This window comes from Flavobacterium arundinis, assembly GCF_038289855.1.
GTDB lineage: Bacteria > Bacteroidota > Bacteroidia > Flavobacteriales > Flavobacteriaceae > Flavobacterium > Flavobacterium arundinis.
The window spans coordinates 1-115,343 of the sequence record NZ_JBBYHR010000002.1 but is presented as its reverse complement, the minus strand read 5'-3'; the positions used below and the strand labels follow the sequence as shown (position 1 = coordinate 115,343).

Sequence of the window (115,343 nt, the reverse complement as noted above, 5' to 3'; positions counted from 1 at the left end):
AAGGCATGACCGCCTTTGTTTTCGAAAAAGGCATGCCGGGCTTTACCAGTGGCAAGAAAGAAAACAAACTGGGCATGCGCGCCAGCGAAACAGCAGAACTTATATTTGACAATTGCCGCATTCCCGATGCCAACAGGCTGGGTGAAGTAGGCGACGGATTCGTACAGGCCATGAAAGTGCTTGACGGCGGAAGGATATCCATTGGCGCTTTGTCTTTGGGTATTGCAAAGGGCGCTTACGAAGCGGCATTGAAATATTCGAAAGATCGCCACCAGTTCGGCCAGCCGATTAGCAGCTTCCAGGGCATCGCCTTCAAGCTTGCAGATATGGCTACCGAAATCGAGGCATCGGAACTTTTGCTTCATAAAGCGGCATTCCTTAAAAACAATCATAGAAAAATGACGGTGGCCGGCGCTATGGGCAAGATGTATTCATCTGAAGTATGCGTACGGGTATCTAACGAGGCGGTGCAGATACATGGCGGATATGGCTATACTAAGGATTACCCGGTAGAGAAATTCTATCGTGATTCCAAATTATGCACCATAGGCGAGGGCACTACAGAAATACAAAAGCTGGTTATATCGCGCAACCTGCTTAAGGAATAGAATACTGGATACTGGATTTTACAGGAACGGGCTGCTGAAAGGCGGCCCGTTTTGTTTAGTTTATAATCAGGTTTTTATTGGTGATACCTTCATCTGTAAAAATACTTATTATATAGTTGCCTGATTGAATTCCTGCTACATTTAAAATGGCTTCGTTGGTTTTGTCATGTGTTTTTGAAAGAACCATCCGTCCGGTAGTGTCGTATATCGAAATGTTGTTTATAGATAGAGGTGATGAAACTGTGACTACATTTATTGCAGGGTTTGGGTAAATAATCAAATCGGATTGATTAAATTGGGATATTCCGAGTTCACATGTTTCAACGAGTTGATAGGTAACGAATGGATGGTCTATTTCCCATTCTGAGTAAGGTAATTGTGCTGTCTGTGCGGCCTCTTCATTGTCAATTTCAATACATACAGTATTATTTACACCTTCAGGCGACCATCCTGGATAAAGGCCAATATCTATGTACATATCCGGGCTATTAGATCCGTTGCGAAGATTTATGATTTCAAGTTCATAGCAATCAAACGCCCTTATAGTATTTATATTTGGATTAGAAGACAGGTTAAGAACATGAATTGTATTGAAAGGGCCTACATCACCGCCTGTGCCAATGTCGATGATTTCCAGTAGGGAGTTGGCTGACAGGTCAAGCTCCGATATTTCATTAGTGCCGCATCTTAACTCTTTAAGTTGCAGATTTTGGGTTACATCCAATTCTGTAATTTGGGTAAAGTATACGCCGAGTCGCTCTAAAGCAGTAAAATCCTGTATTCCGGTCAGATCAGAGATATTATAATTGCTAAGATCTTCAATTGAAATTATGGTAACTGCCGCTGCATCGCTTGTGAGCATCTGGCCGTTGATAGTCCCGTCGCTGTCTATATTATTGTCTATTAACCAATCTTCAAAAGCAGGATCGGGTATAGCTGTAATTTGTGAGAAAATAAAGTTGCTTATAAGTAAGGCAGGAATTAGTAGGTATTTTTTTTTCATTACGTTGATTGTGCTTGATGTTTCGGTTGCAATTTACAATTTTAATCATCAGTAGGGGCATTCCTGCAATTTTTTGAATTGGATAGTCATTTGAATTAATTTCAAATTTATAATTCATAATCCAAAATAATAAATTAAGTTTGCACCCTTAATGAGAGGAGGTGTTATACTATGTTAATTATACCAATTAAAGACGGAGAAAATATCGATAGGGCGCTTAAGCGTTACAAACGTAAATTCGACAAAACGGGAGTTGTTCGTCAGCTAAGGCGTCGTCAGGCGTTCATCAAGCCATCTGTATCAAGAAGGGTTGAAATCCAGAAAGCAGCTTATATCCAAAACATGCGTAACGAACTAGAGAACTAGTAGTTTTTTTGGATCAAAATAATAAACCGTTGCCGGCAAAAGTCTAACTTTGCAGGTAACGGTTTTTTTTATGGTTGACAGCAAGCAGGCATATCGGGATTATCTTCAGAAGGAAAAAAACTATTCCATGCTTACCCTGCGCGCTTATCTGGACGACATTACAGCTTTCGAACTCTTTATTAAGGAGCAGGATGAAGGCGCTATACTCGAACAGGCAAACTACAGCCAGGTGCGGTCCTGGATCGTACAATTGGTAGAAAGTGGAATTTCGAACAGCTCTGTCAACCGGAAAATGTCCTCCCTTAAATCTTTTTATAAATTCCTTCTCAAAGTCAGGCAGATAGAAGTTAGTCCGCTCCAAAAACATAAAGCGCTTAAAACCGAAAAAAAGATGCAGATCCCTTTTTCGGAAAAAGAACTGCAGGATGTTGTCGACTTTAATGAGTATCCTGATGATTTTGAAGGTATACGGAACAGGCTTATCATCGAGTTGTTCTATACCACTGGCATGCGCCGCGCCGAACTTATCGGCCTGACCCTTGGCAGTTACGATTCCGGCAACCAAACACTTAAAGTACTGGGCAAACGAAACAAGGAGAGGATACTGCCGGTGCTGGACTGTACGGCTGTGCTTATCCGGAAATACCTGGCTGAAAGACAGCGCCTTGCTGGTATTAACGACAGGGATGTGTTAATTTTGAATGCCAGGGGGGATAAAATCAGCGAATCGTTTGTTTATAGGTTAATAAATTGTTACTTTAGTGTTGTCTCCGGTAAGGTGAAAAGGAGCCCGCATATATTGCGGCATACTTTTGCAACACATCTTCTTAATAACGGGGCAGATTTAAATTCAGTAAAAGAATTGCTGGGCCACGCAAGTTTGTCATCTACGCAGATATATACCCATAGCAGTCTTGCAGAGTTAAAAAAGGTGTATGGTGACGCTCATCCGCGCAGCAGAGGTGATTCTTAATTGTTTAACGATAAAAAGGTAATAATTATGAAAGTAAATGTTCATGCAGTCAACTTTAATGTTGACAGGAAACTGATTGGCTATGTTCAGGAGAGATTGGATAAGCTTGAAAAATATTATGATAAAGTAGTAACTTCCGATGTTTTTTTTAAGCTTGACAACACGAGTGATAAAGAAAATAAGATCGCTGAAATTAAGATAGCGGTGCCGGGAGACGAATTTATAGTCAAAAAACAATGCAAATCATTTGAGGAGGCGGTAGAACTTGCGGCAGAATCGATGGAACGTTTACTAATGAAAAGGAAACAAAAAATCAGGGCTCATTCATAATGAGAAAAAAAATATCAAAAATGTTTTGATTAAAAAATAAAATCTATACATTTGCAGTCCGTTAGAAATAGCGGACTTTTTTATTATAAGATGCCGGTGTAGCTCAGTTGGCTAGAGCAGCTGATTTGTAATCAGCAGGTCGTGGGTTCGAGTCCCTCTATCGGCTCAGATATTGTTTTCGATAAGCAACTGAAAAGTAAAAGGTTAAGGAGGGGAGATACTCAAGCGGCCAACGAGGACGGACTGTAAATCCGTTGGGAAACCTTCGCAGGTTCGAATCCTGCTCTCCCCACAAAACTTTTGTTTTGAATGATGAATTGTAAATGTTGAAAGATTGCCGGACAGGGAATTTAAAATATAGCATTCGAAATTTAAAATAAATAGAGGTTGCCGGTGTAGCTCAGGGGTAGAGTGCTTCCTTGGTAAGGAAGAGGTCACGGGTTCAATTCCCGTCATTGGCTCAAGTTTAGAATTTGAACACTAATTATATAACTAAGATTAAATTATTAAATCATGGCAAAAGGAAATTTTGATCGTTCCAAGCCCCACTTGAATATTGGTACAATTGGGCACGTAGACCACGGAAAAACAACTTTAACAGCAGCTATTACTAAAGTTTTGGCTGATGCAGGTTATTCTGAAGCGAAATCATTTGATCAAATTGATAACGCACCTGAAGAAAAAGAAAGGGGTATTACTATTAATACGTCACACGTAGAATATGCTACCGCTAACCGTCACTATGCGCACGTTGACTGTCCAGGTCACGCGGATTACGTTAAGAACATGGTTACAGGTGCTGCCCAGATGGACGGTGCTATCCTTGTTGTTGCTGCTACAGACGGACCTATGCCACAAACACGTGAGCACATCCTTCTTGGTCGCCAGGTAGGTGTTCCCCGTATGGTTGTTTTCATGAACAAAGTGGATATGGTTGACGATGCTGAGCTTTTAGAGCTTGTTGAAATGGAAATCCGTGACCTTCTTTCTTTCTATCAGTATGATGGAGATAACGGTCCGATAATCCAGGGATCTGCTCTTGGTGCACTTAACGGTGAGCCAAAATGGGTTGATACTGTTCTTGAGCTAATGGCTGCGGTTGACAATTGGATCGAAATGCCAACACGTGATATCGATAAGCCTTTCCTTATGCCGGTTGAAGACGTATTTACAATCACTGGTCGTGGTACTGTTGCAACAGGCCGTATCGAGGCAGGTATTGCTAATACTGGAGATCCGGTTGAGATCATTGGTATGGGTGCTGAGAAGCTTACTTCTACTATTACAGGTATCGAAATGTTCCGTCAGATCCTTGACAGGGGTGAGGCTGGAGATAATGCAGGTATCCTTTTGAGGGGTATTGCTAAAGAAGATATCAAAAGGGGTATGGTTATCGTTAAGCCGGGATCAGTTAAGCCACACGCTCACTTCAAAGCTGAGGTTTATATCCTTAAAAAAGAAGAAGGCGGACGTCACACTCCATTCCATAACAACTACCGTCCTCAGTTCTACGTTCGTACAACTGACGTAACAGGTACTATTTCTCTACCTGCAGGTGTTGAGATGGTTATGCCAGGTGATAACCTTACTATCGACGTACAATTGCTTAGCTCTATCGCTCTTAGCGTAGGTCTTCGTTTCGCTATCCGTGAGGGTGGCCGTACAGTAGGTGCAGGTCAGGTTACTGAAATTCTTGACTAATTATTTTTAAATAAATAGAAAGCCAGCGGGTGCTTCTGCATCGGCTGGCTTTTAACAAACGGGCGTAGTTCAAGGGTAGAATAGCGGTCTCCAAAACCGTTGATGGGGGTTCGAATCCCTCCGCCCGTGCAAAACAGGAAATACAATGAAAGTTACCAATTATATATCAGAGGCGTTTGGCGAGCTAAAAACAAATGTTACCTGGCCTGAGTGGGCAGAGGTACAGCGCCTTACTATTATTGTTGCGGTTTTTTCGGTATTATTTGCCCTGATCACCTTCGGTGTTGATAAAGGCTTCGAAGTCCTTGTGGCAAAAGTGTACGGTTTCTTAAAAAACTAATTTTATAATGATGACTGATAACAATGTCAAAAAGTGGTATGTCGTTAGGGCGGTAAGCGGTCAGGAAAATAAAGTTAAGAACTATATCGAAACCGAGATCAACAGGCTGGGTATGGCAGATTATGTTTCCCAGGTGCTGGTGCCTACCGAGAAGGTAGTACAGGTTCGCGAAGGGAAAAAAATTAGCAAAGACAGGGTTTATTTTCCTGGATATGTGATGATAGAGGCTAACCTTACTGGTGAAATACCCCATATAATAAAGTCTATAGCCGGTGTTATCGGTTTTCTTGGAGAAACAAAAGGAGGCGATGCAGTTCCATTGCGCCTTTCTGAGGTAAACAGGATGCTTGGTAAGGTAGACGAACTGTCTGTTAAGACTGACAATGTTTCGATACCATTTACGGTAGGTGAGACGATCAAGGTAATAGACGGACCTTTCAACGGCTTTAACGGTACGGTTGAAAAGGTAAATGAAGATAAGCGTAAACTTGAGGTAATGGTGAAGATCTTCGGAAGGAAGACCCCGCTGGAACTCAGCTTTATGCAGGTTGAAAAAGTATAATTTTTGTTACACTTATTATAAATCACATCCTCGCTTCCAATTGAAGATGTGCTAAATCTTTTAAAGAAATGGCTAAAGAAATTAGTAAAGTAGTTAAACTACAAGTTAAGGGAGGTGCTGCGAATCCGTCGCCACCGGTTGGACCTGCTTTGGGAGCTGCGGGCGTTAACATCATGGAGTTCTGTAAGCAGTTTAATGCCAGGACTCAGGATAAGCCCGGCAAAGTTTTACCAGTACAGATTACTGTGTACAAAGACAAATCTTTCGAGTTTGTTGTTAAAACGCCACCGGCTGCTATACAGCTGATGGATGCTGCCAAGCTAAAAGGTGGTTCGGGCGAGCCGAACCGTAAAAAAGTTGCAAGCGTTACCTGGGATCAGATCAGGGCTATCGCAGAAGACAAGATGACCGACCTTAATGCTTTCACAATTGAGAAAGCAATGAGTATGATTGCCGGTACAGCAAGGTCTATGGGTATAACCGTATCAGGAGCAGCTCCTTTTTAATCGTAAAAAGAAAACGAAATGGCAAAATTGACAAAAAAACAGAAAGAGGCTGCTTCAAAAATTGAGAAGAACAAACTGTATTCTTTGAAAGATGCTTCTGCATTGATCAAAACAGTTGCTTCTGCAAAATTTGATGAGTCTGTTGATATCGCAGTACGTCTGGGTGTAGATCCAAGAAAAGCGAATCAAATGGTAAGGGGCGTTGTGGCGCTTCCTCACGGAACAGGTAAAGATGTAAGGGTTCTTGCCCTTGTAACTCCTGATAAAGAAGCTGAAGCTAAAGCTGCGGGTGCAGACTTCGTAGGTTTAGATGATTACCTTCAGAAAATTAAAGACGGCTGGACAGATGTTGATGTTATCATCACCATGCCTGCGGTAATGGGTAAACTTGGTCCTTTGGGTAGGATACTTGGTCCTCGCGGACTAATGCCGAACCCTAAGACTGGTACTGTTACTATGGAGGTAGGTAAAGCTGTTCAGGAAGTAAAAGCCGGTAAAATCGACTTTAAAGTTGATAAAACAGGTATCGTTCATGCCGGTATAGGAAGAATTTCTTTTGATGCTGACAAGATTACGGAGAACGCTCACGAAATTATTCAAACATTAATCAAATTGAAACCAACTGCAGCAAAAGGCCAGTATATCAAGAGTATCCATCTCTCTTCTACTATGAGCCCTGCTATTGCTTTAGATCCTAAAGCGGTATAATTGGTAGTTAAAAAGTTTTTATTATGACCAAAGAAGAAAAATCAAGAGTTATTGAAGATTTAACTGCACAGTTGGCCGGTACTAATGTTGTATATGTTACAGATATTTCCGGGCTTAATGCTGAGAATACTTCAAACTTAAGAAGGGCTTGTTTTAAAGCAGGCATCCAGCTTTCAGTTGTTAAGAATACCCTGCTTGAAAAAGCAATGGGAAGCCTTGATAACAACTATGGCGAACTGCCTTCTATCCTTAAAGGAAGCACTTCTATAATGATTGCAGAGAACGGCAACGCTCCTGCGAAGATCATTAAGGAATTCCGTAAGAAATCTGATAAGCCGGTATTAAAAGGCGCTTACATCCACGAAGCAGTATTCATTGGCGACAACCAGCTTGATGCCCTTGTATCACTTAAATCGAAAGATGAAGTTATCGGAGAGATCATCGGTCTTCTTCAATCTCCTGCCAAAAATGTTATTTCTGCTCTTAAATCAGGCGGAAACACGATTGCAGGACTTGTTAAAACGTTATCTGAAAGGTAACACCACCGCGAGAACGCACTTAATAAATTATATATTACAAACTATTTAAAACGATAGAAAAAATGGCAGATTTGAAACAATTCGCAGAACAACTAGTTAACCTTACTGTTAAAGAAGTTAACGAACTAGCTACAATATTGAAAGATGAGTATGGAATCGAGCCTGCAGCTGCTGCTGTAGTTGCTGCTGGTCCTGCTGCTGGCGGAGATGCTCCTGCTGCTGAAGAGCAAACTGAATTTACAGTAGTTCTTAAAGATGCTGGTGCTTCTAAACTTGCTGTAGTTAAAGCTGTAAAAGAACTTACAGGACTTGGACTTAAAGAAGCTAAAGACCTAGTTGACGGAGCTCCTGCTAACGTTAAAGAAGGTATCTCTAAAGATGAGGCTGAAGGTCTTAAAAAATCTTTGGAAGAAGCCGGAGCTGTTGTTGAGCTTAAATAAGCTTACATCGGTTTGAAAACCCAGGTTTAGGCCTTGAGAAGAACTCTCAAAGGCCTAAACCATTTTTCGTATAATAACATTTTATACGTTTTTATCTAAATTATTTTAATCAAAATTTTGTCCATTGATGATAACAAATCAGACTGAAAGATTAAATTTTGCCTCAACAAAAAACATTCCTGATTACCCGGACTTCCTTGACATTCAGGTAAAATCCTTTAAGGATTTTTTCCAGCTTGAAACCAAATCAGATGAAAGAGGCAACGAAGGTCTTTATAACACCTTCATGGAAAACTTTCCGATTACTGACACAAGAAATCAGTTCGTATTGGAGTTCCTTGATTACTTTGTTGACCCGCCAAGATATACAATTGAAGAGTGTATAGACAGAGGGCTTACCTACAGTGTGCCGCTAAAAGCAAGGCTGAAACTGTATTGTACAGACCCCGAGCATGAAGATTTTGAAACAATTGTGCAGGATGTGTATTTGGGAACGATCCCTTATATGACGCCTAGCGGTACCTTTGTTATTAACGGTGCTGAACGTGTGGTTGTATCCCAGCTTCACAGGTCGCCCGGAGTTTTCTTTGGCCAATCTTTCCATGCAAATGGAACTAAATTATACTCTGCAAGGGTAATTCCTTTCAAAGGCTCATGGATTGAGTTCGCTACCGACATCAACAGTGTTATGTATGCGTACATCGACAGGAAGAAAAAGCTTCCTGTTACTACACTTTTCAGGGCTATTGGTTTTGAAAGGGATAAGGACATCCTTGAGATATTTGACCTTGCTGAAGAGATCAAGGTTTCAAAAACAGGTCTTAAAAAATATATTGGCAGGAGGCTTGCCGCGCGTGTATTGAATACCTGGCACGAGGATTTCGTGGATGAGGATACAGGCGAGGTGGTTTCTATTGAGCGTAACGAGATCATATTAGACCGTGACACCATCATTGACAAAGACAATGTTGAGGAGATCATCGATTCTAACGTGAAAACGATACTGCTTCATAAAGAGGATAATAACCAGGCAGATTATGCTATTATCCACAATACATTACAGAAAGACCCTACTAACTCTGAGAAAGAAGCTGTAGAGCACATTTACCGTCAGCTGCGTAACGCAGAACCGCCTGATGAGGAAACGGCTCGTGGCATTATAGATAAATTGTTCTTCTCTGACCAGCGTTACAACCTCGGCGAGGTGGGACGTTACAGGATGAACAAAAAACTTGGACTTGACATCCCGATGGAAAAGCAGGTGCTTACCAAAGAGGATATCATTACCATAGTAAAATACCTTATCGAGCTTATCAACTCTAAAGCAGAGATTGATGATATCGACCACTTGTCGAACCGACGCGTAAGGACTGTAGGCGAACAATTGTCTGCACAATTCGGTGTTGGTCTGGCACGTATGGCAAGGACCATCAGGGAGCGTATGAACGTTAGGGATAATGAGGTGTTTACACCGATCGACCTTATCAATGCCAAGACATTGTCTTCGGTTATCAACTCGTTCTTTGGTACCAACCAGCTTTCACAGTTTATGGACCAGACGAATCCTCTTGCCGAGATCACGCACAAGCGTAGGCTATCGGCACTAGGGCCAGGAGGTCTTTCCCGTGAAAGGGCAGGTTTCGAGGTACGTGACGTTCACTATACCCACTACGGCCGCCTTTGTCCTATCGAAACGCCTGAGGGGCCAAACATTGGTTTGATCTCTTCGCTTGGTGTTTATGCTAAGGTAAACGGAATGGGCTTTATCGAAACGCCTTACCGCAAGGTAACCAATGGTGTGGTAGATTTGGAGTCAACGCCGGTTTACCTGAGCGCTGAAGAAGAAGAAGGCAAAATGATCGCACAGGCGAACATCGAGATGAACGATGACGGAAAGATCACTGCGGATAAAGTTATTGCCCGTGAGGAAGGTGACTTCCCGGTTGTTGACCCTACTGTGGTACATTATACCGACGTTGCGCCAAACCAGATCGCTTCAATTTCGGCTTCGCTTATCCCGTTCCTTGAACATGATGATGCGAACCGTGCGCTGATGGGATCGAACATGATGCGCCAGGCAGTTCCTCTTTTACGTCCCGAAGCCCCTATCGTGGGTACAGGATTGGAGCGCCAGGTAGCTTCTGACTCAAGGGTACTTATCAATGCCGAAGGCAGCGGTACTGTAGAGTATGTTGATGCCAACCAGATTACAATTAAATATGACAGGACCGACCGTGAGAGAAGCGTAAGCTTTGACACTGACGAGAAAACCTACCAGCTTATCAAGTTCAGGAAAACCAACCAGAGCACCAGCATCAACCTTAAGCCTATCGTGAGAAAAGGCGACAGGGTAAAACTGGGCCAGGTACTTTGCGAAGGCTATGCTACGCAAAATGGTGAGCTTGCCCTTGGGCGTAACCTTAAAGTGGCGTTCATGCCATGGAAAGGATACAACTTTGAGGATGCGATAGTGATCTCTGAAAAAGTGGTTCGTGACGATATCTTTACTTCGATCCACGTGGATGATTATTCACTGGAAGTAAGGGATACCAAATTGGGTAACGAAGAGTTGACCAATGATATCCCTAACGTAAGTGAGGAAGCGACCAAAGACCTTGATGAAAATGGTATGATCAGGATTGGTGCCGAGGTTAAACCTGGCGACATCCTTATCGGTAAGATCACTCCTAAAGGAGAATCGGATCCTACACCGGAAGAAAAACTTCTTCGTGCGATCTTTGGTGACAAGGCCGGTGACGTGAAAGATGCTTCATTGAAAGCTTCACCTTCACTTCATGGTGTTGTTCTTGATAAAAAACTGTTTGCGCGTGCCGTAAAAGACAAGCGTAAGCGTACTAAGGATAAAGATGATTTAGGAAAACTGGAGATGGATTTCGAAGTTAAGTTCAATGAGCTTAAAGAGAAACTTATCGACAAGCTGTTCAATATCATCAACGGAAAAACTTCGCAGGGTGTTATGAACGACCTGGGTGAGGAAGTATTGCCAAAAGGCAAGAAATATACCCAGAAAATGCTGTATGCTGTTGAAGATTTCGCTCACCTTACCAAAGGGCAGTGGACTACGGATGATGATACCAATGCAATGGTAAACGACCTTATCCACAACTATAAGATCAAACTGAATGACCTTCAGGGCGCCTTGAGGAGGGAGAAATTTACGATTACTGTTGGAGATGAGCTTCCGTCAGGAATCTTAAAACTTGCTAAAGTTTACATCGCTAAGAAACGTAAGCTAAAAGTGGGTGATAAGATGGCGGGACGCCACGGTAACAAAGGTATCGTTGCCAAAATTGTACGCCATGAAGACATGCCGTTCCTTGAGGACGGTACGCCTGTAGACATCGTGCTTAACCCGCTTGGTGTACCATCGCGTATGAACATCGGGCAGATCTATGAAACGGTTCTTGGATGGGCAGGTATGAACTTAGGAAGGAAATTTGCCACGCCTATTTTCGACGGTGCTACCCTTGACCAGATCAATGAGCTGACAGATGAGGCAGGAATTCCAAGGTTTGGACATACTTACTTATATGACGGCGGAACCGGAGAACGTTTCCACCAGCCGGCTACAGTAGGTGTTATCTATATGCTTAAATTAGGGCACATGGTAGACGACAAGATGCACGCACGTTCTATCGGACCGTACTCGCTCATCACGCAGCAGCCTCTTGGAGGTAAAGCGCAGTTTGGTGGACAGCGTTTCGGTGAGATGGAGGTTTGGGCTCTTGAAGCTTACGGTGCTTCGAGCACGCTGAGGGAGATACTGACTGTTAAATCGGATGACGTTATCGGAAGGGCTAAAACTTACGAAGCAATCGTTAAGGGAGAGACCATGCCGGAACCAGGCTTGCCGGAATCATTCAACGTATTGATGCACGAGCTAAAAGGCCTTGGATTAGACATCAGATTAGAAGAATAAATTTCTACGGGATGGCGCTTTTGGCGCTGTCCCTTCTATACTTTTTTAATAAATCGATAGATTACATATCATGACGAGATTAAAAGATAAAAATACCGTTAAAAGATTCAACAAGATTTCCATCGGGCTTGCTTCGCCGGAATCAATACTTGCTGAATCAAGAGGTGAGGTTCTTAAGCCGGAAACCATTAACTATCGTACACATAAACCGGAAAGAGACGGCCTTTTTTGTGAGCGTATCTTTGGGCCGGTAAAGGATTTTGAATGTGCCTGCGGTAAATATAAAAGGATCCGCTACAAAGGGATCGTGTGTGACCGATGCGGTGTTGAAGTTACCGAGAAGAAAGTTCGACGTGACAGGGTAGGGCACATCAACCTTGTAGTGCCTATTGCACACATCTGGTATTTCCGTTCGCTGCCAAACAAAATTGGCTATATCCTTGGCCTTCCGTCTAAGAAATTAGACATGATCATATACTATGAAAGGTATGTGGTTATTCAGGCAGGTATCGCTAAAGGACCGGATGGTGAAGATGCCAAAAGATTAGATTTCTTAACCGAAGAAGAGTACCTGAACATATTAGATACCCTTCCGCAAGATAATCAATACCTTGACGATAACGACCCTAACAAGTTTATCGCCAAGATGGGTGCTGAGTGTATTATGGACCTGCTTGCAAGGATAGACCTTGATGAGTTGTCGTATAACCTTCGCCACAGCGCTAATACTGAAACGTCTAAACAGCGTAAAACAGAGGCCCTTAAAAGGCTTCAGGTTGTTGAGTCGTTCCGTGAGTCGAACTTCAACAGGGAAAACCGCCCTGAGTGGATGATACTTAAGGTAATACCTGTTATCCCACCGGAGCTTCGCCCATTGGTGCCGCTTGATGGCGGACGTTTCGCAACTTCCGACTTAAATGACCTTTACCGTAGGGTGATCATCCGTAACAACCGTCTGAAAAGGCTTATGGAGATCAAAGCCCCTGAGGTGATCCTTCGTAACGAAAAGCGTATGCTGCAGGAATCTGTAGATTCACTATTCGATAATACAAGGAAAGCATCGGCTGTTAAAACAGAATCGAACAGGCCATTGAAATCGCTATCCGATTCATTAAAAGGTAAACAGGGACGTTTCCGCCAGAACCTTCTTGGTAAACGTGTTGACTATTCTGCACGTTCGGTAATCGTTGTTGGGCCTGAGATGAAATTGTTCGAATGCGGCCTTCCGAAAGATATGGCTGCCGAGCTTTACAAACCGTTTGTTATCCGTAAGCTTATTGAGCGCGGAATCGTAAAAACGGTAAAATCGGCTAAAAAGATAATTGACAAAAAAGAGCCTGTAGTATGGGATATCCTTGAGAATGTAATTAAAGGACACCCGGTATTGCTAAACAGGGCCCCAACCCTTCACAGGCTTGGTATACAGGCATTCCAGCCGAAACTTATCGAAGGAAAAGCGATCCAGCTTCACCCATTGGTATGTACGGCGTTTAATGCGGATTTTGATGGTGACCAGATGGCGGTACACCTTCCGTTAGGGCCGGAGGCTATTCTTGAGGCACAGCTATTGATGCTTGCTTCGCACAATATCCTTAACCCTGCAAACGGTGCTCCTATCACGGTACCTTCTCAGGACATGGTACTTGGTCTGTACTACATGACCAAAGAACGTTTGTCTACAGAAACTAATACGATTTTAGGGCAGGACCTTACATTCTATTCTGCTGAAGAAGCAAACATCGCTTTGAACGAAGGAAGGGTGGAGCTTAATGCACGCGTTAAGATTCGTGCTAAAGACTTCAATGAAGAAGGAGAGCTTGTTTACAAGATCATCCAGACTACAGCCGGAAGGGTACTCTTCAACGAAGTGGTGCCGGAAGCTGCGGGTTACATCAATGAGGTACTGACCAAAAAATCATTAAGGGATATTATCGGTAAGATATTAAGTGTTACCGACGTGCCTACAACGGCTGCGTTCCTTGATAATATGAAAGATATGGGTTACAAATTCGCTTTCAAGGGCGGTTTGTCATTCAGCCTTGGTGATATCATCATCCCTGAGAGGAAGCAGGAGCTTATTGCCGATGCCAACGAACAGGTAGAAGGTATCTCCATGAACTATAATATGGGTCTTATTACCAACAACGAGCGTTACAACCAGGTAATTGACGTGTGGACCTCTACCAACGCATTGCTTACAGAGCTTGCCATGAAAAACATCCGCGAAGACCAACAGGGCTTCAACTCGGTGTACATGATGCTTGACTCCGGGGCGAGGGGTTCGAAAGAGCAGATACGCCAGCTTACAGGTATGCGTGGTTTGATGGCTAAGCCTAAAAAATCAACTGCAGGTGGTGGTGAAATTATCGAGAACCCGATCCTTTCCAACTTTAAGGAAGGCCTTTCGATTCTTGAATACTTCATCTCTACCCACGGTGCCCGTAAAGGTCTTGCGGATACGGCCCTTAAAACGGCGGATGCGGGATATCTTACCAGGAGGCTTCACGACGTTTCCCAGGACGTTATCGTAAACTCTGTAGACTGTGGTACCCTTAGGGGCATCGAGGTTTCAGCGCTTAAGAAGAATGAGGAGATCGTTGAGACCCTTGGCGAAAGGATATTGGGCCGTGTGGCATTGCAGGATGTTATCAACCCATTGACAAGCGAAGTGCTTGTACATGGTGGTGAGCAAATAAAAGAGGCCGAAGTTAAAGCCATCAACGCAGCGCCGATAGAGAGGGTAGAAGTACGCTCACCATTGACGTGTGAGGCTAAAAAAGGTATCTGTGCCAAATGTTACGGACGTAACCTTGCTACCGGCAAGATGACGCAAAAAGGTGAGGCTGTAGGTGTAATTGCTGCACAGTCCATCGGTGAGCCGGGTACACAGCTTACCCTTCGTACCTTCCACGTGGGTGGTACTGCGGGTAATATTTCTGAGGAATCAAGCATTGTGACTAAATTCCACGGTAGGCTGGATATCGAAGACCTTAAAACCGTTAAGGGCGAAGATAACGAAGGCAATTCTGTTGACATCGTGGTTTCACGTTCTACCGAGCTTAAATTGGTGGACGAGAAAACTGGAATCCTTTTAACGACACATAATATTCCTTACGGATCGAGCATCTATGTTAAAGATGGCGATACTGTGGATAAAAATACTATTATATGTAAATGGGACCCTTATAACGGGGTTATCATCTCCGAGTTTACCGGTAAGGTAGCTTATGAAGATATCGAGCAGGGACAATCGTTCATGGTTGAGATCGATGAGCAGACCGGTTTCCAGGAGAAAGTAATCTCTGAGGCAAGGAACAAGAAATTGATCCCTACCCTATTGATATATGGTAAAGACAATGAGCTTATCCGCTCGTATAACCTTCCTGTTGGGGCCCACCTTATGGTTGACAACGGCGAGAAGATTAAGGCCGGTAAAGTTCTTGTAAAAATACCAAGGCGTTCATCAAAAGCAGGTGATATCACCGGTGGACTTCCAAGGATTACCGAGCTTCTTGAAGCACGTAACCCTTCGAACCCGGCTGTTGTATCTGAAATTGACGGTGTTGTTTCCTTCGGTAAGATCAAAAGGGGTAACCGTGAGATCGTTATCGAATCGAAATTCGGTGAGATCAAGAAATATTTGGTTAAACTTTCTAACCAGATACTTGTTCAGGAAAATGACTACGTTAAAGCAGGGCTTCCGCTATCAGATGGTGCCATTACCCCTGAGGATATCCTTAGGATACAGGGCCCATCGGCAGTACAGCAGTACCTTGTGAACGAGATCCAGGAGGTTTACCGCCTTCAGGGTGTGAAAATCAACGACAAGCACTTCGAGGTTGTTATCCGCCAGATGATGCGTAAGGTACAGGTTCAGGATCCGGGTGATACCCTTTTCCTTGAAGACCAGCTGATCCATACGTCTGACTTTATTGTGGAGAACGACAAGCTTTACGGAATGAAAGTGGTTGAGGATGCAGGCGATTCTGAGAACCTGAAAGCAGGGCAGATCATTTCTGCGCGTGAGCTTAGGGACGAGAATTCATTGCTGAAACGCAACGACAAGAATCAGGTTTCTGCAAGGGATGTAATTGCTGCAACAGCAACACCGGTACTTCAGGGTATCACAAGGGCATCGCTTCAAACCAAGTCGTTCATCTCGGCTGCATCGTTCCAGGAAACTACAAAAGTACTGAACGAAGCCGCTGTAGCAGGTAAAGTAGACGGGCTTGAAGGACTTAAAGAGAATGTTATCGTAGGACACAGGATACCTGCAGGTACAGGTATGAGGGATTACGACCACACTATCGTAGGTTCTACAGAAGAATATAATGAGCTGTTAACCCCGAAAGAGGAATATAACTATTAATAATGAGTGACGATAAACAACAGCCAGGGCAGATCAACATCGAACTGGACGAAAAAACGGCAGAAGGCATTTATTCCAACCTGGCGATCATCAACCACTCCGCCTCGGAATTTGTGGTGGACTTTGTGACGATCATGCCGGGCGTGCCAAAAGCCAAAGTAAAGTCGCGCATTGTATTAACGCCCCAGCATGCCAAGCGCCTGCTGAAGGCTTTAGGCGAGAACATCCACCGCTTTGAGAGTGCCCACGGTACCATCAGCGATATGGAACAACCGCCAATCCCTCTGACTTTCGGGCCTGCAGGTCAGGCTTAATAATAAAGAACCCCTTTCGGAAACGGAAGGGGTTTTTTGATTTATTGGGTGGATAGATGCGGATGACACCAATCGGATCGATTTGTGCTGAACTTTTCTGTATTATTTAATCAGTTATTTTTTCACCACAATGCGGACAGTTGACCCATAGATTTTCCAGCTGGCTAAAACATTTCGAGCACAGCCTCACCTTATCCACTATCGATTTCATTTGCCGTGATGAGCGTACTGTGAAAATCTCCGGGATCTCTTTTAGGAAACCGGATTCATTGCCCTTTTCGGTGAGAAGGAATAATTTGTCTTTCGCTCGGGTTATCGCCACATAAAACAGCCTTCGCTCTTCTTCAAGCAGCGAATCATGGTTGGCCGGCTTTATTACCTGGAAGATCCTGTCTTCGAGCCAAATATCAGGAAACCCTCCGTAGCCGTCTTTCATACCGATTATAAAAACCACTTTTGCCTCAAGGCCCTTGGACGCATGTATCGTTTTCCCCTGTACCCACATATTTTCTTTCCGGAATTGGTGAAAGTACGGCGAATACATGGCGCTCCGGCGGTACAGGAATAATATCTCGTCATTCGCGATACCCGAATCCAGCAGCCGCTGTACTTCATCAATGCAAAACTGTATGTTGTCTTCCTCATTATTTCCGGCATATACCACAATCTTATGCTCAGATCTCTTGGATGCCTGAACATCCTTTTCAACTTTGAATTTGTTATGCCGGATTACTTCATTGCTTGCCCCGACAATATTCTGGGTACTCCGGTAATTCAGGTTCAGCTTCACCACCTTTGCATTCAAAAAGTGCTTCTCAAACTCCACAATGTAGTTCACATTCGACCCCCTGAATCCATAAATGCTCTGCCAGTCATCGCCTACGCAAAACAGCTGTGTATCGTCGGTAAGCAGCAGTTTTATCAGCTCCACCTGTAGGTTATTCACGTCCTGGAATTCATCTACGAGCACATACCTGAATTTGGAACGATATTTATTGGCAATGTCAGGGTGGTGTTTAAATAGCGAGATCGTGGTAGATATAAGGTCGTTAAAGTCCAGGTACGATTTATCGGTACAGTACTCAATGTAGGCTCTCGAAACCGGTATCGCCAGCTCATAAAACAGGCGTATCCTTTCGTGCTGGTCGCTGGTTCCATTTTTATATACCGTATCAATATCAGCATTCTCCACCTTTATCATGTCGGTAATGCGTATCGCCTGTGTCACAAAATCCCGTACCGCGTCATGGTAGCCGTTAAACTCCTCATTAAACGAAAGGCCGGCATTGCTGTGGTAATCGGCAGGCAGCCTGTTCTTCACGATCTTGTCCAGAGAGTGGTTAAACAGCGCCGAATCTTTCGTCATGCTTTCAAAGGTCTTTACCAAAAGCAAATTGCCCTTTTTGAATTGCTCTTCCTTACCCTTCATCGAATAGCTTTTGTCGCTGATATGTTCGATGTATAGGTTGGCTGCCGGGATGTAAAAATCAGGATGGAAGGTAAAATCCTTTACATTAAGCAAAGGCTCATATTCATACTTTATACTATGCCGGTAGAACCAGTCGGCGATAAACTGCTCCGATTTAGACCTCACTTTCGTGCCGTCCAGCGCCGTAAAATATTTGCCATCTTTGGCAACAAAGTTGTGCTCCGGGTTTTTAATGTGGATCTTATTCACGATGTAGTCCAGTATATATCGCTTTAATTGTAAAAGATAATCAGTGTCAGAACACCTTTCGATCAACAGCTTATGGAAAACTTCAAAAACCGTCTCCGGCGCCACATAGCGGTTAAGCTCGTCGTCGCCTTCTTTCTTTTCATCGCCTATTATTTTAAATTTGTTGTCGAATTGATTTACACCATCACTTCTTAAAACAGAATAGCAAAAACTATGGAAAGTTTTGAGAGTAAGTCCATCAATCCATTTATATTTCTTTTGGAAGGTATAGCGCGCACGCTCTTTCTCAGGCTTAGAAACTTTTTTATCAAAGATCAGACGCTCATATTCCCCCGTCAAATCAGCCGAAATGATAAGGCGGTCAATCATTTCATTGGCAGCATTTTTCGTAAAAGTAATGGCCAGGATATTTCCAGGGCTAACTGATTTTTGCTCAATCAGATAAATGATTTTCTGTAATAATGTCTTGGTTTTTCCTGAACCAGCACCTGCAAGAATAAGTAAGCGTTTGTGTTCGCTAATCACTGCTTCAACTTGTTTATCATTCAGGCTGCTTAAATCGGTTTGTGTCATTTACGTGGACGTTTCAATATATTTTGCAAGTAAACCTACTGTTTTTTTGCGATTTTTCATATAGAGTCCTGATTAATTTAAACTCTTTCGGAAAAACGGAAGGGGTTGATGAATTATAGAAATAATGGGATTAATACTCTGCCTGCAGCTTTTGTATTTCAGCTTCTAAAGTTGCAATTTCATTTTTCCACGTCTCAACAACTTGCTCGGCGGCACTTACCTGCTCATGCCTTTCACCAGAAGATCGTAGTAATTTAAATGCGCTGACATCATGCAGATTTCTTTTAGCATTTTCTAAATTTGTATAAGCAATGGTTAGTTGTCCTGTTATTTCATTGATTCTTTTTTCAATTGCTGCTTTTCGTTCTCTTTCGATCCGTTCTTTCTCAAGCTTTTCCTGTTCCGCTATCCTTTTATTTTGCGCGGCTAATTCTGCCTCCTGATCTTTTAATTGTTGATCATACTCTTCTAACTGCTCTTTTTGTTGAATTTTTTCAATTTCATCCTTTTGATTATATGAACTAAATGAAAAAATACAGATAACGAATGCAAGGCCTAAAACACCAGATATAAAAATATTCTTTCTTATACCGAAAATTCTGGTCGGCTCTTCATATTCAAGATTTTGAGTTGGGGTGTAATTTATCTGATTATTTAATATAGGTGGAGTCGGAACAGTCTTATTTATTGGCGGAGGCACTGCTTTAAAGAGAGATTGTAATTCCTCTACATCGCCGGCTTTCTGCCAATCAGCAAGACCTTCATACCAAACCATAGTATCGCGTTTGATATTTTTAGCTTTAAGCTCATCAAAGTTTAAAGGCCCAATTTGTTCATTTTCAATATGGATGTAATACTGTTTCATAAGTTTATTGTTTTGGTTCTAGTAAATTTATTAAAATTATGTTAAAGCCTACCACGTATTTTCCGCAATAATATCAAACAGGTAATTTCTACGGTCGCTTAAAAATCCTTAACTTTGACCTTACCAATAAATAGCTATTTCTACACAAATGTCCAGTATAATCCAGTTACTTCCCGATCATGTTGCCAACCAGATAGCCGCCGGTGAGGTGGTACAAAGGCCGGCTTCCGTTGTAAAAGAGCTGCTGGAAAATGCCGTCGATGCAGGCGCTACCGAGATCAAGCTCATCGTTAAGGATGCCGGCAAGACCCTTGTACAGGTTATCGACAACGGCAAGGGCATGAGCGTCACCGATTCGCGCCTGTGCTTTGAGCGCCATGCTACCAGCAAGATCCGCCATGCCGAAGACCTTTTCGACCTGCATACCAAAGGCTTTAGGGGAGAGGCATTAGCTTCTATTGCGGCTATTGCCCATGTGGAGCTCAAGACCAAACAAGACCAGGAAGAGTTGGGCACGCACCTGATAATCGAAGGCAGTAAATTCACTTCGCAGGAGGTGGCTGTAGTGCCAAAAGGGACATCATTTTCAGTCAAAAACTTATTTTTCAATATACCCGCCCGCCGCAATTTTTTAAAGAGCGACACGGTGGAATTCCGCCATATTGTCGATGAGTTCGAACGCGTGGCTTTGGCTCATGCCAATATCAGCTTTATGCTGTACCATAATGGCAGCGAGATGTTCAACCTGCCGGGCTCGAATACCCGCCAGCGCATTGTGAATATCTTTGGTGGCCGTACCAACGAAAAGCTGGTGCCCGTTAAGGAAAGCACCGAGATCGTAGGCATACACGGGTTTGTAACCAAACCCGAATTTGCCAAGAAGAGTAGGGGCGAACAGTTCTTTTTTGCGAACGACCGCTTTATCAAGAGCGGCTACCTGCATCATGCCGTAATGGCGGCCTACGAAGGCCTGCTGAAAGACGGCTGCCAGCCCGGGTATTTCATTTACCTGGATGTACCGCCAAATACTATAGATATCAACATACACCCGACCAAGACCGAGATCAAATTCGATGATGAGCATGCGCTGTATGCCATACTGCGGTCGTCGATCAAACACAGCCTGGGACAGTTCAACGTGGCCCCGGTACTCGATTTCGACAGGGATAATAACCTCGACACGCCTTACGAATACGAACAACGCGAAGCTGTGGTACCAAGCGTACAGGTAGACAGGAACTATAACCCCTTTGCCGATGAAAAACCGGTAAGGTCGCAAACCACCTCCTACTCAACGGCGCCATCATTCCGCAAGGCTGAAAGGCAGCCGTCTTGGGAGAGCCTTTACACGGGTGTCGCCCAGGCCGCTGAAGAGCTGGAAGGGATCAGCTTTGAAACAGAGGAAGTGACCGGCTCACTCTTTAATGATAATGAGGTAGAGCAGGCGGTTTACAAAACCTACCAGATCCACAAGAAATATATAGTAAGCCCGATAAAAAGCGGCTTACTGATCATTGACCAGAAGCGGGCGCACCAAAGGATACTGTACGAACAGTTCCTCACCAATATCACCATGCATCATGCGGCGAGCCAGCAATTGCTGTTTCCGTTGGTGCTGCATTATAATAAGAGCGAGCTCGACCTGATAAGGGAAATGAGGGAAGCGCTTGAGAATACAGGCTTCGTTTTTGCCGAGATCAACCATGACCATGTTGTGGTATCCGGGCTACCGGTTAATGTTGCCGAGAGCGAGGTTTCCATACTGCTCGAGGAACTCATCAACGACCTGCAGCAGGAAGTGCCCGACACAAGCTTTAGCCAAAGCGACAGCATCGCCAAGAGCATGGCGAAAAGCCTTGCTGTAAAAACCGGCACCTATATGAACGAAAAAGAGCAGGAAAACATGGTAAATGCTTTATTTGCCTGTAAAGAGCCCGATGTTTCACCTTTCCAGAGGCCTACCTTTATTACGGTAAGCGTGGAAGACCTTGATAAACGATTTGCGATATGATACAAATGACCGACACTGTTAAGCAGTTACTAATTATCAATGTAATATTTTTTATTGGAAGCTATATCGTGGGTCAGCCCGCATTGGATATACTGGCACTGTATTTTCCTGAAAACCCTAAATTTCATTTCTGGCAGCCGATAACGCATATGTTCATGCATGGCGGGATCATGCACATTTTTTTCAATATGTTAGCGCTTTATTCCTTTGGCTCAATGCTGGAAAATATGTGGGGAGGTAAGAAATTTCTATTTTTCTACATTTCATGTGGGCTTGGTGCTGCAGCCCTGCATATCGTGGTAAATTATATAAGTTTTTACCAGGGATTAGATGTGCTGGCTGATAATGGGTTTACCAAAAGCCAGGTGATGGCCGTATTCAATAATCAAAGTTCCGGTGGTCTCAGCGCTAATGCAGATATCACCGCACTTACCAAAATCGCAAAGGCATATTTTACTCCGGCCTTAGGTGCCTCGGGCGCAATTTATGGTACAATGGTTGCGTTTGCATTTATGTTTCCTAATGCCGAACTCATGATGATGTTTATTCCAATTCCTGTTAAGGCGAAATACTTTGTGCCCGGGCTATTGGTTTTTGATTTGGTAATGGGGCTCAGGGGAGAAGCGGTTTTGGGACAAGGTGACGGTATTGCGCACTTTGCCCATATAGGCGGCGCAATAGTTGGGTTCATCATGATGTGGTATTGGAAGAAGAATTCATTTAACAACAAGCGTTGGAATTAGTATGAGTATTATCGACGATTTAAAGATGGAATACAGGGTAGGCGGCATTACACAGCGGCTTATCTTTTGGAATGTGGGGCTTTTTGTAGTGCCGATGGTTGTTTTCAGCATTTTGGCCTTATTCAAAGTCGGTTTCCCGCCATTACAATGGTACCTTCCGGACAATGAAGATTGGATCAGCCTTTCTTCAAATCCTGCAAACCTCCTGTGGAAACCGTGGTCGCTGATAACCTATGCATTCCTTCATGCGGGATTCCTGCACCTGTTCTTCAATATGGTTATGCTGTTTGCGGCAGGTCGCTTTTTCCTGACGTTCTTTACCCAAAAACAGATGTTCGGGCTGTACATGCTGGCGGCTGTTTTTTCGGGACTGGTATACATAGTTACCTACAACACGCTCCCATTGCTTAGCGAACGGGGGCCATCTAATATGGTAGGCGCTTCAGCAGCGATCATGTCGGTGCTTATAGCTGTTGCGGTTTATTCGCCCTATTATAACGTAAGGCTGTTGTTGTTTGGCAACGTAAAACTATGGCATATCGCAGCGTTTTTTATTGTGAGCGACCTTATCTATGCTTCCGTCGAGAATGAGGGCGGACACCTTGCCCACCTTGCGGGCGCGCTTTTCGGCTATCTTTATGTCGTATTGCTGAAAAATGGAACCGACCTTAGCAAGGGGGTTTCCGGCATTATAGATTTCTTTTCCAATCTCTTCAAACCAAGAAAGGCAAAGCCATTTACAAAAGTACACCGCAATACTGCGCCACCAGCTTCAAGGCCTTCAGTAAAGCCCAAAGACATTACCCAAAAACAAATTGACGAAATACTCGATAAGATCAGCAAATCCGGTTATGACAGCCTTACAAAAGAAGAAAAAGAATTTTTGTTCCGGTTGGAAAATAATAAGTAGATTTGGACATATTCAGTCACCGGATGAAAAAGCTTTCGTGGTTCAACAAAGTCATGTTTTTCTTCAATATAGTTTTAACTGTACTGACTTTCATTGCCTATCTTTTGCCCTTTATGGCACCAAAGCTGTTCCCGTTCCTTTCGGTATTCACGCTCGTGATGCCGCTGATGCTTATATTTAACTTCCTGTTTTTCCTGTATTGGCTGTTACAAACCAAGCGGCTAATGCTCCTTTCCGGCCTTGTGCTGCTTTTAGGGATAACCTTTATCAGTAAGTGCTATAAATTTTCATCTACCAGCCTACCCGAAGAAGATGGCGATTTTACCCTTATGAGTTATAATGTACGGCTGTTCAACCTGTACGACTGGATTCCGAGAAAAGATATTGCCGAAACAATAATGGGATTTATTAAGGAAAAAAGCCCGGATATCGTGTGCCTCCAGGAATATTCAAAAAGAGGGAAAGCCTCGTTTCCAGGATACAGGCATAAGTTTGTTTTCGGAAGGGATGGCGAAACAGGGCAGGCGATTTATTCCCGTTTCCCCATTATCGACAGCGGGCACATCGAATTTCCGGGATCTGCCAACAATGTAATTTTTGCCGATATAAAAAAAGGGAAAGATACCCTGCGCGTATACAGTATGCACCTGCAATCGATCAAGATAAGCCCGGACATCCACGAAAAAATAAACGAGGAGAAATCCAAAGTTATTTTTAGAAGGATAAGTGAGGCATTTGCCAAGCAGCAGCACCAGGCAGAATTGTTTGAAAAGCATAAAGACAGCTGCAAATATAAAATGGTCATTTGCGGCGACCTTAATAACAGCGCCTTTTCGTACGTGTACCGAAGTGTAAAAGGCAAGATGAAAGATGCTTTTGAAGAAGCAGGCAGCGGGTTTGGGAAGTCGTATAACTACAAATACTATCCTGCGCGTATCGATTATATCTTTACCGACAAGATGATAAACGTAAAGCAATACACTACTTTTGATACGTTTGTCAACTCCGACCATTTTCCGGTAATGACGCGGCTGTCTTTCGAGAAAAAGGAGGACTAATAGTAGAGAGAATAAGTCTTGAAGTCTAATAGTCCAACAATCTAAAAATCTTTTGGGCGTGCCCCTGCGGGTCGGGCTTTCCGCTTTACTTCGCTCCTTCGTCGCTCGTGCCCGCTGCAATCCCTCACGCGGAGCTGCACGTTCCCTTTCATAACATCGGACTTCGGACCTCAGACAAAAACTACAAAGATTGTTTTTTCAGGTATTCCAGCGCATAACGGCCTTCGTTGAAAAGCAGGTCCAGTATGCTCAGGTTATTGATGAAACCGTGCTTGTCCCCAAACACTTGCATGTAAGGTTCGAAAACAGCTTTGTCTTTCTTCCCATCGGCCAGGTAGCGGTAATCCTGAAGGCCATTCGCTTCGCGGAAATATTCCTCGGTCTTTTCGGGCTTATAGTCCATCCCAAGGCATGACGTTACAATATCCATAATCTCGAAATTAAGGTCCATCATAAACGTATGCTTTTTCTCAAATACAGGCTGTATATCGTCTTCAAAATACTCAAAGAAGGGTGAGGAGCGGTAGGCCGCCTCAAGCGATTTAAAATGCTGTTTCTGCCAGTCGAAGGCAGGTTCTATCTTTACGTCCTTAAATAGTTGCCTTTGTCCTTCGCTGCTGTGCTTCACAGGGATGTTGAGAAGCTGCACCCCATTCGGGCTATAGATGTACATCCGGTTGCGGTTGGTCTGCTTCTGGAAGTTGTCTTCCACTTCAAATACCGTCCTATCAGCATGCGCCATAGCCACAAAATGGCTTATTGAAGGAAAGTATGTAGAATGAATTAAGATGTCCATTTCGTATGTCGTTTTAAACAGTAGAGACGTAGCATTGCTACGTCTCCAAATATAATTTCATTTTAATTTGCTATTATGCTTTTTCGGCATTCCTTTTTTTGCGGAAAAAGCTAAACCCGATCCACAGTACCAATGCGGCAAGAAAATATTTGAAATATGATACCGGCTCATCATCGCCACCAACGGTGGTAAACATCCGCTCCCAACGAACTTTTTTGCTGATATTTCCCCATGATTGGTTTTGGTCAAGGCTCATCCATACGAATACGGGCTTACCTACAATATGGTCTTCCGGTACAAATCCCCAAAAGCGGCTATCTTCTGAGTTGTGGCGGTTGTCTCCCATCATCCAGTAGTAATTTTGCTTAAAGGTATAGCTTGTTGCCGGTTGGCCGTTTATAACTATTTGACCGCCAATTACTTCTAGTGTATTTTTTTCATACTCAGTAATAATCATTTTATAAAAAGGCAGTGTTTCATTGGTTAGGTCAACTTTCTTGCCTTCTTCAGGAATATAAACAGGACCCATATTGTCAACTGTCCATCCTGGTTTAGAATGTGGGAATATAGAAGTATCTGTGTTAGCTGGATCTGTGGCAAACACGCGCTTCTCAATAGTTTTTACTTTCGGGTTGTTTTTTAATATTTCAGCATTTTCACCGGTTAGTGCCCTAAATAAGTAGATATTCCTGCTTGTATCAAAATCAAAATCTGATCTGTTTATTTTTAAGTCATTGATAAGGTAATTAGAATCAAACATGCCCCCATCAACAGTTGTTAGGATATATTGGTGTTGTAGCCTTGCCCTGTCGTTCAGTTGAAGTGGTTTGCTACCTATCATAACCACACCGTCTTTGATAGAAAGCACATCTCCGGGTGTACCCACACAGCGTTTCACGTAATTTGATTTCTTATCAACAGGTTTCCTGACGCCGACTCTTGACTGATCCCTGAATTTTACAACAGTATCTGCAGGCCAGTTGAATACTACAATATCGTTCTTCTCTACTTTTTCAAATCCTGGAAACCTGAAAGATGGCAATTGCGGCCATTTACTGTATGATTTAACGTTTATGAACGGTATTGTATCGTGTACCATAGGCGCTGCTATCGGAGTCATTGGTGTCCTGGCTCCGTAGTGTAATTTACTGACAAATAGGAAGTCGCCCACCAAAAGCGTTTTTTCCAAAGAAGGGGAAGGAATAGTGAAAGGCTGCATAACATACGTATGCACTATTGTAGCCACAACTATTGCAAAAAGAAGGGAGCCAACTGTGCTGTCTTTTCTTTCCTCGTCACCCTCAGGGGTATAGGTGACTTTGTCGTTATAGTTGATCGCATATACATACAGGCCTAAAGTCACGATACCTAAAATAGTATCTGTAGAGGACCTCTTGCCAAAAGCACGCAGCGTCTGTACCCAAACAACCGGGAACATAATGAGGTTTACAACAGGTATGAAAAGCAATATAACCCACCAGCGCGGCCTGTTGATGATCTGCATCAGTACTACGGCATTATAAACCGGTACTGCCGCTTCCCAGCGCTTTCTTCCTGCTTTTTCATATAATTTCCAGGTTCCTGCAAAATGTATTACCTGGACCGCCAGGAAAAATATAAACCACTGTAGTAATGTCATCGTGTGTAAATTTTTATATATATGTCGTATGTAATCGAAAAATGTTACTGCAAGCCCAGCACATCTTTCATGCTGTATATTCCTTTTTTGCCCAAAAGCCATTCGGCGGCCACAACAGCGCCCAGGGCAAATCCTTCACGGCTGTGGGCAGTATGTTTTATTTCTATCGAATCGACCTCCGAATCATACACTACGGTATGTGTACCGGGAACGCCTTCTTCTCTTTTCGCATTGATGAATATCTCGTCTTCTTTAGGGTTGCCTATCGCCCAGCTAGAATAATCAGAATGGGCAATAATGTCCTTGGCGAGGGTAATAGCCGTACCACTCGGGGCATCCAGTTTTTGTATATGGTGCACTTCTTCCATCGAAACCCTGTACTGCTTCAGGTTGGCCATCATTTTAGCAAGGTAGGTGTTCAGCTCAAAGAAGATATTCACCCCCAGGCTAAAGTTCGACCCGTAAATAAAAGCCCCTTCCTTTTCTTCGCACAGTTTCGCCACGTCATGGTAGTGCTCCAGCCAACCCGTAGTGCCCGAAATTACAGGGATATTGCCATTAAGGCATGCGGAAATATTACCCACGGCGGCATCCGGTACACTGAAGTCGATAGCTACATCGGCATTGTTAAGCCCGTCAAAGCTGTCGGCGCTGCTTTTGCGAAGCACAATTTCGTGCCCGCGCTCCAGTGCGATGCGTTCTATCACCTTGCCCATTTTGCCGTAGCCTAATAATGCGATCTTCATGCGGTTAAAATTCGTAAGTAAGTGAAAAACTCATATTGTACTTATTATCAAGCTGGTTCTGCTGCAGGCTCGGCTTTAGCGATAAATTCTCATTCACGTTAAATTGCTGCAGGTGGGCATCTACATTGGCATCCACAATATTCAGTACATAAATCCCAACGGTAAGCAATAAGGAAAGGTCGCGGTTGCGCTGGTGGAATTTCTGCGCGGCTATAAGGCGATCATTACCCAGTTCGGCTAACTGACCGGTTACCGGCCTGCCCGCAAGCCTGGCTTTATAGGCATCACGGTATTCGTGGTATTTGTTATTGTTGAAGGTATAGTAATATAAGCTGAGTCCCATACCACCATAAACCAAAGGCAGCTTCCAGTATTTTTTATTATATACCTGGCCGAGCCCGGGAACTATAGCCGAATAGAACGCCGCTTTGCTGGGTGCAAGCGCGTCTAATTTGTAAGGCTTTAAAAGAAGCGAATCTTTTGACTTAGGGGTATCGATCACTTTCACTTCCTCCTGGGCGAACGCCGGGACGGAAGTCAGGATGAATAGTAATATGACAATAGAAAGTAGGCTTCTCACTATCCTTTTATAAGTTTGATGATCCTGTTGAAATCTTCTTCAGAATGGAAAGGGATGGTGATCTTGCCTTTTCCTTTGCTGTCGGCCTTTACGTCAACTTTAGCGCCAAAAAAATTAGTGATGGCTTTTGAATGCTCTTCTTCTACTTTAAATGGTTCGCCTTTGGCAGGTTTTGCAGGTGCAGGCTTCAGGCTGTCCTGGTAGCTTTTTACCAAAGCTTCTGTTTCCCTTACAGAAAGGTTACGGCTCACTATCTTCTGGTAAATATCGGCCTGCGCATCGTGGTCTTCGATATTGATGATTGCGCGCCCGTGGCCCATGCTGATAAACCCGTCGCGGATACCTGTCTGGATAATAGGATCCAGTTTCAGGAGGCGAAGGTAGTTGGCTATCGTGGAGCGTTTTTTGCCCACACGGTCGCTCATCTGCTCCTGTGTAAGCTGTATCTCATCCATCAGCCTTTGGTACGAAAGGGCAATTTCTATAGGGTCAAGGTCGTGGCGCTGGATGTTTTCCACCAATGCCATAACCAGCGATTCGTTATCGTTTGCAATACGGATGTAAGCCGGTATTGTTTCCAGCCCTGCAAGCTTTGAGGCACGAAGCCTCCGCTCACCCGATATCAGCTGGTATTTGTTGTAATCCAGCTTGCGCACGGTAATAGGCTGTATCACACCCAGCTCTTTGATGGATGTGCTCAGCTCCCTGAGCGCTTCTTCGTTAAAGTTGGTACGCGGCTGGAAAGGGTTAATTTCTATTGCATCAAGCTCTATCTCCAGGATGCTGCCCACAACCTTATCTGCATTTTTATCCTCAACCGATTTGATGTCGTTCTCAGGGTCTTTCAGTAATGCCGATAATCCTCTTCCTAACGCCTGTTTCTTTATAGCTTTTGTCATAAACCTACTTTAGTGCTGTTTTTCTTTATAATTTCTTCGGCAAGGTTAATATAGTTCACCGCGCCTTTGCTGGTAGCGTCATAGTTGATGATGCTTTCCCCGAAGCTTGGCGCTTCGCTAAGCTTCACATTACGCTGTATCACGGTATCGAATACCATATCGTGGAAATGCTTCTGCACTTCTTCGACCACTTGGTTGGACAGGCGGAGGCGCGAATCGTACATGGTAAGCAAAAGTCCTTCTATGTCTAACGCCGGATTGTGTATTTTCTGTACGCTCTTTATTGTATTTAACAGCTTGCCCAGCCCTTCAAGCGCAAAATATTCGCACTGTATCGGGATAACTACCGAGTCTGCTGCTGTCAGTGCATTCAGTGTGAGCAGTCCAAGCGATGGTGCGCAGTCTATAAGGATATAGTCATAATCGTCCTTAACGCTTTGCAACGCCTGTTTTAGCATGTATTCGCGGTTCTCTTTGTCTACCAACTCGATCTCAATAGCTACAAGGTCAATGTGTGCGGGGATTATCCACACATTCGGGGCAGAGCACTCAATGGTTGCCTCAGCCGGTGTGTTGCTGTGTTCCAGTATCTGGTAAGTGCCTATCTCGATCGACTCTACATCAATCCCCAGGCCGGAACTCGCATTCGCCTGCGGGTCGGCATCTATCAATAATACCTTTTTTTCGAGCACACCAAGCGCTGCTGCAAGGTTAACAGAAGTCGTTGTTTTCCCTACGCCGCCTTTTTGGTTGGCAATTGCTATGATCTTACCCATTTATTGTTTCTGAATTTAGAACCGTAAAAATACAATTATTTATCGTTCGTGAAAACGTAAATTGTTAACAGGCGTAAAATAAAAAAAGCCACACATTGCTGTATGGCTTTCCTTCTTTTTCATTGCATTGTTATTGGATAACCAACTTTTTGGAAACCGATCCTTTGCCCGATTGCATAGTGACGATATACATGCCCGAAGTAAGTGCGGAAAGGTTGATGTCCTGTGTGTAGAAACCTGAATTATTCGTCAGTTCCGTTTCGAATACCTTAGCGCCCGTCATCGAGTAGATGCTAACGGTATTCTTTTCGGAAATACTGTTGCTGAAGTCATAGATAAGAGTAATATTCTTATCAACAGATGGGTTAGGGTAGAAGCCGAACGAATTTTTGTTGAAGTCTTCCATGCCTGCTGTTGCGGACAGGTTTTTATAATTGAAGCTAAGTGTACCTGCGGCACTGCCCGAAAATGAGGTGAAATACATCCTGAAAACAGTACCGTCTGCATATTTTACATAGTACGTATTCGCGGGGTCGATGGCGTACCCACCTCCGTTAAATGCTTTCCAGTCGTCACCAATGGTATTTATCTCATTAGAATAGGCCGAAGCTGCCGGCAGGTTTGGAGTTGTGCCGGTATTGCCGGTTTCAGCAACCTGCGCTACTGCTACTAGCGGGCTTTGCAGCGCTCCGGTAACTTTGTACATAACTGTCTGGCCATTTGAAACCACAGGGCCGTAATACTGCCTAAACACCATATCCCAGGCTGTATCGGCAGGCGCTACGGTTACAACATCATTAGTCTGTAATGAGAAAAAAACGGATGTGTTTGATGAAGGTAATGTTGAAGGGTTAACGGTCTTTACCTCGTCGGCGCTCCATGCAGTGCCGTTCCATGAAGCATATTTGAATGTGATCTCCCCGTTATATGGATTAAAATCGTCAAGGAAAAGTTTTTTATAGCTTCCGTCAGCAAATTTAAGGACGAATACAATAACGCCGTCTACATGGTGGCTGTTCATATTGTAGTTGCCCCATCCGTAGGCAAGCGGCGCATCATTGTCAGCGTTGTCAAAAGCGCCTTCAGTCCATGTTAAATGGCTGTTGAAAAGTTCTGTCCATGTAGCTTCCTGTGCTACATCAACAGTGGCATAGCCCGCTTCGGTGCCTGCCGCCTGGAAAACCCTTATCCTGGCATCGTTTACATGGATGCCGCCCATAGCCATTTGCCCGGCAGCTTTATCAAAAGAAAGGTCCCAGCCTGATGCGGCAACAGGGGTTTGTGTGTTAGTAGAAAATTTGTAATATACCTGGCTGGCATATTGCGGCTGTAACGATACGTTTACGGTAGTGTAACCTTCCTGCGCTGTAGCAAATAACCCCGAGAGCATTGCCGCAGCCAAAAGTAGATTTTTCTTCATTGCGAATGTTTATTTAGATTTATTAAAAATAATTTGGCACTGCAAATATAAAATTATTTATACTAAGTCTAAATAACATAGTGAAATTTTTATAAAAAAAAGCAGGATATGACACCTGCTTCGTTTTATAAGTTGAAAATTAAAAGTTTAAGGTAAATGCTATTCGGTTATTTCCTGTAGATGGGGTATTAAAATAACAGTATTGGTTATGATCAAAGAGTGTAGCTCAATCTGAAATCTAAAATCTGAATGGCTATTTGTTCTTCTTCGCCTTGATCATCGCTTCCAGCATGTCCCACATTTCTTCCGGAATATCCTCAAGGAGGTTGAACTGGCCTGCGCCTTTCAGCCATTCACCACCGTCTATTGTAATTACTTCACCATTTACATAGGCCGAAAAATCAGAAACTAGGTAGGCGGCAATGTTTGCCAGCTCCTGGTGGTCGCCCACACGTTTGAGCGGTACTTTCTTGGCAAGGTCGAATTTTTCTTTCAGGTCGCCTGGCAAGAGCCTGTCCCATGCACCTTTGGTAGGGAAGGGACCCGGCGCGATAGCATTCGAGCGTATGCCGTATTTTGCCCACTCTACGGCAAGGCTTCGCGTCATGGCCAATACGCCTGCTTTTGCTGTAGCGCTTGGGACAACGTATGCTGAACCCGTCCATGCGTATGTAGTTACGATATTCAGTATCGTCGAAGTCTCCTGTTTGGTATCAATCCAGTGCTTACCAAAAGCCAGTGTACAGTTCTTAGAGCCTTTCAACACAATGTCAATTATGGTATCAAAGGCATTCGCCGAAAGCCTTTCGGTTGGCGATATAAAGTTCCCTGCCGCGTTGTTTAGCAGTACATCCACTTTTCCGTAAGCATCCAATACGGCTTTTAGCATGGCTTCCACTTCATCATAATGGCGTACATCGCACTGCACAGCAAGGCATTTGCCACCGGTTTGCTCTTCCAGCTCTTTGGCTGTGTTTTGTAGTTTTTCAAGGTCACGAGAGGTGATTGCAACTTTTGCGCCAAGCTCCATGAAATATTTTGTCATCGATTTCCCGAGGCCGCTGCCACCGCCGGTAACCACAATCACCTTGCCTTCAAGGGCATTGTCGCGAAGCATTTTATCTGTATAGCTCATATATGTCGTTAGAATTGTTTACACTTGTAAAGATATAAAAAATATTATGCATGCCTTATTGTTTGTGCATTCGGTATTATGTTTCTGTAAATACCTGAACAATCTACGCAACCGTTTTAGTATTTTATCATCTTACTATAAAACCAATTAATTATGAAACACTTACGACTTATTTTTGCAGGCCTCCCGCTGTTACTGCTGGCAGGCTGCTACGGCTATGGCAATGGTGACGACGTTGTGCTTACCGACCCTGCACCGCAACAGTATAATGCGGTAGTGATGGGCCGGACCGAATTTGAAGAAGCGGTACACATGATGCCCGCAAAGCCCATTACCAAAGCAGGCAAAATTTACATCAAGGACAATTACCTTTTTATTAATGATGTGAACAAAGGCTTCCACGTTTTTAATTACACCGACCCACTTAACCCGATCCCGCTGGGATTCCTGAACATTCCGGGTTCAACAGACCTTGCTATGAGCGACAATGTTATGTATATCAACCAGGCTACGGACCTGGTAACGATGCTTTTCCAGGATGTGGGCAATACCGTGATTGTAACCAAACGCAACAGGGATGTTTTTCCTGCGTTGCAATCGCCCAACGGAACCGTAGGGCAGGTAGCAGATAATGAGGTAGTAATCGGGTGGGAAGAAATTTAATAAGCAGCATCATGAAAAATAATATACTCTATTTTACGGCATTTCTTTTTATCCTCTTCGGTTGCTCAGGCGATGGCAGCGGCAGTGACGCGGTAAGCAATGGCGGCCTGGAAAAAGGCGATGGCATGGGCGGCTCACTGGCAGTATTTGCCCTTGTAGGAGATTATCTCTACACCGTTGACCATTCCAGCCTCAGTGTGTTTTCGGTCGTAAATCAGTCAGATCCTGTCAGGGTAAATACGGTCGTAATCGGCAGCGGCGATATCGAAACGCTTTTCGCTCACGGCGATAACCTTTTCATAGGCTCGCAGAATGGGATGTACATTTATTCGCTTGCAGACCCTGAAAATCCGGTACAGGTAACATCAGTGCAGCATTTTACTGCCTGCGATCCTGTTGTAGCCAATGATACCCATTCATTCGTAACACTGCATTCCAATACATTTTGCGGAAACAACGTGAATGCCCTTGAGATTTATGATACTTCGGATCCTATGAATCCTGTACTGGTAAGCAGCCAAAACCTTATATACCCGAAAGGGTTAGGACTCTATGGCAACTACCTTTTTGTATGTGATGATGATATAAAGATATTTGACGTAACCAACCCGGCAGAGCCTGTGTTGGCGGGAAGCATCAATAAAGTATGTTTCGATGTCATCATCAGGGGCGATGAATTGTATGCTATTGGCGAAGGCGGGCTGTACCGCTACCAGTTAAATCCTGCGGATATTACGCAGATAACCTATATGAGCGAGATCTCTTTTTAAGAAAATAAATACACCAAAGCCGGTACAGCAATGCACCGGCTTTTTTTATGGAATAAATTGCAGTTACATATTCACCCTCTTTTCTTTAGGATAGCGCACTTCGTATGATAATTGCTTTTTCACCGACTCCTTTGGCTTCATGTTCAGCTTCCAGGTTAGCAGGCCTTTCTTTTCGTCATAATCGGCGCCACCTGTTTTTACTTCTTCCACTTTTATCTCCTTGTTTTGCGATACCGGTATGCGGTCCATAAGTACAAGCTCGATATCGGTAGCTTTATTGTTGCGTACGGTAATCTCATAATTTTTAGAAATGATGCGTGTACCGCCCAGGAAGGATTTTGCTTTCAGGTCGTCTACCTGCTTGCGTTCTACGATAACATTCGGGTCAACACCAAGCGAGATAACAAGCTCTTCTGTAGTCTGCAACGGGTCAAGGAATGTTTTTCCTGCAAAGCTGCCTTCAAAGTAAATGTTCGCCTCACCCGGCAGCAGGTCGAATTTCTCCCAGTCTTTTACCCTGGCGGTAAGGAATACATTTTCATTAAGTAATGGCGCGGTAAAATATTCATACTTCGCTGGCAGGTCAAACTGGTCGATGGTTATTACGGTAACTTCCTGTGTAGAATCAATGCTGTAGGGTTTTTCAATTTTGAATACAACATTGGTTACGCCCATTTCTTTTATAGCTCCTTCAGATATATTCAATCCTGGAATCTGGCCCTGTAATGTCCCGATAAATGAAACATTCGGCCTTCCTTCAATGGTTTTTGATGTTACTGTAGTCGCAGCAACATTCGACATAACTCTTGAAGTATTGCGATAACCTTCCACCACAACTTCATCCAGTGTCTGAACATCCTCATCCAGAGTTACGTTCATTTGCTGCGCATATATGGGGAGTATCTGGGTTGTCATGCCTATATAGGTAAATGCCAGGTTTTGTCCATTTCCTATCGTGAGGGTATACTTACCATCAAAGTCGGTCTGCACGCCATTATTGGTGCCCTGCTCAAGTACATTCACTCCGGGAATTGGCATACCCAATTGGTCTATAACTGTGCCTGTAACCTTTTTTACAGTAGGATTGTATTTGTAACCGTAGCTTTTTGTGCTGGTTTGCACCGGGCGGTATTCCTGTATAAAGTTGAGGTACTGCGGCAACACTTCCGGCTTGTTGTTATTGATGTTCGGGTCGCCCGTAGAGAGCGTTACCTTTACATCGCTCCAGTCTTCACCGGTATTCTGGTACACGTGTGCTTTGTAGAAAATGCTTAGCGGCTGTTTGATGCCCTGTGTCTTAATGTCATAAATAGGAAACCATCCCGCCTGCGATACATTGTATTTCGTGATGAGATTGAGTGCTACGGGTGCCGGTGCATCTATCTTTACCAGTATTTCGCCACGCTGCTCACGGCTATCATTAGTCAGTTTGCTGTATTCCTGTTGCAGGTCGCTTATCTCCTTGTTTATCGCATTGCTTTTTATGGAGGCATCATAGATTTCGGTTTGTATAGCCGCGTGCCTTTCGCGGTAATACTGGGCGAATGCCGTAACCTGCGCTACGGTCAGGCTTTGCTGCTCGCCATTAAGTTTACGGTTGGTGGTGAGCAGGGTCTGCTCTTCGCGAAAGCCCGTAATGAGGTTTTGCAGTACCGTGTAGCTCCTGCTCTTTTCGGCAAGCTGGGCTTCAATGAGCTTCATTTTGCCGGTGTCTGCTTTTTTATCAATGTAGTTTACCGAATAACTGATAGACAGGATAGAGGCATCCTTAAGGCCGCTTATCTGTATGCTGTTCTGGTCGATAAGCGGGGAGAGGCCTGTAAGGTAAACTTCCGATACGCCTTTCGGCAAATTAACCGCCGCTTCCGATGTTACCTGCGCACCGCTGCGGTATATGGTTACTTCTTTTATGGTCGATTTTGGCTTTACCTCACCCGCAAAAATCAGGGAGGGGAGGAGCAGTAGCAATAGTATCCGTTTCATATCGTTGTTAGTTTTAAATAGGCAATTGTATACCTTAAAACTATAGAGCGACTTTTTTACGGAAAGGTTGGAAGGGTATGTTAATTATTTTCCTTTTTCAAGGCGCTCAAGCAATTCAGGAAGATCAGCAAAAGGGGAGCTGTTTGCGCTTTCCCACGATCTTTTATTGGTGATGCGATTTTTTACGGCAGCGATGCTTTGTGGCTTGTTTGCAGCCAGCAGACTAAAAGACTTGTTTATGGCATCCGGGAAATCGGTTGGGTCGTAGTACATCGATACGTTTACCAAAAGCTCCAGATCGTCCTGGGACAGTTTTTTGCCTTTCAGTTTGTCCAGTGCCTTACTGATTACTGCCTTGTTCTCTTTAGAATCGGTAGATTCGCCATAATGGATATAATTTGAAAAGACAGCCCTTATCCCATCGATCGGTTCATAATAATCGTCCATTCCCGCGCAGTCTTCTTCATCCCAGCATTCGTTACAGGGCTGTACAATATGCACATGGTTTATTTCATCCCGCAGGCTTACAAAAGTAAAATTCCAGTCCCAGCTTTTGGCTTCCCATTTGGCGAGACCTTTGCTTTTATCTGTCCACGAAAAAGTGAACAGCTGCTTATCTGTTGTTCCTTTGGATACACAATCAAATACGATAGTTTTGTTTCCGGTTGCTTTTTTTACTTCAAACAGGTAATCTTCCTGCTGCCCATGAGCCAGCAAATACCACACGTTACCTTCCTTGTAAAGCCTTAGTTGCAAATTGCCGCCATCGCAGGTATTATATACTGCCAATCCGTCTTCCATCTCAGAAAGCTTTGTCCAGTCGGCTGGTATAGAGGAGAGGTCTGCCTGTTTTTGGGAAAATGCTGCCAGCGAAAGGAATAGTAAGCACAAAAAGAGCACCTTTTTCATCATGGAGTGGATTTTGGAATAAATATAGGGAAAAGATTTATTGGTAAGGAATGCGAAATTATATGTGTCACTTTTGCTTACACAAATCCTTCACACTTTTTACAACTTTTACATTGGCAATGGTTTCCATTAGAAAATCTTCGATCTTTGCAATGTCCTGACCTGTGAATTTTGGCGCGCTCAGCCATACAATGGTTTCGCCGAGAATAATTGTGGCATGCACCTGGTGTTCTACCGCTTCTTCAGTGCCGTGCCAGTCGTGGTGCCATAGCAGGTAAGGTTTTCCTGACGGAAGCTTAAGAATCTTATAAGCCGGTTTCATTTTTTCTCCCAAAACTTTTTCTTCGCCTTTAATAAATCGCGTAAGCACGGCGGGGTCACTGCTGCCACTGCCTTTTTTCAGGTAACCGGATTTGTCAAGGAGGTTGTAGTGCAATGCGGTTTCTTCCACATTTACGAGTTCCGGGACATCGCCGGGAGCCACATCGCCGTGGAGGTGTATGGTGAAAATTTTGCCTTTGCTTTTAATCACCCAAAATGAACTTTTGTCTTCACATTTGACAAGGCTCTGCCCGGCCGAGCTGGCGGCAAAAAGCAACAGGAGGCAGTAAGTGGCAATCTTAAGCATTGTTATTTGCCTTTAAGTTTTTCAAGCTGGCCGGTAGCAAATTGTTTTGAGTCCTCATCGCCATATTTCAGTACCAATTCATAGTATTTTATCGCGTTGGGAGTGTCGTTTTTCATTTTGTAGCAATGGGCAATGTTACCCAGCACGATAGTATCCTTAGGGTCGATCTTTTCGGCTTTCAATAAGGGTGGTAATGCTTTGTCAGGCTGGTTTTGGAGCATATAGACAATAGAGAGATTCGAAAGGCTTTCCACATGATGAGGGTAGTATTTCAGCACCCTTTCGGCTATTTGTGCCATGTTAGATAGGAGCAAATCGTCCTGCGTGTTGTACAACTGCATCACATAAGCTTGTATCGAACCCAGCATAAATTTTTTAGCATCTTCCAGCGGCTCATTGCCTTTCCACTTCCATTTATTGCTTATTTTGGACGAATGATCAATAGCCGCAAGTATCTCATTGGTAAATAATTTCCAGTCTTCTGCTTCGCCCAATAGGTAGGTTTTGCCAAAGCGGAGGTCAAGCCTGTCGGGAAATTTCGCAATGCCTTTATTGATATAGTCCAGTGCTTTTTTTGTGTCCCCGGCGTCGTAGTATACTGTGCCGCCTATATAACCGGCGGTGTTACCAATGGAATCAGTAAGCTGCAGCGACTCGCCTTCGGACTCTGCGGTTTGCAGGCTGAGTACCTCTCTCCGGGCATGGACTGCATAGTAATTAAAGGCAGCTACATAAAAGTCGGGGTCGGCAGTACCTGTCTTTTCCCATTTTTTCAAAAGGGCCTGTTGGGCAAGCGTATCTTTTTTCTGTGCCAGCGCGCTGAATTCAGCCAGTGTTTGTCCCGATGCAGCGAAAGAAGCGAATGCAAGCAGGAAGATGGTAAGGCGTTTCATAGAATTGGTTGTTAGGTTGTACCAAATATATCAAACTTTATCTGTCGCCCATTTATTGCAGTACATAAAAAAGCCCCGCAATATGCAGGGCTTCATACTATCTTTACTTAATCGACCAGTGGGTCTATCACGGTAAACTTAGCTTTGAATTCACCAGTGATAAGTCTTTCCGTTCCTCCGGGATTGAACCCATTTAACGCTTGCACATTGTCGAAAACCAGCTTGTAATAGCCATCGGTCATCTCGGTCACATGCACTGTGCCGGCTGCAAGCTGCCAGGCCATATCGCCTTCAACATAAACCCCATTGGCAAAAAGATTGGTGGCTGTTTCTCCCATTTCAAAAATGTAATCCCCGCCATCGTTGCTTTGCCCATCGCGAAGTTCAAGGGTTACGTAAATTGCCTGGAAAATGTTTGTCCCATTGCCTTTTATCAGGCTAAAATGCCTTTGGTCGTTTGTATCGGCACCGCCTGCGGTAAAATAGGTACTGGCACCATTTTGCGATGGCTTGAAATCAACACCATCCACTTTGACCTCCGAGGTCAGTACAGTATTAGGCGCATCATCATTCTTTTCGCAGCCCGTTAGTGCGAAGCCTAAAGCTGCAACAAACAAGAGTAATTTTTTCATAGCGTGAAAATTTTGTGTGAAAGGCAAATATAGCGAAATTGCTTACAGGCAAATAAACCTTATTAAACAATAATACATTTGTTTTTATTTAAGCTTATCAAAATACATTGCATTAATAATAGCAGCCTCACTTGCGGTATTGTTGAAATAGATGAAAGCCTCCTCGAAATCTTTAGTCAGGATTTCGTTATACAAATCGTCCAGATCCTCTTCGCTGTATTGCGAATAAAACAGTTTCGGGTTGCCATGCAACCTAATATAGCCGGTTGGGGTCGTGGCTATGACCTCAGTTGGGAGCTTGGGATAATTGGGGCTGCAAAAAATAATGCCTTTTTCGGCAAATGCATAATACACCTCCTGCCGCCACCAGGTCTCATTGCGGAATTCTACTACATTTCTAAAAGAATAATCAAGGGAATTGGTAATCAGTGCCAGCTTTTCCTCACTATAACTAAAGCTCGGCGGCAATTGGAACAGCACGCAGCCAAGTTTATCGGCGAGGCCTTCCCGGCAGGCGGCGTAGAAATCGGCAATTTCCTGTTTGCAATTATTGAACCTTTTAAAGTGTGTGATACCCTTGTAGGCTTTCGCCGAAAACAGGAAGCCTTCCGGGGTTTTATTATACCAGTTCTGCAGCACCCTTACTGTAGGTAATTTATAAAAGGTTGAATTCAGCTCATATGTATTGAAGTGTTCGCAGTAGTATTTAAACCACTTACTTTTCGGGATATCTTCAGGATAAAAATCCCTTTCCATGATGCCGTGTTATAACTTGAGCAGCCTATGATGAGGTTCTCCTTTTTCATACGTATAGCTTTTGGCAATTATTACAGAAGAAGCTGCGGCGTTTTTTCACGCCTGTATATTCTTTTATAAAAGGCAGGTCACAGCGCAGGCAGGTCTTTTTGGTATATGCCAGCCAGTGCTTTTTCAGTACGCCCTGCTTTTTCCATTTCAGGAATTCAAAACTATAGTTGCGCGCTTCCTCTATGATCTCGTTCATCTTCTTAGGCGGGATCTTTCCTACGGCTGAATTAGGATGCACACGCACCCTGTATAGTACCTCGTTCTTTATGATATTTCCCACACCCGAAAAGATGTCCTGTTCCAGCAGTTCATCGCAAACCAGCTTATCGGGTACTTCCTTAATCTTGGCTTTGGCTTTTTTGGCGTTCCAGTCATCGTTCATTACATCACCTCCCCAGTCGTAATGATCATTTACGTTGCCTTCCAATACTTTTACCGCCGCAGTGTAGAAGTTTAGTTCGCCGGTTTTAAATAACAGTCCCAACCGCAGCAGGCTCTCCTTCCGTTCATTGATGCGATACGTGCCGAACATCAGGAAGTGGATGCGGATAGTAAAGCCGTCGAAGCACAGCAGCAGGTGCTTGCCCCATGTTTTTATCTCTTCGAGTTTTTTGCCTTCAAGGCGCGACATATCGATCTTGGCATTTCCATCGGCGGAAATAACGGTGTGTCCCGAAAAAATATCGGCGGCTTCTTTAGCGATGATTATACTTGGTCCTTCGGGCATGGCTTTTGCTTTATTTAAAGTTACGGCACGTACTTTGCATTGCGATATTCTTTACATTACTTTTAACAGCTTACTATATTTATCTAACCAAAAAACCAAAACATGAAAAATTTATTACTCATTATGATTTTATTTGTATCCTTGTCAGCCGGGGCACAAATCGTCCGTGATAAGAGCGGGATCAAATCAGGGGAGGTAGAACAGAACGGCACATTCCGTGATAAAAGCGGAATTAAATCAGGCTCGATAGACGATAACGGTGCGGTCCGCGACAGGAGCGGCATTAAGACAGGATCTTATGAAAATGGCGTTTTCCGGGATAAAAGCGGGATAAAAATAGGCTCGATTGACAATACTGGGACAGTACGTGACAAAAGCGGCATCAAGATAGGCTCAATAGATAATGACGGTGCGGTTAGGGACAAGAGTGGCATTAAGATTGGTACTGCTGAGGGTATTTCGAAGGAAAGGGCCGCTGCAAAATTTTTCTTTTTTGAATTGTAACAGGAGATTTGATATTGATATGAAAAAAATAAGCGATAAGAAAATGCAGCAAATGACCGAACTGCTGCAAAAACAAAACCTGCTCCCGGTCAGTAATGATGCGCTCTTCAGGTTCATGTCGAACAAGGAAGTGTTTGAGGCATTGCTGGCAAATGGGGCCGACCCCAACTATAACGATTCGTACTTTAAATTTCCCATCCTGTCATTGGCGTACAGCCATGGACACTACCAAGCTTTTAAGCTGCTTTTGGAATATGGTGCCCACCCCAATGTGCCTTCCACTATAAGGGCAGAAAAAACCGACTTGCTGTTCGATCTTTTCTTCTCCTATGTGAAGAATAAAAAATATGCGGATGTGCTGGCTAAGAACGGAGTAAATTTCAATGTTATACTCCCTGATACAGGCGAAACACTGCTGGAATGGATGCTGCGGTATTCTCCCATTGCTACAGATGCCATAAAAACGATATTGGGAAATGGCGGCGATCCAAACCTGCCAAACAGGCACGGGAAAAACATTTTTGAACTTGCTGAAAGTGGAGATATAAGGGTAATAAACTCTTTGATGCCGCTATTAGAGCAGCTCAGGAAATAAGCTGGCTGTAAAAACCATTGACAGGTATCACTTGTGAGATACACGGATGAATAAAGTATAAAAGCCCGCTTATCTTTTGGACAAGCGGTCTTCTGCATTTATAAACAATAAACTACTACAAACCAAAGGCTTCTTTCAGTTTTTTTGCGGCAAGTGCCTGGGCATCTTTAGCCTGCGGCACTACGGTCGCCATCCCGAAGAACTCGTGGGTAACACCATTATACAACTCATAAGTCACATCAATATCGGCATCTTTAAGTTTGTCGGCCAATAGTTTGCCTTCGGTTGCCAACGGGTCAATTTCTGCACCTATTATAAGCGTTTTAGGGAAGCCTTTCAGGTTGGCTTTCACAAGGCTTATCCTTGGGTCGGCTCCCTGTGCTTCATTTGCAAGGTAATTTTTTACGAACCATCCCATCATCGCTTTGTTCAGTGGTTTGGCCATAGCATATTTGGTATAGCTTTCATTGGCCATGTCATTGTTGGCTACCGGATAAACCAATACGGCATACAGCGGCATCTGTATCTTTTTGTCGCGTGCCATCATGCTTACGTTAGCGGCAAGGTTACCACCTGCGCTTTCGCCTGCAACAGCAATTTTAGCCGGGTCACCGTTAAATGACGCCGCATTTTTAAGCACCCACTGGTAGGCATCGAAAGCTACGTTGTGGGCTGCCGGGAATTTCTTCTCCGGCCCTTTAGGGTATTCAACAGATACTACAATAGCACGTGTCTGCTCGCAAAGTCCCTGTGCGCCTCCGTTATACGTATTGACATCGGCAATTACGAAGCCTCCGCCATGGTAATACACAATTACAGGGAACGGCGCTTTACCTTCTTTTGGCGTATAGATGCGTACATGGGTCGTACCGCCGTTAACCGGGATCTGCTTGCCAATAGTATCGCACAACGCAGTAGGCATTGCCATGTTGTGCTCCTTCATAACAGCCATTACAGCATCGGTAGGGGTGGGCTGCATGCGGGCTTCTTTGGCATCAAGGGTTTCGATGGGCTTTCCGCCAAGCGAACCCAGCTTCTCGATAACCACCTGCATTTCAGGCTTGATGGACTTGCCCCACTCGGGCGCAGGGTCGGCAGGTTCGAGCTTAACCTCTTTGTTCTCGCTGACAATGCTGTCATTCATTTTTTCTTCAGGTGTGTCGGATTTTTCTTTTTTGCAGGAAAACATCATTACTGTGAGCGAACACATCAGGACGGATTTTGCAAGGATAGACATTCTTGTTTTCATAAAATAGGTAATGTAAAAATTAGTTTCACTAAGTTAGTTTTTAAGCTATTAACTAAAAGTTAAGGGCATTCCCAAACTTTTGTGAATTATATAATTGTAAATTGTAAATGACGAGGTAGGGAAACTGGCTGTATAGCGGTTATAAGGTGAACAAAAACCAACCGCTTCATCGATGGAAATAGTACGCAAATCTTTAAAGATATTTTCGCTGGCCTGTATCCTTTTTGCTTTTTTACCTGCCTACAGCCAAAAAGAGCTGTGGGGTTACAGGGCCGTGCCGGCTAACAAACAGATCGTAAAGGTGCCGCTTAATGGGACCAGTGCCGATGTGGAAGTAATGCATGATTTTGACCCAACAGGTATTTTGGGCAGGAACCCCTTCGGGAGGCTGCTCCAGGCTTCAAACGGAAAGCTATATGGTGTCGCAGGCTCACCCGGCGGGCAGGATATTCCCAATGGCGTAATTTTCGAATATGATCCCGTACTTCAGCAATACCGGGTGCTGGACAATGCCATAGTGAACGGTCCTGTCTCGGAATTGATAGAACCTTTGCCAGGATGGCTTTATGGCACTACGAACAATGGAACCTCGATCTTTAAATACAATATTGAGACAGAACAGGCCAGCATCGTTGCAACGATCCCTCCCTTCAATTACCAGTTGGGCCAGCGCCAGCCAAATTTCAATGGTGAGCTTATGAAGGCATCCGACGGCAATCTTTACATAACCACAAGCATGGCTCCTTCGGCACAGAACGTTCCTTATCCGGGAGGCATCTATCGTCTTAACCTTACCAGCGGCCAGCTTACCAAGGTCTTTGTTTTTAGCCTGGACGGTTCTGACGTAAGGGACCCGGTATCTGGCACAAAACTGGTAGAGGCCTCGCCGGGAAAATTATACGGTACGTCATTAGGCGGATCGCATGTTGGGCCACAGGGCATAGCGCCGGAAGGCAGCGGCACAATATTCGAATATACTATTGCTACCGCTACTATGGTTAAAAAATATGATTTTGACTATGCAGTGAATGGCAGGAGCCCAAGCCCGATCATAAAAGACGGTGACAAGCTTTATGGCGTACTTCCGGGTTTTCAGGACGACAGCCAGGACTATCCTAACCCTCGCGGGTTATTATTTGAATATAACCTGGCCTCAGAAGCAATGGCGATCCTGCACAGCTTTACCCAGGATGATGACCAGATAAGAAGCCCGAACGGCATGCTGTTGAAAGCATCGAACGGAAAATTTTATGTTGGAGCCATTAATGGGAATTATGAGATCGACCCGGCTGCCGGTATCGTAGTGCGGAAAGTGACTGACGGTTCCGCTTACGGATATTACCCGCTAATCGAGGTTTGCCGCAAGCCTGCCTACCACTTCTTTGAAACGGCTTCTTTCACGGCCTGTGAGGGAACTCCCTTTTCATTTGACATACAAAACACCAATGCTGCAACGTATGTATGGAAAAGAGGTTCGACAGTACTGCCTTCCCAAACCACAGGAGTATTGCATTTTGATAATGTCAGCGTTGCCAATACCGGAATTTATACCTGTACCATAACCAACGAATGCGGCACCACTATAACCATGCCTGTGCAATTGAATGTTGAGGTTTGTATGGGTATAGATGAGTTGAGTGGATTTAATGACATTAAGCTTTACCCGAATCCGGCTACCAATATTCTTAACCTGACATTACCTGACCCGCCTAACTTCGAAATACAGAAAGTTTCGATAATCAATATGATTGGACAAACAGTTTATACAGGCGCCGGCAGTGATACGCACATGGATATCAGTTCCCTGAATGCGGGAATGTACCAATTGCTGCTTATAACGGATAAGGGTAACCGGAGCTCGAAATTTATAAAAGAGTAAATCCTTAAAAGGTATGTAGAGTCAACGTAACTAGACAATAGTAATAAATGATCAATTATACAATGGCAGGAAAACCACAGTCAATGCGCTTATCATACAGGAAATAAACCAATTATACCCTATGAATATATTATTTAAGAACAAAAGCGGCCAACTGTTATTTGCCCTTTTATTTATCATTTTGCCTGCCTACAGCCAAAAAGAACTTTGGGGCTACCTGAAGACCGGCCAGGGTGAGAACCAGATCATAAAAGTCCCCCTTGACGGCATTGCAGCGGACACACAGGTGATGCATACCTTCGATGCCACCGGCCTGACGGGGGAGTATCCCAGTGGCAGGTTGTTTGAAGCCTCTAATGGTAAATTATACGGCATTGCTATCTCCGATGGCGGACAGGACATACCTCTCGGTGTATTATTCGAATATGACCCTGTACTGCAACAGTACAGGGTGCTGAACAATACCATAATTAATGGTGGGTACGGCAGCCTTTTCGGGCTTATAGAGCCTGTACCCGGCGTGCTCTATGGCACAACGAACAACGCAGCTTCGATCTTTAAATATAATATTGACACGGAGGAGGCCAGCATTGTTGCAACCATCCCCGTATTCCCTTATCAATTGGGCACCCGCCAGCCAACGCTAAACGGTGAGTTAATGAAAGCATCTGACGGCTACCTGTATGCGACCGCCGGTATGGCGCCATCATCGTCAAACACGCCTTTCCCCGGAGGTATTTACCGGCTTAATATCGCCACAGGGCAGCTTACCAAGTCGTATGTCTTTGGCACTGTTGAGGGTAATGACGTAAGGAATCCTGTATTTGGTACAAAACTCGTTGAAGGCGCGCCAGGCAAACTATACGGCACAGCCGGAGGCGGCCAGCATGTAGGGCCGCAGGGTGTGGCACCGGATGGGAGCGGAACTATTTACGAATATACTATTGCCACAAATACCGTGGAAAAAAAGTATGATTTTGATTATACCACCATCGGTTGCCACCCGACACCGATAATCAAAATTGGCAACAAACTTTACGGGGCTTTGACAGGACTCTCCTATAATCCCGGTAACTATCCTAACGGAGATGGCTCATTGTTTGAATATGACCTTACTGCCCAGGCTCTTACTGTCCTGCATGTTTTTGATCATATTCAGGATGACCAGGTGAGGACCCCAATAAATTCATTGCTAATGGGATCGAATGGGAACCTGTATGGCGCTAATGTATACGGGCACTATCAATTTGACCCCATTACCGGTATAGTGAACCGAAAAACTACACCGGGCATGCCCTACAGTTCTGAAGGCCTTATCGAGATATGCAGGAAGCCCGCCTATCAATCCTTTGAAACTTCATCATTTGTAGTTTGTGAAGGCAATTCTTTCTCATTCGATATACACAACACCAATGCTGCCACTTATGTCTGGAAAAAAGGCTCGGCGATAGTGCCTTCGCAAACAACAGGAATACTAAGCTTTGAAAGTGTTACGCTGGCGAATACAGGAATTTACACCTGTACCATGACCAATGAATGCGGTACTACTGTAACCATGCCTTTGCAGCTGACTGTTGAAACCTGTATGGGTGTTGATGCTATGTCCGCTTTTAATAATATTAAGATTTACCCGAACCCGGCTACAGACATTCTTAACGTGCAATTGCCCGATAACCCGGATTTTGAAATACAGAAAATTTCGATAATCAATATGATAGGACAGACAGTTTATGCAAGTGCCGGAAAAACAATGGCTATCGATATCAGTTCTTTAGGCACAGGCATCTACCAGCTTTTGCTTACAACGGACAAAGGAGACCGGAATGAAAAGTTCATTAAACAATAATTTGCTATACACAACATAAATCATAATAACAATGAAATTTAAAATACTTCTTGGCATTATCCTGCTCTGTTCCTACTCCGGCTTTGGCCAGTTTATTACGGAATGGAATACCTACGCATCAACATCGATCACTGTACCCACAACGGGCAGCGGCTATAATTATACCGCTACAATCGCCCCGCTAAGCAACCCTTCTGCTATTATCACGACCCTGACAGGAGTAACGGGCAATGCGATGTTCACGGGATTGGATTATAACACCGCATACCAGGTGAAGATCACCGGCAATTTCCCCAGGATCTACATCAACTATGGAAGCGAACGCTTTAAGCTACGGAAAGTGACCCAATGGGGCAACATTGCCTGGAAGAGTTTTAACAGGGCTTTTTATGGCTGCTATGAAATGAATGTCACTGCGACCGACATACCGGTCCTCACAGGGGTGACCGATATGGCATTTATGTTCACATTTTGCAACGCACTGACAGGATCTGCCAGTATGGGTAACTGGAACACCTCCAATGTTACCGATATGACAGCATTGTTTAGCGGTGCAGGTGTATTCAACCAGAATATCGGCAACTGGAATACTTCAAATGTTACCAGCATGAACGGCATGTTCGCCAGTGCAGCAGCTTTTAACCAGCCCATTGGGAACTGGGACACAGGGGGTGTAACAAATATGGGCTCTATGTTCTATGGGGCTACGGCGTTTAACAAGGATATCAGCAACTGGGATACATCTTTAGTGACCGACATGAGCTATATGTTCACTAAAGCATCTGTTTTTAACAGCAACATAGGTGGGTGGGATATTTCATCCGTAACTAATATGGACAGTATGTTTTACGAGGCCTTCGCGTTCAACCAGCCTATAGGCAACTGGGATACAACCGGCGTGACCGTTATTCAGGCTATGTTCCGCAATGCTACATCCTTCAACCAGCCTATTGGCGACTGGGATATTTCATCTGTTACAAGTACAGCATCCATGTTCTCGGGAGCAACGAACTTCGATCAGCCTATTGGCAACTGGGACCTGAGTAATGTGGAGTCGACGGCAGGTATGTTCGAAGATGCTGCTGCCTTTGACCAGGACATAAGCGGCTGGGATGTATCTTCCGCCTGGAATATGCTGTTCATGTTCCATAATGCCACGTCGTTCAACCAGGATATAAGCGGGTGGGACATTTCTGCAGGCACCCAGATGGAGGCGATGTTTAAAGGGGCGACCTCCTTTGACCAAAATATGGCGGCCTGGGCAGATAACCTTAACCCCAATGCCGTACTCAATAGCTTTTTCGGCGGTATATTCGATAACTGCGGCATGAGTGTGGCCAATTATGATGCAACACTTGTTGGTTTTAGTGAAGCCGCGCCAAATGGACTTAGCATGGGTGCAGCAGGATTATATTACTGCAATGACGGTGCCGCGGCCCGTGCAAACCTAACGCTCCCTGTAGCAAGCGGCGGCAAGGGGTGGGCGATAGTGGGCGATACCAATTTGGCTGCTTCGACACCGCTATTGGCGGCATCGGGCACAACGGCCACATTAGCGCCTACGGAGTGCAACTACAACTGGGCCAAACCATCGAACAGGGCGCGGAAAATGCTTGTTATAAATGAGAACGGCAACACCATATCGCCGTCATCGGTAGTAATCAACAACAATAGTATTGGGGCACTGCCAACGGGCGTAACTTCGGCGGAAGGGTATTACCAGAAAAGCAATGGCACCAACAGCACACGGGTGGGCAATCGCCTGGTTTCAATAACCGATGCTGCCAATTATCCTGATAATGGCGGCATCATTGTAAGGGTTTATTATTCTACTACCGAGTTTACGAATATTGCTGTTACACCATCTCCAACGGGGGATATTACAGATGCCGGATGGTTCCGGTCGGATAATGCCACTGCCGCGGGTGTAGTTGCGGGCATGTCAGCCGGTACATACATGTTGCCCAATGCAGAGAAGATCATCCCGTTCAATTCGGGTTCCGAGAGCGGTTACTCGTTTGTAGAGTTTAAACTGACCAGGCCGGGAACAATCGGGCTGTATGCCAAGACACAGGAAGGGCCGTTATCGGAACCTCTTTCAACAGAGGATTTCAATAAAGATATAAAAGTACTGCTGTACCCAAATCCGGCACAAAATATCCTGAACCTTTCTTTGCCACAAGGTATTGAAATGCGCAAGGTTTTCATAACCAATATGCTGGGGCAGACGGTATTCAATTCAGGGAATACAACCGCTATTGATGTTGCTTCTTTAAGCAAAGGTATTTACCAGATCGTGGTTTCGACAGATAGGGGAGAATGGAACGGGAGGTTTGTGAAGGAGTAGATAAAAATAAATACAGGTCGATAAAACCTAAACTTATGAAAAAAATTATCTTTCTTTTTTTATTAGCCTGGATCAATGTCAATGCCCAAAAAGAACTTTGGGGAGTTTCACAACAAACTCCTTATCCTGCCGGCGAGCAAGGCAATATTGTAAAATTTGATATGAATGGTGAAAATGCCATGACCATACATCATTTTAACTACACTACCGGAAAAGTACCAATGGGCAAATTATTTTTGGCCAGCAACGGCAAACTCTATGGCACGGCCGCTTATGGTGGCATTGGAAGTACTACCGCTACCTACGAACAGGATGGCTATGGCGTACTTTATGAATACGATCTGACTTTTGATACGTACCGGGTGGTACATTATTTTAATTCGACCAGTCCAACAGATGTTACTATAAATCCCACCAGTAGTTTGATAGAACCTATTCCGGATAAACTTTATGGAGGGACACGATGGGGAAACTTTTATGTCTATGATATTGCTACAGAAACAGTCACATCCCTGGATCAAACCTATTCGTTAGAAGCAATGGGTTTTATTTACAGCGATATGATCAAAGCATCCAATGGATTTGTGTACGCGGTTTCGGCGTCATCATATCCATGTACCGGCACAGGGGCAGATCTGCCAAATCAAGGTAGTATTATAAAAATAAATACGGCTACTAATACCGCACAAAGAGTGGCTGTTTTTGGTTGTGGCAGCACTTCCACAATTAATGCTTTTGGAGGATATAGCATGGTAGAAGCTTTACCAAATAAAATATTTTTTATGACTAATTCTAATTTGTACATACCAAGTGAAGGATCTGTTATTTCTGTTGGGGGTATCATTGAATTTAATACCGTAACAAATGGCTTAACACAAAAATTCACTTTTGATCCACTCAACTCTTTGGGTTTTAGGCCTGGCTCATTTGTTCTGGGAGATAATGGTAATTTATATGGCGTTTGTAACCAGGGTGGTGATACATTTAGAGGTGGAACAACTTCAGGTCTTTTCAATAAAACAGGAACGCTTTTTGAATACGATCCCACAACGAATGATATTATAAAACTAACCGAATTTTTGCCTTTTCAATCCAATCCGGGAAATATAATAAAATTAACTTCAGGCGATCTAATGGGCAATATTGCTTTCGGCAGTTTATTCAAATACAACATCAATTCAAATACGTTGCAGTTTCCGGACGGTTTAACCTATAGTGACTTTGGCGATCAAGCCTCAACCCAAAACCTGATAGAGATCTGCCGCAAGCCTTCGTACCACGCTTTTGATACGGCTTCGTTGGTGATCTGTGAAGGGGAGGCATTTTCTTTGGATATACAGAATACCAATGCCACCACCTACCAATGGAAAAAAGGCTCGGTGACATTGGTTTCGCAAACAACGGTAGTACTGGCTTTCGACAGCTTAAGCGTAGCCGACACAGGTATTTATACCTGTACCATGACCAACGAGTGCGGAATTACAGTAACTACGCCCTTGCAGCTTACGATAGAAGCCTGTTTGGGCCTTGATAAGGCTATCGGCATGAAAGACGCGGTCAGGCTCTATCCTAACCCTACAGGAAGCGTACTAAATATTGGAATGCCGGCTGATAAAAATATTCAGGTACAAAAGGCCTCAATTACCAATATGTTGGGGCAAGTAGTGTACAGCAACACTGGGAATACTACAGCTATCCATGTTGCCTCACTTAGCCAGGGGGTCTACCAGATCGCCGTCGTGACCGATAGGGGAGCGTGGAACGGGAGGTTTGTGAAGGAGTAGATAAAAATAAATACAGGTCGATAAAACCCAAACTTATGAAAAAAATTATCTTTCTTTTTTTATTAGCCTGGATCAATGTCAATGCCCAAAAAGAGCTTTGGGGTGTAAACGATGGTGATTATGTGAATGTCCCTGGGTTTCCTTTTAACTATGGTAAAATTGTAAAATTTGATATTAATGGTGAAAATTCCGAAGTGATGCACGATTTTGACTCCATACAGGGGTATCGACCCCTAGGCAGATTGTTTCTTGCTAGTAACGGAAAATTGTATGGCACTGCTGTAGTTGGTGGGGAAACCGGACCTGTTGTGACTATCGCAAATGCAGGTGTATTGTTTGAATATGATTTAATACTTAATAAATACAGAGTCGTACATTATTTTGGTTCTGACAACATTGGCTACACAACGCCTGAAATTGGTGTCATAGAACCTACTCCTGGAATATTGTGTGGTGCTACTCTGAATCGAATTTATAATTATGATATCGTTACCGAAAGTATGACTTTTTCAAACCCGTTACTTTATCAAAACATTGTGACCGGTGAATTAATGAAAGCATCTAATGGGTATATTTATGGCGTTTCATATGGAGGTTATTGTCAAAACATTACTTCACCCTTACCTTATCTGGGAAATATTATCAAATATGATATTGTAACCAATAACGTAAGTTTTGCACATTCAATTACGTGTCCCCAACGGGAACTTAAAGGAGCCGGGCCCAGAAATCAATTAGTTGAAGCAAGTATTGGTAAACTATATGGAACCTGTAGATCTGGTGGCATAAATGAATTCAACGATCCAGATAATTTAAAAGGAGGTACACTATTTGAATATAATATCGACACCGATGCGTATACTAAAAAAATTGACTTCGACTTTCCTACGATAGGTGCATATCCTCTAAATTTAGTTATTGGCGACAATGCTAAAATATATGGTATCTGTGAAGAAGGTGGTGCTTCACAAAGCTGTGACCCAACCAATAACTTTGGTACATTGTATGAATATACTGCTGATACCAATGTACTCGAAGTAAAACAATATTTAAATCTGTGTACTACTCCAATTAGATATCCTCAGTTTTTAATGCGTACCAGTAATGGCCATTTTATAGGTATTGCCGTGGATGGAAATATATTCAAATATGATGCAGTTACTAATGTGATCACCTATATATCAACTTTTTACAAACCCTTAAACCTGATAGAGATCTGCCGCAAACCGTCCTACCATTTTTTTGATGTTGATACGTTTACTCCCTGTGTAAATTCACCTTTTACTTTTGATGTACAAAACACTAATGCATCATCCTATACCTGGAAAAAGGATGGAGAAATTGTACCAATGCAAACAACAGGTGTTTTAACCATATCAAATAGTACAGCTTCCGATTCCGGTAATTATACCTGTGAGATGGTAAACGAATGCGGTACAACAGTAACCATGGTACTTCATGTTAATGTTGGCTGCCTGGGCATTGATGAGATGGCTGCTTATAATAAGCTAATTACCTTGTACCCGAATCCTGCCCAAGACGTCATGAATATAAAATTGCCGGAAAACGGTAATTTAAAGATAGAGGGATATACGATCTCCAATATGCTTGGCCAGGCAGTTTTTATAAGTAAGGATAATAATGCCCGTATCAATACTGCTAACTTTGCTGCGGGGCTTTATAATGTAGTTTTACAAACGGATAAGGGGAACTGGTTAGGCAAATTTATAAAGGAGTAGTTTAAATTTTGCTTATACTATTTTCCTGCTCTTATTAAGAAATTACTTTTATTTGCAAAGCCGGGCTGTAACAGGATCCCGGCATAGCTTAACGAATTTTAATGGCAGAGGAAAAAGTATTATATACCCGAATGATGTCAAAAAGGACATTGCTGCTGTTGGGGTTTATCCTCGCAAAATTCATTTTGCAGTACACTCTCGTCAACCCGTATTATGACCTCCACCGTGATGAGTACCTCCACCTGGACCAGGGCGATCATTTGGCGTGGGGTTATTTGTCAGTACCCCCTGTAACATCCTGGCTGTCTTACATTATCAAATTATTGGGCGGCTCGGTATATATGGTAAAATTTTTCCCGGCCTTATTTGGCGCCCTGACGTTACTTGTTGTCTGGAAAACCATCCAACAGCTGAATGGAAATTTATACGCGTTGCTATTGGGCGCTGTGTGCACATTGTTTTCGGTATACATAAGGCTGAATTATTTATACCAGCCCAATTCCCTGGACGTTTTGTGCTGGGCAACATTATATTTTCTGTTCATCAGGTATATCAATTCGCAACAACAAAAATGGCTACTGTTTGGGGCAATTGTATTTGCGCTGGGCTTCCTCAACAAATATAACATTGTGTTCCAGATACTGGGCCTCATACCTGCAGTCTTACTGACGGAACACCGGCAATTACTGGCTAAAAAACGTTTTTATATAGCAGCAGTGCTGGCACTACTGCTCATTTTGCCTAACCTATTATGGCAATACTGCAATAATTTTCCGGTATTCTACCATCTCAAAGAACTTGCCGATACGCAGCTGGTACACGTGAGCCGCTGGCTGTTCCTGAAAGAGCAGTTTTTCTTTTTTATCGGCGCAATGCCGGTCATTCTGGCATCGTTGTATGCATTGCTGTTTTACACGCCATTCAGGAAATACAGGGTTTTCTTTTGGTCGTTCGTATTTACCATTGCGGTTTTTACAATTTTCAAGGCAAAAGGGTATTACGCAATGGGGCTGTACCCGGCCTATATCGCTTTCGGTTCTGCTTACCTCGGGAATATCTTAAATACGAAATTAAAAAGCTTTCTGAAACCTGTCTTTATTGCAATTCCTATAGTTTTCTATATTGTGCTATTTCATGTAATCTATTCAGTGGAAAGCCCTGATGACGTTTTAAAAAATAAGGAGGCTTACAGCGATCTGGGGCTTTTGCGATGGGAAGATGGTAAAGACCATGTGCTGCCGCAGGATATTGCTGATATGCTGGGGTGGAAAGAGCTTGCCGCAAAAGTTGATGCCGCATGCAGCAAATTTCCAGGATCAAGCAGGACACTGGTTCTTTGCGACAACTACGGACAGGCAGGTGCGATAAATTATTACAGCAGCAACAAAGCTTTACGGGCGGTTTCATTTAATGCCGACTATATCAACTGGTTTGACTTTGATACCAGGGTTGATAACCTTATCCGGGTAAAAGAATTTGAAGACAGCAGCAACGAACTGGCAGAAACAGGGCCTTTTTTTGAGGTTGCCTTTAAGTCTGATTCTATAGCCGATCCGCTGGCAAGGGAATACAGGACAACTATTTTTGTTTTCAGTAAGCCAAAGATCGATATCAATGCCCGTTTAAAGCCGGAGGTTGAAACGGAAAAATGGCATTGAGGGTCGCTAAGATGATATCGTAATGTAAAATAATGCTAAACTTACACTAAGGTTTGCATCTATAGAGACATTCTCATTATTTTTACGCCTTAAACTTATTTTTATGGCCTCAGGTTTTTTTGCGATTCTCGATGATATAGCTGCTTTAATGGACGATGTTGCGGTAAGCAGTAAGATCGCTACGCAAAAAACGGCGGGTATCCTTGGTGACGACCTTGCGGTAAATGCTGAAAAAGCTACCGGGTTTTTGGCTTCAAGGGAACTGCCCGTGCTTTGGGCCATTACCAAAGGCTCCTTGCTGAACAAGATTATTATCCTGCCGATAGTTTTCCTGCTGAGTTTTTTCCTCCCTGTAGCGATCACGTATATCCTGATACTTGGAGGGTTTTACCTTGCCTATGAAGGTGTTGAAAAGATCGTCGAATACCTTTTCCACCGCAACAAGCATAAAGATGAAACAGTTGAAGTTATAGAGGAGGCTGCTGAGGTAATGGAGGAATCTGCCGAAGAAGAGAAGAAGAAGGTAAGGTCGGCGGTAACTACCGATTTTATCCTTTCTGTCGAAATAGTAATTATTGCATTGGGAAGCGTACTGGAAAAAGACTTAACGACTCAGATCATAACCGTTTCGATAGTGGCCTTGCTTGCAACTATAGGCGTTTACGGCATTGTAGCCCTTATTGTACGGATGGATGATGCAGGTTTCAAGCTGATGAAACGCAGCAATAATAAAGGGCTTTTGTCAAAACTGGGCCAGCTGCTTGTCAACCTGCTTCCAATAGTCATAAAGCTGCTATCGGTGGTTGGTACAATTGCATTGCTAATGGTTTCGGGAGGGATATTCGTCCACAATATCCATTATTTCCATGATCTGCTTCCTGAAGTTCCTGGGATACTTAAAGAATTTACCATTGGCATGGTTGCGGGAATCGTTGCGGTTGTTGTCGTAATGGGAGTGAAAAAGATTGTGGCTTTGGTGAAAGGGAAGCCGGCTAAGCACGAATAAGTAGGTTTACCAATAATCTTCAAAAGCTATCATGTCCTGGAGCTTAGGTAATGGGCGTACCAGTTTTTTGGTTTTCTCATCCAGCAAGATCTTACCAGTTTCGATTATTTCTGGTCCTCTTTATTTTTAATAAATAGTCAGGACATATAAGGCATTTTTTCTTACTTTGATTCCCTATTAAGATCGTTTCAGTGGATCTGCTTTGATATTTCTCGGCATGAGATATCAGGATCATGAAAAAAAATGTAAACTTTGTAAATAAATCATAAACAGTATGTTGGATAGCCGAAATCACCTCCCAGGGAAACGCAAATACCTTCTCGGATTAATCGTACTCTCGTTTATCGCTGTGATATGCGTAGCCTTCAGTACGACTGGTAGTGACGACTTTGATATTTCCAGAAGGGAAGTTTTACTCCGCAGGCTCGGACATGAACTGCTTTTACAATCGGGAGACAGTACATCAAGGGTGCTCCCGGTAAAAAAGATCGCAGAAAATGAATACCGTATCAGTTTTGAGAAGGAGTTCACTTTTCAACCGGACTCACTGGTGAATACCGCAAGGAGCTTGTTGGCCCAGGACCCGCTCTCAGTTGATTATGTTGTCAACGTCCTGAATTGTGGCAGCTCCGGCGTGGCCTATGGATTCGCTATATCCAAAAATAAAAAAGATGATATCATAGCATGCAGAGGAAGAGTGCAGCCTAAAGCGTGTTACATAATCAACATAAAATTTAAACAGGAGGGCCTGACTACCGCAAAGACCGGATACCTTTTGGGTATCCTGCCATTTTTGGCATTTCTTAGCGTCATTTTTTTCAGGGCCAGGCAACGGAAAACCTTACCTGAGGATGGTCAGGATACCCGTATGATCCCTTTGGGTTCAGCCTTGTTCGACGCGCAGGAAAAACAACTGACAATAAATAAAGAAGCCATAGACCTGACCGGAACCGAGACGCGCCTGCTGCTTATTTTCGCAATGTCTCCCAATGAGACGATAGAGCGAAGCCGGCTGCAAAAAGAGCTATGGGAAGATGAAGGTGTTATTGTGGGGCGCAGCCTGGATATGTTTATATCAAAGCTTAGAAAAAAACTGGAGCCTGACCCCAATATCAACATCGTTGTTGTACGTGGCAAAGGCTATAAGCTTGAGGTTAATTCTTAAGATATCAAAGATCCGGCTGCGCACTCTGCTCTTCCCTGAAATTAACATTTTTTTGCCGTAAGAAAGCATTTATAGTTTTTACTTTATAGTATCGATCACAGATAGCAATTACCATTAAGATATTCCATGGATAGAGAGCAAGAAAGAACGGAACACCCTTCAGGTGAGCATACACACGAATCAAACGAACACGAACACGAACACGAACATGAACATGACCACAGCCATGATACTTTGGATTTAAAGGAGCAGCCCGAAGCAGAAAGCTGGTTGAGCCACTGGCCGCTTCTCACTGCCTTTGTTATACTTTTAGTAATGCTTACCCTTGAATTCGGGTTTGATTACCAACCGGAATTTCCGTTTAACCTTGCCATTTTTTCTGTTGCCTTTTTGCTTGCCGGCTATAATGTACTGGGTATGGCCTGGCGTAAAGCCCGCCACTTTGATTTCTTCAACGAATTTTTCTTAATGAGCACGGCTACGATCGGTGCTTTCAGCATTGGCTCCTACAGTGAAGGGGTTGCCGTTATGGTTTTTTATTCGATAGGAGAGTGGTTCCAGGATGCCGCGGTGGCCAAAGCGAAAAGGAGTATAAAGGCGTTGCTGGACATCAGGCCTGATAAGGTCACGGTTATCAGGGATGGCCAACCCGTAGTTGTAAATCCAAAGGAAATAAAAACAGATGAAACGATACAGGTAAAGGTGGGCGAGAAAGTTGCGCTTGACGGGGTGCTTATTTCAGATGCGGGGACCTTTAATACCGCAGCCCTAACCGGTGAAAGCGTACCTGATACGAAGCGAAAAGGCGAGGCTGTTTTTGCAGGCATGATCAATCTCGATAAGGTTTCTGAAATACAGGTGACCTCACTTTTTAAAGACAGCAAGCTCAGCAAGATATTGGAAATGGTGCAGGACGCTACGGCACGCAAATCGCAAACGCAGCTTTTTATCAGCCGTTTTGCCAAAGTCTACACGCCAATAGTATTTACCCTGGCGCTGCTTGTTTGTTTTGTGCCTTATTTTTTTACAAACCCTTACGACTTTCACCAATGGTTTTACAGAGCATTGGTATTCCTTGTTATAAGCTGCCCCTGCGCGCTTGTGGTCTCTATTCCGCTGGGCTATTTTGGAGGCATCGGGCTTGCGTCCAGGAATGGTATCCTGTTTAAAGGCTCTAATTTTTTAGATGTAATGACTGCTATTACCGTAGTGGTTATGGATAAGACAGGTACGCTTACTAAGGGTGTCTTTAAAGTACAGGAGGTTGTAACGATTGACGGGATAGATAAAACAGAGCTGGTTAAACATACTGCTGCTATAGAGAAAAGCTCAACACACCCTATAGCAAAGGCAGTGGTCGATTTTGCGGAAGCGTCTGAAGCGAAAGCAGAGGGTGTGGAAGAAATTTCCGGCCACGGACTTATAGGTAAAGTAGGGGATAAAAATATACATGCTGGGAATGCAAAGCTGCTTAAAAAATACGACATTTCGTATCCTGGAGAAGTAGACAGCCTGATCGAAACAGTAGTGGTAGTAGCAATTGATGGAAAATATGCAGGCTACATAACAATTGCAGATGAGATAAAAGAAGATGCGAAGGAGGCAATTGAACAAATGCACAAACTTGGGATAAAAACCGTAATGTTATCAGGAGATAAGCAGGCTGTGGTAGATAAAGTTGCCAAAGCACTGGGAATCGATACCGCTTATGGCGACCTTCTGCCCGAAGGAAAGGTAGCAAAGGTTCAGGCTCTGAAAGATGCCGGGAGCCGCATTGCCTTTGTAGGCGATGGCGTAAATGATGCTCCGGTAGTGGCACTGGCAGATGCCGGTATTGCCATGGGAGGCCTGGGCAGCGACGCTACAATTGAAACGGCTGATATCGTTATCCAAAACGACCAGCCCTCAAAAATTACAGCTGCTATCCGGGTGGGTAAGATCACAAAACAGGTGGTATGGCAGAATATTACGATCGCCATGGTCGTAAAGGTAGTTGTACTAGCCCTCGGGGCAGGCGGTATTGCCAATCTTTGGGAGGCCGTTATTGCCGATGTAGGCGTGGCGCTGCTGGCTATACTAAATGTTGTGCGGATCCAGAAAATGCATTTAAAGTAGGGTGCCGTCATCCTATTATACTTTAGACCAAAATAGCCTGTCCTAAACTATTGCTTCACGAATTTGCCGCGCCAAATACCTTTCTCGGTAGTGGCACTCACAAGATAAGTTCCTCCGGGGAGTGCGGAAACATTGGTTTTCTCAGTGCTAAAAATTAAGATGCATTGACCGAGCATAGTATGTATTTCCCCAGCCAGGACAACTTCATTTGTGTTGAGGTAAAGTTCATCCTGCACGGGATTCGGAAATATAAAAATACTGTCATTTAGCTTTGGATTATCGATACTCATTGTTGTAAACGCAAAACATTCAGAGGTAATGATACAGGTTCCTGTAGTCGTGATTACCGCAAAATTCCCATTCGCTTCCGGCTGAAAAATGGCATCTGTAGCTCCCGGGATATCTTCATTTGTATCGCAGTTTATCCATTGGTAACTTTCGGCGAAAGCCAATGTTTCGAGGGTTGCATCATTGGCTATTACTTCCGGCTGCGATGCTATTATAATGGTTATGGGCTGTGCCTGCGTTACGCCGCATTCGTTGATGAGCTCTGCGCGCCACGTACCCGCATCGGCTTCGGTCAGACTTGCGAAGGATAGTGTTGTCCCGGTTTGCGAGGTGTCGGCAACATTGTTGTGATACCAGGTAACCGACTCCGTATTATCGCTTTGCAGGTCGTGGCTGAAAGAGGCTCCTTCACATGTTGGCACCGCTAAAAAGGGAGTAGGTACATACGATGGCTTACGGCAAACTGATGTCAGTGACGGAAAGGAATAGGCTGCACCAAACTCGATAGGGAAGCGCCCTTTCGGGAGGATAGTTCCGGTTGCTATATCATATTCATAAATGCCGTTCTGCGTGGTTCCGTAAAGTTTTCCATTGCTTCCGGCTATCAGTGCCGAAGGGTAAATGCCCACTTCCATGATCCAGCTAGTCTCTATAAGGAAATCATATTTTTTGGTGAAAGTATTAGTCGCAGGGTCAAATTCGTAGAGTATCCCGCCACCGCCCGGCAGATTGGCCTGAGGCAGCCCGGCAGCGGCAGTTCCGTAGAATTTCCCGTTCTGGGCTTTTACCATATAAGCCGACTGTTTTCCCATAAGGCCACCCATGAAGTCGTGGCGTTTGGTATACGTGTTCGTAGAAGGTTTATAGCTGTATATCGCCCCATTATTAGTCGTGCCTCCCTGGCGCGTCGTGCCGTAAAGCTCGCCATTGTACGTCACAAAATCACTGTTAAACCGATCCCCCTGTTCCAATGAGGCACAAGGCGCAATGTAAGGTATCGTTATGGCACCGTTCGCAGGGTTAATCTTTACGATGGAGCCTGTCATTGGTACCGCGACCGGGCATTGCGACCGCTCGTGGGTAGATCCGTAAAGGAAGCCGTCATCTGCTTTGTAAAGCGACCCGGCAAGCCGCATTCCCCAGGTGTTGCTTCCCGAACCACCAATAAATTCAGGCAGTACCCCGATAGAAGCAAATGTATTGGTTTGTGTGTTGTATGAAAAAACACGATCGCTATTACCCATACGTATATTGGAGTAAATGATCCCGGGAGAAACTTCTGTCAAGCCCTTTCTGCCGTCACCCATAGGCATTACGCCCGGCAGGTCGGTATTCGTGCCGGTAAACTCTTTTAGTATGGTAAAGGCATTAGTGGTCATGTCATATTCATACATCACGCCGCTGGAATAAGTATAGTCAATAGCTGTGCCTATCTGTCCGCCCGATGTGGTAACACCGTACAGCTTGTTATCGCTTAAAGCCAACAATGCGCCGGGGCTGTAGCCATCAATGCCACTGAAATGATGCATTATGGTAAGGTTGCCGCCATTAGCATCCGAACGGAAAATATAACCATAACCGTATTGGCCGCCATTGGCTACCGTGCCCCAAATCTCCTGCTGGGCACTGGACAGGTTAAAGCACAAGGCTAATAAAAAAGCAAGGAAGTAGTGTTTTGTCATAAGTTGGTTCGCTTACTATCAATAACAACTAAACAGGTGTTTACCCTAATCAGGATTCACGGTCAATCCTGTAAATATCCACGATATTTTTTGTGATGTCCTGGAAGTCTATGGCAAGGTCGACCAGGTTTCCTGTATGGATGTCGAAGATCCAGCCATGGACCGTAAGGCCGCGTTCGGCAATGGCTTTTTGCACTTCGGCGGTTTTAATTACGTTGATGCATTGCTCCTGCACATTGAGTTCGGCAAGGCGTTCGTAGCGGCGTTCGTCGTTTTCGATCGCGCTTAGTTCCCTTCGATGAAGGCGGTACACATCCCTGATGTTGCGCAGCCACGGGTTGAGTATACCCATGTCGGTATTCTGCATTGCAGCCTTGATCCCGCCACACCCATAATGGCCGCAAACTACTACGTGGTCTACTTTGAGCACGCTCACAGCATAATTAATAACCGACATTACATTGAGGTCGGTGTTGGGTACCACATTGGCAATATTGCGGTGTACGAATACTTCGCCGGGCTGCAGTCCCATAAGTTCTTCAGCGGTAACGCGGCTGTCCGAACACCCAATATATAATATGGCAGGCGATTGCCCCTGCGACAGCTTATTAAAATATGTTTTATCGTTTTCAAGCTGTTGGGTTACCCATGCCTTATTATTATCAAAAATTTTCCTGATATCCATTCTGATAGGTTTTACTGTCAAAAATAATAATATATTTGAAGCCACCCGCAATTTATGTAACGTGAACTATATCATCGGAACGAATTCCACTAAAATAGACGTATTCCCACTGAACAACCTGTCATGCCACGCCTGTGAAAGTCAAAGTTCTCTTATGGCTGCAAGGCATGCCAAATATTTCCACATTCTGAGTATCCCCTTTTTTCCATTAGGCCATTTTGCAACAGTAACCTGTATCAAATGCCAAAAGACATTTACGGAAAACCAGTTTACAGGCCCAATACATAATATGCTTACAGAGCGGGAAATCATATTTAAAAAAAGGTGGCCGGCCTGGCACTTTCTTGGTGTCTTTGTGGTGGCTGCACTATTCTTTTTTGTAACCTGCACCATGAGTTTCATTGAAAATGTAAAAAAGGGAAGCAGTTCCAAGCTGGAAGAAAATAGCTTGTATTCCACACAATATGAGAACGATATTAAGAAACTGACCAATCGTCCCGATAAGGAAAGTGATTCCATTGCCTTCAGGATAAAGCACTATGTTGATGCTAATGTGACCGATCAGATGGACAGGTTTAATTTTAAATATTTTACGAGTGTGAAAGACGGCAGGATACTTGTGCTGATGAAAGTAGACGATCTGGACAAGGTGTCCGCCGAAGGCAGGAAGGATTTTATATCATTGATAGAAGATGCGTTGTATGACTCAGATTACACCGCAGATAAAGGAGCCTATATAGGAATACTTAATGACTTTGATACCGAACTGGTAAGCACGCCAACCTATGAATTTACAAGGGCAAAGCCTGATCCGGAAACGGAATTGTATGAATTTTACAGGGATGAAATCGATACTATTATTAAGGATACGATTCAATAAAGAAAGCCTGCAATTGCAGGCTTCTGGGATTATCAATGCTTTTAGAGTAATAGTTTTTTTATAATCACCATTCATTATAAAATTTATCCTCTAATCTCATTACCGATGTGCTAGGTCGTAAATAATTCTGAGTAACATAATTCCAAGAAATAGTTTTTCCTCTTTCAGATTCTAATTTCAATTTGTAAAAATATGTCACTGTCAATAACAATGCTCCTATTGCATTAAAAGCATTTTTTAAATTTGCTTTTTCAAAGTGATTTGCTCTTTGATGTTTTATCTTATTATTGGCTGTCCACCAAAATGGTACGTCATTTATTTGCCAACGATCCCACGGTTTGTTTTCCATTCCATAGTAAGGCATGAAAATAATATGGTTATTAAAGTCTGAAATGTGTTGGTTTACAACATCTCTATATTGATGAATGTTATCAGCTTGGCTTCCTAAGAGCTTGGATATTTATTTCATAACAACATCAACTTCAGATGATGCGGACATAATTAATCTAGCAAATTCTAACGAATAGGATTCAGAATTTCTTTCACTAAATTCTACATATCGGGAAGTTTTAATGAAATCTTCTTCTATCGCTAAGAAGTAATTCCAATGTAGTTTTGTTTCAGAATAAGTAATTCCCATTATAATGTAAGTTTATATTATATCACTCCTCAAACCCTTTGATCAACACCTCCAATATTTTAATAGCCGCCTCACTTATCTTAGTACCAGGCCCAAAGACCGCTACAGCTCCGGCATCAAACAGGTACTGGTAATCCTGTGCGGGTATTACGCCACCTACAATGACCATAATATCTTCGCGGCCGTACTTCTTCAATTCTCCAATAACCTGTGGCACAAGGGTTTTATGCCCTGCGGCTAATGACGATACGCCCAATATATGCACGTCATTTTCCACGGCTTGTTTGGCCGCTTCCGCAGGCGTTTGGAATAGCGGGCCAATGTCCACATCGAAACCTACGTCGGCATAGCCTGTTGCTACTACCTTTGCACCGCGGTCATGCCCGTCCTGGCCCATCTTGGCGATCATTATCCTTGGTCGGCGGCCTTCCAGCTTCGCAAATTCATTCGCAAGCTGTTTCGCTTTTTCAAAGCTTTCGTCATTCTTTATCTCTTTACTGTACACTCCGCTAAATGATCTTATTTGTGCTTTATACCTTCCGTAAACTGTTTCCAGCGCATCGCTTATCTCACCCAGGGTTGCCCTGTGGCGTGCGGCCTCTACAGCGAGTTCGAGTAAATTCCCTTCTCCCGACCTTGCAGCGGCAGTAAGGTTATCAAGGCATTCTTTTACCTTTTCTGTATTCCGTGTTGCCTTTATTGTTGCCAGTTGCTCCAGCTGCTGGCGGCGCACCATCTGGTTATCCACATCAAGGATATGCAATGGGTCTTCCTTATCGAGGCGGTATTTATTCACGCCTACAATGATGTCCTGTCCACTGTCGATGCGTGCCTGCTTGCGTGCGGCTGCCTCCTCGATGCGGAGTTTCGGTATACCGGCCTCAATGGCTTTGGTCATGCCTCCAAGTTCTTCGACCTCTTCAATAAGCGCCCATGCTTTTTTGGCAAGCTCATCGGTCAGGCTTTCCACATAGTAGCTTCCTGCCCACGGGTCGACGGTCTTTGTTATTTTGGTTTCTTCCTGTAAGAATATCTGTGTGTTACGGGCAATGCGCGCCGAGAAATCGGTTGGCAGTGCAATAGCCTCGTCGAGAGCATTGGTGTGCAAGGACTGTGTCCCTCCAAAGGCCGCTGCCGCCGCTTCTATACACGTACGGGCTACATTGTTGAAAGGGTCCTGTTCGGTAAGGCTCCACCCGCTGGTCTGGCAATGGGTGCGCAGGGCGAGTGATTTCTCGTCCTTCGGTTCGAACTGCTTCAGCAATTTTGCCCATAGCATACGGCCCGCACGCATTTTGGCAATCTCCATAAAATGGTTCATCCCAATAGCCCAGAAGAACGAAAGGCGCGGTGCGAATTCATCTATTTTCATGCCTGCAGCAAGCCCTGTACGGATATATTCCAGTCCGTCAGCTAATGTATAAGCAAGCTCAATATCGGCCGTTGCCCCGGCTTCCTGCATGTGGTAGCCAGAGATACTTATCGAGTTGAATTTAGGCATTTTCCTGCTCGTGAATTCAAAGATATCGGCAATGATGCGCATGGATGGAGTAGGAGGGTAAATATAGGTGTTCCGTACCATGAATTCCTTCAGGATGTCGTTCTGTATCGTCCCCGAAAGCAGTTCCGGCTTAACGCCCTGCTCTTCGGCGGCGACTATATAAAAGGCCATGATGGGCAGTACCGCACCGTTCATGGTCATCGAGACCGACATCTCATCCAACGGTATCTGGTCGAAAAGCACTTTCATGTCTTCGACGCTGTCTATCGCCACACCTGCTTTACCCACATCGCCTACAACACGCTCGTGGTCACTGTCATAACCGCGGTGCGTAGCGAGGTCAAATGCTACAGATAAGCCTTTTTGCCCTGCGGCAAGGTTACGCCTGTAAAAAGCGTTGCTCTCTTCTGCAGTAGAGAAACCGGCATATTGACGGATAGTCCACGGGCGGCGCACATACATGGTCGCATACGGCCCGCGAAGGTTTGGCGCAAAGCCCGCCCCGAAAGCGATGTGTTCCAGGTTTTCGATGTCTTCGGCGGTGTAGTCAGGCTTAAGCGTAATCCCTTCAGCAGTAACAAAATCCGGTTTAAGGTTTTGCGCCGTTGGTTTCGGGTTTACCTGAAGCTTAATATGTTGGAGGTTTTTTCTCATTACAGAATCTAATACTATTTTCCTGGATATTTTTTAGGATTTTTTGAAGTATGGAAACAAGCATTAATTACTATCTCGTTGCCATTAATTGTGAATAGCAATATAAAGGGGAATTTTTTTAAAGGAATCATCCTTAGTTTATTATAAAATATCCTGTAATCAGGATTAAGTAACAACGCACTATATGAGCTTTGCAAGTCAGCATAGAATTTTGCAGTTAAAGAGATACTTATCTCATCATAATAATCCATCGCATCATAGATCTCTATTTGCGCAGTTGGAGAGACAACTATTTTATAAGCCATATCTTTTCCTGATCTGTTCAAGGGATTCTTCTCCGGAAATATAATTTTCCGTTGGTTCATTCACCCTTTGGTCAAGCATAGCTTTCATTTCATCAGTAAGTATATCGTCATAATCATTATTCCTTGCTAAAATAATCACCTCAACCTCATCTGCATCAAAATCATCCGGTAGCGTAATACTGATGTTGCGCCCGTTTACTTTTACATATTGCCTTATAGCTTCCATAATTGCTTTTTTAGTAAATATACCAAATATTATATTTCCTTTATTCCTTAACGAATTTCGCGCTTACATTATTTGTTGTGAATGTATATAATCCTGAAGAGAGTGACGAAATATCAATAGCATTTTCAACGATGCCGCTTTTTATGGTCCTTCCGGTCATGTCGATTATTGCATAGATTTGTCCTAAAGCAGACTCATTATTTATATTTAGGATGTTTTTTGCGGGGTTTGGGTATAGCGACATGGTTTCTTTATTGAAACCGGCATTCGCCAATCCTCCTCCAATATCATATCTTGCCACATATGCGCTTCCTGTAGATACACTTGCATTAAAAGTCTGGCCTCCAAATTTTACGTTATCGAAAATACCCGATGCGTAAAGTGAGTTTGTATCTGTATCTACTGTAATGAAGCGCTGAAAAACGGATTGTCCTTCGATCTGCTCTGCCCAAAGATAATTTCCGTCAGTGTCGAATTTGCCAATGAAGCTACTTGTGCCTCCTTCTTCCCTTGCGAATGTGGTTTCACCAAAATGAATTACATCAGAATCAAAATAACCGCTCACATAAATATTTCCGCCTGCAGTATCTATGCTCCACATGTATTGGTTGTCAATGCTTCCACCAATTGTTTTAGCCCATTGTATTACACCGTAAGTGTCATATTTTGCAACATACGGTTCGCTTTGCCATTCTGTATCAGAATTGGTTACCTCTATCCCGTTAAAAGAAACGGTATGCATATAGAAATTGCCTGCGGTATAAACATTATTTTGGGTATCCATCGCTATATCTATTGCATATATATCCGACTCGCTTACAGTATTTGAATTTGCCCATAACAGGTTGCCTTCGGGATTATACTTTACCATAAAGGTTGAGCTTTCCCCTTCTGTGCCGTATGTTGTATTGCCTATGGATAGTGTATTATTATAACTGCCGCACATGTATAAATTGCCGGAACTGTCGCAAACCAAATGACTTGGGATTTGATGCACACTATGATTCTGGATCGTTTGCACCCACAAAGCATCTCCGTTATTATCGAATTTGGCTATAAAAAAATCGGAGTTATTTACTATAGGTACTGTAATATTGCCAAAGATCGCCGTGTCCCCACTCATCCTGCCTACTACATAAATGTTACCTTCAGGATCCAGCGCCATACCATCGGCTTCGATTCCATGAAAACCCTCGCCGGTAGTCGCTGGTTTTTTCGCCCAAATGATATTCCCATTCGGGTCGGACTTAGCTACGAATGCGCAGTATTGGTTCTCTTCGGTTTCCAGCGTTATATTGCCAAGCACATAGCTGCCATGAAAAAATCCGGCAGTGTACACGTTTCCGGGTGTGTCAAAAGCAATTGCTCCAGTATATGCCGTTTCCTCAACTTTAGTACTCTTAACCCATTGTACATTTCCTGTGCTGTCAAATTTTACCAAATAATTCCGGCCTTCAATTTCCGGAGCACCTTCAAATTCATAGTCCCCAAAGGAGATAGACTGGCAACTACTTACGCAGCTCATATAAACATTGCCATGCCCATCCTTTTCCAAAACTTTAGGCGAAATAAATGCTGTATTGCCTTCTTCTGCTGGTGGGATAAATACCCAGTCAAATTCCTGGGCGAGTGCCATATTACCAAAGCCTGATATAAATAGAATAAATAGGGTAATTTTTCTCATATTTAATTATTAGTTTTTATCTTCTCCCGCCAGCCTTTCCTGCTCCATCTTTTCCGCCAGTCTTCGTTCTGTTATCGGGGCAATAAGTGTTTTCCTTGGATTGGTTTTTACGAATGGGAACAACTCCAGGTCGTGGCTCATCCTGTCATTTTTGTTCGGATATTTGTTGGTGCCCAGCAATACTTCTTTCCCGCTGTCGAAAAGCTCCTGCTCTTTGGCGGCGCTTTCCACGACCTTGCGCTGGATAGTGCCTTCCCGCAACTGCCCCAGGAAACCTCCGTTAGCTTCGATATCCTTAAACAGGGCAAGCGCTTTTTCGGCAAGCTGCTGTGTGAGCTCCTCTATATAATAGGCGCCGTCGGCAGGGTTGTTAACTTTGTCAAAATAGCTTTCATGCTTCAGTACCAATAGCTGGTTTCGTGCAATGCGGTCACCAAACTCGTTGTCTTTATGGTACAGTGCATCATAAGCAAGGTTAGCTACCGTATCTGCACCGCCGAGTATAGCACTCATGCATTCGGTGGTGGTACGCAGCATGTTGACGTTGTAGTCGTAAAGCGTTTTGTTGCGTTTTGTAGGGGTAGCTATGATGTGGCAATCAAAGTCGTGTTCGTACTCCTTTGCAATCAGGTTAACCAGCAGCCTTATGGCACGCAGCTTTGCGATCTCAAAAAAGTAATTGGTGCCCACTGCGACCTGTACCACAACCGGTTTGCTTATTGTGGCAATGCGGTTGAAATATTCATTGGAATGCGCCAAAATATACGCTACCTGTTGTACTAATGTTGCCCCGGCATTTTGGTACAGCTTTCCGTCGATGCTTAAAAAATGGATGTTTGGGCAGGCGATGGAAATGGTATTAAGGGTCTCAAGGTCGGCTTCCATATTGGAGAACCAGTTGCCTTCTTTTGCCAACTGGCCTATGGGGTCAAGCTGAACATAATAGGCTGCGCTTTTTTCTTTGGCGATGGCATCCAGCTTTTTTACGAAATCGATTGAAAGAAAACCCAAATTGAAGTAAACCGGCACCGTTGCAGGAAGTCCTGCAAGAAGCTTGATAACATCGGTATTTTCATCGTTTATGGTGAAACGGATGCTTTCTGCACCGCGTTTCAGGGTACTCATTGCCCGCCCTGCCGACTTCTCGACATCATGTACGAATATGTTCTGACAAATGGTGAATGAAGCGGCTTTCCCACCCGATGCCAATGGCTCATTGAATTCATCGGTGTGGTAAAAAGGCTTAACCTTGATCCCGTCGGGGCTTTCCCAAACCAGTGTTTCATTATAATCAGCACCTTTAAGCTCATATTGTATCTGCTGTTTCCACTGCTTGGAAGAAACCGGGTCGAAATCATTAAACAGGCTGCTCATGCTATACTTTTAAAGTGATTTTGTTATTTCCTCGTCCAGGGTATCGCCCTCATATTCTATGATATAAATATCTTCATTCTCACGCTTCATGTAATATTTTTCGCGTGCGTATTTCTCAGTTTGGTCAGGGTTGTTCAGCTGCTTTATCGCAGCGCTGTCTTTCCTTTTCTCGTTGAGGTAGTATTGCTTGTTGTCTTCCAGCTCCTCAATTTTTTTGTCGAGCACCCTTTTTTCAAAATAGGAATAGTTGTCAAGGAAAAGCATCCATACACTTACAAAAATAATAACCAATATATACCTGCTCCCCAGAAATTTGAGAAAAGGATAGTTGACGGTTATTTTTTTGAAAAAATTCATATGTGTTAAATTCCAAATAGCAAATCCCAAATAACAAACTTAGGACGGTGTTAATGGTGCTTTTTCGAGTATCGACGAAAATATTTTTTTTAGTTCTGTGGCTTCCTGTATTAATATGCTTATTTCACCTTCAAATTCCTGATTGCAAACCTTTAGCAAAGAAAGCCAATAATTAGATTCTTTGGCTTCCTTCCTGCAAATTTTTATCCTGTAATAAAAGTCCTTTTTACTTAGCGATTCGTTTGCCTCAATATAATTAGCGCCGACAGAACCTGACGATCTTACCAGCTGTTTCCCATCTTCAATCACTTCTATTGTCCGAGGCAGCTTTTTCATGAGCATCCTGCAGTCTTTAGCAAAAAGAAAAGTCCGTTCCTCGAGGTTATATACTCTCTGCTGCTCCATGACTTACGCTACTAAAGTTTGTTATTTGCTATTTGGAATTTCTCCCAGGTTTGTTATTTGAGATTTGGAACTTGGAATTTATTTGATATTTGGTGCTTGCTATTTGGAATTTATTAAAGAATCTTCTGGTTTATAACCGCCCTCACCACATCGATCGCCACGGTATTGTATTTGTCATTCGGGATGATGATGTCAGCGTAGGCTTTCGTTGGCTCAATAAACTGCTCATGCATGGGCTTAAGCGTATTTTGGTAGCGGTTAAGCACCTCGTCCATGTCGCGACCCCTTTCGGCGATGTCGCGCTTAAGGCGGCGTATCAGCCTTTCGTCAGAATCGGCATGCACAAATATCTTAATATCGAACAGTTCCCTTAATTTCGAATCGGCAAGGATAAGGATACCCTCAACGATCATTACCTTTCTTGGATGCGTCATTATGGTATCGTCCGTCCTGTTGTGGGTAACGAACGAATAGACAGGCTGCGGTACCACATTGCCCTCTTTTAGCTCTTTAAGGTGCTCTGTAAGCAGCTCAAAATCGATCGCGCGCGGATGGTCGAAATTGATCTTGGCGCGGTCTTCGTAGCTAAGGTTGGTGGTTTCGCGGTAATAGTGGTCCTGGCTGATGATGCCTACTTCGGTAAGCGGCAGCTCGTTCATGATCTGGTGTACAACGGTAGTTTTACCGCTTCCGGTCCCGCCGGCAATTCCGATGATAAGCATTTAGTGTTGTTTTTGTTTTTGCAAAAGTAACAATTATCATCAGGGTTTAGAATATCTAAGGTCAATTTTTAACCATATAAAAACGTAGTTTCAGGTTGAGTCCTTTACAACAAATTTTTACCACAAAGTTCACGAAGATTTACACAGAGTTCACAAGTCCCGAATTGATAAAAAGGACACAAGGCATAATGTACATCCTTGTGTCCCTAGTGCTTTTCCTTTGTGTCGTTGTGGTAAAATTCGCTTCAATGAAGGACGACCTCTGTGGTATAACCTATTTACCTTTTTTCCTTATCCTTCATATCCCTTACCATGCTTATGCAAAAATAGATCACGATAGCCGCACCCGCAGCAATACATACCCACATGATCCAGGGGCTGTGCGTTGAGGCGTCTTTAGAAGATTTGCCGGTGTTGATTGCTGAAGCATCGGATAGAACAGCGACCGGAAGGTTCTTTGGCATCTTGTCTTTAAAGTTGATGAAGTCATATTCTGCGGCACCAAGTTGGGTGTTGCCGGTAACTACGGTATATTTTTCGCCGGCTTTCAGGTCGGCAACAAGGCGCAGCGGCACCTGGTAGAATTTTACAGATTTGATATCCAGTGGCGGATTGTCATTATTGTCTATTTCTATTATGAATTCCTTTTCCTCAAAATGCGTAAAGTCAATAGCATTCTTGGTAGACGAATCCAATTCAAACTCTTCGATAACGGAAACGGTTTTACGCACTTTTCTTTTGACTTTTTCTTCACGGTTTACCATTATACGCGCATTCCTTTTGTAGAAGGATGGCCCTTTGATGTCGAATACCATTCTGTCAATGAGTATCCAATGTGCCTGCTTTACTGTGATCAGCGTTTTCCTTCCGCGTTCCGACTGCTTGATTGTCACATTGGGAACAACCTCTTCCATGGCTATGGGCGTTATGCTTTCGGTAAGCTGACCTGCCTCCAGCACATTTACCGGAAGAGTTTTCTTATCGTCAAATTCTATTTTAATGTATTTGTAATTGTGCAGCGGGAGGAACAGTGTTTTGTACACACGGGTATCGGCAGGATTGTACAGGCCACTCAGTACCTGGCCGTTCACAAGTCCGAAAAATTCTTTTTTGTCATTGCTTCCGCTGATGCTATAGGTCTTTACGGCATCGGTATTGGCTATAGCCAAAGTAAGTTCCTGCATTTTGCTGCCATCTGTGTTTTCAATTGTCACGGATGAGGTTTTACCCTTTACTTTCGCTTTCGAAATGATGGGATATTGCTTAAAACCCTGCGCGTTTACTGTAGAGGGAACATACTCTAAAAAGTAAGGCACCTCTTTATTTTTACTGTCCAGTATCCTGATGATCTCCGGTTGCTCATCAGTAAGGCTCCTGAACTGCGAACCTATGTAAATGACATGTGGGCCGTCTTCCTTAATGCCGGATAGCTTTGCCGAAATGGTATATTGCTGTGCGAAAGCAGAACAGCTTATTATCAGGATGAAAAATTTTATATAGTTATCAAAGTTGATCCTTTGATATTTTCGGAATTGCATTTTCACAATAAAAGAGTTTTAATTAAGGTGCTGAACGAAAAGGACGCTGATAAATAATTCTATTTTAGACGTTGCACTGCAACGTCTCTACAACGGAATTTCATTTAAATCCGTATAATAAAGTTTGATACGGTGTAGAGGCGTTGCAATGCAACGTCTTACGTTATCGAATTTCATCATCATTGCTTTCATTTTCAGGTTTATCTTCTATCACAAGGCGCTTTACTTTTTGGTACACGAACGATATCACCAGTATCAGTATGCCCAGTAATATAAATGCGATTATTTTCCCGGTCTCAGATACATTGCGGATGTCGTAAATAAATAGCTTCGCGATAGTAAGCCCAAGCAAAATAAGCGCTGCGATACGGATGCTCTTCAGCTGTTTCCTGATGCCGATGAGCAGCAGACCACACGCAATAACGCCCCACAATACAGGATACCCGGTCTTTACAACATGGTCGCGCACCATATCGATCTGCTCATAGGCGCTTAAACTCTTTATGGCTGAACCAACTCGTTCTACAGTGGGTTGGATGGGGTCAAGCACGATTACGATCCAGTGGAGCATCAGCTCGGAACTTGCCAGGTAAACCAGAAGGAACACCACAAACCATGGCAGCGTTTTACTGGTACGGAACCGTTGTAGCAATTTGTCGCGGTTCATTTTATAGACAAGCAGTGCAGTATAAAGCACCAATGCCAGCACTGCAAAATGCAGCCAGTAACCCAGCCTCGACTTTATGCCCATGTCGAGGTAATCTTCCACTTCGTAGTAGGCAAGCCTTGAGAAGAGGAGTATAAAAGCAACGATATTGATGGTGCCGATGAGTATTCCCAATTGCTTCCTTAGCCCGCCCTTGCCAAGGCACTGTGTATGAATAAAAATAATGCAGATAAGCATGTGGTACAGCACCAACAGGCTATAGGCCGCGTAGGTGCTTTCGAGATAAAAGTCGGTTTGGTAGTTGAGTTCAAGGAACCCGGCGACATAGATAAGCATCATGGTAAATACCTGCACGAATTTGCGATAATTGGCTACGTTGAATGACAGGCCATACAATTTGTAAACACCCGAATCGCGGCCAAGCAAAAGGATTATACCAACGCACGATGCGATAGAGAAAAGGCTTGTAAGGAAAGCCGGGTTAGCGACGATTGTAAGCGCATCGGAGGAATAGTAGATGTTGAGCCAGTCCATCACAAGGCTGATGAGCATGAGCGCATGGACAATACCAGACCCAAACCGAAAGCTTTCGATCTTCGATTTTTGTGCCAGCCACATGAGCAGTACTGCCTCCGCCGACCAGAACAGCGTGATGTAATTGCCTTCGAACTGTATCGGGATGGCGAGCGTTACGAACGTTAGCGTAAGCCCGATAAGGATGTAGATGACCTTTTGGTCCATATCCAGTTTTTTGTACAGCAGCCACGCAAAGCAGAAATTGAAAACACCTAATAGCAGCGTGAACATTCCTTTATATTCCGGCCTGAAATATTCAAGGATAACCATACCCGCCGCATAGAACAGGAAGGTATTGCTCACCAGTATGCTGAGCTGCATGTTGGAGAAAGGCGTTTTGTTGCGGATGTTATTGATGATGTTCATCAGGATAAAGACAAAGTAAAATACGAACCCGAAGGCCAATGCCCCGGTGTAGGGAGCTTTTTCCGTACCAATGATCGTGAACAGCCAACCGCCATACAGGAGGACCGTAAATAAGTACGCCTGCAGGTTGATGAAGTTCCACTTTTTGTAATAGGCTATAGCCAAAATACCCACATTCAGTATCGTTATATAGCTGAACAGTACTACATAATTGCCGCTTCCGGTGCTCACCATGAATGGTACCGCAAAGCCACCGATGAGGGTCAGGGCAGCAAGTTCCATACGGTCATAGGACACCGAAAGGAAGGCACTGAACGCTGTAATGGCGACCATAATAATGAAGGCGACCGTCTGGCTAAAGAGGTGGTAATCGTGAAATGCAACCGCTATGGTAAAGTAATATATGGATATCGCCCCGGCCACGAGCACCGAGCTGAATGCTTTATAATTGGTACGCAGCTTATGCGCCACAAGCATTACGATACTGCCTGCGAGTATGCCGATTCCCACGCGTGCCGGCTCGTTGATCCAGTCTTTGTCGATGGCAAATTTCACGAAATAGCTGATGCCGAGCACGAGTATCAGGATGCCTATCTTATTGATTAGGTTCTCACCGATGAATTTCTCCATGTCGGGGTTTTGCTCTTTGAATTTTTCCCACCATGACTTTTGCGGGGGAAGCACCACATTGGGCCTTGGAGTATTGGTTTCGGCAGGCCGCGGCCGCTGTATGGCAACAGGACGAAGGGCAGGTTCGGGTGCCGGTGTCGGTTTTTCTGTGGTGGGCCAGTCAGCAGATATTGGTTTGGGAGGAGCTTCGGGTTGCGGTGAGACAGGTTTAGATGCGCTTTCCGGCTGTTTGGTAACTTCGGGAGGCTTTTCGAGCTTTTCAAGCAGTCGGGTCAGATAATCCAGCTTACGGTTGGTTTCAAATAAGCTGTCCTTTAGCCGTTCTATCTTTGAGGAAAGTGAATTCAGGAAAATAATAACGACAATAATTAGTATGACGAGTAAGACTATTTGCATGGCTGTTAGTTAAGGCTTGCTGTAAATGTAATATAAATTCCAAGACGATTTAAAAACTACCACAGCGTCTCTGCGACTTCCGCGGGGAATTGTTTCACAGTAGAATATCAATTTGCCGGTGGAAGAGTAACACAAAAAGAAATAGCCTTATATTTGAAACGAAGCTTTACAACCAAAAAGCAGGAAAATTGAAGGCCTCACCCCAGCTCTCTCCAAAGGAGGGGGGTAGCTTCACTCGGATCGCTAACTCTTCCGTTTGCACAATTTTGTGGAGCGAGGGTATGAAAAAATAATCGTGTTTTTTGTCATTCTGACGAAGGAAGAATCTTATATCATATAAAGAGATTCTTCCTTCGTCAGAATGACAAAAGCGTATCAAAAACTAAAAATAATTATGATCAAAAAACTAATTATCATACTATTAATGTTTTTTACCCTGAATGCCTCAGCGCAGCAGGAAGTGATGTACCATATATTCCAGCGCAGTTTTTTCGACAGTAATGGCGATGGTAACGGCGACCTGAAAGGCATACAGCAAAAACTGGATTACCTTCAGCAACTGGGTGTTACCACGATACTGCTTTCGCCATTATACCAAAGTGATTTTTACCATAATTATTTTGCTACGGATTTTGAGGCTATTGATAAGGAGTATGGCAGCTTTAAGGACTACCGAAACCTGATACAGGAAGTGCACAAACGCAAAATGAAGCTTTACCAGGACGTGGAAATGCAGTATGTTGCAGATCAGCATCCGTGGTTTACCGATTCATATAAGAACCCGAAGTCGCAGTACAGCAGGTATGTTTATTATAACGACAAGCTCAACGAGAAACCGCATTATTTTTGGGATGTGCCGGAATTTACTACTTACAATAACACAAAGGAGCAAATTGTCATGGTGAACATGAAGGATCCCAAGGTTAAAGAATACACGCTGAAAGTGCTGAAATACTGGATAGATCCGGATGGCGATGGTAACTTTAACGACGGGGTGGACGGCTACAGGCTGGACCATATGATGGATAACCTTGATAATGCCAACAAGCTCACCAACCTGTTTAAGGAGTTCTGGACGCCTATTCTGAACGATCTCAGAAAAGTAAACCCGGCATTGCAGATCGTTGCCGAGCAGGCCGACTGGAATTCCTACGGGCATGAGTATTTTACCAAAGGTAATGTGGACAGGGTTTTTGCCTTCCGGCTAAAGCAGGCCATAACATCTTTTGATAAAAAGAAAATTGAAAAGGCTGCCGACAGCACATTCCTGTATAACCCTGCAGGGAAGCAGCAGGTGGTTTTTATCGAGAACCACGATACCGACCGTTTTGCATCGGAGCCCGGTATGAACATCGGGAAACTGAAAATAGGGGCGGCGCTGAACCTGTTGATGGGTGGCGTGCCCTCAATATATTATGGGCAGGAGATTAGCATGAAGGGCAAAACGGAACAGCGGCCAACCGATGGTGGCGAAATTCCCATACGTGAGACATTTGAATGGTATGCTGCCGATAACGGCCCCGGTATGGCGCTTTGGTATAAAGATACCGGACCGTGGTGGAATAACCGGAATATGAAGCCCAATGACGGGATTTCGCTGGAAGAGCAGCAAAAAGACCCTAATTCCCTTTGGAATTATTACAGGCAGCTCATCCGCCTTAAAAAGATACAGCCTGCGCTCGCTTTTGGCGATTATAAAACGATCCCGACCAGTAATGATAAAGTGTTGTCGTTTACCAGGACATACGGAGAAGAAAAGATATTGGTGGTTATCAATCTTTCAGGCAATACCGAAGAAGTTATGATTGATCCCCGGGAGGATTATAACATATCGAAGCTGAAACTCCTTTCGGGTACACCCAATGTTATATTGCCCCGTGACGGGAAAAACCTTAGTATGACACCGTATGCCGTGCAGGTCTGGAGATTCCCAAAAGGCTCCTGATATTAAATTTTAGGGGAAGAGCAGCGCAAGATCGTCGCTGTTTTTACGACTAATTTTTAAGGATAAGTTGCAATGGTTTGCGTGAAAAAATGCTTCGACATAAGGTAATTAAAAAAATACCTGTTAAAGTTTTCTTAATAAAAATTAATTGTAAAAATTTGATTAACAAAACCTTAATGGTTATTTTATTTACAGGAAACCTGTTTAGGGTATCGGAATCATAATTTTGGTTGCATTGAAAAATAAACCAATAAAAAAAAATTATGATGAAAATTGTACAAAGGACTTTTCAAAAAGTTTTGCTTGTAATTATGGTAGTCTTTGGCTCTTTCGGGGCCGGGGCACAAATCCTTGCCTGGGATGCTTCCAATAACGGCGGGGGATTTGGTGCAAGCCCATGGGCTGCCGCTACACAAAATGCTAACGTAACAACATCCGGACTTGTAAGAGGCAGCGCTATCGCTACAAGCGGCAGCCCTGCAGGCGGTGCCTGGGGCGGATCGGGAGGCTGGGTCGCAGGTTCGGGCCTAACTTCCGATGGAAGCAGCTTTTATTTTACAGTAACGGCTAATTCAGGTTATAAAATAAGCCTTTCCGAAATTTCTACGGCTACGCGCCGGTCTAACTCCGGCCCTACCGGGTACACGTTATATTACTCCGTTAACGGAGGAGCATTTACTGCCGCAGGTACGGCAACAACTTCATCGACAACCGGTACAACCGGAACAGCAAACTCCATTTCGCTATCATCTATCACGGAATTGCAGGATGTTGCTGCGGGTACAGTTATCAAATTCAGGATCAATCCTACAGGATCGACAGGCAACTATTATGTTACCAACGGCAATAACGCCCTTCGCGTAAATGGTACTGTGGTATTGGCCCAACCTCCTGCTCCAACCGCAACAGTTGCTACTGCAATAGCCGCCACAGGATTTACCGCCAACTGGAATGCGGTGACAGGCGCCACTGGCTACAGGCTTGATGTGGCTACCGATGCGGCCTTTACCCAAATTAGTGAGATATATGATAATTTTGCCGTTAACGGCACCTCACAATTTGTTTCTATAGGTATTGAGCCCAATACTACCTATTATTACAGGGTACGTGCAGAAATAAATGCAACAGCGTCTCCCAATTCGAATACGATTTCGGCTACAACGCTCAACCCGGTGCCCGCTACTGTAACTACTACACAGGTACTGCCAGCAGGCATAACCACTACGGCAGCGGTTTCGGGAGGTAATGTGACCAATGACGGAATGGCGTCGGTTACTGCGCGTGGTGTGGTATGGGCTACAACAACAGCACCTACAACGGCTTCTTCTGTTACTACAGACGGTACAGGTACAGGGACATTTACCAGTAACCTTTCCGGGCTTTCGCCAAATACACACTATTACTACAGGGCCTATGCTGTAAACAGTGCAGGAACTTCCTATGGCACTGAATATTCTTTTTGGACACTTGCCAATACACCGGGATCACCTACTATAAGCAATGCCGGTATATTTAATCTGGATCTTGCCCTTGATGTGAACGCAAACCCGGCCAACACCCTTTATGCCATAATGATAAATGGCGGAGGCTTTACCAATGAATATGTAGGCCTTAACGGTTCTGTTTCCGACACACCGGTCTGGCAAACGGCTGCCCAGTGGGGCGCTGTGATCAATGTTGATGTATTGATGCCGGGCACTACCTATACATTTAGCGCTGCGGCCCAAAACGGTGCCGGTGTACAGACTCCTTTCAGCACGACAGCACAGGGCAGCACCAATCCGCTGCCGGGGCCAACAACCCTTACGCTTCTTACGAATTCAATTGATTTTGAGCCGGCATGCCTTAGCACCGATCCGGATGGGGCAGTTGGATCTTTTGTTTTTGAAGCAACAAATCTTAGCGGTACGGGCATGGGCCTTGGTACAGTTTTAATCAGCGGCCCCGATGGTGCAGAACTTGAAGGCATCAGCTTTAGTGGAAGCGCTAACGGTACATTTGAAGACGGCTTGTTCCAACTGGAAGATATTGAAGAAGGTGAGGACGTGACGGTGTATGTAAGGTTCGACCCAACAGCCGGGGTTAGCTATGGTACGCTGACTATTGAAGTGGCCCTGACCGACACAATGAACAACACTGCCGCACCGCTTTCGGTATCTGCAATAATCGTTGAGCTCCCTGAGGCAGTCGCTGCACAGGCAGTATGCGGCGGGAGCACAGTTTCTAACCTGACAACGACATCGGGAACAAATATTAAATGGTATACTGCGTCGACGGGAGGTACAGCCCTTGCCGCTACTGATATAGTGACAACCCAGACTTATTATGCTTCCCAAAGTATTGGGGAGTGCGAAAGCGCCAGGATCCCGGTAGTTGTAACGGTAAACCCTATTCCGGACGCACCTGTGGCAGCGGCACAATTATTCTGTGGTACTGCAACGGTAAGCGAATTACAGGTGACTATAGGCGCATCGCCAAAATGGTACGATGCGGCTACAGGCGGAACACGACTTGAAGGTACGACGGCATTGGCTACAGGTACCTATTATGTATCGCAAACCGTAACGGACTGCGAAAGTGTAAGGACTCCGGTGGCCGTAACGGTTAACCCGATACCCGATGCGCCAACAGCGGCTACACAGGCATTCTGCGGGCCTGCAACAATAGGCGGGCTTGTGGTTACTACAGGAACAGCACCAAAATGGTATGCTGCCGAAACCGGCGGTACTGCTCTTGATATGACAACAGCACTTGCAACAGGTACCTATTATGTATCGCAAACCGTTGGTGGTTGCGAAAGCGCCAGGACGGCCGTTGAAGTAACAGTAAACCCGATACCTGCAGCACCGGAAGTCGTGAGCGTACAGACATTCTGTAATACGGCTACTGTTGCCGATCTTGATTCAGACGGTGTAAATGTACTTTGGTACACTACTGCCACAGGAGGCACAGCTTTGGAAGAAACCACAGCAATTACAGCGGGTACATCATTATATTATGCATCCCAGACGATTAACGGATGCGAAAGCGCTGCCAGGTCGGCAGTAGCAGTACAGCTTAACATAACTGCTGCTCCTGTAGCTGCTCCACAATCCTTCTGTGGTATAGGAACTGTAAGCCAGCTAATGGCTACAGGTACTGCGGCACAATGGTATGCTGCTGAAACAGGCGGTACAGCGTTAGCTGGTACTACGGCTTTGGCAACAGGTACCTATTATGTATCCCAAACCATAAATGGATGCGAGAGCGCCAGGACGGCGGTTTTGGTAACTGTAAATGTAACCCCTGCACCTGCAGCAGAGGCACAGGCATTTTGTAATGCAGGCATTGTGGCCGACCTTGAAGCAACAGCTACAGCACCTAAGTGGTATGCAGCCCAAACAGGCGGAACACCGCTTGATGGAACGGCTGCACTTGCAACAGGCACGTATTATGTTTCACAAACGCTTAACGAATGCGAAGGCCCAAGGACAGCGGTTGTTGTTACAGTAAACGAAGTTGTTAGCCCCGTGGGAGATGATACCCAGGATTTTGAAGCAGGTGAGACGCTTGCCGACCTTGAAGTAGAAGGTGAGAATATTGTGTGGTATGCCGAGGAGACCCTTGAAACCGTATTGCCGGAAACTACAGTGCTTGAAGACGAGACTACCTATTATGCAGTTGCAACAATGGGTGAATGTTCCGGTGAATCAGCTATCGCGGTTACAGCAAACGAAGTACTAAGCACAACAGGATTTGACAGGAACAGCCTAAGCTATTATCCTAACCCGGTAAATGATATGCTGAACGTGTCCTACAAAAATACTATCACCGCTGTAATTGTCTACAACCTGCTTGGCCAGGTGGTACTTTCGAAAGATGTAAATGCAGCTGTGGTGCAGCTCGATATGTCATCGCTTGCAGCAGGCTCGTATGTAATGAGGGTAGCATCGGGCGATAGTACAGCCACCATAAAAGTAATTAAGAAATAAGGTTATATGTATTTCTTTAGTAAAGGGTTCCGCACATGCGGAACCCTTTTTATTTAAAGTAAGTTCGTAAAGGACTGCTCTGTAGTCGTCAAAGGGTAAAGCCATGGCATCGGACCCATAGTAGCTATAGGTTGGATACTGTGGTAAAGTTGGCGCGTGTAATTTTTGATTGGCGACAGATGCCAGTAAAAAGGGGCCTGTAAGTGAGCCCCTTTTTTGATATCCCATCAAATATTCTTGAGGGTCAGTGTAGTCAGATGAGATATCCTGGCATCCCATTCTTCAGTTTTAGCAAACTCGTTGGAAGGGATTCTCCATATTTTCGTTTCGTGAACGCATTCGCCAAGCAGTTCCAGTTCTTTTGCCGTAGCAAAATCCTTTAGCTTCTCAATCCCGCACATTGCTATAATAGCAAGCTCAGGGTATATGTTAAGGCTGTGTATGGCATGTACTATGGCTGTAACTTTTTTACGCTGTTCGGTGGGAGCACAGGCTACCACAAGTATGTCGCGCTTTCTGACCTTTAAGAGGTAATTGTCTTTCTCCATGTCAGAAATGCCGATGGGACGTAAGGTTGCAATACTGTCTTCACTAATGCAGAGCTGTTTTATAGAGGAGGGGTTGAGGCGTTTACAAATGTCTTTGGCCGTAGCTGATTTACCCGAACTTTTAGCCCCTTTAATTATGATATATTTCATACAGATTATCTGACAGCTTTAAAGCGTCAATATAGTAAATGATTATTGAAAACAGACTACAAACCCAGTAAAATAAGGCATAGACAAAGGATAGACACGTGTCGTGCTATATATTTAAAAGTCAAATAATTGTAATTATTTTTTGACTATGTATAGGTGCAGTGTTGTAGTGAAATTTGTAAAATTTCTGCTTACTGTAAGTAAAATTGTGCCAATTTCTGCGTAACGGAGGCAGATTGCAAATACAAAACCAACCCTCCTTTTAGCCCTGACAGAGCCGATATCCTGCGGAGGCACGGAGCAGATAAAGGCGATAGCAGGACAGGTGATGGCAAAAGGGTGGAGAGTGGGCTGCTTATGATATTACACGTTGCAGCAAAGCTTCACTCTTGCCGGTTCGTCCTCTCCCCCGGCCCCTCTCCCAAGGAGAGGGGGCGATATGTGCCGACAGTGCGTTTAACCGTTGCGTAGAAATCCTGAATTTTACATTAGAATATTTCGGCAGGAGTGTTACGTCACGTCACCCTCTCCTTGGGAGAGGGACGGGGAGAGGACCTATGCGGCAAGAGTAAAAAATACATTTATAATTTAAAAAAAAAGCTGCCTTTTCAGACAGCTTTACTATAGTTAATCAAACTCCGATGTAAAGAATAGCTTCACGCTCGGGTATTTGGATTGTGTCATTTGTACGGAGAATTCGGAGTCGGCAAGGAAAACAAGCTGCCCGAATTTATCCTTAGCCAGGAATTTTTGCTTGATGCGCTTGAACTCGGCGAACTCCTCGTTCTTCGGATCATCTGGTTTTATCCAGCAGGCTTTGTAAGCGGGGAAGTTTTCGTACGAACATTTGGCGCCATATTCGTGTTCCAGGCGGTACTGGATCACCTCATACTGTAGCGCGCCCACGGTACCGATGACCTTACGGCCGTTCATTTCGAGGGTAAAGAGCTGTGCCACACCTTCGTCCATCAGCTGGTCAACACCTTTTTCGAGCTGCTTGGCCTTCATCGGGTCGGCATTGTTGATGTAGCGGAAGTGTTCCGGTGAAAAGCTCGGGATGCCCTTAAAACTCATGTTCTCGCCCTCAGTCAGCGTATCGCCAATCTTGAAGTTGCCCGTATCGTGCAGCCCGACAATATCGCCGGGGTAGGACACGTCCACGATCTCTTTCTTTTCGGCAAAGAATGCGTTGGGGCTTGAGAATTTCAGGTTTTTGTTATGGCGAACGTGCAGGTAGGGCTTGTTGCGCTCAAACTTGCCCGATACGATCTTTACGAATGCGATACGGTCGCGGTGCTTGGGGTCCATGTTGGCGTGTATCTTAAACACGAAACCTGCAAACTTATCCTCATAAGGATCGACGGTGCGGGAGTCGCTGTCCTTCGGCCTTGGCGATGGCGCGATCTGGATAAAGCAGTCCAACAGTTCGCGTACACCAAAGTTATTCAATGCCGAACCGAAGAATACCGGCTGCAATTTTCCGTCAAGGTAAGCCTGGCGGTCAAATGGCGGGTACACCTCGTCGATAAGCTCCAGTTCCTCGCGGAGCTGTTGCGCGGGTTTGTTACCAATCAGATTGTCCAGTTCGGGGTTGTTGATGTCCGAAAAAGCGATGGTTTCTTCTATGTTCTTACGGCTGTCGCCGCTAAAGAGGTTAATGTTCTTTTCCCAGATATTATAGATGCCCTGGAAATCGTAACCCATCCCGATAGGGAAGCTGAGCGGCGTTACGGTAAGTCCCAGCTTTTGCTCCACTTCGTCCATGAGGTCGAACGCGTCCTTACCCTCGCGGTCCATTTTATTGATGAAAACCAGCATCGGGATGTTGCGCATACGGCACACCTGCACGAGCTTTTCGGTCTGTTCCTCGACCCCTTTTGCCACGTCGATCACCACGATAACGCTGTCTACCGCGGTAAGCGTGCGGAAGGTATCCTCGGCAAAATCCTTGTGGCCGGGCGTATCGAGGATATTGATCTTTTTGTCCTTATAATTGAACGCAAGCACCGATGTCGCCACCGAGATTCCCCTCTGGCGCTCGATCTCCATGAAGTCGGACGTCGCGCCCTTCTTTATCTTATTACTCTTTACGGCGCCGGCTTCCTGTATCGCGCCCCCGAAGAGGAGCAGCTTTTCGGTTAGCGTGGTCTTACCCGCATCGGGGTGGGATATAATGCCGAAGGTGCGCCTTCTTTCAATTTCCTCTGTAAAATTCATGGGTATGCTTTTTATAAAACCGTGCAAAAATAGGGTTTATATTTTGGAAAACATAGTTTTGGGGAAATTGGGTATATTTGAAGAACTAATCCTGTCATATGGTAAACAGAATACTTCTATTTGTAACTTTTTTATTTTTGGTTTCATGCTCAAATCGTGGTTATGAAGTAAGTACGGCAAAAGGCGATAGCTTTATAAATGAGCCAGGTAGATATTATCTGAAAAAGGGCAGACTAATAGTAAGAGAGTTTGAAGATGGCACCCTGGTTTATGGTGTTGCAGATAAATTCAACAGGGTGCAACACCAGCAAAGTATTTTTTCTCCTTTTAGTGATCATCAATATTGGATAATCTATTTGGATACAGATGAAAATGTTTGGTTTTACTGCGCCGATTTGCAGCAACTGGAAGTTGTAAGATATAGTCAGGATAAAAAGGCTTATGTTTATGAAAAAATAGAAGTAGATACGGTTTTGCCTAAAGCATTTGAAAAGAACTTAAATGAGCGAGGTGTTGACAGGAATGATATTTTAACGATTATTGAAATGAGAAAGTTTGAAGCAAAATAATTTTGCAGGAAAGTTTGCTTCGTCGTTCCTCCTCGCAAAGACTCAAACGTGCTACGTGTGTTACAACCCCGGTAAAGAAAAATCCGCGAAAACCCGCCCAATCCGCGTCATCCGCGTTCCCTTTACAACTTTACCCTCAATATTTTCCCACATATCCCTGAAAACACTATTTTTACAGCTACAGTTTTAATTGCTAAGAAAAAGTGTACCAACAAATAAACACCAACCACCTGATAAAGAAGCTGGCGCGATGGCTGCCGGTACTACTTATATTTAATGCACTGCACGTACGGGCGCAGCAGGACCCGCAGTACACGCAATACATGTACAACACCCTCACGGTGAATCCCGGCTATACGGGGTCAACCGGCAATCTTGAGGCTACCTTGCAGCACCGCACGCAGTGGGTCGGCATTGACGGCGCGCCACAAACGCAGGCTTTCAGCATCCATTCGCCCATGCTTGCCGATAATGTCGGACTGGGCCTAAGCGTAGTGAACGACAGGCTCGGGCCTTCGAATGAGACGTATGTTAATGGAAATTTCTCCTATACGATACCGTTGGGGCTTGATACCAAACTGGCTTTTGGCCTTCGTGCAGGCGCCAGGATGCTGAACATCGACTGGTCCAAAGGGCGGTACTACCAAGAGGGCGACCCGCTCCTTAATACAAACATTAATAACAAGATAAACCCTACCATAGGCTCGGGAATTTATGTGTACGATGAGAAATGGTATGCGGGTGTTTCGGTGCCGAATTTCCTGCGGTCGGATTATTATGATGATGTGCAGGAGTCTACAGTTTCGGACAGGCTGCACTATTATGTGATGGGCGGCTATGTTTTTGACCTTACGGAAGATGTGAAATTCAAACCGGCTGTATTGGCCAAAATTGTTTCGGGTTCGCCGATAATAGTAGATGCCTCTGCTAATTTCCTTATACAAAATGTGGTAACACTCGGCGCATCCTACCGCTGGGACGACTCGGTGAGCGCACTGGCGGGTTTTCAGATAACCAAGGGCATTTTCGCGGGCTACTCCTACGACTACTCGGTGACCCAACTGAACAAGTACAACGACGGTTCGCACGAGATCATCCTGAGGTTCCAGTTGGTGCCGAATGGTTCCCGTATCAAATCGCCCCGATTTTTTTAAAAATGCAAACTATGAAGAAGAAATTACTTTTATTCGGCTTACTTTTTTGCATGACCACGGCCTTCGCACAAAAACTGATGAAGGCAGACAGGCGTTATGCTGCCTTCGAATATATGGAGGCCGCAAAGCTGTATGAGGAATATCTGGCAGACACAAAAAAGGCGAGACCTGAGGTAATAACCAAAGCCGCCGACTCCTATTATTACATCAATAATATGGGGAGTGCGTTGCGGTGGTACTCCAAACTCCATGAATTGCAGGGCGACAAGATGGATGACAAGCATTTCCACCGCTATATAATGGCGCTGCGTTCGGAAGAGAAATACGAAAAGGCCGACGAGCTGATGCTAAAGCGTCTGGAAATAAAAGGCGATACTACATTGATTGAAAGGTTCAATAAGCAAAAAATGCACCTTGACAGCCTTAGTATTACTCCACCTGTTTATGCTGTGAATAACCTTGCTGTCAATTCTGCTAAAGCCGATTTCGGTACGGCATTTTATGGAGACAAGATAGTGTATGCTTCGAGCCGGGATACCGTAGGCAAAAAAAACTATTCGTGGAATGACCAGCCTTTCCTGGTGATGTATGAAGCAAAAAGGGACACTGTAACCGGGGCTTTTTCGAAAGATAAAAAGTTTTTGCCGAAGGGCCAAACCACGTACCACAATGCCGCGGCAACTTTTACAACCGACCTGAAAACCGTTTATTTCAGTGAGAACAATGTGAAAAAAGACAACAAGCTGGTTGATGATGAGAAGGGTACCAATAATATACAGATTGTAAGAGGAGAGATAATGGGTGAGAAGCTCGTGAAGCCGGAAAAGCTGGCATTTTGCAGTGAGGATTATTCTACCGGGCATCCCACGCTTAGCGCTGATGGAAAGTGGATGTTCTTTGTTTCGGATATGCCGGGAGGTTTAGGCGAGACGGATATCTATGCCGTTGAGGTATATAGCGACGGTACGCTTGGCACACCTGTGAATGCAGGCTCGACTATAAATACTGCCGGAAGGGAAATGTTCCCGTTTATTAAAGATAACATACTCTATTTCTCGTCGGATGGGCATTACGGCCTGGGCGGGTTGGATGTGTTTGCCAGTACAAAAGGTGAGGGGCTGGAGTTCTCGCTTCCGCTGAATTTAGGTAAGCCTATCAATAGCAATGGCGACGATTTTGCTTTCATTATCAATGATAAGGAAACTTCGGGCTATTTGTCTTCCAACAGAAAGGGCGGCAAGGGTGATGATGATATTTATTTCTTTAAAAAGGAAAAACAGAAGCCGTGTACATACACGATCTCAGGAACGGTACGTAATAAAAAAGACGGGCTGCCGATAGCGGGGGCAAGGGTGTCCACGGGTCAAACCGAATTTGTTGGTGCAGTATCAACAGACGAAAACGGAAAATACGCGATGGACGTGCCATGTGTGTTAAAATTGCACTTCAGGGCCTCAAAAGAAGGTTTCTCTTCCGATGAAAAAGATGTGGAAACCGGAAAAGTTAGCGGCGAACTGAAAAATGTCGACTTTGTTTTAGGCAAATACGAAGAACTGGTAAAAATCGAAGATAACGTCGAGAAGATCGATATTAACCCGATCTATTTTGATTTCGACCAATATTACGTTACCCCCCAGGGCGCTGCAGAACTCGACAAGGTGGTGTATGTGATGCAGCATTTCCCCGATATCGTCATCAAAATAGAATCGCATACCGATTCCCGCGGAAAGGACGATTATAACATGCGCCTTTCCGATGACAGGGCAAAATCAACCTACAGCTATATCGTGGCCAAAGGCATCGACCCCAAACGTATTGAGAGCGTGCACGGTTATGGCGAGACCCAACTGCGCAACAAATGCAGTAACGATGTGGAATGTACCGAAGAGGAACACCAGCTTAACAGGAGGAGTGATTTTATTATTGTGAGGAAGGCCTCACCCCAGCCCTCTCCAAAGGAGAGGGGGTAGCTTCACTCATGCCGATTATAAAACAGGAGTAGAGGAACACAGCACCTGAATATAATGTTTTTCCATTTCGAACGGAACTTGCGGATAGAGAAATCTCAAATTATAGCTATTAAAGAGATTCTTCCTTCGTCAGAATGACACGGATACACCGCTGCGCAAAGTCTCTGACTTTGTGAAAGCGAAAGTATGTCTCTGACTTTGCGCAGCGGTGAGGAAGGCCTCACCCCAGCCCTCTCCAGAGGAGAGGGAGTAGCTTCACTCATGCCGATAAATGATTGGAGAGATTTCTCCCTTCACTCGAAATGGAACATCCTAAACCTGAAATGAAACTTTTTCCATTTCGAACGGAGGAACGGAGAGCGAAATCTCAGGAAATTCCCGAAAATAAATTGTGATTTCTCCCGTTGATCGAAATGAAACAAAGATATTTTTAGTATAAAAGGGACTTAAAACACAAACACCTGGCAGTTTTGGGTCTGTCAGGTGCTTATCTTTTGCAGATTGCGCGATCAGGCTTTCCTAATCGTCGTCTTCGTAGCCCGGGCCTGCAATGAGAAGGCTTACGGCAGCAAGCAAAGTAACAATATTTTTCATGAGCAATTGGTTTAGAGAAGGAGCTTGTAGCCTCCTTTGGTTTGCCTTCTTTAAATTTAGACAATTAAAATGACATATAGCCTCAATATTAAAAATATTATCCTTGTATAATGTTTGCGAATTATTACTTTTGTTGGTCGCAAAAAGTGAGGCATACTTTTTCACCTGACAATGCGTTAACTAACGGTTACATTACAAATTATAGTTATAATGAAATTAAAACATGTTCTTGCAGGCCTTTTATTCACGGCCATCGCTATTACAGGATGCAAATCTTCAAAAGGAACTTCGCCGGATACTAAAAAAGAAGTCCTTTTTACAGTTGACAACAAACCATATTATACCGACGAATTCATCAGGGTTTACAACAAAAACCTGGACCTTGTAAAGGATGATTCGCAAAAAGACCTTGACAATTACCTTGACCTTTTTATTGGTTATAAATTAAAAGTAAACAAAGCGAACAAGCTCGGCCTTCAGGACGGTAAGAAATACCAGGGAGAGCTGAAAACGTACCGCACACAGCTTTCCAAAAATTACATTACCGATACCAAGGTTACCAAAGCCCTTATTGATGAGGCGTACCAGCGTTCGCAAAAAGAAATAAGCGCATCGCACATACTGTTCCTTGTAGATGAGAATGCACTGCCGGCCGACACGCTTAAAGCTTACAACAAGGCGATAGATGTTCGTAAAAAGGCATTGGCAGGGGAAGACTTCGGGAAACTGGCAGCGCAGTATTCGGAGGATCCTTCGGCCAAAGAAAATAATGGCGACCTGGGCTACTTCAGTGTTTTCAGGATGGTATATCCTTTTGAGACGGGAGCTTTCAAAACAACGAAAGGCCAGATATCTATGCCGGTAAGGACACGTTACGGCTACCACGTTATAAAAGTGAACGATATAAGGAACAACAGGGGCGATATTACCGTGGCGCACATTATGATAATGAAGCCTAAAAAAGAAAATGCGGAAGAAACGGCTAAAGCGAAATCGACCATCAACGAGATTTACCAAAAACTAAAGCAGGGAGAGGATTTTGCTGCATTGGCAAAACAATTTTCCCAGGATAAATCGAATGCATCGAACGGCGGTCAGCTGAACAGGTTCAGCTCCGGCGAGCTGAGCTCGACAGAGTTTGAAGACCATGCATTTGCACTGCAAAAACCGGGCGAAATATCGGAGCCTTTCGAATCGCAGTTTGGATGGCATATCGTTAAACTGGTAGAGAAGCACCCGGTTAAGACACTTGAAGAAGTGCAGCCTGATTTTGAAAACCGCATAAGGAGGGACGACCGCTCGAAGCTGATCACCGAATCGTTAACGCAAAAGCTTAAGAAAAAATATACCGTTAAAAGAGACGTGGCAGGATTTGATTTTGCCGTAAAAGCGATTAACGACAGTATTTATTCAGGAACATGGAGCCTTCCGGCAAACATAGATGCTTATAAAGCAAAAACAGTACTTATTATTAATAACGACAAAAAGGTTGATGCTAAATCCTTCCTCGAATATGTAAACACCCAGCAAAGGGCAAACCTGACGGCAAAACCGGTTTCAAGGCTTGCATCGGTGCTGTTTGACAAGTTTACAGAAGACCAGCTTAACGTTTATTATAACGATAACCTCGAGAAAGAATTCCCGGAATTTGCCATAGTAATGGAAGAATACCGCGACGGATTATTGCTGTTTGACCTTATGGAGAAAGAGATTTGGGAAAAAGCCAAAAACGATACTATAGGCCTTCAGAAATTTTATGATACCAATAAGGCTAATTACCAGTGGAAAGCCAGGGTTGATGCTGATGTATTTTCATCTACCGACGAGAAAATGGTAAAACAGGCTAAGGATTATCTGGCACAAGGCAAGGATGCGGCTTTCATAAAAGAAAAGCTGAATGTGGACAAAAAAGTGAACATCATCGAGAAATCGGGTACTTTTGAGCAGGAGAGCGATGCGTTGCCGAAACAGGCTTCATGGAAAATCGGTATTTCGGATATTATTAAAGAAGGCAACTACTATTATGTGGTGAAAACCAATAAGCTGCTTCCTGCCGGGCCGAAAACCCTTGAGGAAGCCAAAGGCCGTGTAATAAACGATTACCAGCAGTACCTTGAAAGCACATGGGTAAGCGATCTTAAGAAAGAATTTACGATACAGGTGAACCAGGATACTTTTGAAAAAGTAAAGAAAGAGCTTAACCAAAAATAAATGATAAAAAAAGGCCTGCTGCTATTATTTGCCCTTACCGCTTTTTCCTGTAATTCGTTCAGGGAAGAGCAAAAGCCTCAGGCCGTGGCTCGGGTGAATGATGCCTATCTTTATAAAGAAGACCTTAAGGGTATAGTGCCTGCGGGGACTTCGAAGGAAGACAGCATAGCCATAGTGAAAAGCTATATTGACCGCTGGGCATCGCAAAAGCTGTTATATAATGCAGCTAAGGTAAACCTGGGGAAAGAGAAGCAGGCGGAATATGATGAGCTGGTGAGGCAGTACCAAATAGACCTTTATACCAAGGCTTATATTGAAGAAGTGGTTAAGACCACGGTTGATACGGTAGTGACAAAAGACGAGCTTGCGAAATATTATAATGCCAACAAAGAGAATTTCAGGACAACCGGAACACTGGTGAGGCTGAAGTACATACGCCTTGATAAAGACCACCCGAAGTTTGCCACGATACGAAGCAGGTTTGGGAGCAGCAATAAAAAAGACCTGAAAGCGTTAAATGACATGGCGATACAGTTTAAAAGCTATGCCTTTAACGACACGACATGGGTAGATATGAACCAGGTATATACAAAACTGCCGTTCATTACGCCTGATAACCGTGATAAATACATAAGCAGCGGGATAAGCTACCAGTACCCTGATTCAACGGATGTGTACCTTGTAAAGGTGGCACGGGTGATAGACAGGAACCAGGTGTCGCCTTTTGAATATATAAGGCCAACCCTGGAACAGCTGATAATAAATAACAGGAAACTGGAGTTAATAAAAAAGTTTGAAAAAGAAATAACGGATGATGCGATTAAAGATAAGAAGTATGAGATTTATAAATAACAGGTTGTCCCTGTTTGTCATTTTTGCCTTTTTGGGCATGTTTGCCGCCTCCGCACAGGAGATAATAAAAGAAACCCAGAAAGATACGGTTAAGCCGTCCGTTCCGCAAGGGAGGATAAAAGTAGATGGCGTTATAGCTGTTGTGGGGGATTTTGTGGTGCTGGAATCGGATATTGACCTGATGTACCGTGAGATGCAGGCGCAGGGAATGCCGGTAAAAGATATACCGCGCGGCGAGCTATTGGGCAAGCTGATGGAAGACAAGCTGTATGCCCACCATGCTATACAGGATAGTATCATTGTTACCGATGCCGATGTGAATGAGACCATGAACAGGCAGATTGACTACTTTGTGGAGCAGATAGGATCGGAAGATAAGATGGTAAAATACTTCAAGAAGAAAAATATTGAGACGTTCAGGGCTGAGCTTTTTGAAATGATAAAGAACCAGAAGCTGACCGAGCAGATGCAGAAGAAGATCATGGAGGGTGTGGAGATAACCCCCGAAGAAGTAAGGCAGTATTTTGCACAGTTTAAAAAAGAGGACCTTCCTGAATTTGGCGCTGAAATGGAAGTAGGCCAGATCGTGATAAAACCCGAGGTTACCCAGGCCGAGAAGCAGATTGTTATCGACCGGCTGCGGCAGATAAAAAAGGAGGTCATGGATGGTTCCAGCTTTTACAGTAAGGCCGTACTCTATTCAGAAGATCCCGGTTCGCGTTCCAGCGGCGGGTTCATAAAAATGAACAGGAAGTCGCCATTGGTGAAAGAATTTAAGGATGCTGCATTTAGTACCGATGAAGGGCAGATATCGGAGCCATTTGAAACGGAATACGGCTACCATATCATTTATGTGGAAAAGATACGTGGGCAGGACCTGGATGTGCGCCACATATTGATATCGCCGAAAGTAACGCCCGAAGCAATACAAAAAGCGAAGGAAAAAATTGAGAAGATAAGGCAGCGTATTGTGAGCGGTGAAATTTCGTTTGCCGATGCGGCACGTTCCGAGTCGGAAGACAAGGAAACACGAAACAGCGGTGGTCTCCTTATGAACCCAAGGACACTGGAAACGCGCTTTGAGCTTACCAAGCTTCCACCGGAGATTTACAGTGACGTTAATGACCTTAAAGATGGTGAGGTATCGAGACCGATACTTTCTGAAAGCCAGAGAGGTGAGAAGACATACAAATTATACACAGTTGCTAACCGCTACGACCAGCACATTGCAGACTACGCTAAGGATTATACTAAGATCAAAGACCTTGCCCTTAAAGAAAAGCAGAAGAAAGCTATAGGCAAATGGAGCGATGAAAAAATAAAAAGCACCTATATAAAAATAAGCCCGGAATACCAGAATTTTCCTTTTGTTAACCACTGGGTAAAAAAATAATTGGGCAATGCCTTTAAAGGTTAGGTAAACCGTAAAAATATTTATAAGTTTGAAGGGGCTGTTATGGAGCGTTATGTCATTCTGAACGAACAGTAACGAAGTGAAGAATCTCATTTATGATTTTAAAGAGATTCTTCCTTCGTCAGAATGACAAACAGCACTGAAGCAGCCCTTTAATTTATCCCAATAAAATACTATGTCAGACGTAGCAGCGATACAAAATTTAGTCACAAGGCAGAAAGAACTAAAACAGGAAATTGCAAAAATAATAGTAGGCCAGGATGAGGTTGTTGGGCAGATCGTGCTAAGCATCTTTGCAGGCGGCCACGCACTGCTTGTGGGTGTTCCAGGGCTTGCCAAGACCCTTATGGTAAATACCATATCCCAAGCGTTGGGGCTTGATTTTAAGCGTATCCAGTTTACGCCCGACCTTATGCCGAGTGATATATTGGGCAGTGAGATACTTGATGAGAACAGGCAGTTCAAATTCATACGCGGGCCGATATTTTCGAATATTATCCTTGCAGATGAAATCAACCGTACGCCGCCAAAGACACAGGCCGCGCTGCTTGAGGCGATGCAGGAAAAAGCAGTGACCATTGCGGGGCATCACCATAAACTTTCGCTGCCGTACTTTGTACTCGCAACCCAAAATCCGATAGAGCAGGAGGGAACCTATCCACTTCCGGAAGCGCAATTGGACCGTTTTATGTTTGCCATAAAGTTGGACTACCCGTCTTTTGCTGAAGAAGTACAGGTGGTAAAAAGTACGACTAACGATAGCAGTGTGAAGGTGAACCCGCTATTCACTGCACAGGAGATATTAGATTTCCAGCACCTGATAAGAAGGATACCGGTAGCGGACAATGTTGTGGAATATGCTGTAACGCTTGTGGGCAAAACCAGGCCGGGCAACCCGCTGGCGAGTGAGTACGTAAATAACTATCTTGACTGGGGGGCAGGGCCGCGTGCTTCGCAGAACCTTATACTGGCAGCCAAGACCCACGCCGCGCTGAATGGCAAGTACTCTCCGGATATTGAAGATGTACAGGCTGTAGCCACAGGAATACTGCGGCACCGTATAATAAAGAACTACAAGGCGGATGCGGAAGGCATTACCGAGGAAATGATAATAAAGAAGCTGTTTTAGGACAGCTTTTTTTATACACAGTAGAGACGTTGCATGCAACGTCTCTACACCGTTATGTATGAAGTCAACGTAAATATGATGATTTACGTTCGCGCGAGGGACAGAAGCGGCATCCTGCCGGAGGAACGAAGGCAGATATAGCGCATTGCCCGGCCCGGCTTTGGGCGAAGAAAAGGCCCGGGCGCGCCCTAAAAACATAACTAAATTAAATGCGTTTGTGATAAATATTTATCCAGGGGTTAATTAATTGATATTCTGTAAGTTTATTAACTAATAATTATTGACTTGTTAATAATATGAAGAAAAAATTATATAGTACACAATAATATAGTGTCATTTTAGTTATATATTTATCACGCAACTAAAAAACATTATGAAAAGGATATTAAAATTTATCCCTGAGATCTATTTTATGGGTGTCGGGATGTTCTGGGCGGCAGAAAATTATTTTGCCAGCGGTAACGTTAATTACATTGCTCTCCTGATTGTGTGGCTTTTATTCCTTCAGTTGTTTTACAAGAACCGTATTCTGGGGCTTACCTATGGTGTGGCATTAGGATTCGTATCTGCATTTATGATTCTGGCGGTAAACTCTGAGGTAAGCGATTTTGAATCCTTTACTCCTGAGGCAATACAGCTGCAACTTGCGGGTTGGGGAATATTCGGTACAGGCTTATTGATGGCGGGTGCAATGCTGTACAAATTTGCTACAGTAAAAGTAAATTACGACGAAGAGAGCGTGCTTACAGTAACCTATTAGTTACCTAAAGCAATAGCTGAAAAGCCACGTTTCATATAAATATGAAGTGTGGCTTTTTTTGTTTTTTAAGGCGTTTGTTTGCAATTTGACAATATAAAATGGAAATTTTACGAATTCCTAAAAATTTGATGCTGTTTCTTAAATTTGTTATTGTTTTGTCAGCAAAATAGAATGTTTATAAATAATAATTCCCTGAAACTAAAGAAACGATAAAAATTTTTTAATTGCAGTTGGAATGCTTAAATTTACAGACTTTTTACAAACGAACAAATACACTTACTATGGCTTTTGATATTGAAATGATCAAAAAGGCGTATGCTAACATGGCTGAGCGTGTTGACAAAGCACGAGAGCTTGTCGGGCGCCCGCTTACGCTATCCGAAAAGATTTTATACTCCCACCTTTGGGAAGGCACACCTTCCAAAGCTTTTGAGCGCGGAAAGGATTATGTGGACTTCGCACCGGACCGTGTTGCCTGCCAGGATGCCACCGCACAGATGGCCCTCCTCCAGTTCATGCACGCCGGTAAAGCACAGGTAGCCGTACCTACAACCGTACACTGCGACCACCTTATACAAGCAAAAGTAGATGCGAAAACCGACCTTAAGCGCGCAAAAGAGCAAAGTAACGAGGTGTTCGACTTCCTGTCTTCTATCTCTAATAAATATGGCATCGGGTTCTGGAAACCGGGTGCGGGCATCATCCACCAGGTAGTGTTGGAGAACTACGCGTTCCCGGGCGGTATGATGATCGGTACCGACTCCCACACCGTTAACGCGGGTGGCCTTGGTATGCTGGCCATTGGCGTAGGCGGCGCGGATGCCGTAGACGTAATGAGCGGCATGGCATGGGAACTTAAATTCCCGAAACTCATAGGCGTACACCTTACCGGCAAACTATCCGGATGGACCGCCCCTAAAGACGTTATCCTTAAAGTAGCCGGCATCCTTACCGTAAAAGGCGGAACCGGCGCTGTAATAGAATATTTTGGCGAAGGCGCAAAAGCCATGTCATGTACCGGTAAAGGTACCATCTGTAACATGGGCGCCGAGGTGGGTGCAACGACTTCTACCTTTGGGTACGACGATTCGATGGACCGCTACCTGCGTGCGACCAACCGTGCCGATGTGGCCGACGCTGCAAACGCCGTAGCCTCTTACCTTACTGCCGACGACGAAGTTTATGCTAACCCAGGCGAGTACTTCGACCAGGTGATCGAGATCAACCTTTCTGAGCTGGAGCCGCACCTTAACGGGCCGTTTACGCCGGATTTGGCTACGCCGATCTCTAAAATGAAGGAAGAAGCCCTTAAAAACGACTGGCCTTTACAGATACAGGTAGGCCTTATCGGGTCGTGTACCAACTCATCGTATGAGGACATCGCCCGCTCAGCATCAATTGCGAAGCAGGTGGTCGACAAAAAACTGAAAACCAAAGCAGAATTTACCATCACCCCGGGATCGGAAGTGGTGCGTTATACCATAGAGCGCGACGGCTTTATCGACACGTTCGATAAGATGGGCGGTACCGTGTTTGCCAATGCCTGCGGCCCGTGCATCGGGATGTGGGACAGGGAAGGCGCCGAGAAGGAAGAGCGCAACACCATTGTGCACTCCTTTAACCGTAACTTCTCCAAGCGTGCCGACGGTAACCCGAACACGCTGGCGTTCGTAGGCTCTCCGGAGCTGGTAACGGCGCTTGCCATTGCGGGCGATCTGAGCTTTAACCCGATCACCGACAAACTCATCAACGAGGATGGCGAAGAGGTAATGCTGGACGAACCGACCGGTAACGAGCTTCCGCCGAAAGGCTTTGACGCCGAAGACCCGGGCTACCAGGCCCCGGCTGCCGATGGCTCTAAAGTGCAGGTAGTTGTTAGCCCGACTTCTGAAAGGCTGCAGCTCCTTGCCCCGTTCACTCCGTGGGACGGCAACAACATTATGGGCGCCAAACTGCTTATCAAGGCATTCGGGAAATGTACTACCGACCACATTTCGATGGCGGGTCCGTGGCTGCGTTTCCGTGGGCACCTCGACAACATTTCGAACAACATGCTTATCGGCGCCGTGAATGCCTATAACCAAAAGACCAATAACGTAAAGAACCAGGTAACGGGCGAGTATGATGCCGTTCCTGCCGTGGCGCGTGCCTACAAGGCTGCCGGTATACCGACCATCGTAGTGGGCGACCATAACTACGGCGAAGGTTCCTCGCGCGAGCATGCCGCTATGGAGCCGAGGTTCCTTGGCGTGAAGGCCGTGCTGGTAAAATCGTTTGCCCGTATCCACGAAACGAACCTTAAAAAGCAGGGTATGCTCGCGCTTACTTTTGCCAATGAGGCCGACTACGACAAGATACAGGAAAACGACACCTTCAACTTTATCGACCTGAAGGAGTTTGCCCCAAACAGGCAGCTTTCCCTCGAGGCGATACACGATGACGGTACCCGCGACATCATCCTGTGCAACCACAGCTACAACGCAGGCCAGATCGGCTGGTTCGTAGCAGGGTCGGCACTGAACCTTATCGCAGCCGCCGGCGCCGAAGCCGCACAAGCGTAAATAATTTTTAGTTTATATAGTGTGAACTCCCCGATGAAAGTCGGGGAGTTTTTTTTATTCCCCTCCTCTGGAGGGGTGCCCGCAGGGCGGGGTGGTTTATGGAACGCGGATGACGCGGATTGTGCGGATGACCACGGATTTCTCTCCTCTATGTCATTCTGAGTGAATCCGCCGCGGCGGACTTGGGGGCCAGCAGGAGTGTAGCTTTTCCCCTCTCGAGAGGGGCCAGGGGTGTGTTAATGGAACACGGATGATCCGCCTGCTGCGGGACAGGCTGCGGATTTGTGCAGATGACCACGGATTTAGCTACCAGAGTAAGCCCATCAACCGCCAACCGACAACCGGCAACCATAACAAGGAGCGAATGGCCTGGTGCAATTGCTATACGTCGTTCCCGCTATCGCCTTTATCTGCGTCCGCAAGCTACGGCAGGATATCGGCTCTATCGGGGCTACTACGGAAAACACCTGTTTTGTGAAAACAGGTAATTTTACTTATTGACGATGTTACAATATTTCTCATCTTTGTAATATTCTTATGATATAATATATTTTGTGTAAGAATATCTTTTAAATTAATATATTAGTTGAAATATTAGTAAATGACTATGTCTGATACAGCTAAAGGACCTGCATCCGGTTACATATTTCAATTTGAGAAAGCATTACTTGAATTATCTAGATTAGAAAATTCGGAATCTATATCTATTGAATATGTTGACGATATAGCAAAACTTAGTAGTGATGGAACCGTAATTTTAACTATGCAAGCAAAACATAGTATTTCAAGTAGCGGTTCGCCCTTTAGTAGTACTTCAAAGGATTTATGGAGAACACTCGAAATATGGATACTTAAACTCAAAGATGGTTCGCTTAATAATAAAACACAATTTGTTTGTACAACAAATAGAAAAATTATAAGCACTTCAATATTATTAGAGTTTGAGAAGAATAAAGAAAATCTGAAAGAAATAATTGATAAGATACAAAAACTTCACGATGCACAGACTGTAAAGTTGAAGACGGCAAAAAAAGGTAGTTCAATTAAACTAATACTTAAACTAATTGACTTTTGCTTGAAGCATCCAAAGGAATTGGAAGTAATCATAAAAAATCTGAAAATCAAAGATCATGAAGAAGTTAAGCAAAAATTTTTGAATGAAATTCATCTTGACAATGGTAATTCATTAGAAGTTCAGAGAGATTTATTTTATGAGGCTATGTGTGGATGGTTATTTATTAAGAGCAAAGAATTTTGGAAGAATAAAAAAGAAGCAATTTTTTCAAAGAATGATTTTAACTATAAATATAATATGCTTCGAGATAATCATACTATTACAAAAGCAATATTTAGAACTAAAGGTGAAGTTGAAAGTGAGAACCCAATCGATTTTACAATTGCAAGAGATGATTTGTATATAAGACAAATAGATGATATTGACCGGAATGATGAGGATAAAGAATTTATAATTAAGCAGGCGATAAATGATTTTATCCTATTTGAGGTTGAATTAACAAACATTATAATGAACAGTTCTGGATTGACTCAAGCTGACTTTGAAGAATTCGAAATGAAATGCGAACAAAAATGGTTTGAAATTAGAAGAAAAATTGTCTTACATAATTTAAATAGATATACCGTTGAACAACTAAATGATTTTGGAATCGAAATTTTTAATGAGGTGATGTATAATTTAAAACTTCAGTTTCAAGAAAATTTTGGTTTCAATGACAATAATAAATATATTCAAAATGGATGTTTTCTTAAACTTTCAAACTTGCCCAAGTTAGGTTGGCATCCAGAATGGCAAAAAAAGTATAAGACATTATAAGCATGAGAAAAACAATAAATAATAAATTAAATTTATTTGAGATCTTACAAAATCCTGCTGTCGGACTAATCGGAATTCATGCTTTTATTTTTGGCTATTACTCAGTTGCTATCAATAAAGATAATCTTAAACGAAAATTTCCACCTTTAGAATTTTTGTTCTTTGTTTTGCCTATAGTATATGATAAGAATTCCATGATGTCTTTTAGAAGCTCATTTGAATTATATACAGCTATGTCAAAAGATAAGTCAATAACACTTGGTCTGCAAGAAAGAGCGAATAAAATGTCTAAACAAACTTTTGATAGTATAAATTTAGGGTTCAGTAAAAAAGTTTTAATATATAATCAAGATGAGAAATTAATTGAATTAACTGAAAATTTCAAAAGCAAAAAAATTCTCATTATAATGAAAGATAATTCTGAAACATTAAAAAACATAGAGAAAGCCGCATTTCAATTAGGGAATATTTTTGCGAAAAAAGATGAAAAAATGCTTCAACTAACACTTAATGTAAGATTCTAATGATTTTAAAGATTAAAACTATTGCTCTATATCCTGTCGACAAAAATCTTAAACCAAGATTTATAAGGTTTGAAGAAGATAAAGTTAATGTTATTACTGGATATAGTAAGCGGGGAAAGTCGTCAATAATAGAAATTATAGATTATTGCTTAGGTAATACTGATGCTAATATTCCAATAGGTAGAATAAGAAATCTTGTAGATAAGTTTGCTTTAAATTTAAATATCAATGGCCAATACGTATTCATCGCTAGGGACAGTCCCAAAAGCAATCAACAAAGTTCTGACAATATGTACTATATTGAGTACGATAAAAAAGGGGAATATGTCGAATTGAATAGTAATGATTGGATTGCAAATTCGGAACAATATAAAGTTAGTAAGGCGAGAATAAAAGAAATCTTAAATTTAAAAGCAGGATTTTTAAATATAGAAGAATCAATAAGTGCTGATAAATCACTAACAGTTGGATTTAGGGATACCTCGGCTTTTCAGTTTCAGCCCCAAAGTATAGTAGCTAATGGGAATACAATTTTTTATAAGACAGATACTTTTGAACATCTAAATAGGTTGAAAATTTTATTTCCTTTAGCATTAGGTTACAAGTCATACGAAATTTTACTTTTGGAAAATGAAATGAACATTATTGAAACTGAAGAGAAGAAACTACAAAATAAAATTGACGATTTATCAAAAAGATATGAAAATTGGAAGTATGATATTTACCAATATTACAATGAGGCGATTAGTTTAGGGCTTTCCAATAGTGACATTAATATAGAATCTTCCAGTGTGGATTTAATAAAAGATGAGTTAAAAAGTATTGTCAAAAATGTTAGAAACAATAAAGTTTATCAAGAAGGATCGGGTATTCGATTTTCAGAAAAACTGGAAGAGCATGATTTTAATCGTCTTAATTTAATGAGGGAACTCCAAAATTTAAAAATGGAGTATAATAAAATTGAACAGTTTGACAGAGCAAAGAATGAATATATTAGTGAAGTTTCTCACGTTATTGAGAAGAGACTGAAACCAGTCGATTGGTTTCTTTCCCAAAATGGAACTGATATTTGTCCATTTTGTGATTCTAAATCCGACAAAGCCTTAATTCAACTACAAAAACTAAGCGATGAGCGTGAACAAAACACAAAGTTAATCTCCCAATCAGAATCAAATTATTTTTCGTTTGATAAGGAAAAACAAACACTAAAAAAGGAAATTCGGGACATTGAAAAATCAGTCGTTGAAATAGATAGGAGCATTGATGTTTTGTTAAAGGAGAAAACGGACTACCATCTCAAACATCAGGGTATATATGAATTTGCTGGAAAAATTTCAAATGTCATTGAAAGTATTGAGATATTTGCACCAGATGGTAAATACAATCTCGCACTCGAAAAGCTTCAAAAAGATTTAGCTCAGAAAAATAAGGATTTACTTAAATTAAAAAAGAAATTCGATAAAGAAAATTCATTGAATAAATTAACTAAGACAATTAAAAATTATGTCAATATTTTACCGATTGAAGATAGAAATGAAAGCAATGTTCTTCTGGATCCAGAGAAATATATTGGAATAAAAATTGAAAATAAGAATACTAAGACAATCAGTTTTCTTAATAAAATTGGAAGTGGCTCAAACTATATGTGTTACCATTTAGCTACTATGTTAGGACTTCACGAGTTTTTCTATAAACTACCCGAAACAAATAAAAAGAATTATATACCATCATTTTTAGTTTTGGATCAACCAAGTCAGGTTTATTTTCCTGAGGGTCTTGAGGATGATGCAAACGAAACTTCAGATGATTTTGAAAATACAAAAAAAATATTTGAGGTATGCTCAAAATTTATGGAAAGAACAAATAACAATATACAAATTATAATTCTTGAGCATGCTCCAAGTTCAGTTTGGAAAGATATTGAACATATAAATAAAGTAGAGGAATGGAGAGGGAAATTTGAGAGTGATGATAGCTATAATGCCCTATTACAAAAGGACTGGTTATTTGCAAATTAAAAAAAATGTTTTATTCGACAATAATTATAGTAAGCAATTAAATATTCAATACTTGTGCGCTGCGGTTCAGAATGACACCGATACAAACCCACCTTTCCTCCTTAGCCCCGATAGAGCCGGTATCCTGCCGTACCCGCCGCGGCGGGGGAGGCAGATAAAGGCGATAGCGGGAACGACGCCTCCAAGAATGCCCATGCCTTTCCGCTACAAAAAATATAGGGAGGTAAAAGCACCCTCAGGTAACCTTTTGTCACCTTGACGATTTTTTGGTGTGCAGGCGCTAAAAAATTGCAAACCGGGGCAGGGAAATTTTCGGGCGGGGATACAAAAACAGTTTTGAGACAAAACTGCGGTTTTCCATTATATATAATTAGTTTCCGGCGGTTGCTTCGGCAACGTTGGGAACGCTCCCCGGGAAAAATGAAAATTGCAATTTCGTAAGAAATTATTTTCAAAAATTTTGTGTTTGGGAGGTCGGTTGCTGCCGGCTGCCGGGGTGGTACAAAAAGTCACCCGCCGCACCCCTTAAAAGTCCTGTGGCCAGGCACCAAAAGTCACCCGATGTGTCCTCATAAATCACCCGCTCCGGACCAAAAACCACCTAAAAAAATCCGCGCCCTTCGCAAGGCACGGATTGGAAAAAAAAGGTTGGTTTAGGTAGCTATTAATAGTAAGTATATCGCCTCACTTTAGCTATGTATTTTGCCAGGCGGATCACCTGGTGGCTGTAGCCGTATTCGTTGTCATACCACACGTAAAGTACTATGTTTCTGCCATCTGCGCTCACGATGGTGGCATTGCTGTCGTATATGGCAGGCTGTGCTGTACCCACTATGTCGCTGGAAACCAACTCGTTATTCATGCTGTAGCGGATCTGCTCCACCAGTTCCCCCTCGAGGGCGTAGTGCTTCATGATCTCGTTGATCTCCTGTACGGTCGTGGTACGGCCTACCTCAAGGTTAAGCACCACAAGCGATCCGTTGGGCACCGGAACCCGTATAGCGTTGGAAGTCAGCTTTCCAGCCAGTGACGGGAGGGCTTTGGCAACGGCGCTTCCGGCCCCTGTTTCGGTGATGACCATGTTGAGTCCGGCAGCACGGCCGCGGCGGTATTTCTTGTGCATATTGTCCACCAGGTTCTGGTCGTTGGTATAGGCATGAATGGTCTCGAGGTGGCCTTTCACCACGCCCAGGGTGTCTTCTACTGCCTTGAGAATCGGGGTAATAGCGTTGGTCGTGCACGATGCCGCCGAGTAGATGTCGACTTCGTCAGGGCTGTATTCACTGTGGTTTACGCCGTATACGATATTCGGAACGCCCTTGCCGGGAGCGGTCAGGAGGACCTTCTCGATACCGTTGGGGGTAAGGTGGCGGCGGAGGGCTTCCTCGGTAGTAAAGGCGCCTGTATTGTCGATGAGCAGGGCATTGCTGATGCCGTATTTTGTATAGTCAATGTCCTCAGGCTGAGCGGCTGTGATAATGTGCACGGTAGTCCCGTTGATGATAAGGGAGCCAGACTCGAAGTCGGCGCTCACGGAGCCTTCAAAGTCCCCGTGGATGGAGTCGTGGCGCAGGAGGGAGGCGCGCTTCTCGAGGAGGGTAGCGTCGTTCTTGTCGCGCACTACTATAGCCCTGAGGCGCAGCTGGTTACCCTTTCCGATCTTGGACATCATTTCGCGGGCCAGGAGCCTGCCGATACGGCCAAAGCCGTACAGGACAACGTCTTTAGGCTGGATGGCACTGTAGGTACGGGCGCCCTTGAGCTTGTCGATTACGAAGGCTGTGGCGTCGTTGTATTTGTCGTCTTCAAGGTGGTACTCGTAGGTAAGTTTGCCAATGTCTATGCGGGAAGGAGGGAGGTCGAGGGCTTCGATAGCACGGGCTATTTCGACGCTATCGAACACGTTTATAGGCTTTTGTACAAATTCGCCGGCATACTCGTGGAGGTTCATGATGTCGCTCACGCTGCGGTCGATAAGCTGGTTGCGGAAGAGCACAAGCTCGATGGATTTGTCGTACCAGAGGTCGCTGACGATCTTTATGAATTCGACGCCTGCCCTGCGCCTGTCGGCCTGGAATGAAAGTTCCTTTTCGTATAAAACATTGTTGTTCATCTGAAGAGATTTGTTTGTTGTTTGTGTGGCAAAAGTATAGATTTCAAACGTTTTCGTAAAAATTTTTTTGAAGAATTTTTTAGTTATGGGAAAATGTGGGGCATTTCCGTTAAAACGGTATTAATGATTGCCTCAAATTGTTTCGAAATTGAGTTTGTCGATAGGTATACAGTGAGTTAGGTGAAAATTTTGTAATACTAAGAATACTTAATTATTTGATAACGCGAAATTTTAGCCAAGACGGTAATTATGTATAAATCAATTTCGTTATAATGCTTAACATTTTGATTATCAAATGTTATAGAAGTGTTAAATTAAGATTCAAACACTGTTAATGTAACGTTTTTAACATTTTCAATTAAAATAATCGTTAAATTTATTTTTATTAACCAAAAAAAATTATTATGAAAACAAGATTACGATTACTTTATTTCAGTATTTTGGTCTGTTGCATTCTAGGTCTTAGCAATAAAACGTATGCGCAGTTAACCTATTCACAGGACTTTGAAATAGATGAAGGCGGATGGTCTGATGACGATTTTTTTGCCTTTTATTTCTTCCCATGTACAGGAGAAAATGCCCTGACAGCTGAAATGTACAGCGACCCTGATGCTGGGGATTTTTTTGCACCGGTGACAATATCGTCTTCGTTGGGTACTTCTAACGGTTTACAGGCTACACTCACGTACAGTTATTCACTAATCGATTGGAACACCTTTGAGGGTGTGACCAATTCACCGGACTGGGGTGAATTCACTATCGAGTATAGTTCTTCTCAATCGGGACCGTGGACTAACCTGCAAACTATTAATCCGTCCAACCACGTAGAGTCGGATGATTGCGCTGTGAAGACAGTAACGTTCACACCTCCTGTAGGCCCCGTTTATATGAGGATTACCGCAACTCCTAACGCGAGCCTTCTTACAGATGTACTTATTAATATAGATAACTTCTCAGTAGTGCAGACTTTGGAAGCCTGTACAGGTACGCCTGCTGCCTCGTCTGCTGTGGCCGACCAGCCGCTGCTTTGCAACGGCAGCATTGTCAACCTGTCGCTTTCTCCTGCTTATGCTGCTTCCGGCCTTATTTACCAGTGGCAGTCTTCACCAGATGGTATTTCTTATACAAATGTACCTACAGGCGGTACATCGGCGACCTATACTACAAGCCAGGCCGCTTCTATGTGGTATCGCGCCAACATATCCTGCGGGGCGGGCACACCGGTTACCAGTACACCTGTACATGTAATAAATAGCGGAATGCCATGCCTGTGCGATGTTACTTTTACGGATGATATAGAACCGATCACACACGTAGAATTTGCCGGGATAGATAATACCAGCCCTGCCGCGATAAATGGTACTCCGGGCGTTGAGAGTTTTACTAACCTTCCTCCTGCACAGGTTACTCCGGGCGAAACTTACGAAATTACATTAGAGGGAAATACCAATGATCCTGACGGTGAAGGTGGTTATGAAACCTATTTTAGTGTTTTCTTTGACTGGAACCAGGATGGTGATTTTGAAGATGACAGTGAGAAATACGATATCGATTTTATTGTTTTCTCAGATGGGGAAGATGGGGTACAGGCTACAGGCGGGATTGAAGTGCCTGCGGGCGCTTTGCCGGGACTTACCTATATGAGGGTATTTAAACTTTTCAATACTTTCCCTGATGCGGCTTGTGGTGATGAGTTTGGCTACGGTCAGGTTGAAGATTATCTTGTCAATGTTGCGGCTCCCTCGACAGAGACACTCGACTATGTAAACCTTCAGTGGCCAGCTACTATGACCTTTACGGCAGGAGGGTCGGATACTGCTTATGCACAGGCCTGGGAAGGCGGAGTTACCGAAGCTCCCGGCGCAGGTGCAGGAATTACAGCATGGATAGGAATCAGCCCGGCAGGCAGCAATACCAACCCTAACACATGGACAACATGGATACCTGCTACATTCAACACCCAGGCAGGTAACAACGATGAATATATGGCTGTAATCGGTGCAGGCCTTACGCCGGGCACCTATTACTACGCAAGCCGTTTCCAGCTTAATGGCGGCCCATACACCTATGGAGGATATACCCCGACGGGAGGTGGCTACTGGGATGGTACTACAAATATAAGCGGTGTGCTTACAGTAACTTGTGCTACCACTGCGCCAGTAGCTGATGCTGCACAGACACTTTGCCAGGGAAGCACCATTGCCGATATTGATATTACAGGTACTATGATAACATGGTATAATGCTGCTACGGGTGGAACTGCACTTCCGGCAAGTACCGTACTAACTGATGGTACTACTTATCATGCCTCTGCTACTGCGGGCGGTTGTGAGAGTGTTGCCAGGACTCCGGTTACAGTTGATATCACTGTTACACCTGCCCCAACAGCTGACGAGACGACACAGACATTTTGTAATGCTGCCGGCCTTGAAGACCTTGAGGTAGACGGCGATGGCGAAATAATGTGGTATATCGCACAGACAGGCGGAACTGCACTTCCGGGTAACACTGTACTTGCTAATAATACAACTTATTATGCTTCACAATCTATAGATGGCTGCGAAAGTATTGCACGTACGGGGATTATGGTTAACATCACGTCATCTGCTATTCCTACAGGTGATGCTGTGCAGGAAATTGAAGTTGATTCGGCTGACGATGCCACTATTGAAGATATTGAAGTTACAGCTACGGGTACAATAAACTGGTACGATAGTGAGGAAAATGCAGAAGCAGGTGAAGATGCATTGGAAGAAGGTACAGTATTAACGAATGGTACTTATTATGCGACTCAGACTATCGATGGCTGCGAAAGCGCACCTTTTGCTGTTACGGTAAGCGTTACATTAGGCAATGATGAATTTGATGCAGCTTCATTCATGTATCATCCTAACCCGGTTAAAGATGTGCTTACACTTTTGTATGCAAAGAACATTTCATCGATTGAAGTCTACAATATTGTAGGGCAAAAAGTTATCGTGAAATCTGTCAACCAAAATGAGGCCCAACTGGATATGTCACAGCTTTCTGCCGGCACATATATGGTAAAAGTGATGGGCGATACGTCTTCTAAAACAATCAAGGTTGTGAAACAGTAAAAGCAAATTCAATATAAGTCTTGAACGGGTGGCTCTATGCTGCCCGTTTTTGCATTATAATATTAAAATTACAGCTTAGGAGATGAGATATTAGTATTAAAAATCACTTATTTGACTATGAATGTTACAAAAATGTTAAAAGTTTGCTTTTTACAACTTCTATAAACAGAATTTAATATTTAAATAAAATATTTTGTTAAATTTAAGACCTATAAAAAATTATATATGAAAACAAGACTACAATTGCTTTTTTATGCCTTACTCATTTGCAGTACTGTCATATTTTCAAATGACGCTGTGGCGCAGATTGCCTACAATGCCGCCTTCAATAACGGAATGTCCAACTGGGACAGTGATGAATTTTATCACACAACAGACGAACCGTGTATGGGAAATGGTGCATTGAGAGTAAACCTTTACGATAGTACGCCAAGTGCAGAGTTGCTGTCGCCAAGTATAGGCACGTCAAATGGCGGCGTGGTTACTTTCAACTACCGCTATAAACTCCTTAACTACGATAACTTTCCGGATGATGCCACTCAAAATGCGGGCAACTGGGGAACGTTGCGCGTCTATTATGCCCTTTCGGCTGCCGGCCCATGGAACGTGTTACAAACAATGGACCCTGCAAATCACGTTGAATCGCTCAACTGCGTGACCAAAACGGTTACGTTTGTGCCACCCGCAGGAAGCAATGTGTACCTACGCGTTTTAGCCGAAATTGGCGACATGGATAACGATTTCTATGTTTATTTCGACCAGGTTCAGGTTACACAGGCTACGCCTACAGCTTGTGCAGGTACTCCTGCGGCATCACAGGCAGTAGCCTCGGCTACAATTACCTGCGCCACGCAAAATGTTGTATTGTCTCTGGCGCCGGGATATTCCAATACCGGATTAAATTATCAGTGGCAATCTTCTACAAATGGAACTGATTATACTAATGTGCCAACGGGCGGAACTGCTGCAACTTATACGGCTACACAGTCTGCATCCACCTGGTACAGGGCTCAGATAACATGCGGCGCCGGAGGCGATACCACAACAAGCGCACCGGTACAGGTAGCTTCTACCGGAGGGCCTTGCTACTGTGATATCGATTTCCTTGAGGGTATAGAGCCTATTACACGGGTAAGTTTTGCCGGTATCAATAACGTCACCTCTGCTGAGCCTGACGGGACACCGGCACTGGAAGACTTTACTTCATTAACTCCCGGGGTTATAACCCAGGGGCAAACCTATCCCATAACCCTTCAGGGTAATACTGTTGACGAATTTTTGGATGGGTACCAGGACTACTTTAAAGTGCACATTGACTTTAACCATAACGGTACTTTTGAAGCAGCAGAAGGTTTCGAGCTGGGATATATTGAGTTTTCTGATGGTGAAGATGATGTCCAGCTGACAGGCACTATTGCGATCCCTGCCGATGCTGTGACGGGCCTTGCCCGCATGAGGGTTGTAAAGCAGTGGTATGATGATTTTGGTGGTACACAATATACCGACCCTTGCGGTAGTGACAACAGCGGCTATGGTCAGGCAGAAGATTACCTGCTTAACATACAGGCTGCTTCAACAGAAACATTGGATTATGTAAACCTGCAATGGCCGGCTACAATGACATTTGCGGCGGGCGGGTCAGATACCGCTTATGCACAGGCGTGGAAAGGCGGCCTGACCGAAGCTCCGGGCGCGGGTGCGGGCATTATGGCATGGATAGGCATAAGCCCTGCGGGCAGCAATACCAATCCGAATACATGGACAAACTGGGTGCCTGCTACTTTTAATGTACAGGCAGGCAACAATGACGAATATATGGCTGCGATAGGTGCGGGCCTCGCGCCGGGAACCTACTACTATGCAAGCCGTTTCACGCTTAACGGAGGCCCATATACTTATGGCGGGTTTACCCCAACAGGTGGCGGTACCTGGGACGGTACTACAAACGTAAGCGGTGTGCTTACGGTGACATGCAGTACAACGGCACCGGTTGCCGCTGCTACGCAGACATTCTGTTCCGGTGCTACTGTAGCAAACCTACAGGCTACCGGCGCTGTGATATCATGGTACAATGTTGCTACAGGCGGCACTGCCCTTGCCCCGACCACGGTACTTACAGGTGGCGCTACCTACTATGCCTCAATAACACCTGCGGGTGGCTGCGAAAGCACTACCAGGACAGCTGTTACAGTAGTTATAACTTCAACACCTGCACCGGATGCTGATGCCACGCAGACATTCTGTTCAGGCGCCACAGTAGCCGACCTTCAGGCTACGGGCTCTGTGATATTATGGTACAGCGCCGCAACAGGCGGTACCGCACTTGCTTCAACAACAGTACTTGCCAGCGGAAATTACTATGCTTCTGTAACACCCGCAGAGGGTTGCGAAAGCACGGCAAGGACAATGGTAGAAGTGACCATTACAACTGTTCAGGTACCAACGGTTACAGTTGTTCAGCCTGCCTGTGGCGATCCTACAGGAACTATAACAGTAAATTCTCCTGTGGGGGCAGGGTTTACCTATGATGCGAACGGCACAGGATTCCAGGCTTCGGCAACGTTTACAAACCTCGTGCCGGGTACCTATACCATCACTGCTAAAAATGCATCGGGCTGTACAGCATCGGTACCTGTTATAATTAACGGTGCACCTGCTATACCTGATGCACCTGTAGTAACTATAGTCCAGCCAACATGTTCTGTAGCTACAGGCAGTATTACAATTACGTCGCCTCTTGGGGCAAACCTGACTTATGCTATAGATGGCGGCACTTTCCAGGCTTCACCTGTATTTAATGATGTGATGCCGGGTAATCATAGTATATCGGTTAAAAACGCAGAGGGATGCATCGGCCTTACCTCAGATATTGTTGTAAATGCAGTACCTGCCGCTCCTGATGCCCCGACCGGGGACGCTACGCAGGAAATTGCGGTTGATGCCGCACAAGATGCTACTATAGAAGATATCACAGTAACTGCTGATGGAACTGTAAAATGGTATGCCTCACAGGAAAATGCAGAAGCCGGTGAAAATGCATTGGAAGAAGGTACTGTAATAACGAATGGTACCTACTACGCCACCCAAACTGTTGATGATTGCCAAAGCGCTCCTTTTGCTGTGACAGTTGCGATTACATTGGGCATTGGCGAGTTTGATGCTGCTTCATTCCGCTATCATCCTAACCCGGTTAAAGATATCCTTACGCTTTCATACGATAAAAATATTTCAGGTATTGAAGTATATAACATCGTAGGGCAGAAGGTGATTGTAAAATTGGTGAACCAAAATGAAGCCCGGCTTGACATGTCACAGCTTGCTGCCGGTACGTATCTGGTAAAAGTTGTAAGCGATGCTGCTTCTAAAACAATTAAGATTTTGAAACAATAAGGACAAATTAAATATAAACCTGAAACGGGCGGCATATGGGCCGCCCGTTTTATTTTAAGTTCTGATATAATTTAGATTGACAAACTATGCTATATCCTGTTAGCCAGTTTGGCAACTTTCCAATATCGTAGTATATCGGTAAGGAGCTGGTGATAGGCAGTATAGTCGTTGGGCTTCGTAAAATATCCCTGAATTGACATTTCGTACGACTGCCTCATAAACGCTGTATTATCGCCAGAGGTGGTGAGGAAAATATAGGGTGCACATTTTTGGCGTAACGGCGGGTCATCAAATACGGTCTGCCTTATTTGGAAGCCGTTCATCCGCGGCATATTAATATCCGAAATTATCAGGAAAGGCGCAAACGGCATTTCCCGCAGATATTTTAAAGTATCTTCTCCATTATCAAATGTTATAATTTCGTTAGCAAAGCTATTTTCCGCAATTACATCTTCCAGTACCTCTTTTATGATGTCGAGGTCTTCTACATCATCGTCAATAACGATTATTTGCCCGTTTAAGTTCATAGCTGTCAATATTTTTACAAAAATACCCAAAGGCATTTAATTATTTGCAGTTTTGAAAACCAAACTCTTATAAGATTAGTTTCTTAAAGTGGTACTACCATATCCTTTTACGAAGTAAAGCCAAAAAAGGTTCACTTTTAAATGATGGAAATTACCCATGCCACGTAAATTTACTATTTTTATTCCAATTATTAACGTGATATCTATGCCTGAAACTTTCGAATCCCAACGTTTAGTATTTCGCGAACTTGAGCCTTCCGATGAAGAAGCATTATTCGAACTTGATTCCGATCCCGAAGTCCATCGTTATCTTGGCAATACCCCTGTTCAGTCTATGGATGAAATCAGGATGGTTATAACAATGATAAGGGAGCAGTACCGTAATAATGGCGTTGGCCGAATGGCTGTTATTTTAAAAGAAACAGGTGAGTTTTTGGGTTGGGCAGGCCTTAAGCTGGCGAAGGACGAATTGAATGGAAATGTCAATTATTACGACCTGGGCTATCGCTTCATGCAAAAGCACTGGGGCAAAGGCTATGCAACTGAGTCGGCAAAGGCTTTTATTGACTATGGCTTTAACGTGATGAAGTTGCCTAAGATCAATGCTTATGCCGATGCAGGCAATAAAGGTTCACATGCCGTGCTGGAGAAAGCAGGCTTAAAATATATTGAAACATTTGATGATGAGGGCGTGCCATCGGTATGGTATGAAATGACAAATCCTTTTAAAATATGAAGAAGCCGTTGAGGATCGTCAGGAATATTTTTATAGCAATTGTGGGGTTATATTTACTGGTATTATGCCTTTTGTATTTCTTTCAGGAAAAATTGCTTTTCCATCCTCAGTTCCTGGAACAGAAGCACCAATTTGCATTTTCCGGTTCATTTGAGGAGATCTTTATTCCTGTAGATGACGATGTAAAGCTGCATGGCGTATTGTTTAAGGCGAAGAACAGCAAAGGGCTTGTGTTTTATCTGCATGGCAATGGCGGCTGTGTTGACGGTTGGGGTGGTTCTGCTGAAAATTTCACATCATCGGGTTACGACCTTTTTATGTTGGATTATCGCGGCTACGGAAAAAGCGGTGGGGCTATAGAAGGCGAAGCACAGATGAATGATGATATAGAAAAAGCGTTCGCGTTTATGCAGGAAAAATATAAGGAAGGCACCATTATAATTGTGGGATACTCCATTGGTACCGGGCCTGCGTCACATTTGGCAGCGGCCAAAAATATAAAAGCGCTTATCCTTCAGGCTCCCTATTACAGCCTTACGGAACTGGAAAGTGAAAAGGTGCCGCTGATCCCCGAATTTGTAAAACGCTATAAATTTAATACAGGTAATGAGATACTAAAAGTAAAAGCGCCCATCTATCTTTTCCACGGTACGGAAGATAAGCTGATACCCTATAAGCATTCGCTAAAATTAAAGGAGAAAGCCGGCGATCGTGCCGTTTTGATACCTTTGCCGGGCGAAGGGCATAACGCTATAAACGAAAGCGATTTGTTTAAGGAGAAACTATCCGAAATTCTAAAAAAATCATGAAAAAAATTATTGCTTTGTTTTTATTGGTTTGCGGTACGGTATACGGTCAGGCCTCTTACAAGGGTACACTCGACATATACCCGATAGAACTTGTTACCCATGTATATTCGGATGGGCCTGTGAATGCGCTATATGCATACTCAAAATACGATACGCCGATCACCATTAATGGAGAACTAAAAAACAGGACACTTACCCTTTTCGAGACCAACAAAGCTGGCGATACCATAGCTAATTTCACTTTTACGTATTTTAATACGCGTGCCGATGTAGTTCATGGCCTTTGGACAGGAAATGGAAAGCAACTGGAAGTCAGATTGCAAAAACAATTCGACCTTTCTGAAGATGAACCGGAGTCACAATGGTATAACAGGTTGCTGCTGATGTCGGGTTCAACGGCTAAATTCTATTTTAAGGAAGAGTTGACACGGCTGAAAGATGACTGGACATCGAGGGTCACTGCTGTAAATATTTATGAGAAAGGCACCGACAAACTTGTGCAGCGCATCCCGGTGGAATGCCAGTTGTGGGGCATCAATGCCATACAGGTGGGTGACTTTAATTTTGACGGGCTTGAGGATTTTTCGGTTTTTGAGCAAAGCTATGCCGGAGCCAATACGTCAAGTTTATATTTTCTTTTTGATAAGAAAACGGGCCAATTCTTTAATAGTGGCTTTGAGGGTGCGACATTTGACTTCGACCAGGAGAAGAAGCTGGTTTATGAGCACAATTCATGCTGCATGAATACCAGCGTTATGAATGCGACCTACAAAGTGGTGAACAACAAATTAGTAGTTGTAGAGAAAAAGTGCCTGCAATATGATGAGGCGACAGGTGATTACAAGGAAATAAACTGCGACTGATTACCGCCTTTTTTTGATTTTTCTTTTTTCGAAAAGATAGCCAATAATAAGGCCGACCACAATCCATAATGGGATGCCCAAAAGTATTTTTGTAGTATCAAATCGCTCGTGGTCGATAAGCGGGAACAGGATCATCGTGATAACATACAATATGCCTGCCCAAACGAGGCCCGATCTAATCCATCGTTTCATAGCTATTGGTCTATTTGTTTCTTAGGGTTTTTCTTTCTGGAAACATACCCGAAAATAAGTCCGAATATAAGCCATACCGGCAACGTTACGGCAAATTTTGTCCAGTTCACACCAGTCCCGTCAAATAGCGGAAAGCCCACATTCATTACCACCGCCATAAAGGCGCCCCAAATCAAACCAAACTTTACCCAACTCTTGTTCATTACTCCTGAATATTATAAAGCAAATATACTAAAAGTTTAAGAGTTGCCGGCAATTAAGCCAATTGTGTAATCGCTTAATTCTGCTATCTTTGCGGCTTCAAAAAATACAGCTATGATTACTATAGATTCACTTTCGGTACAATTTGGCGGTACAACGCTCTTTAGCGACGTTTCCTTTTCGATAAATGAAACCGATAAAATAGCCCTTATGGGTAAGAACGGTGCCGGAAAATCGACCCTCCTTAAAATTATTGCAGGAGAAAATAAACCGTCTTCAGGAAATATATCCAGTCCGAAAGGCACCGTGATCGCTTACCTGCCGCAGCATTTGCTTACACATGATGATGCTACGGTTTTTGAGGAAACGTCGAAGGCATTTGCAGGTATTTTCAAAATGAAGGCCGAAATCGATGCGCTGAATGAAGAGCTTACGGTGCGTACCGATTATGAATCGGATGAGTATTATAAGATCATAGAAAAAGTATCGGAACTTAGTGAGAAGTTCTACTCAATAGAAGAGGTAAATTACGAAGCTGAAGTAGAGAAAGTGCTTATCGGTATGGGCTTTGAACGTGAAGACTTTACAAGGCCAACATCGGAATTCAGCGGTGGCTGGAGGATGCGTATCGAGCTGGCAAAAATACTGTTGCAAAAACCCGACCTAATCCTGCTGGATGAGCCGACCAACCACATGGACATCGAGAGTATCCAGTGGCTGGAGGATTTCCTTGTAAACAGTGCCAAAGCCGTAATGGTAATTTCGCACGACAGGGCTTTCGTCGACAATATAACCACTAGGACTATAGAAGTTACCATGGGCCGTATATACGATTATAAAGCCAAGTATTCCCACTATCTGGAACTGCGTAAAGACCGCCGGGCGCATCAGCAAAAAGCCTATGAAGAGCAGCAGAAGATGATTGCCGAGAACATGGAATTTATAGAGCGCTTTAAGGGTACATACTCTAAAACGCTACAGGTGCAATCGAGGGTGAAGATGCTCGAAAAACTGGAACTTGTTGAGGTAGATGAAGTGGATACCTCTGCGCTTAAGCTGAAATTCCCGCCATCGCCGCGTTCCGGCCAATATCCTATAGTGGTGAATGAATTGTCTAAATCCTATGGCGACCATGTAGTTTTCAAAGATGCCTCGATGGTTATAGAGCGTGGTCAGAAACTGGCTTTCGTAGGCCGTAACGGCGAAGGTAAATCAACCATGGTCAAGGCGATAATGGGCGAAATTGACTTTGAAGGCAAACTCGAGGTAGGGCATAACGTTCAAATCGGTTATTTCGCACAAAATCAGGCAGCAATGCTCGATGAGAATCTTACGGTATTTGATACCATCGACCAGATCGCTGTGGGTGAGATCCGTACACAGATAAAAAACCTGTTGGGCGCTTTCATGTTTAGCGGGGATGATACGACCAAAAAAGTAAAAGTACTGTCGGGAGGGGAGCGGACACGCCTTGCAATGATCAAGCTGTTGCTGGAACCCGTGAACCTGCTGATTCTGGATGAGCCTACCAATCACCTCGATATGAAAACGAAGGACATTATAAAAGATGCGCTTAAAGCCTTTGATGGTACGCTGGTACTGGTATCGCACGACAGGGATTTCCTTGACGGGTTGGTTACCAAAGTTTTTGAATTCGGACACAAAAGGGTGAAAGAGCATTTTGAAGACATTAAAGGTTTCCTTGAAATGAAAAAGATGGAGAGCCTAAGGGATATAGAGAAAAAGAACTAGGCCCCCTAACCCCCCAAGAGGGAATTCCACTCTTGCAGGATATTGCAATTGTTATATCATTAAAATATCTTTTCAAAAAAAATAAATCCGGTACGAAATTTTTCGTACCGGATCTTCACATAAACAACTAAACCTAACTTTTAATTTCTGGCTTCCATTTATTCCAGGCCATTACATCCTTCCTTATACCGTCTTCCCAGGCGTCTCCAAACTTATTTTTGAGGTATTCAAAAACCAGCAGGTTATAATCAGAATAGAAGCTCAGATTTGGTGGCGCAAGACAACCGAATTTGTAATAGGTAATTCCATACTCCTTCTGAAAATCGGCTTCCCCTTCCTGTATCCTGTCCATAAGGCCTCCAAGAATATAAATATGTATTGTGTTATTAGCAACATCTTTACGGAACTGCACTTCGGGAGTAATTGTGGATTGTGCCAATGCATCCGGCACAATCGTGAAAAGCAAAAGCAATACTATAATTTTTTTCATAATTAATTTTTTAAAAAGCCCCGCGGGTTATGGCTCCCACAGGACTTTTCGGGATTTGAGTTAGTTAAAAATAGAATCCTTTTATTTTAAAGCTTTAGCCTGTTCCTTCGCATCTCTTTTTTGTTGCCGCTTCAGTTTGCGGAGTTCGCGTTTTGTGAGGCCGTTTTTCGTCTGTATAATGATAAGCCCACCGGCAGCCTTACTTCCGTAAATTGATGTGGCGGCTGCATCTTTAAGTACACTAATGCTTGCAATATCTTCGGGGTTAATGGTTATAATAATCTCTTGATCAACTGGAAGTCCGTCTAATACATACAATGGATCCTTTGGTGGAGCTGAACTGGGGAACCGGCATACATGGAAGTTATTAGTGCCTGTCTGGCCGGGAGTAATATTCAAACCGGGTACCTGTCCCTGTAAGGATTGAATAAATGCAGGATCGGGTTTTACCTCGCAGGTTTGCTCTACTTCTTGTTTAGGTAATTCTTGTGCAGAAGCATTTACTATGGATGCCAACAGCAGAAAGAGTAATATGATTTTTTTCATGATAGATTGTGTTAAAAAAAGCCCCGCAGGTTATGGCTCCCACGAGGCCGGGGATTTGAGTTAGTTAAAAGGGCCCCTGCCCCATAAGTGTTCGGAAGACTTTAAACCATATTAGATAGTGGTATTTTGCTTGGATCTCCATCGCAGATTACCACTATTTCTTTTATTATTTCCATATTTAATTCTTCCACGAACTCGTACTTGG

The 115,343-nt window shown here is 43.9% G+C and carries 93 protein-coding genes and 4 tRNA genes (1 of these 97 running past the window's edge); 57 read left to right on the top strand and 40 right to left on the bottom strand.

Annotated elements, in window-relative coordinates; translation table 11 throughout:
• A protein-coding gene (locus tag AAEO56_RS03575; RefSeq protein ID WP_341695653.1) for an acyl-CoA dehydrogenase family protein crosses the window boundary here: on the top strand, positions 1-608 show its 3' portion. 535 nt of this gene lie to the left of the window's left edge; the window shows 608 of its 1,143 coding nt (coding positions 536-1,143); the start codon falls outside the window, past its left edge; the stop codon is at positions 606-608.
• Positions 609-663: 55 nt separating this feature from the next.
• Here AAEO56_RS03575 and AAEO56_RS03570 read toward each other — a convergent pair whose 3' ends face one another.
• Positions 664-1,611: a T9SS type A sorting domain-containing protein gene (locus AAEO56_RS03570; RefSeq protein ID WP_341695652.1), complete on the bottom strand. Its 948-nt coding sequence runs from the start codon at positions 1,609-1,611 to the stop codon at positions 664-666.
• Positions 1,612-1,782: 171 nt separating this feature from the next.
• Between AAEO56_RS03570 and rpsU the strand changes: the two genes are divergently transcribed.
• From rpsU to AAEO56_RS03485, 17 genes are all read left to right on the top strand, one after another.
• A complete protein-coding gene (gene rpsU, locus AAEO56_RS03565; protein ID WP_341695651.1) occupies positions 1,783-1,977 on the top strand; it encodes a 30S ribosomal protein S21 in 195 nt (64 codons plus the stop codon).
• 70 nt (positions 1,978-2,047) lie between these two features.
• A complete protein-coding gene (locus AAEO56_RS03560) occupies positions 2,048-2,950 on the top strand; it encodes a tyrosine-type recombinase/integrase (RefSeq protein WP_341695650.1) in 903 nt (300 codons plus the stop codon).
• Between the two features lie 27 nt (positions 2,951-2,977).
• Positions 2,978-3,280: a ribosome hibernation-promoting factor, HPF/YfiA family gene (gene hpf / locus AAEO56_RS03555; protein ID WP_341695649.1), complete on the top strand. Its 303-nt coding sequence runs from the start codon at positions 2,978-2,980 to the stop codon at positions 3,278-3,280.
• Positions 3,281-3,372: 92 nt separating this feature from the next.
• Positions 3,373-3,446: transfer RNA gene (locus tag AAEO56_RS03550), tRNA-Thr, on the top strand.
• Between the two features lie 45 nt (positions 3,447-3,491).
• A tRNA-Tyr gene (locus tag AAEO56_RS03545) sits at positions 3,492-3,572 on the top strand.
• 97 nt (positions 3,573-3,669) lie between these two features.
• Positions 3,670-3,741: transfer RNA gene (locus AAEO56_RS03540), tRNA-Thr, on the top strand.
• 52 nt (positions 3,742-3,793) lie between these two features.
• A complete protein-coding gene (gene tuf / locus AAEO56_RS03535) occupies positions 3,794-4,981 on the top strand; it encodes an elongation factor Tu (RefSeq protein WP_341695648.1) in 1,188 nt (395 codons plus the stop codon).
• Positions 4,982-5,039: 58 nt separating this feature from the next.
• Positions 5,040-5,110 (top strand) — tRNA-Trp (locus AAEO56_RS03530).
• 16 nt (positions 5,111-5,126) lie between these two features.
• Entirely contained in the window at positions 5,127-5,321 is a 195-nt protein-coding gene (gene secE, locus AAEO56_RS03525) for a preprotein translocase subunit SecE (protein ID WP_341695647.1), read from the top strand.
• 10 nt (positions 5,322-5,331) lie between these two features.
• Positions 5,332-5,883 (top strand): transcription termination/antitermination protein NusG, encoded by a 552-nt coding sequence (nusG, locus tag AAEO56_RS03520; RefSeq protein ID WP_341696070.1) that lies wholly within the window; start codon positions 5,332-5,334, stop codon positions 5,881-5,883.
• 68 nt (positions 5,884-5,951) lie between these two features.
• Complete coding sequence (rplK, locus tag AAEO56_RS03515; protein ID WP_341695646.1) at positions 5,952-6,389, top strand: 50S ribosomal protein L11; 438 nt, start codon at positions 5,952-5,954, stop codon at positions 6,387-6,389.
• Positions 6,390-6,407: 18 nt separating this feature from the next.
• Complete coding sequence (rplA, locus tag AAEO56_RS03510; RefSeq protein WP_341695645.1) at positions 6,408-7,097, top strand: 50S ribosomal protein L1; 690 nt, start codon at positions 6,408-6,410, stop codon at positions 7,095-7,097.
• A 23-nt stretch (positions 7,098-7,120) separates the two neighbouring features.
• On the top strand, positions 7,121-7,636 hold the full coding sequence (gene rplJ / locus AAEO56_RS03505) for a 50S ribosomal protein L10 (protein WP_341695644.1): 516 nt from the start codon (positions 7,121-7,123) through the stop codon (positions 7,634-7,636).
• 62 nt (positions 7,637-7,698) lie between these two features.
• Positions 7,699-8,076: a 50S ribosomal protein L7/L12 gene (gene rplL, locus AAEO56_RS03500; protein WP_108777917.1), complete on the top strand. Its 378-nt coding sequence runs from the start codon at positions 7,699-7,701 to the stop codon at positions 8,074-8,076.
• Positions 8,077-8,203: 127 nt separating this feature from the next.
• Entirely contained in the window at positions 8,204-12,016 is a 3,813-nt protein-coding gene (gene rpoB, locus AAEO56_RS03495) for a DNA-directed RNA polymerase subunit beta (RefSeq protein WP_341695643.1), read from the top strand.
• A 70-nt stretch (positions 12,017-12,086) separates the two neighbouring features.
• The gene (gene rpoC / locus AAEO56_RS03490) at positions 12,087-16,385 is read left to right on the top strand and encodes a DNA-directed RNA polymerase subunit beta' (RefSeq protein ID WP_341695642.1); all 4,299 of its coding nucleotides are present in this window, start codon (positions 12,087-12,089) and stop codon (positions 16,383-16,385) included.
• 2 nt (positions 16,386-16,387) lie between these two features.
• A complete protein-coding gene (locus AAEO56_RS03485) occupies positions 16,388-16,699 on the top strand; it encodes a DUF3467 domain-containing protein (protein WP_341695641.1) in 312 nt (103 codons plus the stop codon).
• A 106-nt stretch (positions 16,700-16,805) separates the two neighbouring features.
• On the opposite strand, the gene AAEO56_RS03480 is transcribed toward AAEO56_RS03485, so the two are convergent.
• Positions 16,806-18,950, bottom strand: coding sequence for a UvrD-helicase domain-containing protein (locus AAEO56_RS03480; protein ID WP_341695640.1), 2,145 nt, complete (start codon positions 18,948-18,950; stop codon positions 16,806-16,808).
• Positions 18,951-19,080: 130 nt separating this feature from the next.
• Positions 19,081-19,815 (bottom strand): DUF4339 domain-containing protein, encoded by a 735-nt coding sequence (locus AAEO56_RS03475; RefSeq protein ID WP_341695639.1) that lies wholly within the window; start codon positions 19,813-19,815, stop codon positions 19,081-19,083.
• A gap of 148 nt (positions 19,816-19,963) precedes the next feature.
• Between AAEO56_RS03475 and mutL the strand changes: the two genes are divergently transcribed.
• From mutL to AAEO56_RS03455, 4 genes are read left to right on the top strand one after another with little or no spacing between them, the layout of a single operon-like run.
• A complete protein-coding gene (gene mutL / locus AAEO56_RS03470) occupies positions 19,964-21,826 on the top strand; it encodes a DNA mismatch repair endonuclease MutL (RefSeq protein WP_341695638.1) in 1,863 nt (620 codons plus the stop codon).
• Complete coding sequence (locus tag AAEO56_RS03465) at positions 21,823-22,569, top strand: rhomboid family intramembrane serine protease (protein ID WP_341695637.1); 747 nt, start codon at positions 21,823-21,825, stop codon at positions 22,567-22,569. The genes mutL and AAEO56_RS03465 overlap by 4 nt, the downstream gene beginning before the upstream one ends.
• A gap of 1 nt (position 22,570) precedes the next feature.
• Entirely contained in the window at positions 22,571-23,479 is a 909-nt protein-coding gene (locus tag AAEO56_RS03460) for a rhomboid family intramembrane serine protease (RefSeq protein WP_341695636.1), read from the top strand.
• Positions 23,480-23,502: 23 nt separating this feature from the next.
• Entirely contained in the window at positions 23,503-24,537 is a 1,035-nt protein-coding gene (locus AAEO56_RS03455; RefSeq protein ID WP_341695635.1) for an endonuclease/exonuclease/phosphatase family protein, read from the top strand.
• 181 nt (positions 24,538-24,718) lie between these two features.
• Here AAEO56_RS03455 and AAEO56_RS03450 read toward each other — a convergent pair whose 3' ends face one another.
• The 8 genes from AAEO56_RS03450 to AAEO56_RS03415 all read right to left on the bottom strand — a co-directional run bounded on the left by AAEO56_RS03450 (position 24,719) and on the right by AAEO56_RS03415 (position 32,528).
• Positions 24,719-25,333 (bottom strand): WbqC family protein, encoded by a 615-nt coding sequence (locus tag AAEO56_RS03450; protein WP_341695634.1) that lies wholly within the window; start codon positions 25,331-25,333, stop codon positions 24,719-24,721.
• Between the two features lie 73 nt (positions 25,334-25,406).
• Positions 25,407-26,972, bottom strand: a complete 1,566-nt coding sequence (gene lepB, locus AAEO56_RS03445; RefSeq protein ID WP_341695633.1) for a signal peptidase I — start codon at positions 26,970-26,972, stop codon at positions 25,407-25,409.
• 44 nt (positions 26,973-27,016) lie between these two features.
• Positions 27,017-27,718, bottom strand: coding sequence for a 4-hydroxy-tetrahydrodipicolinate reductase (gene dapB / locus AAEO56_RS03440; protein ID WP_341695632.1), 702 nt, complete (start codon positions 27,716-27,718; stop codon positions 27,017-27,019).
• A 4-nt stretch (positions 27,719-27,722) separates the two neighbouring features.
• Positions 27,723-28,298 (bottom strand): DUF5683 domain-containing protein, encoded by a 576-nt coding sequence (locus AAEO56_RS03435; protein ID WP_341695631.1) that lies wholly within the window; start codon positions 28,296-28,298, stop codon positions 27,723-27,725.
• Positions 28,298-29,197, bottom strand: a complete 900-nt coding sequence (locus AAEO56_RS03430) for a ParB/RepB/Spo0J family partition protein (RefSeq protein WP_341695630.1) — start codon at positions 29,195-29,197, stop codon at positions 28,298-28,300. The genes AAEO56_RS03435 and AAEO56_RS03430 overlap by 1 nt, the downstream gene beginning before the upstream one ends.
• Positions 29,194-29,973 carry a ParA family protein gene (locus tag AAEO56_RS03425; RefSeq protein WP_341695629.1) on the bottom strand — a complete coding sequence of 260 codons (780 nt, stop codon included), beginning with the start codon at positions 29,971-29,973 and terminating at the stop codon, positions 29,194-29,196. Before AAEO56_RS03425 ends, AAEO56_RS03430 begins: the two co-directional genes overlap by 4 nt.
• A 130-nt stretch (positions 29,974-30,103) precedes the next feature.
• The gene (locus AAEO56_RS03420) at positions 30,104-31,393 is read right to left on the bottom strand and encodes a T9SS type A sorting domain-containing protein (protein WP_341695628.1); all 1,290 of its coding nucleotides are present in this window, start codon (positions 31,391-31,393) and stop codon (positions 30,104-30,106) included.
• A 253-nt stretch (positions 31,394-31,646) separates the two neighbouring features.
• Positions 31,647-32,528, bottom strand: a complete 882-nt coding sequence (locus AAEO56_RS03415; RefSeq protein ID WP_341695627.1) for an SDR family oxidoreductase — start codon at positions 32,526-32,528, stop codon at positions 31,647-31,649.
• A gap of 153 nt (positions 32,529-32,681) precedes the next feature.
• On the opposite strand from AAEO56_RS03415, the gene AAEO56_RS03410 reads away from it, so the two are divergent.
• Together AAEO56_RS03410 and AAEO56_RS03405 are read left to right on the top strand one after the other, a co-directional pair.
• Entirely contained in the window at positions 32,682-33,191 is a 510-nt protein-coding gene (locus AAEO56_RS03410) for a hypothetical protein (RefSeq protein WP_341695626.1), read from the top strand.
• An 11-nt stretch (positions 33,192-33,202) separates the two neighbouring features.
• Positions 33,203-33,961, top strand: coding sequence for an LVIVD repeat-containing protein (locus AAEO56_RS03405; protein WP_341695625.1), 759 nt, complete (start codon positions 33,203-33,205; stop codon positions 33,959-33,961).
• A gap of 63 nt (positions 33,962-34,024) precedes the next feature.
• On the opposite strand, the gene AAEO56_RS03400 is transcribed toward AAEO56_RS03405, so the two are convergent.
• The 7 genes from AAEO56_RS03400 to AAEO56_RS03370 all read right to left on the bottom strand — a co-directional run bounded on the left by AAEO56_RS03400 (position 34,025) and on the right by AAEO56_RS03370 (position 40,540).
• A complete protein-coding gene (locus AAEO56_RS03400; protein WP_341695624.1) occupies positions 34,025-35,944 on the bottom strand; it encodes a mucoidy inhibitor MuiA family protein in 1,920 nt (639 codons plus the stop codon).
• Between the two features lie 84 nt (positions 35,945-36,028).
• On the bottom strand, positions 36,029-36,856 hold the full coding sequence (locus AAEO56_RS03395; RefSeq protein WP_341695623.1) for a hypothetical protein: 828 nt from the start codon (positions 36,854-36,856) through the stop codon (positions 36,029-36,031).
• 64 nt (positions 36,857-36,920) lie between these two features.
• Positions 36,921-37,481 (bottom strand): hypothetical protein, encoded by a 561-nt coding sequence (locus AAEO56_RS03390; RefSeq protein WP_341695622.1) that lies wholly within the window; start codon positions 37,479-37,481, stop codon positions 36,921-36,923.
• Between the two features lie 2 nt (positions 37,482-37,483).
• Positions 37,484-38,374 carry a tetratricopeptide repeat protein gene (locus AAEO56_RS03385; protein ID WP_341695621.1) on the bottom strand — a complete coding sequence of 297 codons (891 nt, stop codon included), beginning with the start codon at positions 38,372-38,374 and terminating at the stop codon, positions 37,484-37,486.
• Positions 38,375-38,481: 107 nt separating this feature from the next.
• On the bottom strand, positions 38,482-39,006 hold the full coding sequence (locus AAEO56_RS03380) for a hypothetical protein (protein WP_341695620.1): 525 nt from the start codon (positions 39,004-39,006) through the stop codon (positions 38,482-38,484).
• A gap of 84 nt (positions 39,007-39,090) precedes the next feature.
• Positions 39,091-39,762 (bottom strand): DUF72 domain-containing protein, encoded by a 672-nt coding sequence (locus AAEO56_RS03375; RefSeq protein WP_341695619.1) that lies wholly within the window; start codon positions 39,760-39,762, stop codon positions 39,091-39,093.
• A gap of 46 nt (positions 39,763-39,808) precedes the next feature.
• Positions 39,809-40,540: a DNA-formamidopyrimidine glycosylase family protein gene (locus tag AAEO56_RS03370; protein ID WP_341695618.1), complete on the bottom strand. Its 732-nt coding sequence runs from the start codon at positions 40,538-40,540 to the stop codon at positions 39,809-39,811.
• Between the two features lie 102 nt (positions 40,541-40,642).
• Between AAEO56_RS03370 and AAEO56_RS03365 the strand changes: the two genes are divergently transcribed.
• Entirely contained in the window at positions 40,643-41,044 is a 402-nt protein-coding gene (locus AAEO56_RS03365) for a 5-fold beta-flower protein (RefSeq protein ID WP_341695617.1), read from the top strand.
• Between the two features lie 19 nt (positions 41,045-41,063).
• On the top strand, positions 41,064-41,639 hold the full coding sequence (locus tag AAEO56_RS03360; protein WP_341695616.1) for a hypothetical protein: 576 nt from the start codon (positions 41,064-41,066) through the stop codon (positions 41,637-41,639).
• 115 nt (positions 41,640-41,754) lie between these two features.
• On the opposite strand, the gene AAEO56_RS03355 is transcribed toward AAEO56_RS03360, so the two are convergent.
• Positions 41,755-42,888 (bottom strand): alpha/beta hydrolase, encoded by a 1,134-nt coding sequence (locus AAEO56_RS03355; protein ID WP_341695615.1) that lies wholly within the window; start codon positions 42,886-42,888, stop codon positions 41,755-41,757.
• Between the two features lie 172 nt (positions 42,889-43,060).
• Between AAEO56_RS03355 and AAEO56_RS03350 the strand changes: the two genes are divergently transcribed.
• The 9 genes from AAEO56_RS03350 to AAEO56_RS03310 all read left to right on the top strand — a co-directional run bounded on the left by AAEO56_RS03350 (position 43,061) and on the right by AAEO56_RS03310 (position 58,427).
• Positions 43,061-44,767, top strand: coding sequence for a choice-of-anchor tandem repeat GloVer-containing protein (locus AAEO56_RS03350; RefSeq protein WP_341695614.1), 1,707 nt, complete (start codon positions 43,061-43,063; stop codon positions 44,765-44,767).
• A 121-nt stretch (positions 44,768-44,888) separates the two neighbouring features.
• Positions 44,889-46,613 (top strand): T9SS type A sorting domain-containing protein, encoded by a 1,725-nt coding sequence (locus tag AAEO56_RS03345; protein WP_341695613.1) that lies wholly within the window; start codon positions 44,889-44,891, stop codon positions 46,611-46,613.
• A 31-nt stretch (positions 46,614-46,644) separates the two neighbouring features.
• Entirely contained in the window at positions 46,645-48,960 is a 2,316-nt protein-coding gene (locus tag AAEO56_RS03340; protein ID WP_341695612.1) for a BspA family leucine-rich repeat surface protein, read from the top strand.
• Between the two features lie 35 nt (positions 48,961-48,995).
• Entirely contained in the window at positions 48,996-50,744 is a 1,749-nt protein-coding gene (locus tag AAEO56_RS03335; RefSeq protein WP_341695611.1) for a T9SS type A sorting domain-containing protein, read from the top strand.
• 35 nt (positions 50,745-50,779) lie between these two features.
• Complete coding sequence (locus tag AAEO56_RS03330) at positions 50,780-52,483, top strand: choice-of-anchor tandem repeat GloVer-containing protein (RefSeq protein WP_341695610.1); 1,704 nt, start codon at positions 50,780-50,782, stop codon at positions 52,481-52,483.
• A gap of 101 nt (positions 52,484-52,584) precedes the next feature.
• Positions 52,585-54,141 (top strand): glycosyltransferase family 39 protein, encoded by a 1,557-nt coding sequence (locus AAEO56_RS03325; protein ID WP_341695609.1) that lies wholly within the window; start codon positions 52,585-52,587, stop codon positions 54,139-54,141.
• Between the two features lie 103 nt (positions 54,142-54,244).
• Entirely contained in the window at positions 54,245-55,147 is a 903-nt protein-coding gene (locus AAEO56_RS03320) for a DUF808 domain-containing protein (RefSeq protein ID WP_341695608.1), read from the top strand.
• 274 nt (positions 55,148-55,421) lie between these two features.
• A complete protein-coding gene (locus tag AAEO56_RS03315; protein ID WP_341695607.1) occupies positions 55,422-56,312 on the top strand; it encodes a winged helix-turn-helix domain-containing protein in 891 nt (296 codons plus the stop codon).
• A gap of 126 nt (positions 56,313-56,438) precedes the next feature.
• Complete coding sequence (locus AAEO56_RS03310; protein ID WP_341695606.1) at positions 56,439-58,427, top strand: heavy metal translocating P-type ATPase; 1,989 nt, start codon at positions 56,439-56,441, stop codon at positions 58,425-58,427.
• Between the two features lie 47 nt (positions 58,428-58,474).
• On the opposite strand, the gene AAEO56_RS03305 is transcribed toward AAEO56_RS03310, so the two are convergent.
• Together AAEO56_RS03305 and AAEO56_RS03300 are read right to left on the bottom strand one after the other, a co-directional pair.
• On the bottom strand, positions 58,475-60,397 hold the full coding sequence (locus tag AAEO56_RS03305) for a choice-of-anchor tandem repeat GloVer-containing protein (protein WP_341695605.1): 1,923 nt from the start codon (positions 60,395-60,397) through the stop codon (positions 58,475-58,477).
• Between the two features lie 49 nt (positions 60,398-60,446).
• The gene (locus tag AAEO56_RS03300; protein ID WP_341695604.1) at positions 60,447-61,082 is read right to left on the bottom strand and encodes a carbonic anhydrase; all 636 of its coding nucleotides are present in this window, start codon (positions 61,080-61,082) and stop codon (positions 60,447-60,449) included.
• Positions 61,083-61,143: 61 nt separating this feature from the next.
• Between AAEO56_RS03300 and AAEO56_RS03295 the strand changes: the two genes are divergently transcribed.
• Positions 61,144-61,962, top strand: a complete 819-nt coding sequence (locus tag AAEO56_RS03295) for a hypothetical protein (protein ID WP_341695603.1) — start codon at positions 61,144-61,146, stop codon at positions 61,960-61,962.
• A 64-nt stretch (positions 61,963-62,026) separates the two neighbouring features.
• Here AAEO56_RS03295 and AAEO56_RS03290 read toward each other — a convergent pair whose 3' ends face one another.
• The 11 genes from AAEO56_RS03290 to AAEO56_RS03240 form a co-directional block, all read right to left on the bottom strand.
• Positions 62,027-62,311 carry a hypothetical protein gene (locus AAEO56_RS03290; RefSeq protein WP_341695602.1) on the bottom strand — a complete coding sequence of 95 codons (285 nt, stop codon included), beginning with the start codon at positions 62,309-62,311 and terminating at the stop codon, positions 62,027-62,029.
• A gap of 313 nt (positions 62,312-62,624) precedes the next feature.
• Positions 62,625-64,757 carry a methylmalonyl-CoA mutase gene (gene scpA / locus AAEO56_RS03285; protein ID WP_341695601.1) on the bottom strand — a complete coding sequence of 711 codons (2,133 nt, stop codon included), beginning with the start codon at positions 64,755-64,757 and terminating at the stop codon, positions 62,625-62,627.
• A gap of 14 nt (positions 64,758-64,771) precedes the next feature.
• Complete coding sequence (locus AAEO56_RS03280) at positions 64,772-65,062, bottom strand: type II toxin-antitoxin system RelE/ParE family toxin (RefSeq protein WP_341695600.1); 291 nt, start codon at positions 65,060-65,062, stop codon at positions 64,772-64,774.
• Positions 65,052-65,288 carry a hypothetical protein gene (locus AAEO56_RS03275; protein WP_341695599.1) on the bottom strand — a complete coding sequence of 79 codons (237 nt, stop codon included), beginning with the start codon at positions 65,286-65,288 and terminating at the stop codon, positions 65,052-65,054. The genes AAEO56_RS03280 and AAEO56_RS03275 overlap by 11 nt, the downstream gene beginning before the upstream one ends.
• Positions 65,289-65,328: 40 nt before the next feature.
• Positions 65,329-66,972 (bottom strand): T9SS type A sorting domain-containing protein, encoded by a 1,644-nt coding sequence (locus tag AAEO56_RS03270; RefSeq protein WP_341695598.1) that lies wholly within the window; start codon positions 66,970-66,972, stop codon positions 65,329-65,331.
• A 9-nt stretch (positions 66,973-66,981) separates the two neighbouring features.
• A complete protein-coding gene (locus AAEO56_RS03265) occupies positions 66,982-68,346 on the bottom strand; it encodes a methylmalonyl-CoA mutase subunit beta (RefSeq protein ID WP_341695597.1) in 1,365 nt (454 codons plus the stop codon).
• A 9-nt stretch (positions 68,347-68,355) separates the two neighbouring features.
• On the bottom strand, positions 68,356-68,703 hold the full coding sequence (locus AAEO56_RS03260; protein ID WP_341695596.1) for an FtsB family cell division protein: 348 nt from the start codon (positions 68,701-68,703) through the stop codon (positions 68,356-68,358).
• Positions 68,704-68,742: 39 nt separating this feature from the next.
• On the bottom strand, positions 68,743-69,108 hold the full coding sequence (locus tag AAEO56_RS03255; protein WP_341695595.1) for a four helix bundle protein: 366 nt from the start codon (positions 69,106-69,108) through the stop codon (positions 68,743-68,745).
• Positions 69,109-69,221: 113 nt separating this feature from the next.
• On the bottom strand, positions 69,222-69,830 hold the full coding sequence (udk, locus tag AAEO56_RS03250; RefSeq protein WP_341695594.1) for a uridine kinase: 609 nt from the start codon (positions 69,828-69,830) through the stop codon (positions 69,222-69,224).
• Between the two features lie 278 nt (positions 69,831-70,108).
• Complete coding sequence (locus AAEO56_RS03245; protein WP_341695593.1) at positions 70,109-71,374, bottom strand: hypothetical protein; 1,266 nt, start codon at positions 71,372-71,374, stop codon at positions 70,109-70,111.
• Positions 71,375-71,531: 157 nt separating this feature from the next.
• Complete coding sequence (locus AAEO56_RS03240; protein ID WP_341695592.1) at positions 71,532-74,003, bottom strand: DUF2339 domain-containing protein; 2,472 nt, start codon at positions 74,001-74,003, stop codon at positions 71,532-71,534.
• 394 nt (positions 74,004-74,397) lie between these two features.
• On the opposite strand from AAEO56_RS03240, the gene AAEO56_RS03235 reads away from it, so the two are divergent.
• Positions 74,398-75,948: an alpha-amylase family glycosyl hydrolase gene (locus tag AAEO56_RS03235; RefSeq protein ID WP_341695591.1), complete on the top strand. Its 1,551-nt coding sequence runs from the start codon at positions 74,398-74,400 to the stop codon at positions 75,946-75,948.
• Positions 75,949-76,211: 263 nt separating this feature from the next.
• Entirely contained in the window at positions 76,212-79,919 is a 3,708-nt protein-coding gene (locus tag AAEO56_RS03230; protein WP_341695590.1) for an Ig-like domain-containing protein, read from the top strand.
• A gap of 227 nt (positions 79,920-80,146) precedes the next feature.
• Here AAEO56_RS03230 and AAEO56_RS03225 read toward each other — a convergent pair whose 3' ends face one another.
• On the bottom strand, positions 80,147-80,617 hold the full coding sequence (locus tag AAEO56_RS03225) for a hypothetical protein (RefSeq protein ID WP_341695589.1): 471 nt from the start codon (positions 80,615-80,617) through the stop codon (positions 80,147-80,149).
• A gap of 627 nt (positions 80,618-81,244) precedes the next feature.
• Positions 81,245-82,834, bottom strand: coding sequence for a peptide chain release factor 3 (locus AAEO56_RS03220; RefSeq protein WP_341695588.1), 1,590 nt, complete (start codon positions 82,832-82,834; stop codon positions 81,245-81,247).
• Positions 82,835-82,932: 98 nt separating this feature from the next.
• Between AAEO56_RS03220 and AAEO56_RS03215 the strand changes: the two genes are divergently transcribed.
• From AAEO56_RS03215 to AAEO56_RS03155, 13 genes are all read left to right on the top strand, one after another.
• Entirely contained in the window at positions 82,933-83,403 is a 471-nt protein-coding gene (locus AAEO56_RS03215) for a hypothetical protein (RefSeq protein ID WP_341695587.1), read from the top strand.
• A 215-nt stretch (positions 83,404-83,618) separates the two neighbouring features.
• The gene (locus AAEO56_RS03210) at positions 83,619-84,557 is read left to right on the top strand and encodes a PorP/SprF family type IX secretion system membrane protein (protein ID WP_407934951.1); all 939 of its coding nucleotides are present in this window, start codon (positions 83,619-83,621) and stop codon (positions 84,555-84,557) included.
• An 11-nt stretch (positions 84,558-84,568) separates the two neighbouring features.
• Complete coding sequence (locus AAEO56_RS03205) at positions 84,569-86,527, top strand: OmpA family protein (protein WP_341695586.1); 1,959 nt, start codon at positions 84,569-84,571, stop codon at positions 86,525-86,527.
• Positions 86,528-87,331: 804 nt separating this feature from the next.
• Entirely contained in the window at positions 87,332-89,332 is a 2,001-nt protein-coding gene (locus AAEO56_RS03200; RefSeq protein ID WP_341695585.1) for a peptidylprolyl isomerase, read from the top strand.
• Positions 89,333-90,184, top strand: a complete 852-nt coding sequence (locus tag AAEO56_RS03195) for a hypothetical protein (RefSeq protein ID WP_341695584.1) — start codon at positions 89,333-89,335, stop codon at positions 90,182-90,184.
• Positions 90,168-91,577 carry a peptidylprolyl isomerase gene (locus AAEO56_RS03190; RefSeq protein ID WP_341695583.1) on the top strand — a complete coding sequence of 470 codons (1,410 nt, stop codon included), beginning with the start codon at positions 90,168-90,170 and terminating at the stop codon, positions 91,575-91,577. The genes AAEO56_RS03195 and AAEO56_RS03190 overlap by 17 nt, the downstream gene beginning before the upstream one ends.
• A 196-nt stretch (positions 91,578-91,773) precedes the next feature.
• A complete protein-coding gene (locus AAEO56_RS03185; protein WP_341695582.1) occupies positions 91,774-92,727 on the top strand; it encodes an AAA family ATPase in 954 nt (317 codons plus the stop codon).
• A gap of 373 nt (positions 92,728-93,100) precedes the next feature.
• A complete protein-coding gene (locus AAEO56_RS03180; RefSeq protein ID WP_341695581.1) occupies positions 93,101-93,487 on the top strand; it encodes a hypothetical protein in 387 nt (128 codons plus the stop codon).
• Between the two features lie 281 nt (positions 93,488-93,768).
• A complete protein-coding gene (locus AAEO56_RS03175) occupies positions 93,769-96,048 on the top strand; it encodes an aconitate hydratase (RefSeq protein ID WP_341695580.1) in 2,280 nt (759 codons plus the stop codon).
• Positions 96,049-96,298: 250 nt separating this feature from the next.
• Positions 96,299-96,526: a hypothetical protein gene (locus tag AAEO56_RS03170; protein WP_341695579.1), complete on the top strand. Its 228-nt coding sequence runs from the start codon at positions 96,299-96,301 to the stop codon at positions 96,524-96,526.
• 129 nt (positions 96,527-96,655) lie between these two features.
• Positions 96,656-97,879, top strand: coding sequence for an ABC-three component system protein (locus AAEO56_RS03165; RefSeq protein ID WP_341695578.1), 1,224 nt, complete (start codon positions 96,656-96,658; stop codon positions 97,877-97,879).
• 2 nt (positions 97,880-97,881) lie between these two features.
• Complete coding sequence (locus AAEO56_RS03160; protein WP_341695577.1) at positions 97,882-98,403, top strand: three component ABC system middle component; 522 nt, start codon at positions 97,882-97,884, stop codon at positions 98,401-98,403.
• On the top strand, positions 98,403-100,421 hold the full coding sequence (locus tag AAEO56_RS03155) for a DUF3732 domain-containing protein (protein WP_341695576.1): 2,019 nt from the start codon (positions 98,403-98,405) through the stop codon (positions 100,419-100,421). Before AAEO56_RS03160 ends, AAEO56_RS03155 begins: the two co-directional genes overlap by 1 nt.
• Positions 100,422-101,085: 664 nt before the next feature.
• Here AAEO56_RS03155 and AAEO56_RS03150 read toward each other — a convergent pair.
• Positions 101,086-102,534 carry a glyceraldehyde-3-phosphate dehydrogenase gene (locus AAEO56_RS03150; RefSeq protein WP_341695575.1) on the bottom strand — a complete coding sequence of 483 codons (1,449 nt, stop codon included), beginning with the start codon at positions 102,532-102,534 and terminating at the stop codon, positions 101,086-101,088.
• A gap of 404 nt (positions 102,535-102,938) precedes the next feature.
• Here AAEO56_RS03150 and AAEO56_RS03145 point away from each other — a divergent pair, with 404 nt between their 5' ends.
• Together AAEO56_RS03145 and AAEO56_RS03140 are read left to right on the top strand one after the other, a co-directional pair.
• Entirely contained in the window at positions 102,939-105,632 is a 2,694-nt protein-coding gene (locus AAEO56_RS03145) for an Ig-like domain-containing protein (RefSeq protein ID WP_341695574.1), read from the top strand.
• Between the two features lie 225 nt (positions 105,633-105,857).
• Positions 105,858-109,022, top strand: coding sequence for an Ig-like domain-containing protein (locus AAEO56_RS03140; RefSeq protein WP_341695573.1), 3,165 nt, complete (start codon positions 105,858-105,860; stop codon positions 109,020-109,022).
• 89 nt (positions 109,023-109,111) lie between these two features.
• Here the strand turns inward: AAEO56_RS03140 and AAEO56_RS03135 are convergent, their stop codons facing one another.
• Positions 109,112-109,549, bottom strand: coding sequence for a response regulator (locus tag AAEO56_RS03135; RefSeq protein WP_341695572.1), 438 nt, complete (start codon positions 109,547-109,549; stop codon positions 109,112-109,114).
• Positions 109,550-109,754: 205 nt separating this feature from the next.
• On the opposite strand from AAEO56_RS03135, the gene AAEO56_RS03130 reads away from it, so the two are divergent.
• From AAEO56_RS03130 to AAEO56_RS03120, 3 genes are read left to right on the top strand one after another with little or no spacing between them, the layout of a single operon-like run.
• Positions 109,755-110,285: a GNAT family N-acetyltransferase gene (locus AAEO56_RS03130; RefSeq protein WP_341695571.1), complete on the top strand. Its 531-nt coding sequence runs from the start codon at positions 109,755-109,757 to the stop codon at positions 110,283-110,285.
• The gene (locus AAEO56_RS03125) at positions 110,282-111,094 is read left to right on the top strand and encodes an alpha/beta hydrolase (protein WP_341695570.1); all 813 of its coding nucleotides are present in this window, start codon (positions 110,282-110,284) and stop codon (positions 111,092-111,094) included. Before AAEO56_RS03130 ends, AAEO56_RS03125 begins: the two co-directional genes overlap by 4 nt.
• Positions 111,091-111,957 carry an XAC2610-related protein gene (locus AAEO56_RS03120; RefSeq protein ID WP_341695569.1) on the top strand — a complete coding sequence of 289 codons (867 nt, stop codon included), beginning with the start codon at positions 111,091-111,093 and terminating at the stop codon, positions 111,955-111,957. Before AAEO56_RS03125 ends, AAEO56_RS03120 begins: the two co-directional genes overlap by 4 nt.
• On the opposite strand, the gene AAEO56_RS03115 is transcribed toward AAEO56_RS03120, so the two are convergent.
• Positions 111,958-112,149: a hypothetical protein gene (locus AAEO56_RS03115; RefSeq protein WP_341695568.1), complete on the bottom strand. Its 192-nt coding sequence runs from the start codon at positions 112,147-112,149 to the stop codon at positions 111,958-111,960. It lies immediately after the preceding gene.
• Positions 112,150-112,151: 2 nt separating this feature from the next.
• Positions 112,152-112,352: a hypothetical protein gene (locus AAEO56_RS03110; protein WP_341695567.1), complete on the bottom strand. Its 201-nt coding sequence runs from the start codon at positions 112,350-112,352 to the stop codon at positions 112,152-112,154.
• A gap of 112 nt (positions 112,353-112,464) precedes the next feature.
• Here AAEO56_RS03110 and AAEO56_RS03105 point away from each other — a divergent pair, with 112 nt between their 5' ends.
• Positions 112,465-114,102 (top strand): ABC-F family ATP-binding cassette domain-containing protein, encoded by a 1,638-nt coding sequence (locus tag AAEO56_RS03105; RefSeq protein WP_341695566.1) that lies wholly within the window; start codon positions 112,465-112,467, stop codon positions 114,100-114,102.
• A gap of 133 nt (positions 114,103-114,235) precedes the next feature.
• Here AAEO56_RS03105 and AAEO56_RS03100 read toward each other — a convergent pair whose 3' ends face one another.
• On the bottom strand, positions 114,236-114,592 hold the full coding sequence (locus AAEO56_RS03100) for an FEKKY domain-containing protein (RefSeq protein WP_341695565.1): 357 nt from the start codon (positions 114,590-114,592) through the stop codon (positions 114,236-114,238).
• Positions 114,593-114,673: 81 nt separating this feature from the next.
• Entirely contained in the window at positions 114,674-115,138 is a 465-nt protein-coding gene (locus AAEO56_RS03095) for a TonB-dependent receptor plug domain-containing protein (protein WP_341695564.1), read from the bottom strand.
• Positions 115,139-115,343 lie beyond the last annotated feature (205 nt).

What these genes read in the sequence shown, in the direction of transcription:
- AAEO56_RS03235 (WP_341695591.1), top strand. Translation starts at nt 74,398, where the DNA reads ATGATCAAAAAACTAATTATCATACTATTAATGTTTTTTACCCTGAAT.
- AAEO56_RS03420 (WP_341695628.1), bottom strand. Translation starts at nt 31,393, where the DNA reads ATGAAGAAAAATCTACTTTTGGCTGCGGCAATGCTCTCGGGGTTATTT.
- AAEO56_RS03315 (WP_341695607.1), top strand. Translation starts at nt 55,422, where the DNA reads ATGTTGGATAGCCGAAATCACCTCCCAGGGAAACGCAAATACCTTCTC.
- AAEO56_RS03485 (WP_341695641.1), top strand. Translation starts at nt 16,388, where the DNA reads ATGAGTGACGATAAACAACAGCCAGGGCAGATCAACATCGAACTGGAC.
- AAEO56_RS03390 (WP_341695622.1), bottom strand. Translation starts at nt 37,481, where the DNA reads ATGCTTAAGATTGCCACTTACTGCCTCCTGTTGCTTTTTGCCGCCAGC.
- AAEO56_RS03160 (WP_341695577.1), top strand. Translation starts at nt 97,882, where the DNA reads ATGAGAAAAACAATAAATAATAAATTAAATTTATTTGAGATCTTACAA.
- AAEO56_RS03330 (WP_341695610.1), top strand. Translation starts at nt 50,780, where the DNA reads ATGAAAAAAATTATCTTTCTTTTTTTATTAGCCTGGATCAATGTCAAT.
- AAEO56_RS03405 (WP_341695625.1), top strand. Translation starts at nt 33,203, where the DNA reads ATGAAAAATAATATACTCTATTTTACGGCATTTCTTTTTATCCTCTTC.
- rplK (WP_341695646.1), top strand. Translation starts at nt 5,952, where the DNA reads ATGGCTAAAGAAATTAGTAAAGTAGTTAAACTACAAGTTAAGGGAGGT.
- AAEO56_RS03385 (WP_341695621.1), bottom strand. Translation starts at nt 38,374, where the DNA reads ATGAAACGCCTTACCATCTTCCTGCTTGCATTCGCTTCTTTCGCTGCA.
- AAEO56_RS03395 (WP_341695623.1), bottom strand. Translation starts at nt 36,856, where the DNA reads ATGATGAAAAAGGTGCTCTTTTTGTGCTTACTATTCCTTTCGCTGGCA.
- AAEO56_RS03355 (WP_341695615.1), bottom strand. Translation starts at nt 42,888, where the DNA reads ATGAAAACAAGAATGTCTATCCTTGCAAAATCCGTCCTGATGTGTTCG.
- AAEO56_RS03460 (WP_341695636.1), top strand. Translation starts at nt 22,571, where the DNA reads ATGAGTATTATCGACGATTTAAAGATGGAATACAGGGTAGGCGGCATT.
- AAEO56_RS03170 (WP_341695579.1), top strand. Translation starts at nt 96,299, where the DNA reads ATGATCCGCCTGCTGCGGGACAGGCTGCGGATTTGTGCAGATGACCAC.
- rpoC (WP_341695642.1), top strand. Translation starts at nt 12,087, where the DNA reads ATGACGAGATTAAAAGATAAAAATACCGTTAAAAGATTCAACAAGATT.
- AAEO56_RS03280 (WP_341695600.1), bottom strand. Translation starts at nt 65,062, where the DNA reads ATGGCTTATAAAATAGTTGTCTCTCCAACTGCGCAAATAGAGATCTAT.
- AAEO56_RS03130 (WP_341695571.1), top strand. Translation starts at nt 109,755, where the DNA reads ATGCCTGAAACTTTCGAATCCCAACGTTTAGTATTTCGCGAACTTGAG.
- rplA (WP_341695645.1), top strand. Translation starts at nt 6,408, where the DNA reads ATGGCAAAATTGACAAAAAAACAGAAAGAGGCTGCTTCAAAAATTGAG.
- rpsU (WP_341695651.1), top strand. Translation starts at nt 1,783, where the DNA reads ATGTTAATTATACCAATTAAAGACGGAGAAAATATCGATAGGGCGCTT.
- AAEO56_RS03400 (WP_341695624.1), bottom strand. Translation starts at nt 35,944, where the DNA reads ATGAAACGGATACTATTGCTACTGCTCCTCCCCTCCCTGATTTTTGCG.
- tuf (WP_341695648.1), top strand. Translation starts at nt 3,794, where the DNA reads ATGGCAAAAGGAAATTTTGATCGTTCCAAGCCCCACTTGAATATTGGT.
- AAEO56_RS03455 (WP_341695635.1), top strand. Translation starts at nt 23,503, where the DNA reads ATGAAAAAGCTTTCGTGGTTCAACAAAGTCATGTTTTTCTTCAATATA.
- AAEO56_RS03205 (WP_341695586.1), top strand. Translation starts at nt 84,569, where the DNA reads ATGAAGAAGAAATTACTTTTATTCGGCTTACTTTTTTGCATGACCACG.
- AAEO56_RS03300 (WP_341695604.1), bottom strand. Translation starts at nt 61,082, where the DNA reads ATGGATATCAGGAAAATTTTTGATAATAATAAGGCATGGGTAACCCAA.
- AAEO56_RS03110 (WP_341695567.1), bottom strand. Translation starts at nt 112,352, where the DNA reads ATGAACAAGAGTTGGGTAAAGTTTGGTTTGATTTGGGGCGCCTTTATG.
- nusG (WP_341696070.1), top strand. Translation starts at nt 5,332, where the DNA reads ATGACTGATAACAATGTCAAAAAGTGGTATGTCGTTAGGGCGGTAAGC.
- AAEO56_RS03140 (WP_341695573.1), top strand. Translation starts at nt 105,858, where the DNA reads ATGAAAACAAGACTACAATTGCTTTTTTATGCCTTACTCATTTGCAGT.
- AAEO56_RS03190 (WP_341695583.1), top strand. Translation starts at nt 90,168, where the DNA reads ATGAGATTTATAAATAACAGGTTGTCCCTGTTTGTCATTTTTGCCTTT.
- AAEO56_RS03560 (WP_341695650.1), top strand. Translation starts at nt 2,048, where the DNA reads ATGGTTGACAGCAAGCAGGCATATCGGGATTATCTTCAGAAGGAAAAA.
- AAEO56_RS03370 (WP_341695618.1), bottom strand. Translation starts at nt 40,540, where the DNA reads ATGCCCGAAGGACCAAGTATAATCATCGCTAAAGAAGCCGCCGATATT.
- hpf (WP_341695649.1), top strand. Translation starts at nt 2,978, where the DNA reads ATGAAAGTAAATGTTCATGCAGTCAACTTTAATGTTGACAGGAAACTG.
- mutL (WP_341695638.1), top strand. Translation starts at nt 19,964, where the DNA reads ATGTCCAGTATAATCCAGTTACTTCCCGATCATGTTGCCAACCAGATA.
- AAEO56_RS03185 (WP_341695582.1), top strand. Translation starts at nt 91,774, where the DNA reads ATGTCAGACGTAGCAGCGATACAAAATTTAGTCACAAGGCAGAAAGAA.
- AAEO56_RS03570 (WP_341695652.1), bottom strand. Translation starts at nt 1,611, where the DNA reads ATGAAAAAAAAATACCTACTAATTCCTGCCTTACTTATAAGCAACTTT.
- AAEO56_RS03255 (WP_341695595.1), bottom strand. Translation starts at nt 69,108, where the DNA reads ATGGAGCAGCAGAGAGTATATAACCTCGAGGAACGGACTTTTCTTTTT.
- AAEO56_RS03275 (WP_341695599.1), bottom strand. Translation starts at nt 65,288, where the DNA reads ATGGAAGCTATAAGGCAATATGTAAAAGTAAACGGGCGCAACATCAGT.
- AAEO56_RS03215 (WP_341695587.1), top strand. Translation starts at nt 82,933, where the DNA reads ATGGTAAACAGAATACTTCTATTTGTAACTTTTTTATTTTTGGTTTCA.
- AAEO56_RS03200 (WP_341695585.1), top strand. Translation starts at nt 87,332, where the DNA reads ATGAAATTAAAACATGTTCTTGCAGGCCTTTTATTCACGGCCATCGCT.
- AAEO56_RS03340 (WP_341695612.1), top strand. Translation starts at nt 46,645, where the DNA reads ATGAAATTTAAAATACTTCTTGGCATTATCCTGCTCTGTTCCTACTCC.
- AAEO56_RS03325 (WP_341695609.1), top strand. Translation starts at nt 52,585, where the DNA reads ATGGCAGAGGAAAAAGTATTATATACCCGAATGATGTCAAAAAGGACA.
- AAEO56_RS03095 (WP_341695564.1), bottom strand. Translation starts at nt 115,138, where the DNA reads ATGAAAAAAATCATATTACTCTTTCTGCTGTTGGCATCCATAGTAAAT.
- AAEO56_RS03335 (WP_341695611.1), top strand. Translation starts at nt 48,996, where the DNA reads ATGAAAAAAATTATCTTTCTTTTTTTATTAGCCTGGATCAATGTCAAT.
- AAEO56_RS03415 (WP_341695627.1), bottom strand. Translation starts at nt 32,528, where the DNA reads ATGAGCTATACAGATAAAATGCTTCGCGACAATGCCCTTGAAGGCAAG.
- AAEO56_RS03430 (WP_341695630.1), bottom strand. Translation starts at nt 29,197, where the DNA reads ATGACAAAAGCTATAAAGAAACAGGCGTTAGGAAGAGGATTATCGGCA.
- AAEO56_RS03475 (WP_341695639.1), bottom strand. Translation starts at nt 19,815, where the DNA reads ATGAAACAGTATTACATCCATATTGAAAATGAACAAATTGGGCCTTTA.
- AAEO56_RS03220 (WP_341695588.1), bottom strand. Translation starts at nt 82,834, where the DNA reads ATGAATTTTACAGAGGAAATTGAAAGAAGGCGCACCTTCGGCATTATA.
- AAEO56_RS03195 (WP_341695584.1), top strand. Translation starts at nt 89,333, where the DNA reads ATGATAAAAAAAGGCCTGCTGCTATTATTTGCCCTTACCGCTTTTTCC.
- AAEO56_RS03350 (WP_341695614.1), top strand. Translation starts at nt 43,061, where the DNA reads ATGGAAATAGTACGCAAATCTTTAAAGATATTTTCGCTGGCCTGTATC.
- AAEO56_RS03180 (WP_341695581.1), top strand. Translation starts at nt 93,101, where the DNA reads ATGAAAAGGATATTAAAATTTATCCCTGAGATCTATTTTATGGGTGTC.
- AAEO56_RS03305 (WP_341695605.1), bottom strand. Translation starts at nt 60,397, where the DNA reads ATGACAAAACACTACTTCCTTGCTTTTTTATTAGCCTTGTGCTTTAAC.
- dapB (WP_341695632.1), bottom strand. Translation starts at nt 27,718, where the DNA reads ATGAAGATCGCATTATTAGGCTACGGCAAAATGGGCAAGGTGATAGAA.
- AAEO56_RS03165 (WP_341695578.1), top strand. Translation starts at nt 96,656, where the DNA reads ATGTCTGATACAGCTAAAGGACCTGCATCCGGTTACATATTTCAATTT.
- AAEO56_RS03450 (WP_341695634.1), bottom strand. Translation starts at nt 25,333, where the DNA reads ATGGACATCTTAATTCATTCTACATACTTTCCTTCAATAAGCCATTTT.
- AAEO56_RS03125 (WP_341695570.1), top strand. Translation starts at nt 110,282, where the DNA reads ATGAAGAAGCCGTTGAGGATCGTCAGGAATATTTTTATAGCAATTGTG.
- AAEO56_RS03155 (WP_341695576.1), top strand. Translation starts at nt 98,403, where the DNA reads ATGATTTTAAAGATTAAAACTATTGCTCTATATCCTGTCGACAAAAAT.
- AAEO56_RS03230 (WP_341695590.1), top strand. Translation starts at nt 76,212, where the DNA reads ATGATGAAAATTGTACAAAGGACTTTTCAAAAAGTTTTGCTTGTAATT.
- AAEO56_RS03425 (WP_341695629.1), bottom strand. Translation starts at nt 29,973, where the DNA reads ATGGGTAAGATCATAGCAATTGCCAACCAAAAAGGCGGCGTAGGGAAA.
- AAEO56_RS03240 (WP_341695592.1), bottom strand. Translation starts at nt 74,003, where the DNA reads ATGCAAATAGTCTTACTCGTCATACTAATTATTGTCGTTATTATTTTC.
- AAEO56_RS03345 (WP_341695613.1), top strand. Translation starts at nt 44,889, where the DNA reads ATGAATATATTATTTAAGAACAAAAGCGGCCAACTGTTATTTGCCCTT.
- AAEO56_RS03150 (WP_341695575.1), bottom strand. Translation starts at nt 102,534, where the DNA reads ATGAACAACAATGTTTTATACGAAAAGGAACTTTCATTCCAGGCCGAC.
- lepB (WP_341695633.1), bottom strand. Translation starts at nt 26,972, where the DNA reads ATGACATTACTACAGTGGTTTATATTTTTCCTGGCGGTCCAGGTAATA.
- AAEO56_RS03375 (WP_341695619.1), bottom strand. Translation starts at nt 39,762, where the DNA reads ATGGAAAGGGATTTTTATCCTGAAGATATCCCGAAAAGTAAGTGGTTT.
- AAEO56_RS03365 (WP_341695617.1), top strand. Translation starts at nt 40,643, where the DNA reads ATGAAAAATTTATTACTCATTATGATTTTATTTGTATCCTTGTCAGCC.
- secE (WP_341695647.1), top strand. Translation starts at nt 5,127, where the DNA reads ATGAAAGTTACCAATTATATATCAGAGGCGTTTGGCGAGCTAAAAACA.
- AAEO56_RS03135 (WP_341695572.1), bottom strand. Translation starts at nt 109,549, where the DNA reads ATGAACTTAAACGGGCAAATAATCGTTATTGACGATGATGTAGAAGAC.
- AAEO56_RS03115 (WP_341695568.1), bottom strand. Translation starts at nt 112,149, where the DNA reads ATGAAACGATGGATTAGATCGGGCCTCGTTTGGGCAGGCATATTGTAT.
- AAEO56_RS03310 (WP_341695606.1), top strand. Translation starts at nt 56,439, where the DNA reads ATGGATAGAGAGCAAGAAAGAACGGAACACCCTTCAGGTGAGCATACA.
- rplL (WP_108777917.1), top strand. Translation starts at nt 7,699, where the DNA reads ATGGCAGATTTGAAACAATTCGCAGAACAACTAGTTAACCTTACTGTT.
- AAEO56_RS03175 (WP_341695580.1), top strand. Translation starts at nt 93,769, where the DNA reads ATGGCTTTTGATATTGAAATGATCAAAAAGGCGTATGCTAACATGGCT.
- AAEO56_RS03260 (WP_341695596.1), bottom strand. Translation starts at nt 68,703, where the DNA reads ATGAATTTTTTCAAAAAAATAACCGTCAACTATCCTTTTCTCAAATTT.
- AAEO56_RS03465 (WP_341695637.1), top strand. Translation starts at nt 21,823, where the DNA reads ATGATACAAATGACCGACACTGTTAAGCAGTTACTAATTATCAATGTA.
- AAEO56_RS03265 (WP_341695597.1), bottom strand. Translation starts at nt 68,346, where the DNA reads ATGAGCAGCCTGTTTAATGATTTCGACCCGGTTTCTTCCAAGCAGTGG.
- AAEO56_RS03270 (WP_341695598.1), bottom strand. Translation starts at nt 66,972, where the DNA reads ATGAGAAAAATTACCCTATTTATTCTATTTATATCAGGCTTTGGTAAT.
- AAEO56_RS03120 (WP_341695569.1), top strand. Translation starts at nt 111,091, where the DNA reads ATGAAAAAAATTATTGCTTTGTTTTTATTGGTTTGCGGTACGGTATAC.
- AAEO56_RS03380 (WP_341695620.1), bottom strand. Translation starts at nt 39,006, where the DNA reads ATGAAAAAATTACTCTTGTTTGTTGCAGCTTTAGGCTTCGCACTAACG.
- udk (WP_341695594.1), bottom strand. Translation starts at nt 69,830, where the DNA reads ATGCTTATCATCGGAATTGCCGGCGGGACCGGAAGCGGTAAAACTACC.
- AAEO56_RS03105 (WP_341695566.1), top strand. Translation starts at nt 112,465, where the DNA reads ATGATTACTATAGATTCACTTTCGGTACAATTTGGCGGTACAACGCTC.
- AAEO56_RS03100 (WP_341695565.1), bottom strand. Translation starts at nt 114,592, where the DNA reads ATGAAAAAAATTATAGTATTGCTTTTGCTTTTCACGATTGTGCCGGAT.
- AAEO56_RS03225 (WP_341695589.1), bottom strand. Translation starts at nt 80,617, where the DNA reads ATGAAATATATCATAATTAAAGGGGCTAAAAGTTCGGGTAAATCAGCT.
- rpoB (WP_341695643.1), top strand. Translation starts at nt 8,204, where the DNA reads ATGATAACAAATCAGACTGAAAGATTAAATTTTGCCTCAACAAAAAAC.
- AAEO56_RS03410 (WP_341695626.1), top strand. Translation starts at nt 32,682, where the DNA reads ATGAAACACTTACGACTTATTTTTGCAGGCCTCCCGCTGTTACTGCTG.
- AAEO56_RS03480 (WP_341695640.1), bottom strand. Translation starts at nt 18,950, where the DNA reads ATGACACAAACCGATTTAAGCAGCCTGAATGATAAACAAGTTGAAGCA.
- rplJ (WP_341695644.1), top strand. Translation starts at nt 7,121, where the DNA reads ATGACCAAAGAAGAAAAATCAAGAGTTATTGAAGATTTAACTGCACAG.
- AAEO56_RS03360 (WP_341695616.1), top strand. Translation starts at nt 41,064, where the DNA reads ATGAAAAAAATAAGCGATAAGAAAATGCAGCAAATGACCGAACTGCTG.
- scpA (WP_341695601.1), bottom strand. Translation starts at nt 64,757, where the DNA reads ATGAGAAAAAACCTCCAACATATTAAGCTTCAGGTAAACCCGAAACCA.
- AAEO56_RS03320 (WP_341695608.1), top strand. Translation starts at nt 54,245, where the DNA reads ATGGCCTCAGGTTTTTTTGCGATTCTCGATGATATAGCTGCTTTAATG.
- AAEO56_RS03290 (WP_341695602.1), bottom strand. Translation starts at nt 62,311, where the DNA reads ATGGAAAACAAACCGTGGGATCGTTGGCAAATAAATGACGTACCATTT.
- AAEO56_RS03145 (WP_341695574.1), top strand. Translation starts at nt 102,939, where the DNA reads ATGAAAACAAGATTACGATTACTTTATTTCAGTATTTTGGTCTGTTGC.